Origin of the sequence: Streptomyces roseolus (assembly GCF_014649855.1) — a bacterium.
Taxonomy (GTDB): Bacteria; Actinomycetota; Actinomycetes; order Streptomycetales; family Streptomycetaceae; genus Streptomyces; species Streptomyces roseolus.
This window is the reverse complement of sequence record NZ_BMTV01000015.1, coordinates 27611-141534: the sequence shown is the minus strand read 5'-3', so window position 1 is coordinate 141534 and position 113924 is coordinate 27611. Positions and strand designations below refer to the sequence as shown.

Sequence of the window (113924 nt, the reverse complement as noted above, 5' to 3'; positions counted from 1 at the left end):
CACCCGGCCCGGACAGCGCACGGCCCCGCGCACCTCGCCGCGTCAGGGCCCGCGCTCCTTCGCGTACCCGTCCTTCTCGTCCTTCGTGAAGGCCCGCCAGCCCCTGCTGCTGCGCACCGCCCGCTCGCTGACCGCGAACCCGAGCGATGCCGAGGACCTGCTCCAGACCGCGCTCACCAAGACCTTCGTGGCCTGGGAGCGGATCGAGGACCACCGGGCCCTCGACGGGTACGTGCGCCGGGCGCTGGTGAACACGCGCACCTCGCAGTGGCGCAAGCGCAAGGTCGAGGAGTTCGTCTGCGAGGAGCTGCCCGAGCCGGCCGGCCCGGCCGAGCCGGACCCGGCCGAGCGCCAGGTCCTCCACGACGCCATGTGGCGCGCCGTGATGAAGCTCCCCGAGCGGCAGCGGCAGATGGTCGTGCTGCGGTACTACGAGGACCTCAGCGAGGCCCAGACGGCCGAGGTGCTCGGGGTCTCCGTCGGCACGGTGAAGAGCGCCGTCTCCCGCGCCCTGGGACGCCTCCGCGAGGACCCGGAACTCACGGCGGGCGTCGGCGCCTGACGCGGGAAACGGCTGGTCGGCGACCTCTGCCAGCGATCACTGGCAATTTCGGTACTCCCGGGTAGTGACATACCGAGTGGTATGTGCGCAGAATCTGCACACCTTTACTGCCACGTAGGCACGCGCAGCGCCCACCGGGAGGACGCCCCGTGTACAGCACCATGCAGGACGTACAGCTCACCATCAGCCGCATCCTCGAACACGGCCGGAGGGTCCACGGCCGGTCCACCGTCACGACCTGGACCGGCGAGCCGGAGCCGCAGCGCCGCACCTTCGCCGAGATCGGCGACCGCGCCGCCCAGCTCGCCAACGCCCTCCGCGACGAGCTGGGCGTCCGCCAGGGCGAGCCCACGGCGACGCTGATGTGGAACAACGCCGAGCACGTCGAGGCGTACTTCGCCATCCCGTCCATGGGCGCCGTCCTGCACACCCTCAACCTGCGGCTTCCCCCCGAGCAGCTGGCGTTCATCGTCAACCACGCCGCCGACCGGGTCGTCCTCGTCAACGGCTCCCTGCTCCCCCTCCTGGCCCCGCTCCTGCCGCACCTGCCGACGGTCGAGCACATCGTCGTCGCCGGCCCCGGCGACCGCTCCCTCCTCGACGGCGCCGCACCGCGCGTCCACGAGTACGAGGAGCTGATCGCGGGCCGCCCGACCGCCTACGACTGGCCCGAGCTCGACGAGCGCTCCGCCGCCGCCATGTGCTACACCTCCGGCACCACCGGCGACCCGAAGGGCGTCGTCTACTCGCACCGGTCGATCTACCTGCACTCCATGCAGGTGAACATGACCGAGTCGATGGGCCTGACGGACCGGGACACGACCCTGGTCGTGGTCCCGCAGTTCCACGTCAACGCCTGGGGCCTGCCGCACGCCACCTTCATGACCGGCATCAACATGCTCATGCCGGACCGCTTCCTCCAGCCGGCCCCGCTCGCCGAGATGATCGAGCGCGAGAAGCCCAGCCACGCCGCGGCCGTCCCCACCATCTGGCAGGGCCTGCTCGCCGAGGTCACCGCCCACCCGCGCGACCTCTCCTCCATGAAGCAGGTCACCATCGGCGGCGCCGCCTGCCCGCCCTCCCTCATGGAGGCCTACGACAAGCTCGGCGTCCGCCTCTGTCACGCCTGGGGCATGACGGAGACCTCCCCGCTCGGCACGATGGCGCACCCGCCGGCCGGGCTGACCCCGGAGGAGGAGTGGCCGTACCGCGTCACGCAGGGACGTTTCCCCGCGGGCGTCGAGGGCCGGCTCGTCGGCCCCGCCGGCGAGCACCTGCCCTGGGACGGCGAGTCCGCCGGCGAGCTGGAGGTGCGCGGCACCTGGATCGCGGGCGCGTACTTCGGCGGCGTCGGCGCCGACCCGATCCGGCCCGAGGACAAGTTCAGCGAGGACGGCTGGCTGAAGACCGGCGACGTGGGCGTGATCAGCCCCGACGGCTTCCTCACCCTCACCGACCGCGCCAAGGACGTCATCAAGTCCGGCGGCGAGTGGATCTCCAGCGTCGAGCTGGAGAACGCGATCATGGCCCACCCGGCCGTCGCCGAGGCCGCCGTCGTCGCCGTCCCGGACGAGAAGTGGGGCGAGCGCCCGCTCGCGACCGTCGTCCTCAAGGAGGGCGCCGAGGCCGACTACGCGACCCTGCGGGACTTCCTCGCCACCGAGGGCGGCATCGCCAAGTGGCAGCTGCCGGAGCGCTGGGCGATCGTGCCGGCGGTCCCGAAGACCAGCGTCGGCAAGTTCGACAAGAAGGTGATCCGCAAGCAGTACGCGGAGGGCGAGCTGGACGTCACCCGGATCTGACGCACGCCACCGGGGGAAGGGGGCGGGCCCGTCGGGAGCCCTCCCCCTTCCCCCGGTCTTCTCTCAGTTGGTGCCGATCTTCGCCAGCAGGTCGACGATCCGGGCCTGGACCTCGGCGCTGTTGGAGCGCTCGGCCAGGAAGAGGACCGTCTCGCCGGAGGACAGCTCCGGCAGCCGCTCGGCGTCGAGGCCGGTCGAGGTGTAGACGACCAGCGGGGTGCGGTTGAGCTGCCCGTTCGCCCGCAGCCAGTCGATGATCCCGGCCCGCCTGCGGCGCACCTGCATCAGGTCCATGACCACCAGGTTCGGCCGCGTCTCGCCCGCGAGGGCCACCGCCTCGGTGTCCGTGGCCGCCCGCACCACCTGCATCCCGCGCCGCTCCAGGGTGGCGGCGAGGGCGCCGGCGATGTGCTCGTTCTCCTCGATGACCAGGACCCGCGAGGGGTGCTGCTCGCTGTCGCGCGGCGCGAGCGCCTTGAGCAGGACGGCGGGATCGGCGCCGTACGCCTCCTCCCGGCCCGCCTGCCCGAGCCCGGCCGCGAGCAGCACCGGCACCTCGGCGGAGACGGCCGCCCGGCGCAGCGACTGGAGCGCCGTCCGGGTGATCGGACCGGTCAGCGGGTCGACGAAGAGCGCGGCCGGGAAGGCGGCGATCTGCGCGTCGACCTCCTCGCGGGAGTGCACGATCACCGGCCGGTAGCCGCGGTCGCTCAGGGCCTGCTGGGTGGCGACGTCCGGCGCCGGCCAGACGAGCAGCCGGCGCGGGTTGTCGAGCGGCTCCGGGGGCAGTTCGTCGTCGACGGGCAGCGGAGCGGGACGGTTCACGACCTCGACCGCGCCGCCGGGGCCGTCGAGCGGCTCCGGACCCTCGTCGGACCCCTCGGCCGGCGCCCCTATCGCGTACGCCCGCCCGCGCCCCTCGGACCCGGCGGCGGGTACGGGAGCGGGTACGGGCGCGGCGGTGGGGAGCGGCGCCGGTGCGGCGGTCGGGGCAGGGGCAGGGGCAGGGGCAGGGGCAGGAGCCGGGGCCGGCGGATCGAGCTCCGGCGGCGTCGCGAGCTTGCGGCGCCGGCCCGAGCCGTTCGACGGAGCGGCCACGGGCGTCCCCGCCTGCACCGGCGGCGCGAAGGGCACCCCCTGCCCGAGCGTGCGCACGCTGAACGCCCGCCCCTGCGTGGAGTCCTTCGGCAGCGGAGCCGCCGGCACCGACGGCGACGGCACCGACGGCGACGGCGCGGGGGCGGGAGCAGGCATCGGAAGCTCGGGAGGCAGCGGTACGGAACCGGTGCCGGTGCCGCTCGCAGGCGTGGCGGTGCCGTTCGCGGGCGTCGCGGACGGAGCGGTCGCGGCGGCCGGAGGCACGGCGGGGGGCGCGGGCGCGGGCGCTGGTTCGGGCGTGGGAGCCGGCAGGGGCGCCGGGGCGGGCATGGACGCGGGCAGGGGCACCGGCCCCAGGCCCGTGGCCGGGACCGCGGTGGCGGACGCGGACGCCGGGAGCGGATGCGGCTGCGGGGGAGTGTGCCCGGCGGGCACGTCCTGCGCGCCCCCGTGCTGCGGCTGCTCCTCGTGCGCGGCGCCGGCGTCGGCGTCGGCGGGCGCCGGCGCCTCGTCGCGGTCGGCGTCGGCCGGCGGCAGCGCGAACGGCGTCCGGGGTCCCGCCTCGGCGGCGGCGGCCCGCTCCTGCGCGGCGGCGAGCGCACGCCGACGGCGCCCGGTCGGCCGCTCGCCCTCGGCACTCCCGGGAGAGACCACGGCGATCGCGCCACCGGGGGGCGCGGCCGGCAGGGCGGGGGCCGGCGCGGGAGCACCGGCGGGCTCGGCGGGGGCGACGCCCTGCGGCGGCACGGCGGCACCGAGCGCGGCCCGCTCCTGGGCGCCCTCGGCCGCGGTCACCACGGAGCCCTCGGCGGGCCGGCCCCGGCGGCGGCGACCGGTCGGCTCCACGCCGGCGGTCTGCTGGGCGGGGATGAGTTCGGCGGGCCCCGGCGCCTCCTCCGCACGGGCGCGGCGGCGTCCGCCGCCCCCGGCCGGCACGGCGACCGCCCCGTCCTCGCCCTCCGGGGAGATCGCACTCTCCAGGAACGCGTCGGTGGACCCGCGCCGTGCCCGGCGCCGCCCGGAACCGCCCGCGCTCCCGCCGGCCACGGGACCGGAGGTCTGCGCGGGCACGCCACCCGCGGGCCCGGCCGGGGGAGCCTCCGGCGCGGGGCCGGACGGGAGGCCGGCGGACGGCTCCGGCCCGGACGCGGCAGCGGGAGGGGGCGTGGGCCCGGGGGCGGACGCGGCAGCGGGAGGGGGTGTGGGCCCGGAAGCGGGAGTGGACGCGGACGCCGGTTCGGGCGCGGCCGCGAGCGCGAGCGTGGACTGGGCCGGGGGCGCGGTCGCGGCCTCGGCGGCGGGAACGGTTCCCCGGCCCGCGCCGATCGGCACCTCCAGGACGTACGCGCCGCCGCTCGTCCCCGGCACCTCGTGGGTCTGCACGACACCGCCGTGCGCCGCCACGATCCCGCGCACGATGGGCCCGTGGACCGGGTCGCCGCCCGCGTACGGCCCGCGGACCTCGACGCGGACGACCTCGCCGCGCTGTGCCGCCGCCACCACGATCGTGGAGTCACCGGGACCGGCGACGCCCTGCGCCGAGGCGCGGGTCCTGCCGGTGGCGTCGACCCCGGCCACGTCCGCGACGAGGTGGGCGAGCGCGGTCGTCAGCCGGTCGGCGTCGACCTCGGCCTCGATCGGCGGGGCGTGCACCGCGAACTGCGCGCGGCCCGGGCCGATCAGCTCCACGGCCGCGTCGATGCCGCCGGTGACGATCCCGTCGAGGAGCGCGACCTTCCGGTCGAGCTCCTCCTCGCCGGCGTCCAGGCGCTGGTAGCCGAGGACGTTGTCGACGAGGGTGGTCATCCGGGCGGACCCGGCGACCAGGTGGTGCAGCAGCCGGTTCGCCTCGGGCCACAGCTGCACGCCGTCGTCGGCGGCCAGCGAACCCAGCTCGCCGCGCAGCTCCTCCAGGGGCCCGCGCAGCGACTCGGCCAGGACGGCGGTCAGCTGGGCGTGCCGGGAGGCCAGGGCCGCGTACCGCTCCGCCTGCGCCTCGCGCTCGGCCGCGTGCCGCTCGGCCCGGTCGGCGAGCTCGGTGGCGTGCCGTTCGGCCAGCTCGGCCAGCTCGGCGGCGTGCTTCTCGACCAGCTCCTCCTGCCGCGCGACCAGTTCCTCGTGGGGGCGGCGGTCGGTGAAGGTCATCACGGCGCCGACGAGCTGGTCGCCGTCGCGCACCGGAGCGGTCGTCAGGTCGACCGGCACCCGGTCGCCGGCCTTCGACCACAGCACCTGGCCGCGCACCCGGTGCTTGCGGCCCGACTTGAGGGTGTCGGCGAGCGGGGACTCCTCGTACGGGAAGGGGGTGCCGTCGGCGCGCTTGGCGAGGATCAGCGGGTGCAGCTCGGCGCCGCCGAGCTCGCCGGCGCGGTAGCCGAGGATCTGCGCGAAGGCGGGGTTCACGAGGACGACCCGGCCGTCGGTGTCCGTGCCCACGACGCCCTCGGAGGCGGCCCGCAGGATCATCTCGGTCTGCCGCTGCGAGCGGGCCAGCTCGGCCTCGGTGTCGAGGGTGCCGGTGAGGTCGCGGACGACGAGCATCAGCAGCTCGTCGCCGGTGTAGCCGCTGTACGAGTCGTACGCCTCGCGCCCGTCCTCCAGGCTGGCGCTGGTCACCTCGACGGGGAACTCCCCGCCGTCGGTGCGGCGGGCCATCATCCGCATCGGCTTGGTGCGGCCGCGCTCGTCCGCCGGATCGGGGCGGCGCATCGAGCCGGGGATCAGGCGCGAGTCGAAGGTGGGCAGCAGGTCGAGCAGCCCGCGCCCGACGAGCGCGGTGCCGGGGGTCTCGAACATGCCGAGGGCGATGGTGTTGGCGTTGACGACCGTGCCGTTGCAGTTGACGAGCACGAGGCCGTCCGGGAGGGCGTCGAGTATGGCTGCGAGGCGAGCAGCGCCTCGGGATGGCCTGCTGCTCACGACGACGCTTCCTCCCTGACGCCTGCAATTGCGCGCGGACCGTGCCCGCGGTGTGCGCCGTACGGCATGTGCCGTGACGGCGGGCCGGCCCCATCTTGCCCCTCGGGCGGCGGCCCTGTCACGGAGGGAGTCTAACGGCGCCCCCGATCGTCCCGTCAGCCCCGGACGCTCGGAAGGAGAGGTTCCGTGTTCTCCCAGCGGCCGATCTCGCAGCCGTTCGCACGGGAGAAGCGGGCGTCGATCCGACGCCCCTGCCAGGTGCCCGTCACGCGGGCGGTCACCGGCCCGCCGTACATCTGCGTGCACAGTGCGTCCGCCGGGACCGGTGCGAAGGGGTCCTCCCCGGCGCGCGCGAAGCCCGCCAGGCGTTCGCAGGCCCGCGCGGCCGCCGGATGGTCCCCGCCCGGCCGGTCGTCGCAGGTCAGCTTCCAGCTCCCCTCGGCCTCCGGGTTCCCGCTCCCGGTGACGGTCACCGCCAGCGAGTCGGGCGGCGACAGCAGCGGCAGCGGCGGCAGCGGTCCGGCCGAGGCGACGCCGGCGAGGGAGGTGGCGAGGGCGGCGGCGAGCGCGGCGGAGAGGGCGAGACGGCGCAGCGGCATGGACGGACTCCGGAGACGTACGGACGGGAAGGGGCGGGACACCTCTCTAACGCTGCGACCCCGGGCGCGTTGCGCAAGCGGGGTGCGCCGGGCGGGGGCCCGGACGTGCTCCCCGGGACGCGCCGGGGACTTTGCCCCGCACCCCGCCCGCCCGGTACGGTGAAAGCGATTGGTGACACCAGGCTCGCCTGTGTCATCATCTGCACGCACCGTCCGCGCATGCGCGGACGTGCGAGGAGGCGTCGCCTAGTCCGGTCTATGGCGCCGCACTGCTAATGCGGTTTGGGCTTTATCGCCCATCGAGGGTTCAAATCCCTCCGCCTCCGCCTCAGGAAGCCCCGGCCCCACGGCCGGGGCTTCCGCCGTTCCCGGACCGGCTTCGATTCCCACCCCCGCATGTGTGACCCCGGTCTCCTTATCCCCCTCCAGTCCCGCTCCCCACGCTGGAACCCCCCGCTCCGCCCCGCCTCTCCCTGCGTCCTCCGATGGCGTTTCCGCAGGTCAGATGGGGTGGGGTAATCGGATTTCACATGACGCCGGGACTCATGTAATGTTCTTCCTGTCGCCGGGACAGCGGGCCGAAAGGGCCGGGAAACGGAGACGAGAACTAAAGAACAAGCACTCGTAGCTTAACGGATAGAGCATCTGACTACGGATCAGAAGGTTGCAGGTTCGAATCCTGCCGAGTGCACACAGATGAGAGGCCCGGACGAGAGTCCGGGCCTCTCGCGTTGTCGGGTGCGGTGAGGTGGCGGCCGACGGGGGCGTACAACCTTTCGGGGGCTCCTCGGTCTTGGGGGGGGCGCGGCGGGTTCCGTCGCACCGCCGTCACCCTTTGAGGAGGCACCTCTCGTGACACGTCCTCGGTCGTCCCGGCTCCGGCTCGCCGCCGGTGCCGTCGTGCTCGCCGCCGCCGTCGCCGGGGGCGGGCTCGCCCTGCCGGGGGCCGCGGTCGCCGCGCCCGTGGCGGAGGCCGTGGGCGAAGTCGCCGTACCGTTCCGGGCCGGGGCGACGCTCGTCGCCTCCGGGGCCGGCGGCTTCCTGTCCACCCTGGGCGACACCCACTACTGGACGCGGTACGCCGACGGGGCGGAGACCCGGCTGCCCCGGCAGGGGGCGGGGGCCTACCGGGCCTCGGCGCAGAGCGACGTCCTCGTGTCGAGCGAGGGCACGCGGTACTTCGTCCACGACATGACCCGGGACGCCGACGCCCCGCCCGTCGTCATCGACAGCGCGTACGAGCTGCGCGGGGTCAACGGATCGACCCTCGTCATGCGCGACGGTGCCGAGGGCGTGCACTTCGTCAGCCGCGTGCCGGGCGGCGAGGTCGTCGACCGGGTCGTCCGCGGGCTGCCGGCGGGCGCCGTCCGGCGCGTGTACTCCACCGCGCCCGGCGCGGTCGCGGTGCAGACCGTCACCGCGGACGCCCTGAAGGACAAGCTCTCGGTGGTCGACGTCGCCACGGGCGCCGTCACCGCGACCTATGACGTGTCCGCCTCCACGGACACCGCGCAGGTCTCGGCGGAGTACGTGGCGTGGCGGCAGGGACCGGACACGACGTGGGTGGCCGACCGGAACGGGGGAGCGCCCGCGCGGCGCTCGTTCTGGGGGCTCCTCGTGCCGGGCGGCTGGATGGCCACCGGCGACGGCCTCGGGCTGAGCCCCGTCGCCGGCGGTGAGACCGTCCACGCCCTGGACTCCGCGCGGCGGGTGGTCGTCGGGGCCGACGGCGCCGCCCTCGTGCACGGCGGCACGCTCGCCGACGGCGTCGGGCTCTTCCGGGTCTCCGTCGGCGCGGACGGGAAGGCCGTCGTGCGGAAGGTCGCCGACAGCGGCGAACGGCTCGAACTCGTCATGGGGAGCGAGTCCGTGCCCGCCGTGATGGACTTCGACCGCGAGCCCCGCCAGTGGATGAGCTGGGAGTTCAACCACCGGGACGTGGACGTGACCGTCGAGCTCACCCACACCGCCACCGGCCGGAAGACGACCCTCACCTCCTGGTGGGAGCCGGACCACTTCGGGAGCCACGTCTCCTGGGACGGCCTCTCCGAGAAGTACTTCGGAACCCCCAACGGCGCCCACACCTGGAAGATGACGACGCGGAGCGTGTTCGGGACCTCGGTCACCCGCGGCGGCACGCTCACCGTCGTCCGCAGTGCCAAGCCGCGCGACTTCACCGACAACGGCGTCGCGGACGTGCTCGTCCGCGACGGCGAGGGCAGGCTGGCCGCCCACGAGGTCTCCCAGCTGGCGGCGCTGGACGCCGAGTGCGGGGAGGAGGGCTGCCGGCCGCAGCTGCGCGCGACCACCTCGACGACGCTCGGCACCGGGTGGAACACGTACACGCTCATGGCCTCGCCCTCGGACCGCACGATCGTCGGGCGGGGCCGCGACGGCGTGCTGTGGCTGCACCGGAGCGAGAAGGGGAAGCTGCTGCCGCGGACGAAGGTCGGCGGCGGCTGGCAGGTCTACAACAAGATCGTCGGCGGCTCGGACCTGAACGGCGACGGGCGCGGCGACCTCCTCGCGACCGACACCTCCGGGGTGCTGTGGTTCTACGCCTCCACCGGTGACACCGCCCGGCCGTTCAAGCCGCGCGTGAAGGTCGGCGGCGGCTGGCAGGTCTACAACCTCCTCGTCGCCCCCGGGAACGTCGCCGGAGCCGGCGGCGGCGACCTCCTCGCCCGCGACAAGGACGGCGTCCTCTGGATGTACCTCGGCAAGGGCGACGGCACCTTCACCGCACGGCGCAAGGTCGGCGGCGGCTGGCAGAAGTACAGCCACATCGTCCCGGGCGGCCGGAACTGGAGGGGCGTCAGCGACCTCTTCGCCATGGGTCCTTCGGGCTCCGCGATCCACTACGGCGCCAACAGCACGACCACGCCCTTCGGGGCCGCCGACAAGGTGCCCGTGAAGGGGGACTCCGCCACGTACAAGTCGCTCTTCTGACCCTGTCCCCGGCGGGCGTTGCCAGGAGCCGGGTACGTGGGGTTAGGTTCGGTTGATCGTATTTTTTGGCTGAAATGTGGGGGGTAGAGCATGGCGCTCTTCGGGAACGCGCACGCCATCGATCCGGCACAGGCGCAGCAGGACTACGCGCGGCTGCTCGGTCAGGGGGAGCAGGTGCACGCCGCGTACCTGTTGATCCGCGACGTCATCTTCTTCACGGACCGGCGGCTCGTGCTCGTCGACAAGCAGGGCATCACCGGCAAGAAGGTCGAATACCACTCGATCCCGTACCGGAGCATCACGCACTTCGCCGTCGAGACGGCCGGCACCTTCGACCTCGACGCCGAGCTGAAGATCTGGATCTCGGGCCAGCAGCTGCCGGTCACCAAGACCTTCACCAAGGGCGTGGACATCTACGAGGTGCAGGCGATCCTCACGCAGTTCGTCGCCCGCTAGCGGACGCGGACATTACTACGAAGGCCCCGGGTTTGCCCGGGGCCTTCCCCTTTTGGGTGAACCCATCAGATTTGCATGTCAGTTGAATATGCCTTCGGCCTAGCGTGCGGGTGGAGGTGATGATCGTTGGACGCGATCGACATCGATGACTTCGTACGGGCCGCTTCGGGAGGCCGGCTGAGGCGGCTGACGGCCGTCGACGGAGCGCACTGGTTCCCCGTCGTGGACGTGGCCCGGCGGCTCGGGTACGCGGGGCCGCGGGAGGCGCTGCGCAGCGTGGCCCTGCCCGCCTGGTGCCTCGCGCCGGCCCGCGAACTGGCGCCGACCCGGGACGTCCTCGCGCGCAGCGGCATCCGGGGCACCGCCCGCATGGTGAGCCTCCCTGGCCTCGTGCAGCTCGTCACCGCCTGCCGCTCGCCGGAGGCCGGGCCGTTCCGGGCCTGGGTGGGCGAGCTGGTGGCCGAGGTGCAGCGGCACGGCGGTTACGGCCTCGAACCGGCGCCCGCGCACAGCGGGTTCGTGCTGCCGCCCGAGCTCGTCGACGTCCTCGTCCGGCTGGAGGGACGGCTGGAGGGACGGCTCGAGGAGGGCGTGGCGGACCTCGTCGCGGACGCGGAGCTGCTGCGGGAGACGAGGCGCAGCCTCTCGAGGGTCGCCGACTCCCTTGAGCGCTCGTTCGCCCTGCCCCGCCAGCGCGGCGGGGAGGGCCCGCCGCCGCTCAGCGCGCAGGAGCTGGTCGAGTCCTGGGAGATCAGCGGCGACATGCGGGCCGTCGCGAGCTTCCTCGCGCCCGCCCTCGTCCGCGGCGGCGTCCGCTGCCGCCCGCAGGACGTCACCCGGCGCACCGGTCTCTCCGGCGAGCGCGTCCGCGACTGCGTCCGGCTGCTCATCGAGCGCGGCTGCATGCGCGAGGTCGGCGACCCCTGTCCGGACGGGACGCGGATCTACGTCCTGCCCTGAGGGCCGTGAGGGGAGGATGGGCGCATGGACGGGGGTACGGGAGGTGGCCGGGGCGTGTGGCGGAGCGGCGGGGTCGGGTGGGCCGGCGGCGCGGCCGTGCTGCGGTGGTGGGGCGGGCGGACGAGCCCGGTCGCGTACGGGCGGCCGCTCGGCTTCCGGGCGGTCGGCGGCCGGGTCTGCGCGGGGGTGCGGGGAAACGCCTGCCCGCTCGGCGCCGCCGTGCCCGGGCGGTCCACCGGCGGGCTCTGCCCCGCCTGCGCGCGGCTCGACCGGGCGCACTCCGTGGCCGCCGACACCTTCGCCGACGACCCCCGGCCCTACCGCGTCTACCTCGCCTGGTTCGGGCCCGGCACCGTCAAGGTCGGGATCACCGGGGAGCACCGGGGGTCCGCACGCCTCCTCGAACAGGGCGCGGTCGCCTTCTGCTGGCTGGGACGCGGGCCGCTGATGGCCGCCCGGCGCACCGAGGAGGTGCTGCGGCAGGCGCTCGGCGTGCCCGACCGGGTGTCGTACGAGCGGAAGCGGGCGCTGCGGGTCGGGCTGCCGGCCCCCGCCGCCCGGCGCGGCGAGGTCGAGGAGCTGTACGGGCGGGCCCTGGGCGTCGGCGGCTGGGGCGACACCCTGGAGGCGCTGCCGTTCGCCGCGCACGACCACGGGGACGTCTTCGGGCTCGGGGAGCTGCCCGTGCTCGACGGGAGCGTCACCGAGCTCGTCGACGGTGGGGTCGTCACCGGTCGGGTGCTCGCCGCCGCCGGCCCCGACCTGCACCTGCGGGACCCCGCCGGCCGCCATCTCGTGCTCGACGGGCGGCTGCTCGGCGGGTGGGGGCTCGAACGGGGCGGGGAGGCGGATTCCTGGAGCGTGCCCGTGGGCGTCGTCGCCGGGGAGAGCGGGCAGGACGGGCTGTTCTGACCGGCCCGGCGTTCGTAAAGTCTTGGATCCCTTTGTCCGGCGGCCGTGGACAGCGTCCGGGCCGCCCGGCGAGGGTGAGCGCATGACGCAGAAACCGATCTCCGGTCTCGAACCCCCTTACTACACCGCCGTCTTCACCTCCCTGCGGCCCGACGCCCCCGAGGGGTACGCCGACACCGCCGCCCAGCTGCGGGAGCGGGTCGCCTCCGTCCCCGGCTTCCTCGGATACGAGTCCGCCCGCACCCCCGGCGGCCTCGGCATCACCGTCGCCTATTTCCGCGACCTGGAGGCCCTCGACGCCTGGCGGCTCGACTCCGCGCACCTGGCGGCGAAGTCGTACGGGCGCGCGCACTGGTACGAGGCGTACAGCTGCCACATCGGGAAGGTCGAGCGGAGCTACGGCTTTGAACGAGAGTGAGGCCGTACGGGGACTGACCGCGCGGCTCGGGCTGCCCGGGCTCGTCGACGTCCACACCCACTTCATGCCGAAGAACGTGCTCGACAAGGTCTGGGCGTACTTCGACGCCGTCGGGCCGATGACCGGGCAGCCCTGGCCCATCACCTACCGCGAGGAGGAGGACCGGCGGGTCGAGCTGCTGCGCGGCTTCGGCGTGCGGGCCTTCACCTCGATGCTCTACCCGCACAAGCCGGGGATGGGCGCCTGGCTGAACTCCTGGGCCGCCGGCTTCGCCGCGCGGACGCCCGGCTGTCTGCACACCGCGACCTTCTTCCCCGAGCCGGAGGCCGCCGCGTACGTCCGGCAGGCCCTCGACGACGGGGCCAGGGTCTTCAAGGTGCACGTCCAGGTCGGCGGCTTCGACCCCAACGACCCGCTGCTCGACGCGGTGTGGGGGCTCCTTGCCGAGAGCGGGACGCCGGTCGTCGTCCACTGCGGCTCGGGGCCCGCACCCGGCGCCTTCACCGGACCGGGGCCGGCCGGGAAGCTGCTCGCCCGGCACCCTCGGCTGCGGATGATCGTCGCGCACATGGGCATGCCGGAGTACGAGGACTTCCTCGGGCTCGCGGAGCGGTACGAGGGCGTGCACCTGGACACCACCATGGCGTTCACGGACTTCAGCGAACGCCTGGCGCCCTTCCCGCGCGCGGCGCTCAAGCGGCTCGTCGGCCTCCAGGACCGGATCCTGCTCGGCTCCGACTTCCCGAACATCCCGTACCCGTACGTCCACCAGCTCGACGCCCTGGAACGGCTCGGCCTCGGCGACGACTGGCTCCGGGCTGTCCTGCACGACAACGGCGCCACGATGTTTCACGTGAAACCCTGAGCCGGGCCGCCCCGGCTTTCTCAGGGAATTCACAGGAAAGCGAAAGAGGGATCTCAGCGGCGGCGGCCAGCGTGGTGCCATGACCGTCACCACTCGCAGCACTTCAGCCCGCCGCGGCACCCGCGCCGATCTGCTCCGTGCCGACGGCACCGCCGTCCGCGTCCTCGTCGTGGACGACGAGGCCTCCCTCTCCGAACTGCTCTCGATGGCCCTGCGCTACGAGGGCTGGCAGGTCCGCAGCGCCGGCGACGGGGCCGGCGCGCTGCGGGCCGTCCGCGAGTTCCGGCCCGACGTCGTCATCCTGGACATCATGCTCCCGGACGCCGACGGGCTCAGCCTGCTCGGCTCGATCCGGCGCGAACTGCCCGAGGTGCCGGTCCTCTTCCTGACGGCGAAGGACGCAGTGGAGGACCGGATCGCCGGGCTCACGGCCGGCGGCGACGACTACGTCACCAAGCCGTTCAGCCTGGAGGAGGTCGTCGCCCGGCTGCGCGGGCTGATCCGGCGCTCGGGCGCGGCGCAGTCCCGCAGCGAGTCGGTGCTCGTGGTCGGCGACCTCACCCTCGACGAGGACAGCCACGAGGTCACCCGGGGCGGCGACTCGATCCACCTCACCGCCACCGAGTTCGAGCTGCTGCGCTACCTCATGCGCAATCCGCGCCGGGTGCTGAGCAAGGCGCAGATCCTCGACCGCGTGTGGTCGTACGACTTCGGCGGCCAGGCCAACGTCGTCGAGCTCTACATCTCCTACCTGCGCCGGAAGATCGACGCCGGGCGCTCGCCGATGATCCACACCCGGCGGGGGGCCGGCTACCTCATCAAGCCGGGGGAGTAGGCCCGGTGCGCCTCCGCCCCCGGAGCGGGTCCCGGCGGCCGTGGTCGCTGCGGACGCGGCTCGTGGTCTCGGCCGTGGCGCTGATCGCGGTCGTCGCGGCCGTCATCGGCGCGGTCACCACCCTCGCGTACCGCTCCTACCTCTACGACCGGGCCGACGAGCAGCTCACCGGGCTCGCCCAGCGGGCCGCCGGGCCGCCGGGCGCGCCGCTCGGCCCCGACCCGCTCCGCGGCCGTGAGCCGCTCGCCTTCCTCGGCACGCCGGGCTCGCCGATCGGCACGCTCGGCGCCGTCGTCGAGGACGGGGACGTCACCGAGGCGGGTTACTCGACCGAGGTGGCCGGCAGCGGCACGGGCGACGGGCCGCGCTTCCCCGTCAGGGAGCTGGACGCGGCGCAGGAGAGCGCACTCGCCGCCGTGCCCCGCGACGGCCGGCCGCACACCGCCGACCTGCCCGGTGGGCTCGGCCCGTACCGGGTCGTCCACACCGAGGGCGCCCACGGCGCCTTCCTCACCGGCATCCCGCTCACCGAGGTCGACAACGCCCTCTCGACCCTCGTCCTCGTCGAGCTCAGCCTCACCGGCGCCTCCCTCGTGGCCGCCTCCCTCGCGGGGACGGTCCTCGTCCGGATCGCGCTGCGGCCGCTGCGCCGGGTCGCCGCCACCGCCGCCCAGGTCGCCCGGTTGCCGCTGCACAGCGGCGAGGTCGCCCTCCACCAGCGGGTGCCGGACGCCGAGGCCGATCCGCGGACCGAGGTCGGGCAGGTCGGCGCCGCCCTCAACCGGATGCTCGACCACGTCCACGCGGCCCTCGACGCCCGCCAGCAGAGCGAGACCCGCGTCCGGCAGTTCGTCGCCGACGCCAGCCACGAACTGCGCACCCCGCTCGCCTCCATCCGCGGCTACGCCGAACTCACCCGACGCGGCAGGGAGGAGTGCGGGCCCGACACCCGGCACGCGCTCGGCCGGATCGAGTCCGAGGCCACCCGGATGACCGGTCTGGTCGAGGACCTGCTGCTGCTCGCCCGGCTCGACGCCGGACGCCCCCTCTCGTACGAGGCCACCGATCTGGTCCCGCTGGTCGTGGACGCCGTCGGGGACGCCCGCGCCGCCGGGCCCGACCACCGCTGGCGCCTCGAACTGCCCGGGGAGGGCGGGCCGGCGGCCGTCCGCGGCGACCCCGCCCGGCTCCAGCAGGTGCTGCTCAACCTGCTCGCCAACGCCCGCACCCACACCCCGCCCGGCACCACCGTCACCGCCCGCGTCCGGGGCGAGGGCGCGAGCGCCGTCGTCGAGGTCCAGGACGACGGGCCCGGCATCCCGCCCGAGCTGCTGCCCGCCGTCTTCGAGCGCTTCGCCCGCGGCGACGCCTCCCGCTCCCGGCAGGCCGGCTCCACCGGGCTCGGCCTCGCCATCGTGCGCGCCGTCGTCGCCGCCCACGGCGGCGAGGTGACCGTCGCGTCCGCACCCGGACGCACCGTCTTCGCGGTGAGGCTCCCGGCGGGGACGGACCCGCCGACGGACTCACAGGCCGGCCACAGGCTCATCACACAGCCGTGACAGCGGGCCCGGCGAGGGTCGTGGGCATGCGAACCCACACCCTCGCGGGGCCCGCGACGCAGGCCCCCGGCGCCCTCCCCGCCCGGGAGCACCTGCCGGTGAGCGAAGCGGGCCGGCCCGTTCTGGACGTGGTGATCCCCGTCCACAACGAGGAGAAGGACCTGGAGCCGTGCGTCCGCCGGCTCCACGCGCACCTCACGCGCACCTTCCCGTACGGCTTCCGCGTCACCGTCGCCGACAACGCCTCCACCGACGCCACGCCCGCCATCGCCGCCGCCCTCGCCGCCGAGGTGCCCGAGGTGCGGTCCGTACGGCTCGAACAGAAGGGGCGCGGCCGGGCGCTGCGGACCGTGTGGTCGGCCTCCGACGCCCCCGTCCTCGCCTACATGGACGTGGACCTCTCCACCGACCTCAACGCGCTCCTCCCGCTGGTCGCCCCGCTCATCTCCGGCCACTCCGACCTGGCCATCGGCTCCCGGCTCGCCCGCTCCTCGCGGGTGGTGCGCGGGCCCAAGCGGGAGTTCGTCTCCCGCGCGTACAACCTGATCCTGCGCGGCTCGCTCGCCGCCCGCTTCTCCGACGCCCAGTGCGGCTTCAAGGCGATCCGGCGCGACGTCGCCGAGCGGCTGCTCCCGATGGTCGAGGACACCGGCTGGTTCTTCGACACCGAGATGCTCGTCCTCGCCGAACGGGCCGGACTGCGGATCCACGAGGTGCCCGTCGACTGGGTCGACGACCCCGACTCGACCGTGCACATCGTGCGGACCGCCACCGACGACCTGAAGGGCGTCTGGCGGGTCGGACGGGCGCTGGCGACCGGCTCGCTGCCGCTGGACCGGCTCGCCCGGCCCTTCGGCGACGACCCGCGCGACCGCGAGCTCTCCGGGGTGCCCGGCGGGCTCGCCCGCCGGCTCGTCGGCTTCTGCGTGGTCGGCGTGCTCTCCACCCTCCTCTACCTGGCTCTCTACTCCCTCTTCCGGCTCGGCACCGGCGCCCAGCTCGCGAACGCCGCCGCCCTCCTCGTCTCCGCCGTGGCCAACACGGCCGCCAACCGCCGGCTCACCTTCGGCGTCCGGGGCCGCGACCGGGCCGTCCGCCACCAGGCGCAGGGGCTCGTCGTCTTCGCCATCGGCCTCGCCCTGACCAGCGGCTCCCTCGCCGCGCTCGGCGCGGCCACCGGTGAGCCGGCGCGTTCCACCGAACTCGCCGTGCTCGTCGTCGCCAACCTCGCCGCGACCGTGCTCCGCTTCCTGCTCTTCCGGCTCTGGGTCTTCCCGGACCGCCGACACCCCACGGGGGACCCCCGATGACCGCACCGACCCCGCCCGCGGTCCCCGCCGCCGTCTCCTCCGCGTCCCCGGCCGCGCACGCCGGGCCCCGCGCCCCCGGCCGGCTCGCCCGGCCGTGGCGCGGCCGCCCCGACGACGCCCCCTGGGTGCGCCCGGCCTTCCTCGGCCTGCTCGCCGTCACCACCGCGCTCTACCTGGGGAACCTGTCCGCCTCCGGCTACGCCAACTCCTTCTACTCGGCGGCCGTCCAGGCCGGCGGAGAGAGCTGGAGGGCGTTCTTCTTCGGCTCGCTCGACGCGGCGAACGCCATCACCGTCGACAAGCCGCCGGCCGCGCTCTGGCCGATGGCGCTCTCCGTCCGCCTCTTCGGCCTCGGCTCCTGGCAGATCCTGCTGCCCGAGGTCCTGATGGGCGTGAGCACGGTCGCCGTGCTGTACGCGGCCGTCCGCCGCCGCTTCGGCGCGGGCGCCGGCCTGATCGCGGGCACGGTCCTCGCGCTCACCCCGGTCGCCGCGCTGATGTTCCGCTTCAACAACCCGGACGCGCTGCTCGCCCTGCTCATGACCGTGGCCGCGTACGCGGTGCTGCGGGCCCTGGAGCGGGCCGGGGGCTCCACGAAGTGGCTGGTCGCGGCCGGGGTCGCGTTCGGGTTCGCCTTTCTGACGAAGACCCTCCAGGCCTTCCTGATCCTGCCGCCGCTCGCACTCGTGTACGCGGTGTGCGCGCCCTCCCGGCCGCTGAAGCGGCTCGGTCAACTTGGCCTCGCCGGGCTCGCCCTGGTCGTCTCCGGCGGCTGGTGGGTGGCGCTCGTCGAGCTCTGGCCGGCGGCCTCGCGCCCGTACGTCGGCGGCTCGCAGAACAACAGCTTCCTGGAGCTGACCTTCGGCTACAACGGCCTCGGCCGGCTCAACGGCGACGAGGTCGGCAGCGTCGGCGGCGGGGGCGGGCCCGGCGGCGGGCAGGGGGGCCGCTGGGGCGAGACCGGGCTGCTGCGGATGTTCAACGACTCCATCGGCGGCCAGATCTCCTGGCTGCTCCCCGCCGCGCTGCTGCTGCTCGTCGCCGGACTCGTCGTCACCCGGCGGGCACCGCGCACGGACACGGCCCGGGCCGCGTTCCTGGTGTGGGGCGGCGCGCTGCTGATGACGCTCGGCGTCTTCAGCTTCATGGCCGGCATCTTCCACGAGTACTACACCGTGGCCCTGGCCCCGTACCTCGCCGCCCTCGTCGGCATGGGCGCGGCGGTGCTGTGGGAGGAGCGGACGGCGCTCGCCGCCTCGGCGGCCCTCGCGGCGGCGGTGGGCGTGACGGCGTGGTGGGGCTGGACGCTGCTCGGCCGGACGCCCGACTACCTTCCGTGGCTGCGCTGGACCGTCCTCGTCGTGGGTGCGGTGGCCGCGTTCGGGCTGCTCGCGGCGGGCCGCGCCGGCCGGCGCCTCGGGCTCGCCGCGGCGGGCCTCGGCCTGGCGGCGGGGCTCGCGGGCCCGTTCGCGTACACCCTGGAGACGCTCTCCACCGGCCACCAGGGCTCCATCGTCACGGCGGGCCCCTCGGGCGCCGGCTTCGGCGGAGGCGGCGGCCCGGGCGGTGGCGGTGGCTTCCCCGGCGGGGGCCGGCGCACGGACGGAGCCGGGCAGCGTACGGACGGCGGCATGAGGCCCCCGAACGCCCAGGCTCCGAGCGGTCAGGCTCCGAACGCCCAGGCTCCGAACGGCCGTCAGGCGCAGCCCCCCACCGGCGGGATGCCCGGCCTCGGCGAGCGCCCCGGCGGAGGCGGTGGCGGCATGGGAGGCGGCGGCATGGGCGGGCTCCTCAACGGCACCGCCGTCGGTGCGGAGGCCAAGACGAAGCTGCTCCAGGACGCCGACGCGTACACCTGGGCCGCGGCGACCGTCGGCGCCCAGAACGCGGCCGGCTACCAGCTCGCCACCGAGAAGCCGGTCATGGCGATCGGCGGCTTCAACGGCAGCGACCCGTCCCCGACCCTCGCCCAGTTCAAGCGGTACGTCGCCGAAGGAAAGATCCACTACTTCATCGGCGGAGGCGGAGGCGGCGGTACGGGCGGCCCCGGCGGCGGTGCCGGCTCCGGCTCCGAGATCAGCACCTGGGTCCAGGAGAACTTCACCTCCACCACCGTCGGCAGCGTGACCTTCTACGACCTGACCAGCGAGAAGTAGCCAGGCCCCCTCGGCTTCGGCCGGGCCCGGAGAAAATCGCTATACAGCGTAAGAGGGCTCCTCTACGGTGTACGAGTCCTGAACCTCGTACACCGTATAAGGAGTTTCCATGACGGCCACGCCCACGGCCGCGCCGCAGGCCACCGGCGGCCACCCCCAGCGCTGGCTGATCCTCGGCGTCATCTGTCTCGCCCAGCTCACCGTGCTCCTCGACAACACCGTCCTCAGCGTCGCCATCCCCTCGCTGACCACCGAGCTGCACGCCTCCACCAGCGACATCCAGTGGATGATCAACGCCTACTCGCTCGTCCAGTCCGGCCTGCTCCTCACCGCGGGCAACGCCGCCGACCGCTACGGCCGCAAGAAGCTGCTCGCCGTCGGCCTCGCGCTCTTCGGTCTCGGCTCGCTCGCCGCCGGCCTCGCCGACTCCACCGGGCAGCTGATCGCCGCCCGCGCGGGCATGGGCGTCGGCGGGGCGCTGCTCATGACCACCACGCTGGCCGTCGTCATGCAGATCTTCGACGACTCCGAGCGCGTGAAGGCCATCGCCCTCTGGGCCACCGTCAGCTCGCTCGGCTTCGCCGCCGGGCCGCTGATCGGCGGAGTGATCCTCGACCACTACTGGTGGGGGATGATCTTCCTGATCAACATCCCGGTGGCCGTGATCGGCCTGGTCGCCGTCCTCAAGCTGGTCCCCGAGTCGAAGAACCCCCAGGGCGAGCGCCCCGACCTGATGGGCGCGCTGCTCTCCACCATCGGCATGACCGCCGCCGTGTACGCGATCATCACCGGCCCCGAGCACGGCTGGACCTCCACCGAGGTGCTGGTCCCGGCCGCGATCGGCGTCGTCGTGCTCGCCGCCTTCGCGCTGTGGGAGCTGCGGACCCCGTACCCGATGCTCGACATGCACTTCTTCCGCAACCAGAAGTTCGTGGGCGCGGTCGCCGGCGCGATCCTGGTGATGTTCGGGATGGGCGGCTCGATGTTCCTGCTCACCCAGCACCTCCAGTTCGTGCTCGGCTACGAGCCGCTGGAGGCCGGCCTGCGGATGGCGCCGCTCGCGCTGACCGTGGTCGTCCTCAACCTCAGCGGCATCGGCCCGCGGATCGTGATGAGGCTCGGCACCCCGCTCACCGTCACGGTCGGCATGACGCTGGTCGCCGCCGGTCTCGCGTCGATCGCCCTGATCGGCGGCGGCACCGAGGGCACCTACTGGGGCATGCTGCTCGGCCTGGTCCTCATGGGCACCGGCCTCGCGGTCTCCAACCCGGCCATGGCCAACGCGATCATGAGCGCGATCCCGCCGGAGAAGGCCGGCGTGGGCGCGGGCGTCAACGGGACCCTCGCCGAGTTCGGCAACGGCCTCGGCGTCGCCGTCCTCGGCGCCGTCCTCAACGCCCGCTTCGCCGCCCTCGTCACCGTCACCGCCACCTCGCTCCCGGCGGCCCTCGCGGCGGCCGGCGACGAGGCCGAGCGGACGCGGATCTCCGACGCCTTCGCCTCCGGGCTCCAGACCAGCCAGCTGGTCGGCGCGGTCGCCGTCCTCGTCGGCGGTCTGCTCGCCGCCTTCCTGCTGAGGCGGGCGGAGCGGACGGAGCAGGCCGCGGCGACCGAGCCCGTCGTCGCTGCCTAGCATGGTGCCGACTGCCGACGGACGGAGTACGAGCATGGTCAAGGCCGCGGACCGGGACAGGAACCCGACGGGCTCCAGCGTCTGGCTGGAGCAGCGGGCCGCCCGCGGCGGCGGCGGTCCCGCCGGGCTCGACCGGGACCGGATCGTGGCCGCCTCGGTGCGGATGCTCGACCGGGACGGGCTCGCCAAGCTGTCGATGCGGCGGCTCGCGGCCGAGCTCGGCGTCACCGCGATGTCCCTGTACTGGTACGTGGACACCAAGGACGACATCATCGAGTACGCGATCGACACCGTGTACGCGGAGATCGACCTGGACGCGGTGGCCGCCGGGGCCGACTGGCGGGAGCGGATCCGGACGCTCGCCCTGCACTACCGGCGGATGCTGGTCCGCCACCCGTGGATGTCGCCGTGCGCGGGCCAGTACCTGAACATCGGGCCGCACGCGATCGCGGTCGGATCCAAGATCCAGGAGGCGATCCGGGAGACCGGGCTGCCGCTGAGCGGCCAGCCGGGCGCGATGGCGGCGGTCTTCCAGTTCGTGTACGGCTACGGCACGATCGAGTCGCAGTTCGAGCGGCGGGCGGCCGAGGCGGGCATGACGCAGGACGCCTTCTACACCGACTCCGTCGCCGCCTTCCGGGACGACCCGCAGTTCCGCGAGGTGCTGGAGCCGATGACCGACATCCTCGACGAGCGGGCCTCGCACGGCTCCGTCTCGGCCATCTGGGAGCGGGACTTCGCCTACGCCCTGGACATCCTGGTGGCCGGCATCGAGGCGATGGTGGCCCGTGAGGCGGGGGAGAGCCGGGAGGCCTGAGTGACCGGCGGGTTCAGTGAGCCGGGAGCGGCCCGCGAGACCGGCGGGGCTCCGGCAGCATGACGGAGCGGCGGGCCGTCCCCTGCCCGCCGCTCCGTACCGACCCGGCCGCGCCTCCGCTCGAAGCGCGGCCGGGAGCCCGTCACGCCTCCTCGGGCGCGGTCGTGCTGCTCTTCAGCGCGACCTCCTTGATGAAGAGCGTCACCAGGAAGGCGAGCAGCGCGAACGGCGCCGCGTAGAGGAAGACGTCGCCGACGCCGTGTCCGTACGCGCTCTCGAAGACGGTGCGGATCGGGGCGGGCAGCGTGTCCATGTCGGGGATGGCACCGCCGGGGCCGCCCTGGCCCATCGACGCCGCGGCCTTCGGGCCGAGCTCCGCGATGCCCTCCTTCACGTAGTCCGTGACCCGGTGGGCCATGACCGCGCCGAGCGCCGAGACGCCGATCGCGCCGCCGAGGGAGCGGAAGAAGGTGACGACGGAGGAGGCGGCGCCGAGGTCGGCGGGGGCGACCTGGTTCTGCGTGCAGAGCACCAGGTTCTGCATCATCATGCCGATGCCCAGTCCGAGCACGGCCATGAAGAGCGCGATGTGCCAGTACGGGGTGTCGTACCGCAGGGTGCCGAGGAGGCCGAGGCCCGCGGCGGCGAGCGCGCCGCCGCTGATCAGCCAGGCCTTCCAGCGGCCGGTCTTGGTGATGATGAGGCCCGAGGCCGTCGAGGAGACGAAGAGGCCGGCGATCATCGGGATGGTGAGGACGCCGGACATCGTCGGCGACTCGTTGCGGGCCAGCTGGAAGTACTGGCTGAAGAAGACCGTGCCGGCGAACATCGCGACGCCGACGAAGAGCGAGGCCAGCGAGGCCAGCGTGATGGTCCGGTTGCGGAAGAGCCGCAGCGGGATGATCGGCTCGGAGGCCTTGGACTCGACGAGCACGAAGAGCGCGCCCAGCAGCACCGATCCGCCGACCATGGCGGCGGTCTGCCACGACATCCAGTCGTACTTGTCGCCGGCGAAGGTGACCCAGACGAGGAGCAGGGAGACGGCGGCGCTGATGAAGAAGGCGCCGGCCCAGTCGACCTTGACCTCGCGCTTCACCACGGGCAGCTTGAGGGTCTTCTGGAGGACGATCAGGGCGAGCAGCGCGAACGGCACGCCGACGTAGAAGCACCAGCGCCAGCCGAGCCAGTCGGTGTCGGTGATGACGCCGCCGAGCAGCGGGCCGCCGACGGTGGCGACGGCGAAGACCGCGCCGAGGTAGCCGCTGTAGCGGCCGCGCTCACGGGGGGCGATCATCGCGGCGAGGATCACCTGGGAGAGGGCGGTGAGACCGCCGACGCCGATGCCCTGGACCACGCGGCAGGCGATCAGCATGCCGGTGGACTGGGAGAGGCCCGCGACGACCGAGCCCGCGACGTAGATGGTCAGGGCTATCTGGATGAGCAGCTTCTTGGAGAAGAGGTCGGCCAGCTTGCCCCAGAGCGGGGTGGTGGCGGTCATCGACAGCAGGGTCGCGGTGACGACCCAGGTGTAGGCGGACTGGCCGCCCTCCAGGTCGGTGATGATCTGCGGGAGGGCGTTGGAGACGATCGTCGAGGAGAGGATGGCGACGAACATGCCGAGCAGCAGCCCGGAGAGCGCCTCCATGATCTGACGGTGCGTCATCGGAGCGGCGGGGTCTCCGCTCCCGGCGGCCGGGGCGCCCCGCACACCGGTGTCGGGTGTGGTCGTAGCCATGAAGTGGGATTCCTCTGGTTGCGAGCGTGGTCAGGGTGGTCGGGCGGGCTCACGCGCGGTCGGCGTGGTCAGGCGTGGGTGGCCCGGCAGTCCCCGAAGGAGTCGCGGAGTCGGGCGAGCAGGGTGGTGAGCAGTGCGACGTCGTCGTCGGACCACTCCGTGAGGTAGCGGGTGAAGGCCTCGGTCACCCGGCGGTCGAGCTCGGTGAGCATCGCGAGGCCCTCGGGGCTCAGCCGCAGGATGCGGGAGCGCCCGTCGTCGGGGTCGGGCAGCCGCTCGACCCAGCCGCGCGCGGCGGTGTGCGCGACGTGGCGGCTGCAGACCGACATGTCCACGGCCATCAGCTCGGCCAGCCGGCTGGTCCGCATGTCCCCGTGGTGCTTGAGCGTGGCGAGGACGGCGGCGGCGCCGCCCTGGCAGTCGCCGGGCAGGACGCGGGCGACACCGCGCTTGACGGCGCCGATCGCGCTGATGGCGCGGGCGAGATCCTCGTAGCGGCTGCTGCTCGGCTCCACGGGACCGCACCCCTTCCAACTTGTTGCTTAGGGCAACCATAGAGATGGATGGTTGCTCCAGGCAAACTAAATCGGTCAAACAGTGCTAAAGAAACGGCAAAGGGGAGGCGTGGCGGGGGCGCGGCGCGGGTGTGGCGGAGGCGCACCGCCACGGCTTGGGCCCCTCACCCCGCTTTCGCTAGGGTCCTGGCCCATGGCACACAACCCGCAAGCACCGTACGGCCAGGGCGCCCAGGGCCCCGAGGGCTACGACCCCGCCGGCAGCACCCAGATGTTCCGCGCCTTCGTCGACGAGGGCACCCCGCAGCACCAGCCGCAGCAGGTCGCGGCCGCCTCGTCGGGCGGCCCGCGCCTCGGCGTGATCGCCGGCGTGATCGGAGCGATCGTGGTGGTGGCGGCGGTCGTCTGGCTCGCCGTCGCCTCCTGACCCGCTTTCCCCGGTACGACGGAGGGGGCCGGTTCCGTACGCGTACGGAACCGGCCCCCTCCGTCGTCACCCCCGTACGGCGTCCAGCGCGGGGGCCAGCACCCCGAAGGCCTCGGCGATGAGGGCGAGCGGATCGACGCCCCCGCCCCCGCCGCTCCCCGCGTCCTCGCTCCACCGGCACAGCACCGTCTCGAAGGCGGTGAGTGCCATGCCCGCCGCGAGCGGCGGGTAGAGCCCGGCCGGGTCGAGCCCGAGCCGGCCGGCCAGCTCCCCGGCGAGCTCCTCCCGCCAGCCCGCCTCGTGCTCCAGGAAACGGGCGAGCAGCGCGGGCGTCCCCAGGATCAGCCGGACCACGGGGAGGGTCCGCTCGGGGTGGTCGCCGCAGGCGGCGAGCGGCACGGAGACCGCGTGCAGCAGTGCGGCCGAGGGCCGCTCTCCGGCCGGCCGGGCGGCCAGCGCCGTCCGCATGTCGGCGCCCATCCCGGCCAGGAACTGGACGACCACGTCCTCCTTGGAGGCGAAGTAGCGGAAGAAGGTCCGCTTGGAGACCCCCGCGGCGGTCGCGACCTCGTCGACGGTGACGGCCTCGAAGCCCTTGTGCGCGAAGAGCTGGAGCGCGGTCTCGGTCAGCTCGGTCGCGACGAGCTGCCGCTTGCGCTGGGCGAGCGTCGGGGCGCGGAGGGCGGGAGCCGGGGCGTCGGAAGCCGGTGCGCCGAGGGCCGGGGCGTCGGAAGCCGGCGCGCCGGGGGCCGGGGCCGGGGTGCGGGGCGCGGGTGGGGTGCTCACCCACCGATGCTAACGCGGTGACGTCCATGGCGCGCCACGTCATGTTTGACACCGAGTGACACACGCAGCATTGTGTGTCGTATGAGTCGTACGCGCACCTCGCACTGGACCGCCGACGCCATCCCCGACCTCACCGACCGGATCCACGTCGTCACCGGGGCCACCAGCGGCCTCGGCCTCGCGACCACCCGCGCCCTCGCCCTGCGGGGCGGCCGGGTGGTCCTCGCCGTACGGGACGAGGAGAAGGGCCGGCGGACCGTCGCGGCCCTCGCCGCCGACGGCGTCTCCCCGGACCTCCTGACCGTCCGCCGGATCGACCTCGCCGACCTCGACTCGGTGCGCGGCTTCGCCGAGGGCCTGCGCGCCGACCATCCGCGCCTCGACGTCCTCGTGAACAACGCGGGCGTCATGGGCCCGCCCCGCACGCTCAGCGCCCAGGGCCACGAGCTCCAGTTCGCCGCCAACCACCTCGGCCACTTCGCCCTCACCGGCCTGCTGCTCGACCGCCTGGCCGCCGACGGCCGGGTGGTCACGGTCAGCTCGCTGATGCACCGGCAGGGCACCCTCCCCCTTGGCGACCCCGCCGACCCCGCCGCCCTCACCGGCGAGCGCGACTACGCCCCGATGTCCTTCTACAGCCGGTCGAAGCTGGCCAACGCGGTCTTCGGCCAGGAGCTGCACCGTCGGCTCACCGCCGCCGGCAGCCGGGTCCGCAGCGTCCTCGCCCATCCCGGCTACACCGCGACGGGCCTCCAGACCCGGGACATCACCGGCTTCTCCCGGTTCTTCTACAGCCGGATCGGCAACCCGCTGCTCGCCCAGCGCCCGGAGCGCGGCGCCCTGCCCCAGCTGTACGCGGCGACCGCCCCGGACGCGGCCGGAGGGGACTTCATCGGCCCGGACGGCCTCGGCGAACTCCGCGGTCACCCGACCCGGGTGAAGCCCTCCGCCGCGGCGGCCGACCCGGAGACGGGCCGCCGCCTCTGGGACCTCTCCGAGGAGCTGACCGGGGTCCGGTACGGGCTCACCGCCGGCTAGCGGTCACCTCTCGGGTCTCGACGCGCATGCCGAGCGGCACCCGCCAGGGCTCCAGGCAGACCGTGTACGTCTGCTTCCGCGACGCCCCGGCGGCGATCGGGGCCGGCAGCGGCTGGCTGGTGACGACCGTCCCCCAGTCGATGCCGAGCGCGCCGATGACATGGGTCGCGAAGTGGGCGGTGCCGGAGGTGGCGGGGGAGCCGCCGGTGTTCCGGAAGGTCACGGTGACCCGCTCGCACCAGCGCTTCTCCCCGTCGGCGGTGACCGGCGCGGAGACCGTGAGCACGGCGGGCCCGGGCGCGGGCGTCGGCGTGGAGGGCCGGGGCGCGGCCGTGGTGGGAGCGGGGGAGGCGGTCGGCGCGGCGGTGGTGCCGGGGGTACCGGGCGGGGGAGGCGTCCCGCCGCCGGACGGGGAACCCCCGCCGGAGGGGCCGCTGGTCGGTGCCCCCGGCTCCGTACGTCCTCCGGGAGCGGACCCGGGGCGGGACCCGGAGGAGCCCGCACCCGCACCCGTATCCGGATCTGTACCTGTATCCGCGCCCGTGCCCGTACCGGAACCCGTGCCGAGCGACGGTGACGGCGAGGAGGAAGGGCCCGGGCCGTCCGGCGGCGCGTCCGGGCCCGGAGGCGGGGAGGAGGTGCTGGAGGTGGTGCCGCTCGCCGTGGGGCTGTCCAGCGGGACCAGGGTGACCGCGCCCGAGGGGGCGACCGCGCCGCCGGGCGAGGGGCCGGCGCCGACCGCCGTGAAACCCTCGCCGTCTCCTCCGCCGCCGCACGCGGTGAGCGCTCCGCCGAGGCAGAGCGCCACCGCCACGAGTACCGGCTGCTTCCTGCGCCTCATGCGCCCCAGTGTGTCCGACCTCACGTCAACAAGGGGGCCTTTCGCGGAAGTCAGTCGGAGATCAGGCCCTCGCGGAGCTGCGCGAGCGTGCGGGTGAGCAGACGCGAGACGTGCATCTGCGAGATGCCGACCTCCTCGCCGATCTGCGACTGGGTCATGTTCGCAAAGAAGCGGAGCATGATGATCTGCCGCTCCCGGGGCGGGAGTTTGGCGAGCAGCGGCTTCAGCGACTCGCGGTACTCGACGCCCTCCAGGGCCGCGTCCTCGTAGCCGAGGCGGTCCGCGAGGGAGCCCTCGCCGCCGTCGTCCTCCGGGGACGGGGAGTCGAGCGAGGAGGCCGTGTACGCGTTGCCCACCGCGAGGCCGTCGACGACGTCCTCCTCCGACACCCCGAGCACGGCGGCGAGTTCGGGCACGGTCGGCGAGCGGTCCAGCTTCTGCGCGAGCTCGTCGCCGGCCTTGGTGAGCGCGAGCCGCAGCTCCTGGAGCCGGCGCGGGACGCGCACCGACCACGAGGTGTCGCGGAAGAAGCGCTTGATCTCGCCGACGACGGTCGGCATGGCGAACGTCGGGAACTCCACGCCCCGTTCGCAGTCGAAGCGGTCGATCGCCTTGATCAGGCCGATGGTGCCGACCTGGACGATGTCCTCCATCGGCTCGTTGCGCGAGCGGAAGCGGGCCGCCGCGTACCGCACGAGCGGGAGGTTCAGCTCGATGAGGGTGTCGCGGACGTAGGTGCGCTCCGGGCTGTCGGCCGCGGCGCCGTCGGCGTCGAGGGCGCGCAGCCGCAGGAACAGGGAGCGGGAGAGGGTGCGGGTGTCGAGGGCTTCGGGGGCGACGGGGGGCGCCGGGGGGAGGAGCGCTTCGCTCTCGGCCGCGGTCGCCGCCGTCGTCTGCGTGGGTACCGGCTCGGACACGAGGACCGGAACGGGCGTGAGCGTGAGCACCTTCGAGCTGCCCTGTTCTGCGGACATGCCACCCCCTTGAGGTCGCGGACGGTCGCGGTGGGGCCGCGACCATCGGAGGAACGCAGCTTCCACCTCAATACCGGCCGTGGGGCTGCGGCAAACGCGTCCCCAGCAGAATGTCACATGTCGGCAACACGCTGTAGTGACTTGTCGACAAGGAGGGGGTGCATATCCGCAGGAAACAAGGGGTGTGCGGCAATTGGGGTGCCGGGGAACTGCTCCGAACCGGTCTACCCGTTCCGGTCATGCCTCGATTCTGTTTGCGGATCTCAGCCGGGCGAAGCTGCGGGCGAGGAGCCTTGACACGTGCATCTGCGAGACCCCGAGCTCCTGGCTGATCTGGGACTGGGTCAAGTTGCTGTAGTAGCGCAGCATCAGGATCCGCTGCTCCCGCTCGGGCAGCTGGACGAGCAGGTGCCGGACCAGATCGCGGTGCTCGACGCCGGCGAGCGCGGGGTCCTCGTAGCCGAGCCGGTCGAGCAGTCCGGGCATTCCGTCGCCCTCCTGCGCCGCCTCCAGGGAGGTGGCGTGGTACGACCGTCCGGCCTCGATGCAGGCGAGCACCTCGTCCTCGCCGATCCGCAGCCGCTCGGCGATCTCGGCGGTGGTGGGGGAGCGGCCGTGCGCGGTCGTGAGGTCCTCGGTGGCGCCGTTCACCTGCACCCACAGCTCGTGCAGCCGGCGCGGCACGTGCACGGTGCGGACGTTGTCGCGGAAGTACCGCTTGATCTCGCCGACCACGGTCGGCATGGCGAAGGTCGGGAACTGCACGCCCCGGTCCGGGTCGAAGCGGTCGATCGCGTTGATCAGGCCGATGGTGCCGACCTGGACGACGTCCTCCATCGGTTCGTTGCGCGAGCGGAAGCGGGCGGCCGCGTACCGCACGAGCGGAAGGTTGGCCTCGATGAGCGCCCCGCGCACCCGGTCGTGCTCGGGGGTCCCCGGCTCCAGGTTCTTGAGCTGCCCGAAGAGCACCTGGGTGAGCGCCCGGGTGTCGGCGCCGCGGCTGCTCCGGTCCCGGGGCCGGGGGGTCTCCGGGGCTTCGCCCCCCTCGTGCTGGGGCGGGACCTGAGGCGCTGTACTGGCCGGCACGTTCACGCCACCCCTTTGGCTGGTGTAGCTGGTCGACTGGTCTTTCAACTGCGGTCAACTCATCCGTCAAAAGCGGTCATAGCATCACAAGACATGTCCACTGTGTGCAAGCACCGCATAATCACGTGTTGAAGGCATGGTGAAGCAAAAAGCGGAGGCCAGAGGCGTGCTGGACGGAAACGCGCGAGACCCCCCGCCCGGACGGCGGGGGGTCTCGAAGGGGGAGGGGGCCGAACGGCCCTGGGTCAGCCCTCGAAGGGGTAGTCGGCGATCACCCAGGTGGAGAACTCGCGCCAGAGCGCGACGCCCGCCTGGTGCGCCGGGTGGTCGAGGTAGCGCTGGAGCGCCTCCAGGTCCTCCACGGCCGAGTTGATCGCGAAGTCGTAGGCGATCGGCCGCTCCGACACGTTCCAGTCGCACTCCCAGAAGCGCAGCTCGGGAACCTGGCCGCCGAGCGCGCGGAAGGCCTCGACGCCGGCGACGACGCGCGGATCGTCCCGCTCGACGCCCTCGTCGAGCTTGAAGAGGACCAGATGGCGGATCACGGAGGGCTCCTAGTTGATGAGTTCGGTCATGAACTCTCCGACACCCTTGGCGGCGCTGGAAAGGCCCTCGAAGCCTATCTGGACCAGTTCGGCGGAGCGGTCGGGGGCGGTGATGATCGCGTACAGGATGAAGACCCCGAACGCGTAGACCGCGACTTTCCTCGCCTGGGACATCGGCCCCTCCCCTCCCCGTACCGTGACCCCGCCTGGGCGGTGGCCACTCTAACCGAGCCTTTATGGACCAAGGGCCCTGCGTTCGGGGTCTTTCGCCGTCCCCCGGACGGGGGTACGGGGAGCAGGATGGATGTCGAGCCCGGCGGATCTGGCAGGAATCCGCGGGGCGCGAGGAACCGGCCCGCACTGCGGGGTCCGCGCCGCGAGCTTCCCCCCTGACTGCGGCGCAGGGCTTGCCGGACCGGTTCTCATCGGGGGGAGCGGCTTGTCCCCCCGATGCCGCTCCCCCCGTCCCTCTTCCCGGGTCCGCAAAGAGTGATGAAGCGGGGCGAATCAGTGGGAAAATCTCAGGATGTGAGACGGTGTGGGGTGTGGCTGTGATCCGTCATGACCCCTCAACGCCAGTGCGAAAGCGTTGATCGGCCCTCCGCCCCTCGCGACGATGGGGGCACGTGATCAACGCCTCGGGAGGGGCCCCCATGCGTCAAGCGCTCTGCACCCGCCTCGTCGCCCTCGCCCTTGCCGCCGCCGGCCTGCTGCCGGTGGCGGACGCGGTGTCGGCCGATCACCGCTCCGCCCGCACCACCGTCGTGGCCTCGCCGTCCGACGACAACGGATGGTGGTAGGCGGACGGACCGCGGGCCGCGCCGGAGAAGGGAACAGGCCGTGGAGGAGACCACGGCGCGGCTGCGGGAGGCCGGCTTCACCGACGTCGAGGTGTCGCTGCTGCCCGACCCGGCCCGGCTCGAAGCCGGTGACCAGCTGTGCAGCTACCTGGCGACGGTCGTCCTCGGCTCGCACCTGGACCGGCTGCCCGAGTCCGACCACGAGGACTTCGTCCGCGCGGTCGCCGCCCGCCTCCCGGAGCCGGTGGTGGACTACGTCCGGCTGAACATCACCGCCCGCAAGGGGTAGGCGGTGTCCGGGCCGCCCGTGCTCCCGTCGCTCCTGGTCGTCCACGACGAGGGGTCCGCGACCGCCCTGCGCGTCCTGGCCTCGGCGCGCGGCCTGTGCCGGGTCGTGCTGCTCTGCGAGTCGGGGAACCCGCGGCTGGCGGCGGAGCTGCGCGACGCCGGACGGCACGCCGAGGTCGTGGACCTCACCGGTCTCGACGAGGACGCCGTGGTCCGGCTGGCCGCCGGCCTCGCGCCGGCGGGCGTGGTCACCTTCAGCGAGCGGCGCCTGCGGCTCACGGCGCGGATCGCCGCGGTGTGCGGGCTGCCCTTCCACTCGCCGGCGACCGCCGCCGCCCTCACCGACAAGCTGCGGCAGCGCCGCCTCCTCGCCGCCGCCGGGGTGCAGGACACCCGGTGCGTGCCGGTGCGGGGGACGGGGGACGCCGCAGAGGCGCTCGCCGGGGTGGGTCTGCCCGCCGTGCTCAAGCCGAGGTCGGGAGCGGGCAGCGTGGACACCTGCCTGGTCCGGTCGCCGGACGAACTCCGCGCCGTGCTGGCGGAGTTCACCGGCGCCTCCGGGGGCGCGTACGTCCTGGAGGAGTACCTGCCGGGTGACCCGTCGGCCGTCGGCCCCGGGGCGGGCGACTTCGTCTCCGTGGAGTCCGTGGTCGCGGGCGGCGAGCCCCGGACCGTCGCCGTGACGGGGAAGCTCCCGCTCGCCCCGCCCTTCCGGGAGACCGGGCACGTGCTGCCCGCCCCGCTGGCCGCCGGGCTCGTGGCGGAGCTCGTACGGCTGGAGCGGCGGGCGCTGCGGGCGCTCGGCGTCCGGCACGGCGTCACCCACACCGAGATCAAGCTGACTCCGGACGGGCCGCGCGTGATCGAGGTCAACGGCCGGCTCGGCGGCCACATCGCGGAGATCGTGCAGCGCTCCCAGGGGTACGACCTGGTCGCGGCGGCCCTGCGCCTGGCCCTGGGCCTGCCCGCCCCCGGCCCCGGCCCCGCCCCCGGGGCGCCGGGACGTGACGGAGTGGCGTTCCACTTCAAACCGGTCCCCCCGGAGGACCGGCCGCTCCCGGACCTCCGGCCGCTCGCCGGCCTGCTCGCGGAGCTGCCCGGGGTGGACCTGGTCGACGTCGCGCCGCCGCCCGCCGGGCCGGACGCCCGTACCGCCGGCTGGCGCGCGGGCACGGCGGGCGCCGTCGGGGTCGTCTACGGCTCCGCGCCGGACCACCCGGAGCTGTGGCGGGTGCTGCGCGGGCTCCGTGACCGGCTCGACGCCTACTGGCGCACCACCGCCGCGGAATCCTCGTGACGACCCGTCATCTCACCTACGGGCGTACGGTGTTACGTGATCGACCCCGTCTCGCGAAAGGCGCAGCGCATGTCAGAGGGCAGCACCCCCGCGGAGATCGTCTCGGATCCGGTCGGCCGGGTGGTCGGCGGCCGGACGGAGGTCCGGGACGACGAGTGGGGCGAGGTGTCGGCGGTGATCCGGCTCGACGCCCGCTTCGAGCCGGAGGCCCTCGCGGGCCTGGACTCCTTCTCGCACGTCGAGATCGTCTACCACTTCGACCGGGTGCCGGTGGAAAAGGTGGAGACCGGTGCCCGGCACCCGCGCGGCAACACCGACTGGCCCCTCGTCGGCATCTTCGCCCAGCGGGGCAAGAACCGCCCCAACCGGCTCGGTGTCTCGCGCTGCCGGCTGCTGCGCGTCGACGGACGTGACGTACATGTGGAGGGCCTCGACGCGGTCGACGGCACGCCCGTGCTCGACATCAAGCCGTACATGGCCGAGTTCGGCCCCCGTGGCGCCACCACCCAGCCCGACTGGGCCACCGAGATCATGCGCCGCTACTACTGACCCCGCACGCTCCGGACCCCCGCGCTCCGGACCCCCGCGCTCCGGACCCCCGCGCCGCCGGGGCCGCCGCCCGCCGCGGCGGCCCCGGCGGGCCACCTCCCCGCCGTCCGCCCGCCGTCCGGAAGAAACGGTGCTGCCGAGAGAAATCCGGCTGCGTAGGATATGGGCCGTGGCCCCTGGGCGACCCTCGAAGGGCCGGGACAGGGGGATGAGCGTGCGAGCCGATCACGACCGTGACCAGCTGGACCGCAAGATCTACGGGCTGATCCACGCCCACCCCGGATGGGACCTCGAAGAGGTCGCCTCCGCCGCGGGCTGCTCGCCCGCCGAGGCCGAGTGCGCCTTCGACCGACTCCTGCGCCTGGGGCTGCTGGCCCCCGCACCGGGCACGGCACGCGGCTACGGGACGGTGGAGCCGGACGCCGCCCTGGCCCGTCTCTTCCTGTCCGAGGAACGCCAGGTCGCCGCCCACGCCGAGCGGCTGGCCGGCATCCGGTCCGCCATCGCCTCGCTCACCATGAACTTCTCCCCGTTACGCGACGAGCTGCGCCAGCCGGTCGAGATCGAGGTCCTGACGACCCCGGCCCAGGTGAACTCCTTCCTCGACGGCGCGGGCAGCACGGTGCGCTCCCGCATGCGGTCGATGCACCCGGGCGGCCCGCCGCCGGAGGAGGTCATCGACGAGATGCTGCTCCGGGACAAGGAGATGGCGGACCGGGGCGTCGAGGTCGAGGTCCTCTACCAGCGCCGTACGGCGGAGGTCCCGTACGTGGCCGCCTATCTGCGCGACGCCGCCCGCCCCGGCCGGGAGGCCCGTACGGCGGAATCGCTGCCCGTCCGCATGATCCTCTTCGACGACAACCTCGCGGTGCTGCCCCTCAACCCGGCCGACAGCAGCGAGGGCGCCCTCGCCGTCCACGGCGACGCCCTGATGCGCTCGCTGCACGCCTTCTACGACCACCACTGGCACCACGCGGCCCTGCCGTCCGCCGCGCGACGGCCGCCGGAGACCTCGCCGGTGCTCGACAGCCAGGAGCTGATCGTCGTCCGGCTGCTGGCCGACGGCGTGAAGGACGAGACGATCGCCCGTTACCTGGGTATGTCCTCCCGGACGCTGAGCCGGCTCATCTCCGGCCTGCTCGACCGGCTGTGCGTCCAGACCCGGTTCCAGGCCGCCCTGCGCATCGCCGAACTGGGGCTGCTCGACACCGCCTAGGAGGGGGCCGGGAAACGCAGGACGCCCCTCCTGCCGGTTGCCTGGCGGGAGGGGCGTCTTCAGCGGTAGCGGAGGGATTTGAACCCTCGGTGAGTTTCCCCACACTCGCTTTCGAGGCGAGCTCCTTCGGCCGCTCGGACACGCTACCGAGAGAGAGCTTAGCCCAAAGTCGCCCAGCCAAGAAATCCGTATCCCCGCGCAGGTCAGCGGGTGCGGAAGAAGGAGGTCAGCAGCGCCGCGCACTCCTCGCCGAGCACCCCGCGGACGACCTCCGGGCGGTGGTTGAGACGGCGGTCACGGACGAGGTCCCAGAGGGAGCCGGCGGCACCCGCCTTCTCGTCGTCGGCGCCGTAGACGACCCGTTCGACGCGGGACTGGACGAGCGCGCCCGCGCACATCACGCAGGGTTCCAGGGTCACCACGAGGGTGCAGCCGGTCAGCCGCCACTCGCCGGTGGCGGCGGCGGCCCGGCGCAGCGCCAGGAGTTCGGCGTGGGCGGTCGGATCGCCGGTCGCCTCCCGCTCGTTGTGGCCGCGGGAGAGGACCTCGCCGGACGGGGAGAGCACGACCGCGCCGACCGGTACGTCACCGGCCGGCACGGCCGCGTCGGCCTCGGCGAGGGCGAGACGCATGGCGTCCCGCCAGGAGTCCGGCACGGGGCCGGGTACCGCGGTCGGCACTAGCGGACGGCCTCCAGGATCTCGGAGGCGCCGATGGCGTCGGCGATCTCCCCGAGGGCGTCGTCGGTCAGTCCGAGCAGGGTCCGCTCGGACATGCCGAGGTCGGCGAGGATCCGGCCGTCGCCGAGCGGGCCGGCCGGCGCGATGCCGGCGCTGCCGGCGGAGGCGTCGTCCTCGTCCCCGCCGGTGGCGTGCTCCGGCTCGCCGTCCTCGGTGCCGTCCAGGTCCGCGAGCTTGTCGAGCTCGTCCAGCTCGCTGTCCGGGTCGTCGTCGCCGAGCAGTTCCGAGGTGAGGATCTCCCCGTACGAGGAACGGGCCGCGGCCGCCGCGTGGGAGACGTAGACCCGGGGGTCGTCCTCTCCGTCGACGCGGACGACGCCGAACCACGCGTCCTCCTGCTCGATGAAGACGAGGACGGTCTCTCCTTCGTCGGCCGCCGCCTCACGGGCCAGATCGGCCAGGTCCGCCAGCGTCTCCACGTCGTCGAGCTCCGTATCGCTCGCTTCCCACCCGTCTTCGGTGCGCGCGAGCAGTGCGGCGAAGTACACCTGACTCTCCCACTGATCAGAGGTGTGATGATCCGGCGGCGCGCTCCTGAGCCCCGCCCAATCGGCATCGTGACAGAAACGGCGGCCTCAGGAGAGGTCTTCGGCTCTTGCGTCGTGCATCAGTCTGAACCACACCGCGTTCGGGTGGGCGTACGACCCCGGCGCACGGAGGGGGCGCATCGTCCGTGGCCAGGTGCTCACCAACGGAAGGTCCGCATGCGCATGGCCTGCCTCATCCGGGCGGCCCGGGCGCGCCGGGGCTGGACCCGGTCGCGCAGCGCCTTCGCCTCGCCGAGCTCGCGGAGGAACTGGGCGCGGCGCCTGCGGCGCTCCGCGTCGGTCTCCGGCTGTGTCTCCGGCGCCCGGGGCTCCGTTCCGCCCCGGACCTGGCCGGACGTGTTCTTCGGGTCGGGCATCGGCCACACCACCCCATCACTGGGTCCCTGTGCCCCCCACCCTGCCCCAGCGGCGCGGGTGCATGCCAGTGGTGGGTGCGAGCGGACGACGGGAGCCGGGCGGGGGAGGGACGCCGGTGCCGGTCGTGGGCGGGGGGCCGGTGCGCGGCGGGCTACTGTTGAGTCATGCGTCTCCACGTCGTCGATCACCCGCTGGTCGCCCACAAGCTCACCACCCTGCGCGACAAGCGCACGGACTCCCCGACCTTCCGCCGGCTCGCCGACGAGCTGGTCACCCTGCTCGCCTACGAGGCGACGAGGGACGTGCGGACCGAGCAGGTCGACATCGAGACCCCCGTCACGCGGACGACCGGCGTGAAGCTGTCGTACCCGCGTCCCCTGGTCGTGCCGATCCTGCGCGCCGGGCTCGGCATGCTCGACGGCATGGTGCGGCTGCTCCCGACGGCCGAGGTCGGCTTCCTGGGCATGATCCGCAACGAGGAGACGCTGGAGGCGTCGACCTACGCCACCCGGATGCCGGAGGACCTCTCGGGCCGCCAGGTGTACGTGCTCGACCCGATGCTGGCGACCGGCGGCACGCTGGTCGCGGCGATCCAGGAGCTGATCCGGCGCGGCGCGGACGACGTGACGGCCGTGGTGCTCCTCGCCGCCCCGGAGGGCGTCGAGGTCATGGAGCGCGAGCTGGCCGGCACGCCGGTGACGGTCGTGACGGCCTCGGTCGACGAGCGGCTCAACGAGGCCGGCTACATCGTCCCGGGCCTCGGCGACGCCGGTGACCGCATGTACGGCACCGCCGAGTAGGTCCCGGAAGGGGTCAGCAGCGGGCCGGCGCGGGCTTGGGCTTGTTGAGGGCCACCAGCGCCGCGTCCGCCGTCGCCTTGGGCGACAGGTTCTTGAAGGCCGTACCGATGATCAGGTCGACGTCCGCCGTGGTGCGGGCGTCGACCTTCGTCGTGGCGCCGGCGAGCTGGGTGCCGAGGACGGCGAAGGCGCCCTTGGTGGCGGTCGGGGCGCCGAGCAGCACTCCCGCGCCGGGGACCTTCTTGTCGTAGGCCGCGGGCGCGTTCCCGATCTTGCCGATGGCGAAGCCGCGCTTCTTGAGTTCGTCGGCGGTCGCCTTGGCGAGTCCCTTGCGCGTGGTCGCGTTGTAGACGTTCACCGTGACCTGCGCGGGTTTCGGCGGCTTGGCCGCGGCCGTGGCGCTGGGGGTGGGCGCGGGCTTGCAGTCGGCCTGCTTGCCGGCGGTGGTCTTCCGGGCGCCGTCGCCGGAGAAGACGTCGACGAGCTGGAGCGTGCCCCAGCCGGCCGCGCCGAGCACGACCACCGCGGCGGCCGAGGCCAGGACGATCCTGCGCCGGCGGTGGGGTCGGCGCATGCGCGGGTAGACATCCCCCGTGATGCGGTACTTTCCGCCCATGCCGGGGGGAGTGAGCATGCTCATGGGCGCAGCGTAATGCCGCCCGTGCGCGATGCCTACTTGATGATCATGTGATCGCGGCCGGATGGGCGCGAACTGCCCCCGAAAGGATCAGCGCGCGGGGCCCGGAGGCGGTGACGTCAGTCCAGTTCGAGCACGCGCGCGTGGAGCACCTGGCGCTGCTGGAGGGCCGCGCGGACGGCGCGGTGCAGTCCGTCCTCGAGGTACAGGTCGCCCTGCCACTTCACGACGTGCGCGAAGAGGTCGCCGTAGAAGGTGGAGTCCTCGGCGAGCAGGGTCTCCAGGTCCAGCTGGCCCTTGGTGGTGACGAGCTGGTCGAGGCGGACCGGGCGCGGGGCGACGTCCGCCCACTGCCGGGTGCTTTCCCGGCCGTGGTCGGGATACGGCCGGCCGTTTCCGATGCGCTTGAAGATCACACGGAAAGCCTACCGGGCCGACGGTCCCCGGCGCAGCCACGCGGAACCGATGGGATGCTGTCACAGACCATGACATCAGCGACATTGGGGTGCCGCATGGGCGAGGCGGAGCAGCAGGAGTCCGAGCGGACCGCGCCGGCGCGGACCACGTCCGAGGGGGCCGCGTCCGGGCGGGCGGGCTCGGAGGGGGGCACGTCCGGGCAGGTCACGTCCGGGCAGGTCACGTCCGAGGGGGCCGCGTCCGGGCGGGCGGGCTCGGAGCGGGCCGCGCTTCCCGGGCCGGTCGCGGAGATCGCCGCCGGGTACGCCTTCGAGGGACCCGCGCTCGACCTCGGCGCCGTGCTGTGGGACGGCGCCTGCCACGCGGACGCGCCCGTACGGATCCCGCTCCCCGTCCTCAACCGGCACGGTCTCGTCGCCGGCGCCACCGGCACCGGCAAGACCAAGACCCTCCAGCTGATCGCCGAGCAGCTCTCCGCCCAGGGCGTCCCGGTCTTCCTCGCCGACGTCAAGGGCGACGTCTCGGGCGTCAGCACCCCCGGCGAGGACGGCCCGAAGGTGCGGGAGCGGGCCGCGCAGGTCGGCCAGGAGTGGACGCCCACCGGCTTCCCCTGCGCGTTCTACGGTCTCGGCGGCCTCGGCCCCGGCATCCCGGTCCGCGCCACGGTCACCAGCTTCGGCCCGGTGCTGCTCTCCAAGGTGCTCCAGCTGAACCGGACGCAGGAGCAGTCCCTCGGCCTGATCTTCCACTACGCCGACGCCAAGGGCCTGGAGCTGGTGGACCTCAAGGACCTGCGCGCGGTGGTCGCCTTCCTCGTCTCGGACGTGGGCAAGCCCGAGCTGAAGGGGATCGGCGGCCTGTCGACGGCGACCGCCGGGGTGATCCTGCGCGCCCTGACCACCTTCGAGCAGCAGGGCGCGGGCGGCTTCTTCGGGGAGCCGGAGTTCGACACGTCGGAGTTCCTGCGGACCGCGGACGACGGGCGGGGGACCGTCTCGGTCCTGGAGCTGCCGGCCGTGCAGCGGCAGCCGCAGCTCTTCTCGACCTTCCTCATGTGGCTGCTCGCGGACCTCTTCCACGACCTGCCGGAGGTCGGGGACCCGGAGAAGCCGAAGCTGGTCTTCTTCTTCGACGAGGCCCACCTCCTCTTCACGGGGGCGTCGAAGGCCTTCCTGGAGTCGATCACGCAGACGGTCCGGCTGATCCGCTCCAAGGGCGTCGGCGTCTTCTTCGTGACCCAGACCCCGAAGGACGTGCCGGCGGACGTCCTCGCGCAGCTCGGCAACCGGGTGCAGCACGCGCTGCGGGCCTTCACCCCGGACGACGCCAAGGCCCTGAAGGCGACGGTGCGGACCTTCCCGGAGTCGGCGTACGACCTGGAGGAGGCGCTGACCTCGCTCGGCACGGGCGAGGCGGTGGTCACCGTACTGAGCGAGCGGGGCGCGCCGACCCCGGTGGCGGCGACCCGGCTGCGGGCGCCGGAGTCGCTGATGGGGCCGGTCGATCCGGCCGCGCTCGACGCGGCGGTGAAGGGCTCGCCGCTGTACGGGCGGTACGCGCAGGCGGTGGACCGGGAGTCGGCGTACGAGCGCCTGGCGGCGGACGAGGCGGCGCGCACGGCGGAGGCGGCCCGCGCGGAGGCCGCGAAGGCGGAGGCGAGGGCGGCCGGGACGACACGGGCGAGGGCCCCCGAAGAGGAGCCCTCGCTCGTCGAACAGGTCGTCGGCAGCGGGATGTTCAAGTCCCTCGCGCGCTCGGTCGGCACCCAGCTGGGCCGGGAGATCAGCCGCTCGCTCTTCGGGACGGCCCGCCGCCGCAGATGAGGCCGCGGGAGGCCGCGAGAGACCCGGACCGGACCTCCCCGGGCCTCCCCGGACCTCATCGGCCCTCTTCGGACCTACTCGGTGACCTCGTGGTGGTCGTCGTGCAGACCGCCGTCGCTGCCCTCGCCCGTGGTCGGCACGGAGACGACCGGCCGGCGCAGCGAGGAGATGTCGTGGGCGTAGGTGCCGACGGCGTTGGCGATGACGTCGATGTTCGCGTCGAAGGCCTCGTGGTTGACGTTGGTGATGTCGTCGCCCTCGGCGTGGTAGTTCACGTCGTAGGCGACGCCCGCCTCGCCGCCGAACTTGGCGGCCTGCGCGGCGGTCTTGATGCCCTCGGCGCCGGTGAAGGTGCCGCCGGAGGGGATGCCGGCCTTGATGAACGGGCCGTAGTCGGAGCGGCCGCTGAAGTCGGTGCCCTCGTGCGGGAGTCCGCGCCGGTCCATGAAGTCGGTGATGTCGCGCTCCAGCTGCGCGGAGCCCTCGGGTCCCGCGCCCTCGCCGACGCCGTCCGAGTCGTCGCCGTCGTACACGAACAGGCCGTAGTTCGGCGAGGCGATCATGTCGAAGTTGAGGTAGAGCTTGATCTCCTTCTTGTCGAGCTCCGTCAGGTTGGCGACGTAGTGCTCGGAGCCGAGGAGGCCGACCTCCTCCGCGGACCACCAGGCGAAGCGGACCTTGTTGCGGACCTTCTCCTTCGACGCGGCGAGCTCCAGGGCGGTCTGGAGGAGGCCGGCGGAGCCGGAGCCGTTGTCGTTGATGCCGGGGCCGTCGGTGACGGAGTCGAGGTGCGCGCCGAGCATCACGGTGTTGGCGGCGTTGCCGCCCTTGGTCTCCGCGATGACGTTGTTGGTGGAGCGCTTCTCCTTGAGCTGGCGGATCTCGTAGGAGAGGTTCACCGGGCCCTTGGCGAGGTCGGCGAGGAGCTGCTCGCCCTCGGCCTGGGAGACGCCGGCGGTCGGGATCTTCCCGGCGTCGGCGTCGCCGAGGGTGCCGGAGAGCACGCCCGTGGTGTTGTTGTAGACGATCGCGCCGACGGCGCCGGCCGCGGCGGCGTTCGCCTGCTTGGTCGCGAAGGGGCAGACGCCGCGCTTGATCAGGGCGATCTTGCCGGTGAAGGCGCCGGCGGCGAAGTCGCCCGGCTCGCAGCCGGACGAGCCGTCGGCGTCCAGCGGGACGGCGGCCAGCCCGGCGGTGATGCCGCCGACCGGGGTGGACGGGGTGTAGGTCATCGCCCGGACGCCGAGCGCGCGGGGCGCGGCGCCGAGGACGGAGGCCTTCTGGGCGAGGGTCTCGGTGTAGATGAAGTCGAACTTCTCGTACGAGACGTTGTAACCGGCCTTCTTGAGCTGCGTGTACACGTACGCGGCCGAGGCGTCGTGGCCGAGGGAGCCGGCCGCGCGGTGGCCGCCGGCCGAGTCGGCTATCGCCTGGAACTTCTCCAGGTGCCTGAAGGCGTCCGCTCCGGTGGTCTCCCGGACCAGCTTCTTCGCCAGCTTCGCGGCGTCCCGGGCGGGCGCGGCCGCGGGGTCCTTCACGGCGGTGGCCGGAGAGGCGAGGACCAGAGGGGTGGCGATGGCCGCCGCGGCGAGGATGGCCGCGGTACGACGCTGGGTTGCGTTCACGGAAGTCCTTCCCGATGGGGATGAGGTTGAGGGGAAGTTAGCCACGGGAAGGGCGTTCTGTGAACACGTTCGGCGCAAATCATCTCGGCTTGAACAGGATTGACATCTGGAATTCTCGATTCCCTGGAGATTTGCCGCTCTTGGCGTCGTCGGAGCCCTTGGAGGCTTTCGCCGCTTTGTCGACCGCCTCCCGTCGGCCCGTGGGGCGGACGTCGCACCGCTCGCCGGGGAGGGCGAGGAGGGTCCGCGCCCTCCCCTTCCCGGAGCCGGGCAGCGCCCGGAGCCGCGCGAACGGCTCCGTGCCGCTGCCGGCGGGCCGCCGGACGGCCCCTTCCCCCGGCACCTGCTGGTCGAGCGGCCTCCCCACGAGCACGGCGAGCGGCGACCGCCCGGGAAGCGCGTCGGCCTCGGGCCGCGGGACGAGGTGGAAATCGGAGCTCATGTTCCGATGATCCCGCCGGGCGGGCCGGGGCGCCTGGCGGGACCTCCGGGCTCCCCGGAGGGGCTCGGGGAGCCGGAGAAGCACCGGAGTGCTTCCCGGGTCGCCCCGGAGGAGTACCGAGAAAGCCCGGAGGCGCGCTGGGAGCCCGGGAAGCGACGGGGCTCCCGGGGGCAGCGGGGGCCCGGAGGAGGGCCGGCGGAGTGCCCGGGGGGAGCCCGGAAGGGCGCCGGGAGAGCCCCAGGGGCGCCCTGGATCCCTTCCCCGGCGGTTCCCCCCCCCGGCTCAGGCGTCCGCGAAGCGTTCCAGGGCCTCGACGACCAGCCGACGGGTCTCGCCGCCGCCGAGGTGACCGGCCTGTTCGACCACGTGGAGCTCGGCGTCCGGCCAGGCGCGGGAGAGCTCCCAGGCGGTGGTGAGCGGCCCGCCCATGTCGAGCCGCCCGTGGACCAGCACGCCGGGGATGCCGGCGAGCCGGTGCGCGTCCCTGATCAGGGCGCCCTCCTCCAGGAAGGCGCCGTGGGCGAAGTAGTGCGAGCAGATCCGGACGAAACCGAGCCGGGCGTCGTCGACCCGGTCGGAGTACGGGGTCCCCATGCCCTCCATCGACAGGACGGCGTCCTCCCAGGCGCACCAGTCGGCGGCCGCCCGCTCCCGGACGGCCCGGTCGGGGTGGTTCATCCGGGCCGCGTAGGCCCCCACCAGGTCCTCGGCGCCGTCCACACCGGCCCGGAACCGTTCGTGCGCCTCGGGGAAGAAGCGGCCGACGCCCTCGTACAGCCAGGCCGTCTCGGAGCGCCGGGTGGTGGTGACGGAGGCGATGACGATCTCGCTCACCCGCTCCGGACGCGCCTCCGCGTACGCCAGGATCAGCGTCGAGCCCCACGAGCCGCCGTACAGCAGCCAGCGGTCGATCCCCAGGTGGACGCGGAGCCGCTCCATGTCGGCCACCAGGTGGGCGGTGGTGTTCACGGAGAGGTCGGCGGCCGGGTCGCTCGCGTGCGGGAGGGAGCGCCCGCAGCCGCGCTGGTCGAACTGGACGACCCGGTACTTCTCCGGGTCGAAGAGCCGGGGCGCGGTGGGGGAGGACCCGGAGCCCGGCCCGCCGTGCACGACGAGCGCGGGCTTGCCGTCCGGGTTCCCGTACACCGCGTAGTGGACGCGGTTGCCGTCCCCGACGTCGAGCAGCCCGCTCTCGTACGGGACCGGAGCAGGGGCCGCGGCAGGGGGCGGGGACGCGGGCGGGGGAGGTGTGTCGGAGCGCATCCGCCCGACGCTACTCGGCGCCGGTGATCCGGGTCTCGGGGTTTTCGCACCAGCGCAGCACGGCGGGCCAGGGCCCGAAGCCGCTGTCGGGGGTGAGGTGGCCGCCGCCCGCGACGAGGTCGAGATCCAGGCCGAGCGGGGTGCCGTAGTGCAGGTCGGCGCCCTCGGGGCAGTACGTGTCCCCGTCCCCGTACACGAGCCGGGCCGTCACGCCCTCCTCGGCGAGGTCGAGTCCCTCGGCGAACGCGGCGATCTCCGGGATGCCGGCGGTGACGCCGGGGGAGGGCGGGGCGACGAGCAGCACCCGGTCGGCCCGGGGCCGCCGCCCGCCGGCCCGCAGCCAGAGCAGGACGGACAGGCTGTGCGCGAGGACGACGAACTCGCCCTCGGCCGGCCGCTTCCCGTGCTCGTCGAGGGCGGCCAGCCAGTCGCCGAGGACCGGGGCGTCCGGCTCGGGCAGCTGCGGATAGCGGACCTCGTGCCCGCGGGCCCGCAGCTCCCCGGCGAGCCAGTGCTGCCAGTGGCCGACGGGCCGGTGGTTCTCGAAGCCGTGGAGGATGAGGAAGGTCTTCGGCGTGGTGGTCATGCGGCGATGGTGAGGCGCGGGGGCTCGCCGGTCCAGAGGGTTCCGAGGACTGGACGGGTCCTCCCGCCCCGAGGGCCTGCGGCCGCTCCCGGCCTTCCGGCCCGAGGGCCTGCGGCCGCTCCCGGCCTTCCGGCCCGAGGGCCTGCGGCCGCTCCCGGCCTTCCGGCCCGAGGGCCTGCGGCCGCTCCCGGCCTCCCGCCTCGGATGCCCGTGACCCTCCCCTCTCCCCCCTCTCCCCCTCTCTCCTTCCCTCCCCTACGCCCGCAGGCGGAGCAGCTCCCGTACGCCCGCCTTGACCCGCTCGGCGGGCAGGGCCTGCTCCACCGAGAGGTGGTGCATCAGGTCCGGCGCGAAGGGCGCGAGGAGGAGGTGGGCGAGGAGGGCGGAGTCGCCGTCGGGCCGGAGCCGGGAGAGCAGCATCGCCACGTGCGTGTGCATGACCTGGTAGGCGCCGCTGTGGTACCGGGCGCGGGGCGCGGCGGAGTGCGCGGCGAGCAGGAGGGGGCGCTGCTCGGCGACGCGGTCGACGAGCGCGTCGAGGAAGGCGTCGAGCCGCTCGTCGGCGGGGGCGCCGGGGCCGAGCGGGGGCGGCCCGCTCATGTACGCCTCCTGGAACTGCCGCTCGCGGTCGTCGAGGAGCGCCCACAGCAGCTGGGAGACGTCGCCGAAGCGGCGGTAGACGGTGCCGACGCCGATGCCGCTGGCGTGGGCGACCTGGTTCATGGTGACGGCGTCGGGGCCCTGCTCGGCGACGATCCGGGCGGCGGCGTCGAGGATCCTGCGGCGGTTGCGGGCGGCGTCGGCGCGCTCGGAGACGGGCGCGGGGCCGGGGCCGGTGTGCGGCCCGGCGCCGGGGGCGGTCGGCAGCACGGTGAGCAGTCGCACGGGCCCATCGCCGTCCGCTGCCGGCATGCCCGGTGTTCTCGTGCTGCTCATCGGCCCGTTCCTGCCCTTCGTCGCGCCCCCGTCGTCGATGTCCCCGTCCTTCGAGCATACCCGCCCCCCTTGCGAAACGGATTGCTATCCACTTACTCTCGGAACCGTCAAACGGAAACCGATCCGCTTATCCGTTCCGCTGATCGTGGTCGCGTGCGAGGAGCCCGTCATGTCCGTCAAGGTCGCCGTCGTCTACTACTCGTCCACCGGTGCCGTGCACCAGCTCGCCCAGGCCGTCGCCGAGGGCGCGGAGAAGGCCGGCGCCGAGGTGCGCCTGCGCCGCGTGCCCGAGCTGGCGCCGGACGCCGCGATCGACGCCAACCCGGCCTGGCGCGCCCACGTCGACGCCACCGCGGGCGTCGAGGTCGCCGCCCTCGACGACCTGGAGTGGGCGGACGCGTACGCGCTCGGCTCGCCGACCCGCTTCGGCAACGTGGCGGCCCAGCTCAAGCAGTTCGTCGACACCACCGGCGGCCTGTGGCAGCGCGGCGTGATGGCGGACAAGCCCGCCACCGCCTTCACCAGCGCGCACAACCTCCACGGCGGCAACGAGTCCACGCTGCTCGCCCTCTACAACACCTTCCACCACTGGGGCTCGGTCATCGTCTCCCCCGGCTTCACCGACCCGGCCGTCTACGCGGCCGGCGGCAACCCCTACGGCACCGCCCACCCCGCCGCCAACGGCGCCCCCGGCGAGGAAGTCCTGGCCGCCGCCCGCTACCAGGGCACCCGCCTCGCCACGATCGCCAAGCGCCTCAAGGGCCTGGCGGTCGACTGACCCGGCACGGACAAAGGGCGCGCCCCGGCGGAGTACCTCCACCGGGGCGCGCCCGCGTTCCGACGAGCGGGCTCAGGCCAGCGACAGGAACAGCTTCTCCAGCCGGGCCCGCATCTTGTCCGGGTCCTCGCCGTCCCGCTTGCCGTTCTCCATCTCGGTCAGGCACTGCTGCAGCCCCGTCGCGATGATCGCGAACCCGGCCCGGTCCAGCGCCCGCGAGGCCGCCGCCAGCTGCGTCACGACCTCCTCGCAGTCGCGCCCCTCCTCGATCATCCGGATCACCCCGGAGATCTGGCCCTGCGCCCGGCGCAGCCGGTTCAGCACGGCCTTGAGCTCCGCGCCCGCGAGATCGAGTTCCACAACCACTCCTCAGCAGATACCCCGGGGGGCAGCCCGACCCCCACCACGGGGATCCGTCCCTCCCAAGGATGACACCCACCGAGACCATTCCCCCGCCCACCGCCCGGCACCGGGACCCGGCCGCCCCCGATGCCCCGGACCCCGGCGAAGGGGCCGCCTCAGTCCTGCGAGGGGCCCTGCTCGTCGATGCGGCGGATGACGACCGGGTACTCCGGGGCGCCCGCGGGCTGGGGGCAGCGGGCGACGCGGGCGGCGATCTCCGTCACCCGGTCGAGGCTCTCGCACTCCAGGACCCAGTAGCCGGCCAGGACCTCCTTGGTCTCGGCGTACGGGCCGTCGGTCACGACCGGGCGGCCCTCGGCGTCCAGGGAGACGTGCCGGGTCTCGCCCGGGTCGGCCAGGCCCTGCCCGTCGAGCATCTCGCCGCTCTCCAGCAGTTCCTTGTTGAGCGTGTTCATGAAGTCGAACATCGCCGTCAGGGACTCCTTGTCCCAGGCCGGGCTGTGCGCCGAGCCGCGCCCGGCCATCGCCTCGTAGTCGGCGTGCGAGCCCTGGACCATCACGAGGTACTTCATGGCGTCCTCCGTATGCGTGCGTGGTGCGTGCCGTGTGAACCTCTCTCGAAGATGGGTCGGAACCGGCCCCCGGATCTCGACACCGCGCGGGCGACGTCCCGAAATCCCTCCCTCACCACCCGACCGCCCCATGATGTCCGCTGTGCCGTCCTTCACCTTCGCCGCCGCGTTCATCACGTTCTTCTCCGTCGTCGGACCCCCGAAGGTGCTCCTCGCCTTCGCCGGCCTGGCCCAGGTCCACCCGGCCCGGCAGCTCCGCACCATCGCCCTGCTCTCCTCCGCCGCGGCCGTCGTCGTCGGCATCGCCGCCGGCGGCACGGCCCCCTGGCTGCTCGACCTCTTCCACATCAGCACCCCCGCCCTCCAGCTCGCGGGCGGCGTCATCTTCTTCATCTACGCCGTCGGCCTCGTCCTCGGCCTGCACCTCGGCTCCGACGGCCCGCACGACGACTCGCCCGACACCGTCAGCGGCGTCCGCGAACTCCTCATGCCGTACGTCGTCAGCCCCCTCGCCATGACGGCCCTGCTCATCGAGGCCGCCGCCCGCGACTCGCTCGGCTGGCGCTCGACCGTCGTCGGCGCCTACATGGCCGTCATCGCGCTCGACCTCGTCTGCGTCCTGCTGCTCGCCCGGATCCTGCGCCGCACCCACCACGCCACCATCGAGCTCCTCGGCCGGCTCCTCGGCCTGCTGCTCGCCGCGGTCGGCGTGGACCTCGTCCTCGACGGCCTCTCCGCGCTGGGCGTACCGGGCCTGGACCGGTACCACTAGGACGAGGGCGGCCTCACGCGCCCAGGAAGTCCGCCGCCGTCCGCACGAGCTCCCCCTCGGCGACCTCGGGAACGTCCTCGCCCGGAACGCCCCGGCCCGCGCCCTCCTCGGCGGCGTCTGCACGGTCCCGGAGCACGGGCGGAACGTCGTCTGGCGCTGGTTCGCCGATCCCGGCGCCCGTACGGCGTATCCGCCGGAGGAGCGCGCGCACCACAGCCGGCTCCACGTCGCCGACCTGCGCGCCGCGTACGGCCGCCGCGGCGGCGATCCGGCCCCGGCCCGCCTGGTGGAACGGCTCCGCGCGGTCGGCGAGGAGTTCGGGGAGCTGTGGGCCGGGCACGAGGTCGCCGTCCGCCGCCACAGCCGGGTGCGCGTCGAGCACCCCCTGATCGGCGCCGTCGACCTGGACTGCCGGGTCCTGCTCGCCCCGGCGGGCGAACAGCGCCTGGTCTTCTTCACCCCGCCGCCCGGCACGGACGCCGCCGACCGCCTGGCCCTTCTCGCGGCGGCCGGTACCGGACAGTTCGCCTCCTGACCGAGCGTTTCGCCCCCTGGCGGACCGGTGGCCTTCCGACAACGCCCGGCCTCAGCCGTCGGACGCGGCACGCTCCTCCAACGGCCTCCTCCGCAGCGCCGGTTCGGTGAGGGACGGCGGCCGCCAGACCCCGTCGGCGCGGTAGGCGTCCGTCCCCGGCGGCACGATCGCGTCGATGCGGTCGAGCACCGCGTCGTCGAGGACGAGCGAGGCGCCCTTCAGCAGCCCGTCCAGCTGCTCCATGGTCCGGGGCCCGAGGATCACCGAGGTGACGGCCGGGTGCGCGGCGGCGAAGGCGACCGCGAATTCGGGCAGCGAGCAGCCGATCTCCTCGGCGAGCAGGGCGAGTTCCTCGACGAGGTCGAGCTTCGCCGCGTTCTCCGGGAGCGCCGGGTCGAAGCGGTGCGGGGTGATCGCGGCCCGCCCTCGCGACATGTCCACGGGACGCCCCTTCCGGAACGCCCCCGAGAGGTACCCGGAGGCGAGCGGCGCCCACGTCAGGACGCCCATCCCGTACCGCTGCGCCACCGGCAGCACCGCGGTCTCCACCCCGCGCGCGAGCAGTGAGTACGGCGGCTGTTCGGTCCGGAAGCGCCGCAGCCCGCGCCGCTCGGCGACCGCGTGCGCCTCGACGATCCGGTCGGCGGGGAACGTCGAGCAACCGAAGGCCCTGATCTTCCCCTGGGTGACGAGGTCGCCGAGGACGTCGAGGGTCTCCTCGATGTCGGTCCGGTGGTCGGGCCGGTGCACCTGGTACAGGTCGATCCGGTCCGTACCGAGCCGCGCCAGGCTGGCCTCGACGGCCCGCACGATCCAGCGCCGCGACAGCCCGCCCCTCGCGGGCCCGTCGCCGCCGACGGGGAAGTACACCTTCGTCGCGAGCACGGTCTCGTCGCGGCGGCGCGGGTCGCGCAGCGCCTTCCCGACGATCTCCTCGGACTCGCCCGCCGAGTACATGTCGGCGGTGTCGACGAAGTTGACGCCCCGGTCGAGGGCGGAGTGGATGATCCGTACGGCGTCCTGGTGGTCGGGGTTGCCGACCGACCCGAACATCATGGTGCCGAGGCAGTAGGTGCTGACTTCGATCCCGGTCCCGCCGAGTACCCGATAGCGCATGCGCCGCACCCTAGGGGTTGGAGCGGACTCCCACGCAAGCCCCGGAACGATCCGGAGCCACCGGCTGCCACCGTCCCCGGCCCCCGCTTCCCCCCCCGGCCTACCGCCCCGCCCCGTCCTCCCGCCCCGGCCCCCCGACCTACCCCCCGCCCCGCGCCGGCCCCCGGCCTACCGCACCCTGGACCTCCCGGCCTCCCGAAGGAACGCCGCCACCACCCCGTACACCTCCTCGGGCCGCTCCAGGTGCACGTCGTGCCCGGCCCCCGGCAGGCAGACGCCGCGCAGCCCCGGCTGCCGCCGCGCCATCCCGTCCCACTGCTCCGCGTCGATGATCCCGTGCTGTCCGAGCACCGCGAGCAGCGGTACGTCGACGGCGTCCCACTCCTCCCACCAGGAACGGACGGCGTTCTCGTCGAGCGAGGCGGCCAGCACCCCGGCGTCGAACCGGGGCCACCACCCCCCGTCCCGCCGTTCGAGCCCGGAGGCCCAGCCCTCTCCGACGGCCCCGCCGCCGAAGTACGAGACGGCCGCCTCCCGGCTCGCGAAGGGGACCGGCCACCCCCGCAGCCATCCGGCGACCCCGGCCACCTCCTCGGGCGTGGATCCGGCGGGCCCTGCCTCGACCAGGACGGCGCCGGCGACCCGGGGATGCCGCCGGGCGGCGGCGAGCAGGGCGGCGTGCCCGCCGTAGGACTGCCCGACGAGCACGAAGTCCCGCTCGCCGCGCCCGGCCCCGCCCCCGCCCCGTCCGAACTCCTCGACGACGCCGAGCACATCGTCGACGTACGCCCTCCGGGACACGTCCTCCGGCGCCCGCTCGCTCTCCCCGTGCCCCCGCTGATCGAGCGCGAGCACCCGGTGCCCGTCCCGGCGCAGGGCCCGGGCGAGCCCGTCCCACTCCCCGCAGTGCCCGGCGAGCCCGTGGAGCAGCAGCACTCCGGCCCCGTCGCCGCCCCAGTCGCGCACGGACAGCCGGACGCCCCCACGCACGAACTCCCGAGTGACGTACGCCACATCCACCTCGGTCACATTCCTCCCCCGCGCTCCGTCAACCCGATGAAAGCCCGGAGAGAACCCCCGAAGACCCTCGAACACACCACGGAGAACCTCATGAACCCCCGCCTCAACCTCTTCGCCAGCCCCGTCGCCGGCAAGGTCGTCAAGCACCTCGCCTCGGCCGGCTTCGCGATCCCGGACACCGTGCTTCCGCACAGCCTCCAGGAACTGGTGAAGATCCGCGCGAGCCAGATCAACGGCTGCGGCTTCTGCCTCGACATGCACACCAAGGACGCCGCCGCGGCCGGCGAGACGGCCCTGCGCCTCCACATGGTCGCCGCCTGGCGCGAGGCCACGGTCTACACGGACGCCGAGCGGGCGGCCCTCGAACTCACCGAGCAGGGCACCCGCCTGGCCGACCACCACACCGGCGTCACCGACGCGGCCTGGGAGAACGCGGCCAAGCACTACGACGAGGAGCAGCTCGCCGCCCTGGTCTCCCTCATCGCCCTCATCAACGCCTTCAACCGCCTCAACGTCATGGCGCGGACGCCGGCCGGCGACTACGTCCCCGGCCAGTTCTCCTGACGGCCTACTTCCCGTCCTCGGCCCGCACATGGGCCACCAGCGCGTTGGCGTGCCCGTGCCCGAGACCGTGCTCGCCCTTCAGCCAGGCGACGAGCTCCATGTGCTTGTCGAGCGGCGAGGAGCGGATCACCTCGAACCACTCGGACACGGGCCGCCCGTACTTCTTCTCGATGGAGGGGAAGTAGCTGGCGGGACCCTTGGGGGCGGGGGCGGTGGACACGACGACCTCCGGAACGATCGGAACGGAACGGAACGGATACGCACCCTAGAAGACCCCGCTCCTCCCGGAAACTCATCGCCCTGAGCAGGAGATCCCGAGCAGGAGATCCATCAATCCCGCCGGACGAGCTCCGGATCCACGTGCCGCCGCACCATGGGCACGGAAGCCACCCCGGCCACGACCAGCACTCCCACCGCACTCGCCACCAGCACCGGCAATCCCTCCCAGTCCCAGTGGACGGCCCCGCCGCCGGTGATCAGATAACTCGCCTCGGCCAGCCACCCCGTCACCACGGCCCCGCTCAGCCCCACCCCCAACGGAACCACCACCTGCACCACCTGCACCCCCCGCAAGGTCCCCGCCCGAGCCCCCAACAACCCCAGCGCCGCCACCTGCCCCCGCCGCTCCAGAGCCCGATCAGCCACCGACACCACGAACGCCGCCACCCCGACGACCAGCCCGAGCACCATCCCGACCATCAACAGGCTCCGGATGACGGCCAACTGGGCCAACGCGTCGATGGCGATCCCCACCGCGTCCACCTCCGCGGTGGGCGCGACGCGACCGATCCCGTCGAGCACCGCCCGCACCGTCTCCGCATCGGCCCCCGACACCAAGGTCAGGCTCCCGGCCCCCGCCGCAAGCCCCACCGGCGCCATCGAGGGCGGAACGAGCAGGGTGTCGGGCCGGAGCACGGAGGGCTGATAAGCGTCCACCTCCGCGCTGGCCTCCGGTACGGCCAGGACGGCCTTCCGGCCGTTCCGGAGGGCGAAGGGGAAGCGGTCGCCGGGCTTCGGGTCGTACTCGGTCGGAGGGACGGGGCCGCTGAGCCGCATGACCTCGCCGTCCACACAGCCGCGCAGCGAGATCGCGGTCCTGGCCGCCTGTTCACACGTGCCGACGATCACGTCGAGGCCGATGCCGCCCGGTTCGCCGGGCGGGCTCCACGAGCTGTACGTGGTCAGGTGCGCCCGCACGCCCGGCAGCCGGACGAGTTCCTTCTGCTGGTCGCCGCTGAGCTCGCTCAGGCGGATCTGGTACTCCTGGAGCGGCGCGGTACGCCGACTCACCTGGTCCAGTTCGATGAGCACGCCCTGCGTGAGCGAGGCGCCGAAGACCAACAGCACGAGCCCCGTGGCCACCCGCAGAGAAGCGCCGGGATCCACCTCCGTACGCCGCATCGCCAGCGTGAGCGGCAGAGACCTGGAGACCGCGGCGGTCCTGCGCGCTAGCCACGCGGTGACGGGCGGCAGCCCGAGGACGAGCCCGGTACCGGTCAGCAGCACGGCGGCCGGCACGAGGGTGGAACTGGCGGACCCGCCGGAAGGATCCTTCCCCAGGACGCTCATCGCGCAGTAGCCGACGATCACCCCCATCCCCGGGACCAGCAGCAGCGCCCCCCACGTCCGGGGCGGTCGGCGTTCCGCCGTCCGACGCACCGCGATCGGCGAGAGCGCGGCCCGCCGGGCCCCGAACAGCCCGATGCCCCAGGCGAGCGCGGGGCACCCGACCAGGCACACCGCGATGGTCGACCACTCGGGCCGCCCGTCCGCGGGATACCACCGGAGTCCCGGGAGCCCGACCCGTGCCATGACCTCGTTGCCCCCGAGGTACGCGGCGAGCCCGAGCACCGCTCCGAGGGAGGCCGCCGCGACGTTCTCCCCGGCGTTGACCCGCAGGGTGTCTTTGACGCTGAGACCCACCAGCCGCAACGCCGCCAGTCGCCGCGCCCGGGACTCCCCGGAGAGGCGCGCGCAGACGGAGAGGAAGACGACGAGCGGCAGGAGGACGATGCACCCGAGGGTGAACCGCAGGATGTCCAGGGTCTCGCCGTCGACGACCTCCTCGTGGAGCCGCCCGTCCCCGAACCTTTCGAGCGCGTGCGGTGCGGTCAGCTTGCCCGGCGTGGTGCCGACGTACGCGTAGAGCTCGTCCGGGCTGCCGAGGCCTTCCGCCCCGATGGTGCCCGTCACCCTGCCGGGAACGAGGCCCGAGGCGCCGGGATTCGCGGCGAGGGCGTCACGGAGCGCGGGTGAGACGACGACCTCCCCGGGGCCGGGGAACGCGGTGACCCCCGGCGGGCGGGGAACCGGGCCCGGTCCCGTGCGGGCGAGGAAGATCCGCCGGAGCGGCCTCGAACCGTACGGGTCGAGGAACTTCTGGTAGACGGCGCTGCTGTGCTCCCCGTGGACCGGATACCGCGCGGAGGTACGGGCGTCGTGCGAGGCGAGGATCGCGGGGATGGTGAGCACCGCCGCGAGACAGGCCACTCCCAGCCCGGACCCGAGGGCCATCAACAGGAAGCGCGCACGCCCCCTGCGTCCGGCGCCCCACAAGAGACGCAGGCCCAGAACGAAGGGGCTCACACCGCCACCCGCTGGGCGAGGACACCGTCCACCATCACGTACTGGGTGTCGGCGTGCGCGGACACGTTCGGGTCATGGGTGACGACCACCACCGCGGTGTCCAGCTCTCGCGCGAGGCGCAGGAACTCCTCCAGGACCGCCTGAGCGTTGGCGCTGTCGAGAGCTCCGGTCGGCTCGTCCGCGAAGACCACGTCAGGCTGGTGGACGAGCGCCCGTGCGACGGCGATCCGCTGGCGTTGTCCGCCGGACAGCTTCGACGCCCGGCGGCGGAGGAGGTCGCCCATGCCCAGTCGGCCGAGGACGCGCGCGGCCGCCGCGTGCGCCCGGTCCTTCGCGACCCCCGCCAGGCGGAGAGGCAGGGCGGCGTTCTCCTCGACGGTCAGTTCGTCGAGCAGCTCTCCGTACTGGAAGACGAAGCCGATCCGCTCCCGGCGTAAAGCGCTCAGGTCGGCGTCGGACAGCGACGACAACGGCACCCCGTCGAAGGTGACCGTGCCGCTCGCCGGCGGCAGGACGCCGGCGAGGCAGTACAACAGCGACGACTTCCCGGAGCCGCTGCTGCCCATGATCGCCGCCACTTCGCCGCGTGCGAGCGAGAAGTCGGCGCCGTTGACGGCCTGCTGTTCTCCATAGAAGAAGTCCACGCCCTCGGCGCGGAGGATGAGGTCCATGTTGCTGGGACTTCCTGAAAAGGGGAGCCGCTGAGCGCGGCTCCCCTGGGCGGTCGAGGTCAGCGGAGGAACTCTCGGAGCTTCGAGCAGTTGTCCGGCCGGAGGGAGCCCCGGTCGCGGCAGGCCTGGATCTTCGCCTGGTTGGTCTCGAGCATCGCGCCGTCGAAGAACACGTGGTCGACGTGGACCGTCTTCTTCTGGACGCCCTTGACCCGCGTCCAGTCGTAGGCCTCGACCTTCGCGCGGAGGTAGACGTTGTGCCCGTCGTCGGAGTCGGCGTCCTTCAGGTCACCGACGACGTGGAACCCGCCGCGGTGCACGAACTTGGGCTCCCACTTGTAGTCGCCCTGGAAGAAGACACCCGCCGAGCGCATCTCCAGTTCGCGCCACGAGTCCGCGGCGGCCACCCCCGCCCCGCCGAGGAACAGTCCCGCGACGATCGCCGCCGTGATCGACTTCTTCAACTGGCCCATGGAGCACTCCTTGTTGGCTAGGGGCCGACCGGTCGTCACAGAACGTATCGAGTCCACTACGCATTGGATGCGGCAGGAACGTAATTTCGATCAGATCACCGCCCGATCCGGTGACCGGAAGGTCGGAAGGAAATCTCTCCCTTTCGGGCCACCCGTGACCGGATTCCGCCGTCGCCCGCCGCGCGAAGGCGCAGGTCAGTGGCGGAAGGGCGTGAGCGGCGGGAGGGGCGGGGCCCATAGGGGTGACCGGGCGCGCGCCCGTGACGGGCGTTCGATCGGTGGGGCCGGCCCCTGGGGCGGGCGCCGCCGGGGAGCGCGAGGGGCGCCGGGAAACGCCGAAGGGCCGGACCGCTTTCGCGGTCCGGCCCTTCGGGCCGGCGGAGGATACGAGATTCGAACTCGTGAGGGGTTGTCCCCAACGCGCTTTCCAAATGTTCGTACGGGGGTCGGGCGGGGGGGCGTGCCTGTCCTGAACTGCGGCGGAACGTTCGAGGCGGCCTCACCCGGCCGGGCCCGGACGGGGGCGAATGAGACCAGAACTGGGACCTGTCGTCGTGGGCCGGTCGCACCCCAGGCCCCGCTCGCGGCGGCTCTAGGCGGGGAGGGCCGCCCTGCGGGATTGCCTTGACCGGGTCGGCCCTCCCCTCCACACTAGGTGTATGACATTTGTACGACAGGTTGGAGGAGGCGTGGAGACCACAGCAGCTCACAAGAAGAAGGCCGCCAAGAAGGCCGCCGCGACGGCGGTGAAGCGAAGCGCGGCGGCGGCCGCGCTCGGGCCCAGTCGGTTGGCGCAGGTCCGGCTCCGTGGCGATGAGGTGCAGGCCCTTCAGGAGGTCATGCGGACACTGCACCTCAACTCGACCTCGGATGCTCTTCGCGAAGGGCTGAGGCTCCTCGCGCGGGAAGCGGCCGAGGTCGGGGCGGCTGAAGAGATCCGCGCCTTCTACCACGAGCAGGGTGCGCCTCTGCCCGAGGGCGTGGTCGAGCCGACCGATGAAGAGCTTGCGGCAGCGGACGAGATGCAGTGGTGAGCCCAGGCACGGCGCTGCGTGGCGAAGTATGGGTCTGCGCACTGCCGCAGCCGGTCGGACCGCACCCCGTCGTCGTCCTCACGGTCAACCGGATCGCGGAGCCGCTCGCCTCGGTGACGGTCGCGCTGATCACGGGTACATCCGGTCCTCAGGTCACCCATGTCCCGATCGGGCCTGACGCCGGACTGACGAAGTACGACGAGTCGTACGTGAACTGCGCGGACCTTCACACGGTGGCGAAGTCGCGGTTGCGACGGAAGCTGGGGCTGCTCGCTCCGGGGGAACTGCACCGTGTGGAGGGCTCCGTCCGTCTGATCCTCGGACTGCAGCGCTGACCTCGTGCGCGGCCTGTCCTACGTCGGCATGATGCCGTGGATGCGGGACAGCGTGAAGACTCGCTCGGCGGCCCGCAGGTGGCACCACGCTTCGAGGTAGGGCGGGTCGAGTTCGAGGCGGCTGAGGGTACGGACGGTGCGGCTGCCCGAGGCGGCGACATATTCGACTGTGATGCCGGTGCCGGTATCGAGGGCGTGGCCCAGCTGGCGGACGTCGGCGTAGGACAGCTGCTTGGCGTACCCGGCGACGATCTCCTCGGTATCCGTTCCGAAGGGGACTCCTGTGCCGAAGGGGTCGGGCTCGGGGGCGGTCGGCGGGACGTTCAGCAGCCGGGCTGCCGAAGCGTGCGCGTCGACAACCGCCGGCGCCTCTGCCGCCCGGGGCGCCGCGCGTCCCGTACCGGTCTTCGCAGAGGGCTTCCGTGGAGTCGGAACAGCGGGGGCCCGCCGAGGTGAGACCTTCTCGATGCGTACGGTTCCATCGGCGGCTTCGGCTACGGGGGCGTAGCCCTCGCCCCGCAGCGCGGCCAGGGCCTGGTCGGGCGCGGCGGCGCTGACGAGCACCGTCGGCGCGAGCTGCCGCAGCCCGAGGGAGGCGAGTCCTCGGTGGGCGGCGAGCTCGGCCAGGAGCGCCGGCTCGTCGCCGTGGATGACGCAGGCGGCGGGGGCGATGCGTACCCGGCCGTGACGGCGTGCCGCATCGGCGATGAGGTAGGACAGCGGCTGTGGCAGGGGCGCCGCCGCGACGGCGGCCAGCTCGGCCGAGATCTCGTCCGGAGTGCGGCCGGAGTCCAGGGCGCAGCGGATGCTGTCGGCGCTGAACCGCCACACCGAGGCTGCACCGCTGGTCTCACGGGCCGCGGTCGCATCCAGGAGCTCGGCGAGGCTTGTCGTGGGCGTGCCGCTGACGACGGCCGTGAGGTCGCCGCCGAGCCGGACCGTGCCGGTGGCCTCGGGCAGCAGCCGCCGGCACTCGGCGGCCAGTTCCTCAGCGTCACCGGCCAGTAGAGCCGCGCCGAGCGGGGAGAGGGAGCCTCTGGCGATGACGCCCAGTCGCTCGGCCTCGCGGACCGTCGTGGCGAACGGTGTCTCGTCGTGGAATGACGGGTGGGCGAGCGGACGGTGCCATGCCACGAGTGGGCCCAGGTCCGTGGCGACCCGCGCGCCCCGCCCCTCCGGGAGCCGTGCCGTCGCGGCGAGGAGCCCACCGCGCGCCTGCAGGCAGCCGTCGCAGAAAGGTGTTCCCGCCAGGGCGGGGAGCGCCTTGTCGTCCTCGTCGCGGGTCTGGGACGGGGTGAGCGGCAGCTTCCACCATGCCTGAAGAAGCACGGCGAACTGAGACGCGGGCTCCTGCGCTGCCCAGACGTCGTACTCCATGGTGGGCGCGACGCGGGGACCGTCTGCGGCCAGCAGCCCGACCGAGTACGCGGTCTCCAAAGCGATGCGCACCACGACGTCATCGGCGCGTGCGGCCTTGCCGATTCGGCCCAGTTCGCGCGCGCCGACCCCACCGGACTTCAGCTGGGCCGGTGGAGCCGCCGAGCAGACTGACAGGACCGAGGCGGCGTGGGCCGCGAAGTCCGTGGCTGCCGCTGCTGCTTCCCGGTTCACCTCCCCAGCGGTGACGGACACCAGTTCCGTGGCGGGCGGTACGGGTTGGAACGGGGGATGCCAGTCGGGCCCGCGCAACGCCAGCGCCACCTCGGCGGGCATGCGGTCCCTCCCATAGCCGTGGTGATCGCGGACAAGGAAACCCCGGTCCAGGGCCCATCGCGCGCCCGGCCGGGAATCGGCCTCGGGAGCCCTGAACACGATGAACTCCGTCTGAGGCGACACTGACTTCGCTCGCCCCTGAAGCAGCTCCCGGGCGGCAGAAGGGGCCTTCGCGAGCAGGGAGGATACGCGCTCCGGATCGCCGTGATGTTCCAGGACGGCGGCCGCGCGCTGCTGCCTGGTGCCGGCTGGCTTGATGCCCAGTGCCACGAGCATGCCGCGCAGTTCCTCAGAGGTCACGCCTTCCAGCAGTTTCTCCAGCGGAGCGTCCAGCCCCAGAGGGGCGTCCCATGCGTGCCGCAACGGCGCGGCCATGTGGAGATGCCCGTCACCGTCCGGCCAAACCAGCGCGTGATCGGCCAGAGACTCCAATACGACGTCGAGTTCCCGGGCGGCAGCGGGCGCCGTCGCTCCCAGCGTCCTCGCAAGGGCGTCGCGCGACAACGTCCCCAAGGCGGCCAGCGTTTCGGCGACCTGCAGGCACGGCAGCGGGAGCTGCGGCAGAGCGAGCGCCACGGACCCCGGCCGCTGGAGGCGTTCCGCCACTTCCTCCATCGAGCGGGGCTCCGGAGCGGCCACAGCGTCCTTCCGCGCCGCGATGACGCGTGCCAGCCGCGCTCCGTCGAGACTGGCAAGCCAGGCGGTCAGTGTGGATCGGGACGTCATGACAGCACCTCGCCCAGCGGGGAACGTACAAGAGGGCCAGGTCCGGCCCGCACCGGGACCAAGGATTGCGCATCCCATCGATCCGCAGGTGCCGTACGGATGGGTTCACCCGGCGGGCGAGCCACCGACAGGCCGATCGCCTACGCTCTCGGCATATCGCCCGACATGCGATGAATGTCAGGAATAAGTGAGACCGCGAATGAGACCGGAACATGCCGAAGACCCCGGCCGCTGAAGCGGTCCGGGGTCTTCGTTTCGCCTGTTCAGGCGGCTGCGGAGGATACGAGATTCGAACTCGTGAGGGGTTGCCCCCAACACGCTTTCCAAGCGTGCGCCCTAGGCCTCTAGGCGAATCCTCCGTGGAGAACATTACATGACCGCGGAGGGTGCTCGCGAACGTGATCCACGAGGGGGAGGGGGCGGGGAGGGGAGCGGGTGGGAGGGGGCTGATGTGGGGGTTCGGATCGGGTAGGCTGGGCGGAGCCCCTCACGCGGCGCTATCTGACTGAACTCCCCCAGGGCCGGAAGGCAGCAAGGGTAGGTCGGCTCTGGCGGGTGCGTGGGGGGCGCTTGCGTTCCCGGCGGGTCGGCGGGTCGGCGGGTCGGCGGGTCGGGCAGTCGCAGGCCGGTCGTTCGGTGGCCGGGTGGGCGGCGAGGCCCGGGGCGGCGCGTTCCCGCGTGGTCGTGGGGCCCGGTGGGTTTTCCCGGGTTGTCGGTGGGCGCCTATAACCTCGTATACGTGTCGTCTCTCGCGCTGTACCGCCGCTACCGCCCCGAGTCCTTCGCCGAGGTCATCGGGCAGGAGCATGTCACCGACCCGTTGCAGCAGGCCCTGCGGAACAACCGGGTCAATCACGCGTACCTGTTCAGCGGGCCCCGCGGGTGCGGCAAGACGACCAGTGCGCGGATCCTCGCGCGGTGCCTGAACTGCGAGCAGGGGCCGACGCCGACGCCGTGCGGCGAGTGCCAGTCCTGTCGGGACCTGGCGCGCAACGGACCGGGGTCCATCGACGTCATCGAGATCGACGCCGCCTCGCACGGTGGTGTCGACGACGCCCGTGACCTGCGGGAGAAGGCCTTCTTCGGGCCCGCCTCCAGCCGGTACAAGATCTACATCATCGACGAGGCCCACATGGTCACCTCGGCGGGGTTCAACGCCCTGCTGAAGGTGGTCGAGGAGCCGCCGGAGCACCTCAAGTTCATCTTCGCCACGACCGAGCCCGAGAAGGTCATCGGCACCATCCGGTCCCGGACCCACCACTATCCGTTCCGGCTCGTTCCGCCCGGCACCCTCCGCGAGTACCTCGGTGACGTGTGCGGGCGGGAGGGGATCCCCGTCGACGACGGCGTGCTGCCGCTCGTCGTGCGCGCCGGCGCCGGGTCCGTGCGTGACTCGATGTCCGTGATGGACCAGCTCCTCGCCGGCGCCGGCGAGGACGGTGTGACGTACGCCATGGCCACCTCGCTCCTCGGGTACACGGACGGCTCGCTGCTCGACTCCGTCGTCGACGCCTTCGCCTCGGGCGACGGCGCCGCCGCCTTCGAGGTCGTCGACCGGGTCATCGAGGGCGGCAACGACCCCCGCCGGTTCGTCGCCGACCTGCTGGAGCGGCTGCGGGACCTCGTCATCCTGGCCGCCGTGCCCGACGCCGGCGAGAAGGGGCTCATCGACGCGCCCGCCGATGTCGTGGAGCGGATGCAGGCGCAGGCCTCCGTGTTCGGCGCCGCCGAGCTGAGCCGCGCCGCCGACCTCGTCAACGAGGGGCTGACCGAGATGCGCGGCGCCACCTCGCCGCGCCTCCAGCTGGAGCTGATCTGCGCGCGCGTGCTGCTGCCCGCCGCCTTCGACGACGAGCGGTCGCTGCTCGCCCGGCTCGACCGGCTGGAGCGCGGCGCCAAGAACGCCCCGGCCGCCGCCGTCCTCACGCCGGCCCCGCCCGCCGGACCGTCGATGGGGTACGTCCCCGGGCCCGACGCCCATACGCCGATCGCCCCGCCGCCCCTGCCCCCGAGCCCGAGCCCGGCCCCGGCTCCTGTCGCTCCCGCCCAGCAGTCTCCGCAGCCCGGTGCCTGGCCCGGAGCCGCGCGGCCCGGCGGATGGCCGACCGCCGGAGCCCCGGCTCCCGCCACGCCCATGCCCGCGCCCGTAGCCGTGCCCGCGTCCGCCCCGGCCCCCGCCGCCGGCGGCGACATGGCCGCCGGTGCCGGTCAGGTGCGGAACATGTGGCCGTCCATCCTCGAAGCGGTCAAGAACCGGCGCCGCTTCACCTGGATCCTCCTGAGCCAGAACGCGCAGGTGGCCGGCTTCGACGGCACCACGCTCCAGATCGGCTTCCTCAACGCCGGCGCGCGGGACAACTTCTCGAGCAGCGGCAGCGAGGAGGTCCTCAAGGCGGCGCTCGCCGAGCAGTTCAACGTGCAGTGGAAGATCGAGGCGATCGTCGACCCGTCGGGCGGCTCCGCGCCCCCGCCCGGCGCCGGCAGCCCCGGGGGGAACTTCTCCGGCGGAGGCGGCGGAGGCGGTGCAAGCTTCGGCGGCGGCGGCTTCGGTGGAGGCGGCGGCTTCGGAGGCGGAGGCGGCGGCCGGCCCCCCGCCCCGCCCGCGCCCGCCCCGCAGGCGGCACCCGCCGCGCCCGCTCCCGTACAGGCACCGGCGCACGCCCAGCAGGCCGCGCCCGCGTCCGCGCAGGCCCCCGCCCCCGCTCCCGTACAGCAGCGGTCGCCGCAGCCGCCGCCCGTGGCGCCCGAGGACGACGTGCCGGAGGAGGACGATCCGGACCTCGTGGAGTCGGCGCTCTCCGGGCACGAGCTGATCGTGCGCGAGCTCGGTGCCACCGTTGTGGAGGAATACACGAACGACTAGGGCCGTCTCGCTCGGTGGCCCGCACAAGGACCTTCCCGGCCATCCGGCTACCCTGGCTGGCGTGAAGGTCCTCGTCATCGGCGGCGGCGCCCGCGAACACGCCCTGTGCCGCTCTCTCTCCCTCGATCCCGACGTCACCGCTCTGCACTGCGCGCCCGGCAACGCCGGAATCGCCGAGGTCGCCGAGCTGCACGCCGTCGACCAGCTGGACGGCGGCGCGGTCGCCGCGCTCGCCACCGGGCTCGGCGCCGACCTGGTCGTCGTCGGCCCGGAGGCCCCGCTCGTCGCCGGCGTCGCCGACGCCGTCCGCGCCGTCGGCATCCCGGTCTTCGGCCCGTCCAAGGAGGCGGCGGAGCTGGAGGGCTCCAAGGCGTTCGCCAAGGACGTCATGGCCGGCGCCGGCGTGCCGACCGCCCGCAGCTACGTCTGCACCACCCCCGCCGAGATCGACGAGGCGCTCGACGCCTTCGGCGCGCCGTACGTCGTCAAGGACGACGGTCTCGCGGCCGGCAAGGGCGTCGTCGTGACCGACGACGTCGAGGCGGCCCGCGCCCACGCGCTCGCCTGCGACCGCGTGGTCATTGAGGAGTACCTGGACGGCCCCGAGGTCTCCCTCTTCGCGATCACCGACGGCACCACCGTCCTCCCGCTCCAGCCCGCGCAGGACTTCAAGCGCGCGCTCGACGGCGACGAGGGCCCCAACACCGGCGGCATGGGCGCCTACTCGCCGCTGCCGTGGGCCGACCCGAAGCTGGTCGACGAGGTCATGGAGTCCGTCCTCCAGCCGACCGTCGACGAGCTGCGCCGTCGCGGCACCCCCTTCTCCGGCCTGCTGTACGCCGGTCTGGCGATCACCAGCCGCGGGGTCCGGGTCATCGAGTTCAACGCCCGTTTCGGCGACCCCGAGACGCAGGTCGTCCTGGCCCGCCTGAAGACCCCGCTCGCCGGGGTCCTGCTGCACTCCGCCAACGGCACCCTCGCCGACCAGCCCCCGCTGGCCTGGCGCGACGAGGCCGCCGTCACCGTGGTCGTCGCCTCCCACAACTACCCGGACACCCCGCGCACCGGCGACCCCGTCGAGGGCCTCGCCGAGGTCGCGGAGCTGGACGCCCCGCACGCGTACGTGCTCCACGCGGGCACCAGGCGGGACGGCGACGCGGTCGTCAGCGCGGGCGGCCGGGTGCTGTCCGTCACCGCCACCGGTTCGGACCTGGCCGAGGCCCGCGAGCGTGCCTACGCGGCAGTCGGCCGCATCCGCCTTGACGGTGCGCAGCACCGTACGGACATCGCGCTCAAGGCCGCCCAGGCCTGAGTCGTACGGGAGCGAGGGCGCGGCCGGGAAGTCAAGCGACCGGCCGCGCCACCGGCACCACCTTTACCCAAAGCCATTCGATCGAGTGACGGCTCGGCCATCTGGATGACGCCCGCCGGAGCCCCAACTAGGGTGCGGCGCAGGCGTTCCGGCACTTGGCCCACCGGCATTGCGATGTCGGTGACGGGTGCCACAGTGGGGGAGTGAGCAACACCGCCACGGGTAGTCCCGTCGTCCAGGACGGGGAGAGGGGGTGAGGTACGACGTGTCCGGCAGCGGCTTCGGAAACGGCGGCAGCGACAGCGGCCTCGGCGAGGAGTGGGGCGTGCGGGCCGCGCGCTCCCGCGCCCTCGCCGTCCTGCGCGTCCGCGGACGGGCGCTCGGCGCCGCCATCCTCCCCGCCGCCGTCGCCGTCGTGCTGTACGCGGGCGAGGTCACCGGCCACTTCACGGGTACGGGGTGGGCCACCGCCCGCTGGACCGTCACCGTCCTCGCGGTCCTCGTCCTGCTCGCCGCCGCGGCCGTCGCCCTCGTCGTCGCCCGCGCCCGCCCGGCCGTGACGCCGACGGTGGAGCTCACCGAGACCGCCGCCCCCGACCTCCACCGCCTCGTGCGGGACCTCGCCGACCGGCTCGACGTGCCCGCGCCCGCCGCGATAGCCCTGACGCCGGACTGCGACAGCTGGCTGGAGGACCGCTCGCACCGGGCGCACCGACAGGCCGGCGCGGCCGGCTCACCGGTCCTCGTCATAGGCTCCCCGTTCCTGTGGTGGATGCGGGTCGCCGAGCTGCGCGCGGTCCTCGCCCCGGTCGTCGCCGGCACCGGCCCGGCCGCCGACCCCGACATAGCCGCCGCCCGGCGCTTCGTGCGCGGCCTCGACGCCGCCGCCGTCGTGGCGGACGAGCCCGGACTCGGCCCGCTGCGCCGGCTCGGTGCCCGGGGCGTGGGGCGGGTGGCCCGGTTGCTGCTGAGGGCCTGCGGCACGCACGCCGCCGAGATGGAGCGCGGTGTGGCCGCCGCCGGATCCGAGCGGGCCCAGGCCGTGGACCAGGGGACCAGGATCATCGCCCAGGAGCAGGTGGGGCTCGCGTACGCGGGCTGGGACCGGCTCCTCACCCGGGTCGCGCTGCCCGCCTGGCGGATGGGCCGCTGGCCGTCCGGGCTCGACGCGGGCGTGGTCTCCGCCCTCACCGAACTCTCCCGCCGCGACCGGCTCGCGGAGGGGTACTCCTCCCGGCTCGGCGAGCGCCCGGCCTGCGACCTCCTGGAGGAGCCGGGGGCCGTCGACGAGGCCGCCTCGCTGCTCGCCGCCCGGCTCTTCCACGGCGGCCCCGCCGAGGCGGGGCCGGACTGGGCGCCGGTCGAGTGGAGCCGCTATCCGGAGGAGGTCGTCGACCGGAAGTGGCGGGCGGACGCGGCCCGGCTCCACGAGGTCCTCGACCGCCTGGCGGCCGCCGAGGGCCCCGGGGCGGCCGACGCCGCCGGGGCCCCGACGCTCAGCCGCGTCCTCACCCATCTGACGACCGCCCCGGACGAACGCCCCGCCCCGCCGCCGGAGCCCGAGCGCCCCGCACCGCCGGAGCCCGAGCCTCCCGTGCTCGCGGAGGACGAGGACGGCCCCCTGCCCGCGGCGGACGAGGACGACGACCCCGTGCCCGCCGAGGACGAGGTCCGCAACCCCGCCGCCGACACGCTCGCCGCCGCGCTCAGCGCCCGGGTGGCGCGCGAGGACGCCGAGCGGGAGGCCCGGGTCACCGCCGGCGCCGGCTTCTCCGGGCCCGACGGCCCCTGGCCGCTCTGCCCGCTGGTCCCGCCGCGCACCGGCCGCGACCTCCTCGCCGACCACGTGACCGCGCTGGTCTGCTGCGCCGCCGTCGACACCACCGGCGCCGCGCCGGGCCTGGACTGGCTCGACGGCCCGGCCCTGCTGGTGGACGGCGTCCGGGCCACGGACCTCGCCCCGCGCGTCCTCGCGCTGGTGGAGGACGGCGACCCGGCCCCCCTGCGGGCCTGGCTGGCCATGACGGGCGTGCGCCCCGAGAAGCCGGTCCGTCTCCTCTGACAGGTCGGGACCGGATTACCGGACGGTCGTGTTCCACCTTTGTCGATTCACGACGAACGGTGACGGTCCGCGTGCGTTATGTGATGTGCTGGGGAGAGGCACTGACAGGGGCATCACCCGTGGGCAGGAGCCGCTGGCACCGGCCGGGGGAGTCGAGGGAGGGCGCGGCATGGGGGCGGAGCAGATCAGGCGCTGGGAGTCGGGTGCGCTCGCGCACGCCGTCTCCGATCCCTTCGGACAGGGCCCGCTGCCCTGGCTGCGCGGGTCGGACAACTACTTCGACGACACGGGGCAGCTGGTGCCCTGGTACGCGGACGAGACCCTGGCCCGGGGCGGCGCCGGCGGTCCGCGGACCGCCGACGACGTGCGCCGGCAGATCAAGGGCTTCGCCTCCGGCGGTGCCGTCGCGCCCGGCGAGTCGATCGACTTCCACGTCACCGTGGACCCGCCGCAGCCGTTCTCGGTCGACGTGTACCGGATCGGGCACTACGGCGGCGACGGCGCCGCGAAGATCACCACGAGTCCGCGGCTCTCCGGGATCGTCCAGCCGCCCCCGCTCGCCGCCGACCGCACGGTCTCCTGCCACCACTGGTGGCAGTCCTGGCGGCTCCAGGTCCCGAGCTACTGGACGATCGGCGCGTACGTCGCCGTCCTCACGACCGCCGACGGCTACCGCTCCCACGTCCCCTTCACGGTGCGGGACTCCCACCCCGCGGACCTCCTCCTCGTCCTGCCGGACGTCACCTGGCAGGCGTACAACCTGTACCCGGAGGACGGCCGCACCGGCGCCAGCCTGTACCACGCCTGGGACGAGGAGGGCCGGCTGCTCGGCGAGGAGGAGGCGGCCGTCACCGTCTCCTTCGACCGGCCGTACGCGGGCGCGGGCCTGCCCCTGCACGTCGGCCACGCCTACGACTTCATCCGCTGGGCGGAGCGGTACGGCTACGACCTCGCCTACGCCGAGACCCGCGACCTGCACGCCGGCCGGATCGACCCCACCCGTTACCGGGGCCTGGTCTTCCCCGGCCACGACGAGTACTGGTCGGCGCCGATGCGGAAGGCCGCCGAGCGCGCCCGCGACCAGGGCACCTCGCTCGTCTTCCTGTCCGCCAACACCATGTACTGGCAGGTGGAGCTCGGCCCCTCGCCGTCCGGCGTGCCGGACCGGCTGCTGACCTGCCGCAAGCGCCGGGGCCCCGGCCGCTCCGCCCTCTGGCGCGAGGTGGACCGGCCCGAGCAGCAGCTCCTCGGCATCCAGTACGCCGGCCGGGTGCCCGAACCGCACCCGCTCGTCGTGCGGAACGCCGGGCACTGGCTCTGGGAGGCCACCGGCGCCGGCGATGGCGACGAGCTGCCCGGCCTCGTCGCCGGCGAGGCCGACCGCTACTTCCCGCGCACCCCGCTCCCCGAGCACGAGAGCCGCATCCTGCTCGCCCACTCGCCCTACCGGGACGGCGACGGGGCCCTGCGCCACCAGGAGACCAGCCTCTACCGGGCGCCCTCGGGCGCCTGGGTCTTCGCCTCCGGCACCTTCGCCTGGTCGCCCGCGCTGGACCGGCCGGGCCATGTCGACGCCCGTGTCCAGCGCGCCACCGCCAACCTCCTCGACCGCATCTGTAAGAGGGACTGACCAGGAGAAGCCGCCGCCCGGTGGCTGCGAGGGGCCCGGCGACCCGGCCGGGGCGCGGGTACGAGAGAATCGGACCGTTCCTGGATCAACCTACGCGGAGGAACCGTGTCCGGATTCGTAGAAAAGCCCGAGCCCGTCGAGGTTCCGGGTCTCATCCACCTGCACACGGGCAAGGTGCGTGACCTGTACCGGAACGAGGCCGGCGAGCTCGTGATGGTGGCGAGCGACCGCATGTCCGCGTACGACTGGGTGCTGCCCACCGAGATCCCGGACAAGGGCCGCGTCCTCACCCAGCTCTCCCTGTGGTGGTTCGACCTGCTCTCCGACCTGGTCCCGCACCACGTCCTCTCCACCGAGCTGCCGGCCGGCGCCCCCGCCGACTGGGCGGGCCGCACGCTGGTCTGCAAGTCCCTGGACATGGTCCCCGTCGAGTGCGTCGCCCGCGGTTACCTCACCGGCTCCGGCCTGGTCGAGTACGAGGAGTCCCGCACGGTCTGCGGCCTCGCGCTCCCGGAGGGGCTGAGCGACGGCTCCGAGCTGCCCGCGCCGATCTTCACCCCGGCGACCAAGGCCGCCGTCGGCGACCACGACGAGAACGTCCCCTACGAGGAGGTGGCCCGTCAGGTCGGCGCGGAGACCGCCGCCCTGCTGCGCCAGACCACCCTCGCCGTCTACGGCCGGGCCCGGGACATCGCCCGCGAGCGGGGCATCATCCTCGCCGACACCAAGTTCGAGTTCGGCTTCGACGGCGGGACGCTGGTCCTCGCCGACGAGGTGCTGACCCCGGACTCCTCCCGCTTCTGGCCGGCCGACCAGTGGCAGCCGGGCCGCGCCCAGCCCTCGTACGACAAGCAGTACGTCCGGAACTGGCTGACCTCCCCGGCCTCGGGCTGGGACCGCAAGAGCGAGCAGCCGCCGCCGGCCCTCCCGCAGGAGATCGTGGACGCCACCCGTGCCAAGTACCTGGAGGCGTACGAGCTGCTGACCGGCAAGTCCTGGTCCGCCGCCTTCTGACCGCGTCGAGCCGTACGGGTCCCCCCCCCGGGCCCGTACGGCTCCGCCGCCCCCGGTCGTGCCGCACACGACGAAGGCCCCGGTTCGATGAACCGGGGCCTTCACGCTGAGCGGACGACGAGATTCGAACTCGCGACCCTCACCTTGGCAAGGTGATGCTCTACCAACTGAGCCACGTCCGCATGCGCCGTAGCGCGCTGCTAACTATACCCAACCTTTCGACCGCGCGAGACGCACTGCCGCGTGACGGTTCTCCGCACCGAGCTTCGCGGCGGCGGAGGAGAGGTAGTTCCGGACGGTTCCGGGGGAGAGGGCGGCCCGCCGGGCGATCTCCGCGACGGGGGCGCCGTCGGCGGCGAGTTCGAGCACCTCGGCCTCCCGGGCGGTCAGCGGGGAGTCCCCGGCGGCGATCGCGTCGGCCGCCAACTCCGGGTCCACGTAACGGTTTCCGGCGTGCACGGTACGGATCAGTTCGGCCAGCCGCTGGGCGCTGACGGTCTTCGGCGCGAAGCCGCGGACGCCCGCCGCGAGGGCCCGCTTGAGGTGCCCGGGACGGCCGTGACTGGTGACGATCATCGTGCGGCAGTCCGGGAGTTCGTCCCGGATCGATGTGGCCACTGTCACACCATCCGCTCCCGGCATCTGCAGGTCGAGGACGGCGACGTCGGGCCGGTGGGCGCGCGCCATCGCGAGCGCCTCGGGTCCCGTCGCGGCCTCCGCGACGACGACCAGGTCGTCCTCCAGGGCGAGCAGGGCGGCGAGCGCGCCCCGGATCAGGTGCTCGTCGTCGGCGAGCAGGACGCGTACGGGCTCGTTCACGCGATCGTCTCCTTCTCCTGTCGGGTACCGGTGTGTTCCGGCACGGCCAGCGGCACCCGGGCGGTGACGCGGAAGGAGTGCGGGTCCGCGAACCCGGCCTCCAGGGTGCCGCCCACCGCCCCGAGCCGTTCCCGCAGCCCGGCGAGGCCGGAGCCGGTGCGCCCGGGGGCGCCGGCCCCGTCCCGTACCGCGGCCCCGTCGTTCTCGACGGTCAGCAGCACCTCGTCGGCCGCCCGCCGCAGGGTGATCGCGCAGCGGCGCGCGTCGCCGTGCCGCAGCACGTTGGTGGTGGTCTCGCGGACGACCCAGCCGAGCGCGGACTGCACCCCGGCGGGCAGGCCGAGGGCGGGGACGTCGACGGCGCAGTCGATGCCGGCGGCGTCGAGGACGCCCCGCGCGCCCTCCAGCTCGACCCGCAGATCGGCCTCCCGGTAGCCGCGGACGACCTCCCGGACCTCCCGCTGGGACTCCTGGGCGATCCGCTGGACCTCGACCATCTGGTCCACGCCCTCGGGGCGGCCGCGCCGGGTGAGCTGGACGGCCAGTTCGCTCTTGAGCGCGATGACCGAGAGGTTGCGGCCCATGACGTCGTGGAGGTCGCGGCCGAAGCGGAGCCGCTCCTCGGCGACGGCCAGCCGGGCCTTCAGGTCGCGGGAACGCTCCAGCTCCTGGACGACGCCGAGCAGCCAGGAGGAGAAGCCGCAGGCGGCGGCGTACCCCCCGCCGCCGGCGAGGACGCCGACGAAGGCGGCCAGGGCCACCGGCAGGCCGTGGCCGAAGACGGCGACCGGCAGGGCGGCGGCCAGGGCGGTGGCGAGGACCGTACCCGCCATCGCCCGCACCCGGTCCAGGCAGAGGACGAGCGCGCCGGCGGTGAAGATCGAGGTGACGACGAGGACGCCGGCGTTCACCGAGGCGTCGGGCAGCGCGCCGGTGGTCCACAGCCCGACGATCGCGAAGTCGGCGACGGCGGTGGCGGCGGCGAGGACGACGGCGAGCCGGACCGGCCGCGGCCGGGTGCCGCCGGTGTGGTCGAAGGCCCGGGAGGCGAGCGTCGCGCAGAGCCCGCAGTGGACCACGATCCACAGGAGGAGGCCGACCACTCCGGTCGTGCCGAGCCCGCTGTCCTCGGCGCGGTTGAGCGGCAGGCCGCCGAGCGCGGCCAGTTCGACCGGCGCCATGAGGTGGAAGGTCCAGCGGGTGTACAGCTCGACCTTCCCGGCGACGCTGCGCCGTGACCACCATCCCGTCATCGCGGACATCCCGCCCCGTCTCCCCTCCGCCGTCCTAGCGACGCGGCTCCCAGCGGAACCAGCGGCGGACCGCCCACCCCGTCAGGACGCCCCAGGCCACTGTATTGAGCGCGGCGCCGAGCAGGCTGTCCGCGTGCGCGGTGCCGAGCCAGCCGGCCCGGACGAACTCCATGACGCCGCTGAGCGGGAGGAGCTGGGCGAGGTCGGCGGCGAGCTCGGGCAGGGCGTCGCGGGGGACGAAGAGGCCGGAGCCGAAGGAGGAGACGAGGAAGAGCGGCAGGGTGGTGAGGCCGGCGCTCTCGACGGTGCGGGTGATGGTGGTGGTGAGGGCTGCGAGCCCGGCGAGCAGCGCGATCGCGGCGAGGAGGCCGAGGACCAGCAGGTCGGGGCGGGCGGGGGCGTCGGCGCCGAGCAGCGTGAAGCCGCCGACGGTGAGGATCGCGCACTGGGCGAGGGCGATGGCGGTCGCGGGCAGGGCGGCGCCGGTCAGGATCTCGGGGTCGGTGGCCTCGCCGGTGCGCAGCCGCTTGAGGACGAGCTCCTCGCGGCGGGCGACGAGGCTGGAGGTGAGGCTCATGTAGACGACGAGCAGCAGGACCATGCCGGTGCCGCCGATGAGGGTGGCGGCTCCGAGGGAGAGGCCGAGGGTGGCCTCGTCGACGCCCTTGAGGGAGGACCGCAGCAGGAAGATCATCAGCAGCGGCATGGCGGCGGCGATGAAGAGGTTGTTGCGGTTGCGGCCGAGGAGGGTGAGTTCGGCGCGGCCGAGGGCGGCGAGCCGGGTGAGGGTGGTGGACGGCCGCCCGGTGGCGGGGGTGGTGGCGCTCATCGGTTCACGGTCTCCTTCTGGCCGCCGGGGGTGGTCTCCGTGCGGGAGGCGATGTCGAGGAAGGCCTCTTCGAGGGAGGCGGAGCGGGCGTCGAGCCCGTCGAGTCGGACGCCGTGCTCGCGGGCCCAGCCGAGGAGTTCGGTGAGGTCGTCCTGGAGGGCGTGGGTGCGGATCTCGATCCGGCCGCCGTCCTCGGCGGCCTTCAGCCGCAGCGGCAGCCGGGCGGCGGGCACTTCGGCGGGGAGCGCGAAGCGGATCCGGGCGGGCTGGGCGGCGGTGACCTCGGCGGGCGTGCCGGAGAGCACGATCCGGCCGGCGTGCATGATCGCGAGCCGGTCGGCGAGCGATTCGGCCTCCTCCAGGTAGTGCGTGGTGAGGAGGACGGTGGTGCCCTGGTCGCGCAGGGAGCGGACGAGCTCCCAGGTGTCGCGGCGGCCCTCGGCGTCGAGGCCGGTGGTGGGCTCGTCGAGGAAGAGGACCTCGGGGCGGCCGAGGAGGGCGCAGGCGAGGTCGAGGCGGCGGCGCTCGCCGCCGGACAGCTGCTTGATCCGCACCTTCTCGCGGCCGGTGAGGCCGACGGCGGCGAGGGCTTCCCCGGCGGGCCGGGCGCCGCTGGTGACGCCGGCCCACATCCGTACGGTCTCGGCGACGGTGAGGTCGGAGGGGAAGCCGCCTTCCTGGAGCATCACGCCGATGCGCGGGCGGACGGCGGAGCGTTCCCGGTACGGGTCGTGGCCGAGGACGCGGGCGGTGCCGCCGGTCGGGGCGGCGAGGCCTTCCAGGAGTTCGACGGTGGAGGTCTTGCCGGCGCCGTTGGTGCCGAGGAGCGCGAAGACCTCGCCCCGGGGCACGGTGAGCGAGACGCCGCGCACCGCCTCGAAGCCGCCGTCGTAGGTGCGGCTCAGGTCGGTCGCCTCGATGGCCGGTGTCAGGGCTTCAGCTGTCATGCCTCCAGCCTGCCGCCCGGCCGGGGCGGGGGGCAGTGCGCGGTGTCATCACCCGTACTGACAAATGTCATGGGGGGGTGCGACGTCTCCGGAAAAGCAGAAGGACCCGGTTCCTGAGAACCGGGTCCTTCACCCTGAGCGGACGACGAGATTCGAACTCGCGACCCTCACCTTGGCAAGGTGATGCTCTACCAACTGAGCCACGTCCGCATTGCTCCCGACCGGCTCTCACCGGGCGGTGCGAGCACCACTCTACCTGATCCACCGGAGTGGTCGGTAACCGTGATGCAGAGCGGGTGACAGGGATCGCACACTGCGCCTTCCCCCTGGAAGGGGGATGTTCTACTACTGAACTACACCCGCACGCTGCGTGGGACTTGGCTTTTTCGGCCTCGCCCCTCGGCGTGATCCAGACTCTAGCCGATCAAGGGGGGTGGAACGCAAATCCGTTCCGCCGGCCCCCTGGGGGCGTGTGTCAGCTCGCCTCGCGGAAGGCCTCGTACACCCGCTTGGGGATGCGGCCCCGGGCCGGCACGTCCAACTTGTTGGACTGGGCCCAGGCCCGGACCGCCGCCGGGTCGGGGGCGAGGGCGGTGTGCTTGTAGGCGGTGGTGGTTCCGGTCACACCGCCGGCCGCCTTGCCCGTCTGCTTCCGCCCGGCCGCGAGGTAGGGCGCGAGTGCCTTGCGGAGTTTCTTTGCATTGGCAGCATTCAGGTCGATCTCGTACATCTTCCCGTCGAGACCGAACGCGACCGTTTCCGCCGCTTCTCCGCCGTCGATGTCGTCGGAGAGGGTGACCACTACTCGCTGCGCCACGGATATCGGTCCTTTCCTGTGGCCCGCCACCTGTCAAGGGCTTTGGGTGCGCCTCTGACGTGCGGTGACACCAGGCCGCCGGCTGCCCAGGGACAATGCTGTTTTCCTCTGGATTCCTTTGTACAGCGACGGGCGTCGCATTGTGAAGCCCTGTCAATTGTCTCAGCGTGTCCCGGGCAATGCGCGGCGCGATATTTCACGCGCATTTCATGTGCGGAGGGGTGTGGCGGGCGTTTGGAGTGGATCAGTCGCGGTGGCCCCTTCCGGCCTGGGCATTTGTAGGATCCTTCAGATCTCTACCCGCGTAGAATTTGGAGGCAGGTACGCTGAGGGAACCGCCCACGCAACACACCACCGGGAGTGCCAGTGGCACGCGTCGTAGTCGACGTCATGCTCAAGCCGGAGATCCTCGACCCGCAGGGACAGGCGGTGCAGCGTGCACTGCCCCGCCTCGGGTTCGCCGGAATCGCCGACGTCCGTCAGGGGAAGCGCTTCGAGCTGGAGGTGGAGGGACCGGTCGACGACGCCGCCCTCGCCCGCATCCATGAGATGGCCGAAACCTTCCTCGCCAACACCGTGATCGAAGACTTCGTCGTGAAGGTCGAGTCGTGACCGCTCGCATCGGCGTCGTCACCTTCCCCGGCACGCTCGACGACCAGGACGCGCTGCGCGCCGCCCGCCTCGCGGGCGCCGAGCCGGTCTCGCTGTGGCACCGCGACAAGGACCTCAAGCAGGTCGACGCGGTCGTCCTCGCCGGCGGCTTCTCCTACGGCGACTACCTGCGGGCCGGCGCCATCTCCCGCTTCTCGCCGGTGATGGAGACCATCATCGAGCAGGCCAGGGCGGGCATGCCCGTCCTCGGCATCTGCAACGGCTTCCAGATCCTCACCGAGGCCCACCTGCTGCCGGGCGCGATGCTGCGCAACAACCACCTCCACTTCATCTGCCGCGACCAGAAGCTGCGGGTGGAGAACGCGGAGACCGCCTGGACCTCGGACTACGTCCAGGGCCAGGAGATCGAGGTCCCGCTCAAGAACATGGACGGCCGCTACGTCGCCGACGAGCGCACGCTCGACGAGCTGGAGGCCGAGGGGCGGGTGGCCTTCCGCTACCTGGACATGAACCCCAACGGCTCGCTCCGCGACATCGCGGGCGTCACCAACGCCGCGGGCAACGTGGTCGGCCTCATGCCGCACCCCGAGCACGCCGTCGAACCGCTGATCGGCACCGGCAAGACGGACGGTCTCGGTTTCTTCACCTCGATCCTCAAGAAGCTGGTCAACGCCTGATGAGCCTCGACACCGTCAAGCACGCGAGCGAGACGCCGGACAGCGAGCAGCCCTGGAAGGAGCTCGGCCTCAAGGAGGACGAGTACGCGCGCATCCGCGAGATCCTCGGCCGCCGTCCCACCGGCGCCGAGCTCGCCATGTACTCGGTCATGTGGTCCGAGCACTGCTCGTACAAGAGCAGCAAGGTCCACCTGAAGCAGTTCGGCGAGAAGACCCCCGAGAACGACGCCATGCTCGTCGGCATCGGCGAGAACGCCGGCGTCGTCGACGTGGGCCAGGGGTACGCGGTCACCTTCAAGGTCGAGTCGCACAACCACCCCTCGTACATCGAGCCCTACCAGGGCGCGGCCACCGGCGTCGGCGGCATCGTCCGCGACATCCTCGCCATGGGCGCCCGCCCGGTCGCGGTCGTCGACCCGCTGCGCTTCGGCGCGGCCGACCACCCCGACACCAAGCGCGTGCTGCCCGGTGTCGTCGCCGGCATCGGCGGCTACGGCAACTGCCTGGGCCTGCCGAACATCGGCGGCGAGGTCGTCTTCGACTCCTGCTACCAGGGCAACCCCCTGGTCAACGCCGGCTGCATCGGCGTGATGAAGCACGAGGACATCCACCTCGCCAAGGCCTCCGGCCCCGGCAACAAGGTCATCCTGTACGGCGCCCGCACGGGCGGCGACGGCATCGGCGGCGTCTCGGTCCTCGCGTCCGAGACCTTCGACGACACCAAGCCGACCAAGCGCCCGGCCGTCCAGGTCGGCGACCCGTTCCAGGAGAAGCTCCTCATCGAGTGCACCCTGGAGATCTTCCAGGAGAAGCTCGTCGCGGGCATCCAGGACCTCGGCGGCGCCGGGCTCTCCTGCGCCACGTCCGAGCTGGCCTCCGCCGGCTCCGGCGGCATGCGCGTGGACCTCGACAAGGTGCACCTGCGCGACGCGACGCTCTCGCCCGAGGAGATCCTCATGAGCGAGTCGCAGGAGCGCATGTGCGCGATCGTCGAGCCGCAGCACGTCGACCGCTTCCTGGAGATCTGCGAGAAGTGGGACGTCATCGCGGTCGTCATCGGTGAGGTCACCGAGGGCGAGCGCCTGGAGATCTTCTGGCACGGCGAGCAGATCGTCGACGTGCCGCCGCGCTCCGTCGCCCACGAGGGCCCGACGTACCACCGGCCGTACGCCCGCCCGGAGTGGCAGGACGCGCTCCAGGCCGACGACGCCGGCAAGCTGCCCCGGCCGCAGGACGGCGCCGAGCTCAAGGACCAGGTCCTGAAGCTCGTCTCGTCCCCGAACCAGGCCTCGAAGTCCTGGATCACGGACCAGTACGACCGCTTCGTGCAGGGCAACACGGTCCTGGCGCAGCCCGAGGACGCCGGCATGGTCCGCATCGACGAGGAGACCAACCTCGGCGTGGCCATGGCGACCGACGGCAACGGCCGGTACGCCAAGCTCGACCCGTACACCGGCGCGCAGCTCGCGCTGGCGGAGGCGTACCGCAACGTCGCCGCCTCCGGCGCCAAGCCGCTCGCCGTCTCGGACTGCCTGAACTTCGGTTCGCCCGAGGACCCGGCCGTGATGTGGCAGTTCGCCGAGGCCACCCGTGGTCTCGCGGACGGCTGCTTCCAGCTGGGCACCCCGGTGACCGGCGGCAACGTCTCCCTCTACAACCAGACCGGTGAGGTCGCCATCCACCCGACGCCCGTCGTGGCCGTCCTCGGTGTGATCGACGACGTCAACCGCCGCACCCCGATCGCCTTCGCGGAAGAGGGCCAGCTCCTCTACCTGCTCGGCGACACCAAGGAGGAGTTCGGCGGTTCGGCCTGGTCCGAGGTGATCCACCAGCACCTCGGCGGCATGCCGCCGGCGGTGGACCTCGACCGGGAGAAGCTGCTCGGCGAGATCCTGATCTCGGGCTCCCGCGACGGCATGATCGACGCGGCGCACGACCTGTCCGACGGCGGACTCGTGCAGGCGGTCGTCGAGTCCTGCCTGCGCGGCGGGAACGGCGCGCGCCTGGTCGTCCCCGAGGGCCTGGACGCCTTCACGTTCCTCTTCTCGGAGTCGGCGGGCCGCGCGGTCGTCGCCGTCCCCCGCAGCGAGGAGCTCCGCTTCACGGACATGTGCGGCGCCCGCGGCCTGCCGGCGACCCGCATCGGCGTCGTCGACGGCGACGCGGTCGAGGTCCAGGGCGAGTTCAGCCTCTCCCTGGAGGAGCTGCGCGCCGCCCACGAGGCGACCATCCCGGGCCTGCTGGCCTGAGTCGGTTCCCCCGGAAACCCCCGCTCCGCTCGGGCGGGGGTTTCCGCGTACCCCGGCGTGCGGCGCGCGGGCCGGTACGGCGGTCGTCCCGTCCGTCAGTCGGTGCCCCAGAAGGCGTCCGACTCGGGGATGTCCGCCACGCACTCGTCGATGTCGGTGATCTTTCCGCCGACGAGGGTGAAGAAGAGGCCGCCGTCCATCTCGATGCCCCGGTCGTTCCGGTCGCCGTGCCACCGGTGGACGGACATCACGTGGCCCCGGCCGTCCGGGTAGACGCCCTTCAGCTCCACCCGGAAGGTGCCGCCGGTCAGTTCGGCGAGCATCCGGTAGTGGGCCAGGACGTTGTCCCGGCCCTTGAAGTGCCCGGACATCCGGCTCTCGCCGGGCGAGTGGTGCGTGCAGTCGCCGGTCATGAGGGAGGCGAGCGTCTCCGTGTCGCCCGCGTCGAACGCTTCGTACCCCCGGCGCACGACAGCCGCGTCGGGGTGCTCGTGGTGGGTCATGGCCCCCACTGCCTTTCCTGGGCGTTTCCCCCCTCTCCTCCAGTCTCGGCGTTAGCCTCGGGCCATGCCACCCGCCAGGAAACGCACCCGCAGCTACGACCCCGCCAAGATCCGCGCCGCCGTCGCCGCCCAGTTCGGGCACGTGCGGGACGCGGTGCTCGCCCTGCCGCCGGAGGCGCTCGACCGGCCGACGCGGCTGGGGGAGTGGATGGTACGGGACCTGGCCGGGCACCTGACGATGGTGCTCGGCTCGGTAGCCCGCGGCCTCGAAGGCCCGGAGCCCGCCCGCCGCGAACTCGTCCTCCTGGACTGGCCGCCGGCCACCGCCACCGCCGCCGCGCGGATCGACGAGGACGTCCGGGCCCTGGACACCGCCGACCTGCCCGGGTTGTACGCGCGCGTGGCGGAGGCCTTCGGGAAGGCGCTGGCCGGGGCGCCCGACGGGCGGCTCGTCTCGACCCGCCTCGGCGCGATGACCCTCGCCGACTTCCTCGTCACCCGCACCGTCGAACTGGTCGTCCACACCGACGACCTGGCCGCCGCGACCGGGGTGGAGATCCCGTACGACCGGCAGGCGCTCGCCGCCTGCACCCGGCTCCTCGCCGACACCCTCGCGACGAAGGCCCCCGGCGGCTCGGTCGAGGTGCGGATCCCGCCGTACGCGGTGGTGCAGTGCGTGGAGGGCCCCCGGCACACCCGGGGCACCCCGCCGAACGTCGTCGAGACGGACCCGCTGACCTGGATCCGGCTGGCCACGGGACGTACGGAATGGGCGGCCGAACGGGACGCGGCGCGGATCGCCGCCAGCGGCGAGCGGGCCGATCTGACGGGACTGCTCCCCCTGATGGGCTGAGCGCGGGAACCCGCCGGGGCCCGGCCGCGTCCCACCGGCATGCCGAAGCCGCGCAGCACCCTCGTCGTCACCGCCGCCCTGCTCGCCGCGCTCACCGCCTGTGGACAGGGCGGAGACGGGCCCGGCGGGGCGGACGACCCCGACCTGCCGCTGACCGGAACCCACTGGACGGTGGGCGCGGTCACCGCCGACGGGGTCCGCTCGACGGCCCCGGACGGCGCCCGGGTCGACTTCACCGACGCGGGCCGCGCCCGGGGCAGCACCGGCTGCAACCACTTCGGGGCGGGCGTCGCCGTGTCCGGCGCGACCGTCACCGTCTCCCGGGAAGAGGTCACGGAGCGGGGCTGCCCGGAGGACCGGCAGCGCTTCGAGACCGCCTTCCTCGCCGCCTTCACCGGCCCCCTGGAGGGCACCCTGAAGGACGGCGCGCTGACCCTCGCCTCCGCGGACGGGACCCGGAAGGTCGAGCTGGCCGCGGAGGCGTCCGCCCCGCTCCGCGGCACCACGTGGAAGGTCGACGGCCTGGTCTCCGGCGACACCGCGGCCTCCGTCCCCGCCGACGCGGCCGCCAAGGTCCGGCTGGTGATCGGCGTGGACGGCGGCGTCTCCGGCAATCTCGGCTGCAACGACTTCTCCGCCACCGCCCGGATCGACGAGAAGGCCCGCACGCTCACCGTCGAGGGCCCCGCGGCCACCACCCGCATGATGTGCGGCAGCGCCCAGATGCGACTGGAGACCCGGCTGTACGAGCTCCTCGACGGCCCCCTCTCCTACCGGCTCGACCACCGCACCCTGACCCTCGTCGACGGCGCCGGCGAGGGCCTGAGCGCACGGGCGGAGGCCGCTCAGTAGCGCAGCAGCCCCGCGTCGATCCGCTCCCAGGCGGCCCGCAGCCCGGCGAGCCGGGACTGCTCGAAGGGCGCCCGGTCGGCCTGCTCCCGGGTGTCCTCGGCGAGGTGGAAGAGCTGGTCGCGGCCAGACTTTCCGCGGTAGTACTTCCAGTCGCCGCGGCGCAGCGCCCGCTCGCCCCTGACCCGCCAGAACAGGTCGCGCTCCGGCACGTCCTCGCCGCGCAGCAGGTGCCCGGCGAGGCTGGTGCCGTCGAGCGGGTACGCGGGGTGGGGGCGGGCGCCGGCGAGTTCGAGCAGGGTCGCCGTCCAGTCGGGGGTGAAGACCGGCAGGTCGCTGACCTGGCCGCCGTCGATCCCGGCGGGCCAGCGCAGGATCGTGGGGACGCGGATGCCGCCCTCCTGGAGGGAGCCCTTGTTGCCGGCGAGCGGCCAGTTGCAGGAGAAGCGCTCGCCGCCGTTGTCGCTGGCGAAGAGGACGAGGGTGTCCTTCTCCTGGCCGGACCGCCTGAGCGCGGCGAGGACCCGGCCGACGGAGCGGTCGAGGTCCTCGACCATCTCCTTGTACTTCTCGACCGAGCCGCCGTCCTGGTGCCAGAGCGCGGAGCGGTCGCCGGCCTCGATGCGGCGGACGATCTCGGCGCTCGCCTCCTTGTCGCCGTCGGCGATCCACGGCCAGTGCGGGGTGGTGAAGTTGAGGTTGAGCAGCCAGGGCTTCCCGTGGTCGCGGCTCACGTACTCGCTCGCCCGCTCGGTGAGGATCCGGGTGTAGTAGCGGAGGTCCTTGCACTCGGCGTCGCCCTCGTAGAGGTCGTACTCGCCGCCGAGGCCGAGCTTGGAGTAGTACTCCAGGGCGCCGCCGAAGTTGCCGAAGAACTCGTCCCAGCCGGACCGGGTGGGGGAGTGGTCCGGGAGGTGGCCGCAGTGCCACTTGCCGATGAGGGCGGTGGCGTAGCCGGAGTCGCGGAGCAGCGAGGCGAGCGTGGGGTGGGTGGGGTCCAGGCCGGCGGACTTGTCGGCGATCGGCTCGGCGAGCCCGCCCTTCGTACGCCCCGGGTAGCGGCCCGTGTAGAGGCTGAAGCGGGTGGGGGAGCAGGTCGCGGAGCCGGAGTAGGCGTCGGTGAAGCGGACGCCGCCGCGGGCGAGGCGGTCGAGGTGCGGGGTGTGGATGTGCGGGGAGCCGTACGAGGAGAGGTCGGCCCAGCCGAGGTCGTCGCCCAGGATGAAGAGGACGTTCGGCCGCCGGGAGCGGCGCCGCGGTCGGGCGGCCCGGAAGGGACGTTCCGCCGGGGGCGCGGCGGGGGCGGCTTCGGCGGGGCCGGTTCCGAGGGCGGCCGCCGCGGCGGCACCGGCGGCGGCACCCCCGAAGGCCCGGCGGGACAAGGGCGTGGACATGGCGGATCTCCAGGGGACGTACGGATACGCCTCGGAGCCCGGCGGTGGGGGACGGCACCGCGGACGGAGGCACGGGGGGACGGGGCAGCGGACGGGGCGAGCGGGACGAGCGGACGGGGCCGTTCGTTCAGGCGCGGCGACAGCCGGCGCTCGTGACACGGACGAGGTCCACGTGTCGGCGCCGGACGAGGGTGACCGGTCGGTCGCCGCGGGGCTGCATGGGGCAGGAGCCTCGCCGAGGCGACCGGGGAGCGTCAACGGGGAAGGGGCGGGTTGACGCGCGTAGTTCGCGTGATCGAAACGCCGGTGAAACCCCCGGGGACTGCGTTCTGCGTCACACCGAGGCGCCCTTCCGGAGGGGGTGCGGGCAGGGGCCCGGGCGGGACCCGGAACCCCGGAGCCCTTCCGGCGCCTGCCTTGTAGGCCTCTCCAACTTCGCGACGATCTTCTCGTGTGATCGTACGAGCGACGCCTACGCTCCGTTCCCCAATTCGGACCAGTGGTCGAGGTCCCCTAGACTCGAAGACGTGCCACGTGGTGACGGTCGACTCAATCACGACCTGCTCCCCGGCGAGAAAGGCCCCCAGGACGCGTGTGGCGTCTTCGGTGTCTGGGCTCCGGGTGAAGAGGTCGCAAAGCTCACGTACTTCGGGCTCTACGCCCTCCAGCATCGGGGCCAGGAATCCGCGGGAATCGCGGTCAGCAACGGCTCCCAGATCCTCGTCTTCAAGGACATGGGCCTCGTGTCCCAGGTCTTCGACGAGACCTCTCTCGGTTCCCTCCAGGGTCACATCGCGGTCGGTCACGCCCGCTACTCGACCACCGGGGCCTCCGTGTGGGAGAACGCCCAGCCGACCTTCCGGGCCACCGCCCACGGTTCGCTGGCGCTCGGCCACAACGGCAACCTGGTGAACACGGCGCAGCTGGCCGAGATGGTCGCCGACCTTCCCAAGAAGGACGGCCGCGCCACCCAGGTCGCCGCCACCAACGACACCGACCTGCTGACGGCGCTCCTCGCCGCCCAGGTCGACGAGGACGGCAAGCCGCTCACCATCGAGCAGGCCGCCGCGAAGGTCCTCCCCGACGTCCGGGGCGCCTTCTCCCTCGTCTTCATGGACGAGCACACGCTCTACGCGGCCCGCGACCCGCAGGGCATCCGCCCGCTGGTCCTCGGCCGCCTGGAGCGCGGCTGGGTCGTCGCCTCGGAGTCCGCCGCCCTCGACATCTGCGGCGCCAGCTTCGTCCGCGAGGTCGAGCCGGGCGAGATGATCGCGATCGACGAGAACGGCATCCGCACCTCCCGCTTCGCAGAAGCGAAGCCGAAGGGCTGTGTCTTCGAGTACGTGTACCTGGCCCGTCCCGACACGGACATCGCCGGCCGGAACGTGTACCTCTCCCGTGTCGAGATGGGCCGCCGCCTCGCCGCGGAGGCCCCCGTCGAGGCCGACCTGGTCATAGCGACGCCCGAGTCCGGCACCCCCGCCGCCATCGGCTACGCGGAGGCCTCCGGCATCCCCTTCGGCGCCGGCCTGGTCAAGAACGCCTACGTCGGGCGCACCTTCATCCAGCCCTCGCAGACCATCCGCCAGCTCGGCATCCGCCTCAAGCTCAACCCCCTCAAGGAAGTCATCAAGGGGAAGAAGCTCGTGGTCGTGGACGACTCCATCGTCCGCGGCAACACCCAGCGCGCCCTGGTCCGGATGCTGCGCGAGGCCGGCGCGGCCGAGGTCCACATCCGTATCTCCTCGCCGCCGGTCAAGTGGCCCTGCTTCTTCGGCATCGACTTCGCCACCCGCGCGGAGCTGATCGCCAACGGCATGTCCGTCGAGGAGATCGGCAAGTCGCTCGGCGCGGACTCGCTCTCGTACATCTCCCTGGAGGGGATGGTCGAGGCGACCACCATCGCCAAGCCGAACCTCTGCCGGGCCTGCTTCGACGGCGAGTACCCGATGGAGCTGCCCGACCCCGAGCTGCTCGGCAAGCAGCTCCTGGAGACGGAGCTGGCCGCCGGCCCCGCCGCCACCGCGGCGTCCGACGCCCTGCGCCGTCCGTGAGACCCCGCTGCACACCCGCAGTACACGACACGAAAGTTCTTCAGCATGCCTGAGACCACTGGTGCCAGCTACGCCTCTGCGGGCGTCGACATCGAGGCGGGCGACCGCGCCGTCGAGCTCATGAAGGAGTGGGTGAAGAAGACGCAGCGCCCCGAGGTCCTCGGCGGCCTCGGCGGCTTCGCCGGCCTCTTCGACGCCTCCGCCCTCAAGCGCTACGAGCGTCCGCTGCTCGCCTCCGCGACCGACGGCGTCGGCACGAAGGTCGACGTCGCCCGCCAGATGGGCGTGTACGACACCATCGGCCACGACCTGGTCGCGATGGTCATGGACGACATCGTCGTCTGCGGCGCCGAGCCGCTCTTCATGACCGACTACATCTGCGTGGGCAAGGTCCACCCGGAGCGGGTCGCCGCCATCGTCAAGGGCATCGCCGAGGGCTGCGTCCTCGCCGGCTGCGCCCTGGTCGGCGGCGAGACGGCGGAGCACCCGGGCCTCCTCGGCCCGGACGACTTCGACGTCGCGGGCGCGGGCACCGGTGTCGTCGAGCACGACCGCCTGCTCGGCGCCGACCGCATCCGTACGGGGGACGCGGTCATCGCCATGGCCTCCTCCGGTCTTCACTCCAACGGGTACTCGCTCGTCCGCCACGTGGTCTTCGACCGCGCCGGCATGAGCCTGGACCAGCGGGTCGAGGAGCTGGGCCGCACCCTGGGCGAGGAGCTCCTGGAGCCCACCCGGATCTACTCCCTGGACTGCCTGGCGCTCACCCGGACCACCGAGGTGCACGCCTTCAGCCACATCACGGGCGGCGGCCTCGCGGCCAACCTCGCCCGGGTGATCCCGGACGGGCTGCACGCCACCGTGGACCGCTCCACCTGGACCCCGGACGCGATCTTCGACCTCGTCGGCACGGCAGGCCGGGTCGAGCGCCTGGAGCTGGAGAAGACCCTCAACATGGGCGTCGGCATGATGGCCGTCGTCCCCGCCGAGTCGGTCGACGCCGCCCTCACCACGCTGGCCGACCGCGGGCTCGACGCCTGGGTCGCCGGCGAGATCACCGAGCGGGGCGACAAGGACTCCGGCGCGGAGCTGGTCGGCGACTACGCGAAGTAGTCACCGCGGAGACGGAAGAAGGGGCACCCCGCCGGGCGGGGTGCCCCTTCTCGTGTCCTGAGGTCTCCGGCCCGCTCACGGTGCCCGAGCAGCACGAAAACTCGGTCCGGGGTGCCCTGGACCGAGTTTCGCTTTCAGAAGGTCAAGCGCGACGCTGGGACGACTGCGGACCGGACTCGTCGTCCTCGTCCTCGTCGTCCGTGTTGTAGAGATCCGCGTACTGCGCGTACGGGTCGTCTTCCTCGTCGTCGTCCTCGAACGGCTCGCCATTCGGCGGCTGGCTCGAAGTCGAAGCGCCCAGCTCATTGGCCAGACGCGACAGGTCAGTCCCGCCGCTGCTGTACTTCAGCTGGCGGGCGACCTTGGTCTGCTTGGCCTTTGCCCGGCCGCGCCCCATGGCTCGACCCCCTCGGTGACGGGGCTCGCTGGCCCCAGAGTCTTGACACGCGTTCATGATGCGAAACGGGCTCTCGATGGAGAGACCGGTCCGCAGGGCTTCAACGGTACCTGTTTCCTCGGGTCTACGGTACGCCGTGCGCATCACATACCCCGGTACAGAACCATCGAGGTGCCCTTACCTCGCTGGTCAATCGCGATTTTAACCTCTTCTGAGGGGTCGACCCGCCGACCGGCGTGAGCGAAGTCTCCCGGACGGCGGGCCGGTCACTCCCCGTGCACCGGACGGCTCAGCCGCGCCGGGCCTCGGCCATCCGCTGCTCGGCGATGCGGTCGGCGGCCGCGGCCGGCGGAATGCCGTCCGCCTTCGCACGTGTGAAGATCTCCAGGGTCGTGTCGAAGATCTTCGTGGCCTTCGCCTTGCAGCGGTCGAAGTCGAAGCCGTGCAGCTCGTCGGCGACCTGGATCACGCCACCGGCGTTCACCACGTAGTCGGGCGCGTAGAGGATGCCGCGCGCCTCCAGGTCCTTCTCGATGCCCGGGTGGGCGAGCTGGTTGTTCGCCGCGCCGCAGACCACCTTCGCGGCGAGGAACGGAACGGTGTCGTCGTTCAGGGCGCCGCCGAGCGCGCAGGGCGCGTAGACGTCGAGTCCCTCGACGCGGATCAGGGCCTCGGTGTCGGCGACGACCCGGACCTGGGGGTGCTTGTCGGTGATCCGGCGCACCGACTCCTCGCGGACGTCGGTGATGACGACCTCGGCCCCGTCGGAGAGCAGGTGCTCGACGAGGTAGTGGCCGACCTTGCCGACGCCGGCGACGCCGACCTTCCGGCCGCGCAGGGTCGGGTCGCCCCACAGGTGCTGGGCGGAGGCGCGCATCCCCTGGAAGACGCCGAAGGCGGTCAGGACGGAGGAGTCGCCGGCGCCGCCGTTCTCGGGGGAGCGGCCGGTGGTCCACTGGTTGGTCCGGGCCACCACGTCCATGTCGGCGACGTAGGTGCCGACGTCGCAGGCCGTGACGTAGCGCCCGCCGAGGGAGGCGACGAAGCGGCCGTAGGCGAGGAGCAGCTCCTCGGACTTGATCAGCTCGGGGTCGCCGATGATCACGGCCTTGCCGCCGCCGTGGTCGAGCCCGGCCATGGCGTTCTTGTACGACATGCCGCGCGCGAGGTTGAGGGCGTCGGCGACGGCCTCGGCCTCGGTCGCGTACGGGTAGAAGCGGGTGCCGCCGAGGGCGGGGCCCAGCGCGGTGTTGTGCAGGGCGATGACGGCCTTCAGGCCGGTGGCGCGGTCCTGGCAGATCACGACTTGCTCGTGTCCGCCCTGCTCCGAGTGGAACAGGGTGTGCAGGACGCCGTCGGATACAGCGGTCACGGTGGTGACTCCCAAGTACGAAGCGGCGGAAGGTCCCCCCTGCGGGTGGGGGAGGACACATTGCGCCACGAGATTAAGTCCTACCTGGGCGTAGGGAGGGCGGAGTGGGCCGGATCACCCCCTCGCGGAGTACCCGCGTGGAAGGATCGGGACATGTCGGTCGACTCCACGGTGCTCGTCCCGTACGCCTCGTACCTGCGCGTGTACGAGCCGCTGGCCGCCTTCCCGGAGCCGGAGCGGACCCACTGGTCGCGGTACGCCCGCCGGCCGCGCGTCCCGGGGGCCCAGGACGAGCTGCGGCGCTCGCTGGCGGACCTGGTGCCGGTGCCGCCGGTGCCGGTCCCGGTGCACGAGAGCGGCGAGGCCTTCGTGGCGCACCTGGACGGGGTGGTGGTGGTCTGCCCGTGGCGGACCCGGCTGAGGAGCTGGCTGGCGCTGCGGGACCTGGTGGCGGAGGGCGGGCTCCCGGCGTCGGTCCTGGACGCGATGCTGCCGCCGGTGGTGCGGGCCCAGGTGGAGGCGGACCACGAGCGGTGGCTGGAGCGGAACCCGGACGCGCGGCCGTGGATCAGGACGGCGGTGTGGCAGGTGCCGCTGCGCTGGTTCGCGCTCTTCGGGGACGAGGAGCGGTGTTACGAGCCGGGGGACCGGGCGGCGGAGCGGGCGCCGGTGCTGCGCTACCGGACGACGATGGCGCAGGCGCGGCGGCGCCTGGCGCGGGCGCTGCGCGCGCTGCGGGACTCGGTGGACGAGGGGACGCTGGCGCGGGGCCTGGTCGACGTGGGCCGCTGGCTGGAGGAGTTCCACCCGCGGGCGCTGGTGGAGCTGGACTACGGCGGTCTCGTGCACGCGTTGGCGGAGGAGCGGCTGGCGGCGGACCGCTCGGCGGCGGACGTGGCGGCGGGCCTCGCGGCGCTGCGGGCGGGGGACGACGACGCGGCGGGTGAGGTGTACGCCCGGCTCGCCGAGCGCTGGCGGGCCGTCAGGGACCTGCGTCACGCGAACTGAAGGCCCGGCGGGACACGAATTGACATAGGTCGGGCATCTTCGTCAGGTGTGCATGGACAAGACATGTCCCGCCGGGGTAAATGATCTTCAGGCGCCTGGCCGGATCGATCTGTCCGAATCCCATGGGACGTTGGTCCTGAACCGGGCCTTTGACTCAAGCGTGACGGACAGCACTAAACGCACCCTTGCGTCGATCGCCTACCCTCGTGCCAAAATAGGACAAGGAGTCCGGGGAGGGTTCCTTCCGTCCAACTTTGGGCGGAACGCTCAGCATTGCACTCTATGGGGGGTCTGAGGACTCCTGATCGCTCTGTGACTGATCGTCACAGTGGTGTGACTGTCCGTTATGGCATGGTCAGTCGACTTCCGCCGCTGATGAACACCTGCGAGGGCAATTCCATCGGTTTGGCCGACGCGGCTGGACGGATGGTGTAGTTGTAGTGCCGAGGACAAGCCGTTCGTCCTATAACCGACTCGACCCGCTTCTGCCATTTCGGGCAAGGCGGGTCAAGGTGCAGAATTTAGAGGAAAGAACCGAGAAGGTTCGGTTCTCCCGAGGAGGCCGCTCATGACCGCTCGCACCCCTGATGCCGAGCCGCTGCTGACCCCTGCCGAGGTCGCCACGATGTTCCGCGTGGACCCGAAGACGGTGACTCGCTGGGCCAAGGCCGGCAAGCTCACGTCCATCCGCACCCTGGGTGGACACCGTCGCTACCGCGAGGCCGAGGTCCGCGCTCTGCTGGCGGGCATTCCGCAGCAGCGCAGCGAGGCCTGAGGCTTCGGCGACAGCCGCAGCACACGCAGCACCCCGTAACACCGGGCAGGTCCGGGTCCCCCAATCCGGCCGCCCATCCCACAGCTCTGCCGGCGGTTCCTGCCCCAACAGGCCACCGTCGACGATCGCGCTGGACTCCGCCGGGTCCGGCGCGATCGTCTTTTCGCGCCCCGGCTCCTCCGCCCCGCGCCCCGTCCCACCCGTCGGGGACAGGTGCAATTGCACATATTAAATTGAGTCGTTGTAGGGAGCGCGTAAATGAGAGGGTTTCTGAACGACTTTCAGTGACTCCCGTCACACCCGTGAAGGCTTGCCTCAGAACAGCCTCCCACCTCGGGGAGCGCCCCCCACCCGTCGTTGGTCACCGGCTGATGGGACTTTCGTCCCCCGTTCGAGTGGAGTTCACGCATGACGAAGAAGGCCCGCATCGAGACGATGCGGGCCTTCTTCCGAAGCGATCCTGACGGGACTTGAACCCGCGACCTCCACCTTGACAGGGTGGCGAGCTAACCAACTGCTCCACAGGACCCTCGCAACCGGTTGTTCTTGGCTGCGAGAAGAACTGTACAGCAGGTCAGCGGTCTGGTCGAACTCACCGCCCGCCCGGCCCCGGCCTACCGCGCCGGGCCCGGCACGGCCGCGTCGATGGCCTTCACGATCCGCTTGTCCGACACCGGGTGGGCCGTGCCGAGGGCGTGCGCGAAGTAGCTCACCCGCAGCTCCTCGATCATCCAGCGGATGTCCGTGACCTCGGCCGGCACCGGCCGGCCCTTCGGCAGTTGCTCCAGGAGCCACGCGTACTCGTCGAGCATCTCGTGGACCTTCTCCATCCGGGTGGTGTCCCGCTGGACCCCGGTCGGCATCTGCTGGAGCCGCCGGTCCACCGCCACCAGGTAGCGCATCAGGTCCGGCAGCCGCTTCAGGCCCGTACGGGTCACGAAACCGGCCGGCATGAGCCAGTCCAGCTGCTTCCGCACGTCCTGGAGGTTCGGCAGCAGCGCGGGGCTCGTGGTGGCCTTCAGACGCCGCTCGCACGCCTGCCAGGCGGCCAGGACCTGCTGGACCTGGCCCACCGTGCGGATCGTCAGCTCCACCAGGTCGGCGCGGACCTTGTCGTACAGCTTCCGGAAGGACGCCTCGTCCCAGACCGGGCCGCCGTGTTCCGCGATCAGCCGGTCGGCGGCCGCGGTGGCGCAGTCGTCGAACAGGGCCTGGATCGAGCCGTGCGGATTGGCCGACAGGGCCAGCTTCTGCTGGTTGGTGAGCTTGTCCGAGGCGAACTTCGCCGGGTTCACCGGGATGTTCAGCATGATCAGCTTCCGGGTGCCCCGCCACATCGCCCGCTCCTGCTCGGCCTCCGAGTCGAAGAGCCGCACGGCCACCGCGTCGCCCTCGTCGACCAGCGCCGGGTACGCCTTCACCGGCTGCCCGCCCCGCTTGGTCTCGAAGACCCGCGTGAGCGTCCCGATCGTCCAGTCCTTCAGGCCCGTGCGCTCCAGGGAGGGCCCGGAGCCGTCCGGGCCCGCCGTGGCCGCCTGGGCGGCCTTGGAGAGCGCCTGACGGGCCTTGGGGCGCAGCTTCAGGCGCAGCGTCTCCAGGTCCTTGTCCTCGGCGAGCTTCCGGCGCCGCTCGTCGACGATCCGGAAGGTGATCTTGAGGTGCTCGGGGACCTTGGCCCAGTCGAAGTCCTCCGGCGTCACCGGGACGCCGACCATCCGCTGGAGTTCGCGGGCGAGTGCCGTCGTCAGCGGCTCCTGGACGGGCACGACCGCGTCCAGGAAGCGGCCGGCGAAGTTCGGCGCGGGCACGTAGTGGCGGCGGATCGGCTTCGGCAGCGAGCGGATCAGCTCCGTCACGACCTCCTCCCGCAGGCCCGGGATCTGCCAGTCGAAGCCCTCGTCCGTCACCTGGTTCAGCACCTGGAGCGGCACGTGGACGGTCACGCCGTCCGCGTCCGCGCCCGGCTCGAACTGGTACGTCACCCGGAACTTCAGCGCGCCCTGCCGCCACGAGTCCGGGTAGTCGTCCTTGGTGACGGCCCCGGCCTTCTCGTTGATGAGCATCTCGCGCTCGAAGTCGAGGAACTCCGGCTCCTCATGCCGCTTGTGCTTCCACCACGAGTCGAAGTGGGCGCCGGACACGACGTGTTCGGGGACCCGCTTGTCGTAGAAGTCGAAGAGCGTCTCGTCGTCGACGAGGATGTCCCGGCGCCGGGCCCGGTGCTCCAGCTCCTCGACCTCGGTGAGCAGCTTGCGGTTGTCGGCGAAGAACTTGTGGTGGGTGCGCCAGTCGCCCTCCACCAGGGCGTTGCGGATGAACAGCTCGCGGGAGGCCTCGGGGTCGATCCGGCCGTAGTTGACCTTGCGGTCGGCGACGATCGGGACGCCGTACAGCGTCACCTTCTCGTACGCCATCACGGCCGCCTGGTCCTTCTCCCAGTGCGGTTCGCTGTACGTCTTCTTCACCAGGTGCTGGGCGAGCGGCTCGATCCACTCGGGCTCGATCCGGGCGTTCACCCGCGCCCAGAGCCGCGAGGTCTCCACCAGCTCGGCGGACATCACCATCCGCGGCGGCTTCTTGAAGAGCGCGGAGCCGGGGAAGATCGCGAACTTGGCGTTGCGGGCGCCCAGGTATTCGTTCCGGGTGCCCTCCCGCTTCTGGTCCCGGCCCTCCTTGGACTCCTTCACGTCCTTGAGGCCGATGTGGGAGAGGAGGCCGGAGAGCAGGGAGACGTGGATGGCCTGCTCGGGGAAGGACTCGTCGTCCCGGGGCTCGGTGAGGTGTATCCCCATCTGCTTGGCGACCGTGCGCAGCTGGGCGTAGATGTCCTGCCACTCGCGGATGCGCAGGAAGTTCAGGTACTCCTGCTTGCACATGCGGCGGAAGGAGGACGAGCCGCGCTCCTTCTGCTGCTCGCGGACGTACCGCCACAGGTTGAGGAAGGCGAGGAAGTCGCTGGTCTCGTCCTTGAAGCGGGCGTGCTGCTGGTCGGCCTGGGCCTGCTTCTCGGAGGGCCGCTCGCGCGGGTCCTGGATGGAGAGCGCGGCCGCGATCACCATGACCTCGCGGGCGCAGCCGTTCTTGTCGGCCTCCAGGACCATGCGGGCGAGCCGGGGGTCGACGGGGAGCTGGGAGAGCTTCCGGCCGAGCTGGGTGAGCCGCTTCTTCGGATCCTTCTCGGTCGGGTCGAGCGCGCCGAGCTCCTGGAGGAGCTGGACGCCGTCCCGGATGTTGCGGTGGTCCGGCGGGTCGATGAAGGGGAACTTCTCGATCTCGCCGAGGCCGGCGGCGGTCATCTGGAGGATGACGGAGGCCAGGTTGGTGCGGAGGATCTCGGCGTCCGTGAACTCCGGCCGGGTGAGGAAGTCGTCCTCGGAGTACAGCCGGATGCAGATGCCGTCGCTGGTACGGCCGCAGCGTCCCTTGCGCTGGTTGGCGCTGGCCTGCGAGATCGCCTCGATGGGGAGGCGCTGGACCTTGGTGCGGTGGGAGTAGCGCGAGATGCGGGCGGTGCCCGGGTCGATCACGTACTTGATGCCGGGGACGGTCAGCGAGGTCTCGGCGACGTTCGTCGCGAGGACGATCCGGCGGCCGGAGTGCGCCTGGAAGACCCGGTGCTGCTCGGCGTGGGAGAGCCGGGCGTACAGGGGGAGGATCTCGGTGTCGAAGAGCTTCTTCTTCGTCAGCGCGTCCGCCGTGTCGCGGATCTCCCGCTCGCCGGAGAGGAAGACCAGGATGTCGCCCGGTCCTTCCTTCCGCAGCTCGTCGACGGCGTCGCAGATGGCGGTGATCTGGTCCCGGTCGGACTCGTCGGAGTCCTCCTCCAGGAGGGGCCGGTAACGGACCTCGACCGGGTACGTGCGTCCGCTGACCTCGACGATCGGCGCGTCGCCGAAGTGGCGGGAGAAGCGCTCGGGGTCGATGGTCGCGGAGGTGATGACGACCTTGAGGTCGGGGCGCCTCGGGAGCAGCTGGGCCAGGTAGCCGAGCAGGAAGTCGATGTTGAGGGACCGCTCGTGGGCCTCGTCGATGATGATCGTGTCGTAGGCGCGCAGCTCGCGGTCGGTCTGGATCTCGGCGAGCAGGATGCCGTCCGTCATCAGCTTCACGAAGGTCGCGTCCGGGTTCACCTGGTCGGTGAACCGGACCTTCCAGCCGACGGCCTCGCCGAGCGGGGTCCTCAGCTCCTCGGCGACGCGCTCGGCGACCGTGCGGGCGGCGATCCGGCGGGGCTGGGTGTGCCCGATCATGCCCCGGACGCCCCGGCCCAGCTCCAGACAGATCTTCGGGATCTGGGTGGTCTTCCCGGAGCCGGTCTCACCGGCGACGATCACGACCTGGTGGTCGCGTATCGCCTCCAGGATCTCGTCCTTCTTCTGCGAGACCGGGAGCTGCTCGGGGTAGGTGACGGCGGGCACGCGGGCGGCGCGTCCGTCGACGCGCTCCTTGGCCTTGGCCGCCTCTGCGGCGATCTCGTCCAGGACGGCCTCGCGGGCCTCGGGCTTGCGGATGCGGCGGGCGCCTTCGAGACGGCGGCCGAGCCGGTGGGAGTCCCGCAGCGAGACCTCGGCCAGGACGGACTGGAGGGCGGCGAAGGAAGTAGACATACGGAATCCAGGATCGCACCTGCGGCCGAGAAGCGGCGAACCGATTTACGAAGGGGACCGGCCGTCGGTGCGTAGTATTCCGGGCATCTGACCCGGACCGGAGAGGTTTCGCATGTTCCGCACCACCCGCGCGCCGGCGGTGTCCGCCGCGCTGGCGGTGCTGACGGCCCTGGTGCTCGGCCTGCTGGTCTGCGGGGCCTCGGGCTCGGGCTCGGCCTCCGGCGGCGGGACGGCTCCGGTCGGTACGGTTCCGGGCGCGGCCCCGGCCGTCGTGGGTGCCGCCGTGCCGGGGTGCGATCCGGGGCATCCGGCCGACCTGGGCGACGCGGGCCCCGTCGTACCGCCGAGGGCGTCCGGCTTCGCCGAGCTGCTGCCGGCGCTGGGCGCCGACCGGGTGCCGTGCGCGGTCCGGCAGCCCGACCCGCACGCTCCGGCCGCGCCGCCGGGCCGGGAGCCGCCCGCGCGGGCGCCGACGCCCGTGGAGCTGTCGGTCCTGAGGGTGTAGGAGGACGGCCGCCTCCGCGTCCGTCCTTCTTCCTCTCTTCCTTCCTCCCTCAGGAGCGCTTCCGCATGTCCAAGCCCGCTTCCACGTCCGCCTCCAGGTCCAAGCCGATCGCGATCGTCGCCGGGGTGGCGGTCGCCGCCGCGCTGCTCGGCGTCGTCTCGTACACCGCCACCAAGCCCTCGTCCCCCGGTGCCTCCGGCTCCTCCGCCGTCGCCGAGGTGTCCGCCGACCCGCAGGCCGGGGTGTACGCGGAGCTGGAGAAGTACGCCCGCCGGGACGCGTCCGACAAGCTCGCCCTGGGCCGCGCCGACGCGCCGGTCGTGCTGATCGAGTACGCCGACTTCAAGTGCGGCTACTGCGGGAAGTTCGCCCGGGACACCGAGCCGGCCCTGATCGAGAAGTACGTCGAGGACGGCACCCTGCGCATCGAGTGGCGCAACTTCCCGATCTTCGGCGAGGAGTCCGAGGCGGTGGCCCGCGCCTCCTGGGCCGCCGGGCAGCAGGACCGCTTCTGGCAGTTCCACAAGGCGGCGTACGCGGAGGGGGCCAAGGAGAAGGGCTTCGGCACGGAGCGCCTCGCCGCCCTCGCGAAGGAGGCCGGGGTGCCCGACCTCGGCCGGTTCGCGAAGGACAGCGGCAGCGAGGCGGCCCGGGAGGCCGTACGGAAGGACCAGGAGCAGGGGTACGAGCTCGGCGCCTCCTCCACCCCCTCCTTCCTGGTCAACGGGCGGCCGATCGCGGGCGCCCAGCCCCTGGAGACCTTCACGGAGGCGATCGAGGCGGCGGCGGAGTCGGCCTCCGCCCCGAAGAAGGCCGCCGAGGGGAAGGCCGGGCGGTGACCTCCGGGATCGGCTACTTCGCGGCCTTCCTCGGGGGCCTCCTCGCCCTCCTCAGCCCGTGCAGCGCCCTGCTGCTCCCGGCCTTCTTCGCGTACTCGATCGAGAACCGGGCGAAGCTGGTGGCGCGGACCGCGATCCTCTACGCGGGCCTCGCCACCACCCTCGTGCCGCTCGGCGCGGCGGGCTCGCTCGCGGGCCGCTTCTTCTACGGCCACCGGGACCTGCTGGTCGCCGCCGGCGGCTGGCTGATCATCGGGCTCGGCGTCCTCCAGGTCCTGGGCCTGGGCTTCGCCTCGCGCCGGATGTCGGAGGCGAGCGGCCGGATCCGCCCCACCTCGGCGGTCTCGGTCTACGCCCTGGGCCTCGTGTACGGCCTGGCGGGCTTCTGCGCGGGCCCGATCCTCGGCAGCGTCCTGACGGTGGCGGCGCTGAGCGGCAGCCCGGCGTACGGCGGGCTGCTCCTCGCGGTGTACGCGCTGGGGATGGCGGTGCCGCTGTTCGTGCTCGCGCTGCTGTGGGAGCGGTACGACCTGGGGCGGCGGCGCTGGCTGCGCGGCCGGCCGCTCCGCGCCGGCCGCTTCGAGGTCCACTCGACCTCGCTGGCGTCGGGCCTCTTCTTCGTGGCCCTGGGCACCCTGTTCCTGGTCTTCGACGGGACGACGGCGCTGCCGGGGCTGCTCTCGGTGGACGACTCCTTCGCCGTGGAGCGGCGGGTCGCCGAGTGGGGCCGGGCGGTGCCGGACGGGGCGCTGCTCGTCGGCGTCGTGGCGGCGGTGGGCCTGGTGCTCGCGCTGCGGGGCCGTACGCGGCGGGCGGAGCAGCCGGAATAGAGGAAGGGCCCCGTTCTTGCGAACGGGGCCCTTCTCCTGTGGCTGGGGCCGGGGTCGAACCGGCGACCTATCGCTTTTCAGGCGATCGCTCGTACCAACTGAGCTACCCAGCCACGAGATCGTTTCCGATCTCGGCGATCCTGACGGGACTTGAACCCGCGACCTCCACCTTGACAGGGTGGCGAGCTAACCAACTGCTCCACAGGACCATCTGGTGTGCGAGACAAAAGTATCGCACAGGTGTTGCGTGCCCCCAACGGGATTCGAACCCGTGCTACCGCCTTGAAAGGGCGGCGTCCTGGGCCACTAGACGATGAGGGCTAACGGCCCCACCTGGGCGCTTCTCAGCGCGTCGGGGACGTGAGAAGCATATGGGATGGCGGGCGGTATCGCCAAAACGGTTTCCGGGGAGGGGAGAATGGGCCCGTGCTGGAGATGACGCGCGAGGAGTTCGAGGAGCTTGTCGCCGAGGCCCTGGACCGGATCCCGCCGGAGCTGACGCGGCTGATGGACAACGTGGCGGTGTTCGTGGAGGACGAGCCCTCTCCGGACGACCCGGAGCTGCTCGGGCTCTACGAGGGGACGCCGCTGACCGAGCGGGGCGAGTGGTACGCGGGCGTGCTGCCGGACCGGATCACGGTCTACCGGGGGCCGACGCTGCGGATGTGCGAGTCCCGCGAGGACGTCGTGGCCGAGACCGAGATCACCGTGGTCCACGAGATCGCCCACCACTTCGGCATCGACGACGAGCGGCTGCACGCGCTGGGCTACGGCTGAGCCGGGGCCGCTCGGGGGCGGGCCGGGGTGCGACGGGCCCGGTCGGGGTTCGGGCGGGCCCGGTCGATCGGGTCGAACGTCGAACAAGGGTGTCGTCGTGCCGTGTCCCTTGTGGCGGCCGGGGAGTTGGGCAGGGGGACGCGTTCCTTTCCCCGCCTTCTGTGCCCTGGAGGTGCCTCCGTGCGCCCTTTCCCCACCCGTGTTCGATGGGCCGCCGCCGCCCTCGCGGTCGCCGCGTGCGCCGGTCTGAGCGGCTGTATGAGCGTCGGCGACGAGAGCGCCCGGCCGGCGCCCGGAGCGAGCGGGGGGAAGCCGGGGGCGTCGGCCGAACCGGACGGCGGCGGCACCGGTGAGCCGGACGGGGGCGGCGGGGCGTACGGCGGCGGGCTCGGCGGCCACGCGGGCGGCCCCGACCCGGCGGGCGGCGGGAAGTCCCCGGTGCCGAGCGGTTCGCCCTCCGCCTCCGCCTCGCCCTCCGGCGCCGTGAAGCACCCGAAGCCGGGCGGTCCCGGCGGGGCGCAGCCGTCCCGGACGCATCCCGCGGGCGGCGCGGCCGCCGGCGGCCAGGACGGGACGGGCGGCGCGGCCGGGGGCGCGGGCGGCGGGGAAGCGGGCGGTCCCGGCGGGAGCGGCGGCTCCGGCGGGGGCGGCGCGGACGGCGGGGGCACGGGCGGGACCGGCGGCGAGGCCGGAGGCGCCCCGGGCGGTGGCGGGGGCACCCCCTCGCCGGAGCCCACGCCGGAGCCGACCCCCACGCCGGAGCCGACCCAGGAGCCGACGCCGGAACCCACTCCCGAGCCCACGTCGAACCCGAGCGATCCGCCGACCGAGGGGCCCTCGACGCAGCTGGGCGGGGTGCGGGCGGCCGAGGCGGCCACCGAACCGGCGGCATCGCCGCAGGTCAGCCCGGCGTGAGACGGAGGTCACTCCACTCGGCTTGCCAGCAAGGGGGGAGGGTGCGTATGGTGGTAGATCGTTTGATCCCATTTGCCCGGCGCCACCATCGAAGAGCGCCGTGACTGGCGCGTACCTCTCCCCTTGCCGTGGCTGACCGCATTGAGGCGGTCTTAAGGCGAAACACGGAGTTGACGGGCGCGTGCCGAGACTCCGGAAGGTTTCGCATTTCGCATGTCCATTTCCAGTTCTGACCACACCGTCATGCCCGAGAACGACGAGATCACCGAGATCGTCGAGCTCGCCGACGACGCGGAGATCACCGACGAGGCCGTCGAGGCCCTCGACGTCTCCGACCTGGCCGACGAGGCCGACGACGCCGACTCCGACGCGGCCCCCGAGATCACCTTCGGTGACCTGGGCCTGCCCGAGGGCGTCGTCCGCAAGCTCGCGCAGAACGGCGTGACCACCCCCTTCCCGATCCAGGCGGCGACCATCCCGGACGCCCTGGCCGGCAAGGACATCCTGGGCCGCGGCCGCACCGGCTCCGGCAAGACCCTCTCCTTCGGCCTCCCGCTGCTCGCCACCCTGGCCGGCGGCCAGACCGAGAAGAAGAAGCCCCGCGGCGTCATCCTCACCCCGACCCGCGAGCTCGCGATGCAGGTCGCGGACGCCCTCCAGCCCTACGGCGACGTGCTCGGCCTCAAGATGAAGGTCGTCTGCGGCGGTACGTCGATGGGCAACCAGATCTACGCCCTGGAGCGCGGCGTCGACATCCTCGTCGCCACCCCGGGCCGCCTGCGCGACATCATCAACCGCGGCGCCTGCTCCCTGGAGCAGGTCCAGATCGCCGTCCTCGACGAGGCCGACCAGATGGCCGACCTGGGCTTCCTGCCCGAGGTCACCGAGCTCCTCGACCAGGTCCCGGCCGGCGGCCAGCGCCTCCTCTTCTCCGCCACGCTGGAGAACGAGATCGACAGCCTGGTCAAGCGCTACCTGGTGAATCCGGTCGTCCACGAGGTCGACCCGTCCGCCGGCGCCGTCACGACCATGACCCACCACGTCCTCGTCGTGAAGCCGAAGGACAAGGCCCCGGTCACCGCCGCGATCGCCGCCCGCAAGGGCCGCACGATCATCTTCGTCCGCACCCAGCTCGGTGCCGACCGCGTCGCCGAGCAGCTGCGCGAGTCCGGCGTGAAGGCCGACGCGCTGCACGGCGGCATGACCCAGGGCGCCCGTACCCGCACGCTCGCCGACTTCAAGGACGGTTACGTCAACGTCCTCGTCGCCACCGACGTCGCCGCTCGCGGCATCCACGTCGACGGCATCGACCTGGTCCTCAACGTGGACCCGGCCGGCGACCACAAGGACTACCTGCACCGCTCGGGCCGCACCGCCCGCGCCGGCCGCTCCGGCGTCGTGGTCTCCCTGGCCCTGCCGCACCAGCGCCGCCAGATCTTCCGCCTCATGGAGGACGCGGGCGTCGACGCCTCGCGCCACATCGTCGGCGGCGCCGGCGCCTTCGACCCCGAGGTCGCCGAGATCACCGGCGCCCGTTCGCTGACCGAGGTCCAGGCCGACTCCGCGAACAACTCGGCCAAGCAGGCCGAGCGCGAGGTCGTCGACCTGACCCGTCAGCTGGAGCGCCTGCAGCGCCGCGCCGTCGAGCTCCGCGAGGAGGCCGACCGCCTCGTCGCCCAGGCCGCCCGCGAGCGCGGCGAGGACCCGGAGACCGCCGTCGCCGCCGTCGCCGAGGCCGCCGAGGCCGAGGTGGCCGAGGCCGCCGCCGAGGCCGAGCGTGCCGCACGCGCCGAGGCCCAGCGCCAGGAGCGCCCGGCCCGCGACGAGCGCGGCAACTACGAGCGCCGTGACCGCGGTGGCGACCGTGGCGGCTTCAACCGTGACGACCGCGGTGGCTTCCGCGGCGGTGACCGTGGCGGCCGTTCCTTCGAGCGTCGTGACGACCGTCCGGCCGGTGGCTTCCGCCGGGACAACGACCGTCCGTCCTTCCGTGACCGTGACGACCGCGGTGGCGACCGTGGCGGCCGCTCCTTCGAGCGTCGTGACGACCGCCCGGCCGGCGGTTTCCGCCGGGACAACGACCGTCCGTCCTTCCGTGACCGTGACGACCGCGGCGGTGACCGTGGCGGCTTCCGCCGTGACGACCGTCCGTCGGGCGGCTTCCGCCGGGACAACGACCGTCCGTCCTTCCGTGACCGTGACGACCGCGGTGGCGACCGTGGCGGCCGCTCCTTCGAGCGTCGTGACGACCGCCCGGCCGGCGGTTTCCGCCGGGACAACGACCGTCCGTCGGGCGGCGGCTTCCGCCGTGACGACCGTCCGTCGGGCGGCTTCCGCCGCGACAACGACCGTCCGTTCAACCGCGACCGTCGCGACGACCGCCCCTCGGGCGGCGGCTTCCGCCGTGACGACCGCCCGTCCGGTGGCTTCCGCCGCGACGACCACCGCCCGTCCGGCTCCTCCTTCGGTGGCGGCCGCCGCGACGACAAGCCCCGCTGGAAGCGCAACGGCTGAGTCCGTGTGATCTGAGCCCTGCGACGAACCCCCGTGACACCGGCTGTCACGGGGGTTCGTCGCGTCCGGCGTACAACCCTCACGGGCCCCCACCGGTCTCGTACAAGGACCCACGTGCGAGGCTCGTACGTCCGTTCACTCGTCACCGTGCCGGAACTCCCCCGGGGAGGGGCCCTCTTGTCTCGTACCGCACCCGCGCGTCGTGCGCGGACCCGCGTCGCCCTGCTCGCCGCCGTGCTGGCCGTCACCGGCGGGGGGATCGCGCCGGGGGCGGTGGCCGCGCCCGGGGCACCGGTCGTCGGGATCGACCAGGTGGACGTGGAGCCCCAGCTGCGGACCGCGCCGCGCGCGGAGACCGTGCTCGCGGCGGGCACGGGCGGGTACGCGCACCGCACCGAGGGCTCCGGGGCGGGCGTGGAGTGGACGGATCTCGCGAGCGGCACGAGCCGGCCCCTCGGGGACGGCGACGGGAACGACGCCTTCGCGGAGTTCGGGACCGGCGGCCGGTACGCGTACGTGGAGCGGGGCGTCGGCGCGTACGGGGTCCTCGACCTGGAGAGCGGCACGACGACGGCCCTGACCGTCCCCGAGGACGCCTCCTACCGGGGGCTCGTCGGCGACCGGCTGCTCTTCCAGCAGTACGTGCCCGGCACCTCGCTCGGCGCCACCGCCGGGTACTTCCTCCGGGCCGCGAGCGCCCCGGACGGCGCCTCCGTCCCCGTCACCGGCTGGCCGGCCGGCGCCGACCTGCACGGGGCGCGGCTGGTGGCCGGTGCGGAGGGCGTGGCCGTGCTCCGGTTCACCGTCGGCACCTCGGGCGCGGACCGCGACTCCGTCCTCGGGCTCGTGGACCCGGCCACCGGGCGGATGGAGGTGCTCGCGGAGGCCACGGCGGCGGACGGGGCGCTCGTGGCCGGCGTGGCCGTCACCGCCGAGCGGATCGCCTGGGTGGACCCCGACCGGAACGTCCACATCCGGTACCGCGCCGACCTCACCGGACCCGAGCTCCGCTACCCGTTGCCGGCCGGCCTGCGCGCCACCCGGATCGGGCTCGCCGGCGACTGGCTCCTGGCCACGGCCGAGCCCCGGCGGACGGGCGAGTCCCTCACCCGCGCGCTGGTCGCCGTGAGCCCGGCCGGTGTGCGGCAGACGCTGCTCACCGGGGCCGAGGAGCGGATCACACAGCTCGCGGACGGCTCGGGCGTGGCCGTCGTCGGCGGTACGTCCGCCACCGACTGGGCCGTCCTCAAGGCCGTGCCCGGCAAGGGCGGCGCCGCCCCGGCCCTGGAGAAGCTGCGGCCGGTGGCGCCGCTGCCCGCCGGGGTGGAGTCGCTGGCGCTCGGCATGGGCCGGCTCACCACGCTGGAGCACGACGGCCCCGAGGGGCCCGGCTTCCACAGCCGTACGCTGCCGGTCGGGCCGCTCCACACCGGCCAGTCCGCGGCGTCCTGGGCCGGTGCCGAGACGGGCATGGAGTGGAACGCTCCGCCGCTGCACGACACCGGCGACGGGCGGGTCGTCTCCTTCCCGAGGATCCCGGGCGCCGCTCGCGCGGTCGTCTCCCGGCGGACCACCGGCCCGGCCGCCGGCCGGACCACCCGGGTGGCGGTCGACCGGGACGGCCGGATCGCCGAAGCCTCCGGCCGGTGGACGGTGTTCCAGACCGGCACCCCGGCCCGGTACGGCGACCTCGTCGGCGACGGCGAGACGCTCGTCCTCGACCTGGACGCCCAGAAGATCGCCTCCCGACGGCCCCAGACCGCCGCGGCCGTCTGGGGCGACACCCTCTACACCGGCACCGGGGGCACCGGCGACGTCCTCCGCGAGGACCTCGCCACCGGCAAGGCCCTCGGCACGGTCGCGACCGGCGCCGGCTGTCCCCTGACCGAACTCCAGTCGGCCGGCCGCTGGCTCTACTGGTCGTGCGCCGGGTACGCGAAGCAGGGCGTCCTCGACCTCAGGAACCCGGCCGCGCCGATACGCGTCGCCCTGCCGGCGGGCGCCTCCCGGGGCGGCCTCCTCGGCGACGGCTACTTCGTGGACCAGAGGTCCGGCCCGTACCTCCGCGTCACCCCCTTCCCCACCGGGAAGGCCGGTGCTCCCTTCGACCTGACCCGCGCCGAGACCGTCCCCGGCGACCGCCGTGTGACCTGGACCGTCGACCGCTTCGGCGGCGCCGTCGCCTACCGGGGCGCCGACCAGCGGGTGCACGCCGTCTGGACCGACGTCCCCACCTCCGACCTGAGGGTCGCCGCCGCCTCGACCCCGGCCGGGCTGCGCGCGCCCGGCACCTGGAAGGCGTCCTGGACGCTGTCGAAGCCCGCCTCCCAGTACGAGGTGAGCGTGGTCGACGCGTACAGCTTCAAGCCGCTGAAGACCTTCCGGGGCACCGAGACCCGCGGGCGGATCGACGTCACCTGGGACGGGAGGAACGCGGCGGGCCTGCCCGCGCCGAACGGGCCGTACGCGTGGGTGGTGCGCGCCCTCACCGCCGACGGCGAGGGCCGCGACCTGTACGCCTCCGGCCGGATCACGGTCTCCGGCAGCCGGCCCGCCTTCCGCGACCTCGCCGGCGCCGACGCCCAGGGCGACCTGCTCGGCGTGAACACGTCCGGCGCCGTCTCCCTCTATCGGGGCAACGGCCTCGGCGGGCTCTCCGCCCGCACCACCGCCACCGGCGCGGCCTTCCCGGCCGGCACGCTCCTCGTCCCCTTCGGCGACGTGAACGGCGACGGCTGCGCCGACGTCCTCGGCCGCGTCGGCAACGAGCTGCGGGCCTACCGGCCGGGCTGCGGCAAGGTCGTCACGGCCTCGTCGCCGTACACCGCCATCGGGTCCGGCTGGGCCCAGTACGACGTGCTCACCCCGCCCGGCGACGTCGACGCCGACGGCCACCAGGACCTGATCGCGCGCCAGACCACCACCGGCGACATGTACTTCTACGCCGGCACCGCCGGCCACCGCCTCGAGCCCCGGATGCGGATCGGCATCAACTGGAAGCTGTACAAGCGGATCACCGGCGCGGGCGACCTCGACGGCGACGGCCGCGGCGACCTCCTCGGCATCGACGGCTCCGGCGTCCTGTGGGTCTACTTCGGCACCCCGTCCGGCGGCGTCACCCCGCGCGTCCGGGTCGGCGGCGGCTGGCAGGTCTACACGGCGGTCCAGGGCGTCGGCGACCTCGACGGCGACGGCGACGCCGACCTCGTCGCCCGCGACACCGCCGGCCGCCTCTACGCCTACTACGGCTACGACCGCGGCCGCACCAGCGCCCCCTACGCCCCCCGAGAGCTCATCGGCACCGGCGGCTGGAACACCTTCCGCACCCTCCACTGACCCGGGGCACGACGCGACGGGTTCCGATACCCGATCGGTTCCCCGGGCCCGTCGGGCTATGCTGCTCGGAGTGCTCGCACACGGGCCGTTAGCTCAATTGGCAGAGCAGTGGACTTTTAATCCATTGGTTGTGGGTTCGAGTCCCACACGGCCTACCGAATGGTGGGGGAGGGAAGCCCCTCTGACCTGCTGCGGAGCGCCCCGACCGGCTTCTGCTGGTCGGGGCGCTCTGTCGTTCGGGGGTGCTTGCGTGAGCGGTGCGTGAGCGGACGGGCTGAGCTGGATGTGGACCGAAGGGCAGGCGAGGGTCTCCCGGCTGCAAGCGTGAAGCGGCATCCGACCACGGGGCCATGTCGAACTCCTCGTCGACCATGTCCTCCTCGTACCAGCCTTTGCCGGCCAGCCATGTCTCCAGCCATTCGGCCAGGCTGCTCGCGTCGACGAACCAGGCGCCGGTGAGGTCCTGGTCGGTAATCGCGTTCGGATCGAAGAGAAGGGCCGCCCCGTCCTCGCTCAGGCAGTCGACGGCGGCGATCATGGCGCAGCCCCAGTCAAGGATCGGCACGACCCCCTTGGGCCAGGACCACCAGGTGTCCGCGTCGGCGGGCGGTACGCGGTCGAGGTAGCCGTCGACCACGGTGTCTTCTTCGGCAGCCGTTGCTCGGGTGAGAGGGAAGAGCGTGTACTCAGGGCCGAAGCCCCCGTCCCCCGCCTGCCGGTAGAGGGCTGCAAGGAGGGGGTGCAAGGGGAACCCAAGGTGTTCCTCGGCCGCGGCGAGGGCGTCTGCGGTCACAGGGGGACTGCGGTCTGCTCGCCGCAGCTCTGATGGAGACGCGCTCCAGCAGATCGTCGTACTCGTTCATGCCGGGCATCTTCGCCGACACCTCTGACAGCCGTGGCCGGTGCGGCAGATCGCCGACTACTTGACGACCGCGACCACAACCACGAGGACGGCGCTGATCACTGACAGGGACGTAGCGAACGCCTTGCCGGATGCGGCGATGCACGCAGGGACCGGGCTACCGCCCCAGCGGGCGACGGCGAAGGCCGCGCCGGCTGCAAGCAGCGAGAGGACCACGGCCAGGGTGATCGACAGGACCAGCATCGCAGTGTGGGTGAGGCTCACGGATCCCCTCCGAGTCGGTTCAGCAGGTGACGATGCACTCGCGCACCGCCTTGAATCGACGATCCACCTCCCACCTGCGCCGATAAGCCGGTTGGATGTTGTTTCTGGGACAACGAGGGTTGTTCGAAGAACAACTCGCTGAGGAGAGACCGCGTGGGGACAGCGAAGCGGCCGGGGCGACCGTGGACGGAGGCACGCGGGGCGTGCAAGGAGATCAATGACCTCGTCCGCGTATTGCGGGACTGGCTTGACGCGTCGAATGTGTCGGTGGCCAGACTGCACAAACTCCTTACGCCCGAGCACTTCGGAGGGGATGTACCGGCGTTGGGGCGCCTGCACAGGCAACTCAGTGGTGTGGGGCTGACCTGGGAGCTGGCCGAGGCCGTCGCCGACGTGTGTTTCCCACACGAGAGCGGGCAGCAGGCCGCCGACCGACTGGAGCTGATCCGGCCGTTGTGGGTGGCAGCGAACACGGCCCCGACTCCGGCTTCGACCGATTCCGCGTACGACCTTGTCGAGGCCCAGAAGGGAACGATCGCGGCACTGGAGGAGCTCAATCGAGTCCGCCAGGCGTTCGAGGTCAGCGAGCAGGCACGGTTGCAGGCCCTGCAGGTGGCTACGATCCTGTTCGCCCTGCTCGGACAGGCGCAGGCCCAGGTGGCTCAGCTCACACGACGGCTCGACGCGATGCGCTCCGTCGCCGATCCCGAGTCGGCCGAGGTCCAGATGACGTCGGGCCGTCTGGTGCGAGCCCAGACGCAGACAGATGACCTCCGCTTGCAACTGGTCCGCGCTGAGGCTGAGCGGGACAGAGCGCAGCAAGTCGCCGATCTCGCAGTCCGACAGATCATGTACTTGGAGGCGGAGCTGCGGGAAGGCGGTTGCGATACGGAGGGTGGCGGACGGCTCACGGGTGGCGCGGATGTTGTGTTCGGCGCTTCGGTGGGTGCTGCGGAGGACGACGCCCTTGACGAGGTCGACGCCGTACTCCGCAAGGCTCGCGACGTACTCGACCGCGAGCACGAGGTTGTTCAGGAGGCGGCCGAGAACATCGGATGGTGGGATGCTGAGGAGCAGCGAGCCGCTGGCAGGGTCATTCCTGGTCAGGCCATGGGCATGGAGGGTCCCGGCCTGGACGACGGGTTGTCTGGAACAACTCCTGACAACCCTCTGGCCAGCGAAGATGCAGTAGCTGACGCCATTCCGCTTGTGGCGTTCCCGCTCAGCGACGTCCTGGAAGGAACGCTAGATCAGATCGAGGGAATCGGCTCGGCGGGCTTGACCGGTCTGCCGACTGGCTTCAAGGACCTCGACAGCCTGACGGACGGACTGCATCCCGGTCAGTTGATCGTTCTCGCTGGTGCCCCATCAATGGGCAAGTCCACCCTCGCCCAGGACATCCTGCGGTCAGTCTCCATCGGCCAGGGGCTTCCGTCGGTCCTCTTCACGCTTGAGCAGGTCAGGAACGAGGTGGTGATGCGGCTGCTATCAGCCGAATGCCGGGTTGCCCTGCACCACATGCGCTCCGGCAAGATGACCGACGAGGACTGGACTCGACTGGCGCGACGCATGCCGGATGTGAACGCCGCGCCCCTCTACATCCAGGACGGCGGCCTTTCATCCTTCACGGAACTGCGCTCGCACGCCCGTCGCCTGCGTGCCCAGAACGGTATCCGGCTCATCGTCGTCGACGCCCTGCACTTGCTTACCTACTCCCCGCGGCCGATGGACTCGCGCTTCGAGGAGATCTCTGAGATCGCGCGTCAGCTCAAGCTCCTGGCCATTGAGCTCGAAGTGCCAGTGATCGCTGTCTCCCAGCTCAACCGGGGGCCCGAGAGGCGCACCGACGTGAAGCCAACGCTCGCTGACCTGCGTGCGTCCGGCACGCCCGAGAACAACGCAGACCTGGTTGTCCTTCTGCACCGGGAAGACGCTTATGAAAAGGAGTCACCTCGTGCAGGAGAGGCCGATCTGATCATAGCCAAGCACCGCCAGGGTCCGACCGGCGTCATCACAGTGGCCTTCCAGGGGCACTACTCCCGGTTCGTCGACATGTGCTAGCTGGGCTGATTTCCTGTGGGATATCAGATTCCGTGGCCAAGTCTCACGAATGATGGCCAACCGACGGTCACTCTCGAGAATCTTTAGGTCAAGGGCTTGCCCTCGGTGGCTCTCCTGAGGATTTGGCCACGGTTGTGCCCCGGGGGACGAGCGCCGCCGCTGCCTCGGCCACCGCGCGGTCGACCTCCGGAAGGAGGCTCGTGTACGTGTCCGAGGTCAACGTGATCGTGTGGATGTCGCCGCCGGCGCCGTGGGTGAGTGTGGCCGAGACGTGGCGGAGGTCCCGCAGGGTGATGGGCGGGAGGTCGGTGGCGGCGAGGATGCGGCGGAAGGTCTCCGAGACGGTCTCCGGGTGGAGCCAGGAGCCGTCCTCCTTGGTGAAGACCTTGCCCGTGTCCTGCCAGGCGGCGCCGGCATTCCTCCGCTCCTTCGCCTGACGGGCCTTCTGGGCGCGCAGGACCTCGATGTTCACGCTGTCGAGGGCGATCGTGCCCGCGCTGCCGTCGGTCTTCGGTTCTGACTCGTACGGGCTCCAGCCGTCGACGACGATCCCCTTGGCCGGGGTGATGAGGCCGGCGTCGAGGTCGGTCTCGTGCCAGTCCTGGCCGACGGCCTCGCCGCGCCGGAGGCCGCGGGTGCCCATGAGGTGGAAGACGGCATAGAGGTGGTCTCCCTCGGCGGCGTCGAGGAAGGCGCCGAACTGCTGTGGGGTCCACACCATGACGGGACCGGGGATCTCGCCCGTCTCCCGCCGGCGGCGGACGCGCTCGTCAGTCCAGAACAGTGGCTTGGTGCGCTTGCCCGACGTGGGCGGCCGGGTTGAAGGTGATGAGCTGCTGGGCGATGGCGGAGTTCAGGGCCGCACGGAGAGTGCGGCGTACGGCCTGCCGGGTCGCCGGGCCGGTGATCTTCCGGAACGGCTTCATCTCCGCGAGCTTCGCCCGCTCGGCGGCGAGGCGGTCCCTTCGGCGGCGACGGGGCGTCCGAGCCTGCTCGGCTTGCAGCGGGCGACCTGCTCGCGGCGGGCCTGGTTCTCGGCGGCGATCACCTCGTTGTCGTCGGCTATCCCGTCGAACATCTCCACCAGGTGACCGACGTTGAGCCGGTCCAGGCGTATGTGCCCGATGCGGGGCTTCAGGTGGACCCGGATGCGCGAGGCGTAGCCGTTGAGGGTGGACTTGCGGCGCTTCTTGGACGCGAACCAGTAGTCCAGCCAGTCGCCGACGGCGAGACTGCCACCCGGACCGAGGCCGGCCCGCAGACGCCGTGGGGTCTCAGCCGAATCCTGTGGGGAGAAGGGTGACGCGGTACTGCGAACGTCACGAAATGCACAACTGCGCGGACTGTGCTCCGAGCACTCCTCGCGGCGGTGGTTCCACCGGCGAGGGGGCGAGTGGCCGGCGGCCTCGATCATCATTCACTCGAGCGGCAAGGCACATCTTCCTGGCTGCGGACACATCGTCCCGGCCGGCATCCGGTCACCCGTCTACGGCTGGGTGCTCACCTCTTCACCCGGAGCATGGCGTCGCCTCGCGCCCTTCCATCCGTTCTGCGCGACGCAGGGAAACATTGAGCGGGTGGCCGTGAGCCGCTGCAGGGACTGCGACACAACGCAGTAGGGACAGCGGTCGGTCCCAAACTGACGGGGCTCCATGACATTTTCAAAGATCCTCGCCACGACCTGCGCCTTCGTCGCTTTTCGGCCTCTGTGTAGCCCACCCCCGCTGATCGGCAGACCTCGCCTTATAGGATGAACGGCCGCATAGGGGAACGCGTGCGCGAGCGGTGCGGAGCGGGGGGACAAGATGCGGAAAGCCGATCTGGTGGTCGCTGAGGACGGCCTCACCAAGCTGGCGGACGATCTCGATGGGACGCAGCGGTATCTGGAACAGCAGATCCGCGCCATGGACGAGGTCGTCGACAGGATTGCCGCAGGCTGGCAGGGGGCCACTGCCACCGCGTACCGCTCCCTGCACCGCGGGGTCGCCGAGGACGCCGTGCGCCTCCGCCAGGTGCTGGTCCTCCTCGAAGAGGCCATACGCGCCTCGCGCGACGGCTTCACCGAGCAGGAGCTCGACGTCCTTGCCCGGATACGACAGGTACAGGCGCACGAGGACGTGACCGCCGCCGCCCGCGACCTCACCCTGCCCGACCGGGCGCCCGCGTCAGACGCCGGGCAGCCGCGGAGCCGTCTCACGGACATCTGAACCACGGGGGATCACCACCATGTCGGACGACGACCGGATCAGCGTCGACTTCGCCACCCTGCAACGCCTTTCGGGAGATCTGGAGGACATCCTCCGCACCCTCAACGGGAAGCTGGACACACTGTACGAACGGGTCGCCAAGGTCGTCGTGACCTGGGAGGGTGAGGCCCGCGAGGCGTTCGTCGACGAGCTGGACAAGTGGAGCCACCAGGCCGACGACCTGAAGGCCGCGCAGGCATGGCTCCACGAGGTCGTGACCAAGGGACACCTCAATTACGCCGCCGCCAATCGGTCCGTGCTCCAGGCCTGGGGAGGCGGCGCCTGATGGGCACTCCCGCCCCCGCCCCCTCAGCGGGCGGCCCCGGCACCATCGACGTCAGACCGAGCGACCTCTGGAGGGTCTCCGGGCGGGTCGCCCAGCAGCAGGACTTCCTGATGCGCGGTGCCAAGCAACTCCTGGAGGAATTGGGAAAGTACCCGGACGCCGGCGGCGCCGGGACCGAGGCCCAGAGGTTCGCGCAGGCGTACAAGAAGATCGGTAACCGCTGGCTGGAGGTCTGGGGCCGCTCCGTGCTCAGTGTCGGCGGCGTCGCCGTCGGTTTCACCGAGACCGCCAACGCGTACACGAAGGCGGATGTCGCCTCCCATCCCAAGCCCGGGAAGACCGCCGAACAGCACCCCCGCCCCGCGGTCATCGACCAGGCCCCACACTTCGGCTCCGTGCCCGACATCAAATGGGGTGACGACGACGGCGGTGACGACTTCCTGCGCGGCCTGATGGAAGGCATCCCGGAGATCGTCCGGGACGTCCTCCAGCCGCTGTGCAAGAACGTGTTCCGGGTCGGGAAGGTGGCGGAAGTCCACCCCTTCCCGCAGCAGCACTACCTCAACTCCCTCTGCCACAGCTGGATGAATGTCTCCGTCGCGGCCACCACCATCGCGGACCAGCTCACCCAGGCGGTCGGTACCATCACCAACCACCAGCAGGCCGACTGGGAAGCCGCCATGCGGACCTTCTGCAGCGCCCTGTGGGGCGCCACCTCCTGGGGTGGGCAGCGACAGGGCTACCAGTGGGGGCAGACCGCCAACTCCGGCCCCGGCACGCCCCGCACCCCCACCGGCAGCCAACCCGTCCTCACCGTCCTGAAGGACACCGCCGACGACATCGCGACCGTCCTGCGCGAGTACGCGGAAGCCGCGGTCGACCTGAACCGTGACGTATCCGATGAAATCGACCGCGCCATGTGGAAGGCCGCGAAAGAGATCATCGAGGACATGGCCAAGCCCAAGGACCCCAAGAGCGTCCTCAGCACGGTCACGAACGTGCTCGGCAAGGGCGTCGGCCTGGTCCTGTCCTTCGACGTCAAGACTGTCCTGAACATCGACACCGCCAAGCTCAACCGGATCGTCGACACCTACACCGGCAGGCTGAGCGGTCTGACCGCCCGTATGGACGCGCTGAAGGACAAGCTCGACGAGGCTTACCTGAGCGCCCCCAAGTTCGAGGCCGGCGTCGCCCGCGCTCATGGTTTCGGCACCCGCGCCCTGGAGGAGTTCAAGGACTCGAAGACCTGGCTGAAGATCGATTCCCAGGGCAACTACGACCTGAACCTCGCTGCCAACGAGTACACGTCGGGCGGTCACACCCTCGACAGACACGTCGGCAAGACCGACGAGCAGCTGGCGCAGCGGCTGCGCGACCAGCAGGCGAACGGTCCGACACAGGCATGGCCGTACGGCAAGCCGGGGATCGGCGGTGCCTCCGCCTTCCCCACCTACCGGCGGGCCGAGGAACTGACCGAGTACAACCTGAACCGGAACAAAGCCGCGATCGACGCGTGGATCAAGGGACCGCCGCCGCCGGCGGACGGCGACGTCAAGTCGTTCTACGCGACGGCCCCCCACAACGAGACCAGCGGACGCAGCGTGAGCAAGCAGCCGGTGGACCCGAACGATCCGCTGTCCGGGTACAAGCAGGGCGGTCTGAACGCCAAGGCATACGACGTGAACGGCATCGACACGAGGATCCGGTACGACAGTGGCCGCACCCCGCCGTTCACCGTCATGACGTCGATGCCCTACAAGTCCTAGCGTCCAGCCGAGAAAGGCCAGCACCCATGTCCGTCGACCAAGCCTCGTGGGAAGCCGCGGTACGCCACCTGTTCGAGGACGCGTACCCGTACGACGCCACGGGCCCGCGCCGCCACGAGGACTGGGTCCTCGATGTCATCGCCCTGATGGCCCGGTCCGTCCCGGACCCCAGGGGCTGGGACGGTCTCGACGACGCGGCAGAGTCCCCGGCGCGCGAGGGGTTCCCCACGTACCCCTTCGCCGTTCACCCTCCGGAGTACATCGCCGCGCGCCTGAAGGAGATCGACCTGGACAGCGCCGAGAACCTGCTCCTGGCCCTCACGGACGACCGCTGCACCCTGTCGAACCTGAGGCGCTTCACGGAGAGCGAAGAGGAGCTGCGGACGATGGCGCGCACGATCCTCGCGCGGTACGGGGTGGCCGCCACCTTCCACACCAACGTCACCCGGCCCGGCCGCGTCCCCGGCACGCTCGACTTCTCGACGCCGGACTGGGGGTACAGCCCGCTCAGTGTCTACACGGAGGACTACGGCCTGATCGTCGTCTCCGACACCGAGGTCGGCATGTTCTGGAACTTCTCCGACCACTGAGCCGCCCGCCCGCCGACTGGGCGATTCGAAAGGATGCCTCGTGCTCACCCGCTCCGCCTCCTACCCCGACCGGGAGACCGCCCACTGGGCCACCCAGCAGGTGGTGACCGCCAACGAGCAGGCGATCCACCGCTGGCTCGCCCAGGGGACCCGGGCTCGGCTCACCATCGAGTCCGCCTGGCCCTCCCGCGAGGAGCCCGTGGGCCGGGTGCAGCTCGCGGCCGATCTGCTGGCCGGGCACGGTCCTGTCGACGTGCGCGCGGCACGCGTGGTGCTGCGCCGCGAACCGGCGAGCCCGCACGGCTTCGTCGTCCATACGACCGTCCCGTTCTACCTGTAGGGGCCGTACGCACATGTCCATGAAGCCGCTCGAACACGACCGCCGCTACGGCGAACTGGACCAGGTGATGCGGGCGTACCTGGGCCGGTCGGCCGACGACACCCCGGAGCGGCGCAGCGACGCGCTCGACGCCTATCTGCGGCACACCTGGCACACCCGGCCCTCGGCGATCGCGGAGGCAGAGCGTCAGCTGCGCGCGTACAGCCGCAACCCTCCGGGCCGCCTCCGACATGAGCTGGGCGAGTTCTACGCGATTCCGGACACCGGGATGCCGCAGGCCGCGATCGGCGCTTGGCTGGGGGTGCTGGCCGACCACCTGAAGAGGAGCATCGAGGAGGGCGACGTGCCGGAGCCGTCGTCACCCCGGACACACTGGGAGTGGCACGCGCGCTTCCCGGAGACCGCGCAGTTGCTCGGGGGCTGGTTCTCGCAGGACGTCGTCGACGAGTTCCCCGACCACGACGCAGCCGTCGCCGACTACGCCGCCACGACCCACCCCCAGCTGGTGGCCCGGCTCGTGGGCGAGCTCCACGAGCTGCTCGCCCTCCCCCTGGACGAGGGCGACTACGCCTTGGCGGCCGCCGAACTCGGCATGGAGGTCGGCCCACCCGATCCGTTCTCGTACGGCGCCTGGTTCCAGTCGGTGGCAACGATGCTGTCGAGCGCGTGACGCGGGATCGACGTCGACCGCAGCGCCGTCCGTGCGTGAGCGATGAGTGAGCGGACGTTCCGGCACGGCCCGGTTCCGGTCGGACCATGCGGCACCGCTCACCCTGTCCGACCAGGCATCCTCGGACGGAGCAGCACCGCCCGGCATCACCCGGTCGGATCCGGCCAGGAGTTTTAATCCATTGGTTGTGGGTTCGAGTCCCACACGGCCTACCACAGAGCGCCCGCAGCCCCAGGTCACCGACCTGGGGCTGCGTCGTTCCCGCCTATTCCTCCCGGGTCACAGGGCGAGCAGGGCGCGCCCGGCGGTCCGGGGGTCGGCGAGGGGGCGGAGGGCGAGGCGGACCAGGGCGAGCGGGTTGTCGTCGCCGGCGACGCGGTTGGCGCTGAGCTCGCCGCAGGAGACGCACTCGTGGATGATCAGCCACTCGCCGTCCGGGCGGACGGACATGCCCAGCGCCTCCATCCGGCCCCGGCAGTCCGCGGCGCGGTCGCCCGGGATCCTCCGGTCGACGTGCAGGCTGGCGAGGCAGTGGGGGCAGTGGTTCCGGTGCGCGGTGCCGGGGGCGGTCGGGGACACGTCGAGCCGGCAGGACGCGCACCGGAAGTCGTGGGACCGGTGCCCGCCATGGGCGTGCAGGACGTCCTTGTACCGCTGGGGCCGGCCGCGGCCCCGGCCGGTGCGGTTGTGGCGCGGCATGGTGGTGCTCCTTCCGGTTCCGGGCGGTCAGAGGGTTCCGAACGCTTCGAGCGGGAAGGGCGGTTGGGCCAGCGGACGGACCGCCATGCGCATGAGGATGAGCTGGTTGTCGTCGACGCACACCGGGTTGGAGGTGAGCTCGTCGCAGCGCACGCAGCGGTGGATCACCCTCCAGTCACCGGTGCGCAGGACGGCGATGGCGATCGGCGACATCCGGCCCTCGCAGTCGCTCGCCCCGCCCTCGACGTGGTCGAGCACGTGCCGGGAGTGCAGACAGGACGGGCAGTGGTTGCGCGGCACGCCGTCGGAGGCGTACGCGGACACGGTGAGCCCGCACCACGCACAGGCGAAGGTGCCGAGACCGAGGGTGTGGTGGGCGTGAGGGGAGGTGGGGTTGGACACCCGGTTGCTCCTTGCTGAGAAGTCGGTCGAGACAGCAAGAGCAGGCCGAGGGGCCTCGTCGGAAGGCAGCCCGACGACGCCACGGAACGGTGGCGTACGGGCACGTGCGGAGCACCGGAGAACACGTCCGGCGGCCACCCGGGCAAACGGGCGGCGAAAGGCGACGGACGGTTACGCGGTACGGCGAGGCGCACTCGGCGCGGGCCGGGGCATAAAACACCCTTTCCCAGGGCGCTCGGGCCCATCAAGAATCAGAACGACCTCCGCAGGCTAACAAGGCGTCTCCCGGGGGCGTCAACGGATTATCCGGCTACCGCAGACGGGTGAACGAGCAGGGGACGGGAGCGGCCGGAAACGGGCCACGGTCGGGGAGGGAGTACGGGCGTGCCCGGCGGGCCGTGGCGGACGGGGGGTGGCCGGCGCGGGGACCGGAGTGCTCTGCGCGGTGCTGGCCGCCGGGCCGCTCAGCGGGGTGCTCGGGCTGCCCATCGCCCGTACGGACGCCCTGCCCTGGCCGTACGAGGCGTTCGCCCTGTTGCTCCTGCCCGCGGCGGGGCTCGCCGTCGGCGTGCTGCTCGGCAGTCGCGAGGTGCTGCGGCGGGATCCGTATCTGACGGTCCGGGCGCACGGCTGACGTCCCCGGCTGCCCGGAAGGAGGTGTGATCTTCCCGCTAACGGCTGCTGTCGTGGGGTGGTTCGGGGGAGGGTGGGGGAGGCTTGGAAGGTGGAGGTGGGGTCGTGGACGGGGACGTGCGGTGGTGGGGCGGCGGGGTCGGGGCCGGGGGCGCCCGGGAGTTGGCCCGGTGGGCGTTGGCGGCGGCCGCGGGTGCGGTGGTCGTGCTGCTGTCCGCGTTGGGCGGCGGCGGGCTGTACGTGCTGCTGAGCGGGGTCGTGGGGCTGGTCGCCGGGGCCGTGGGGCTGTGGTGGTTCGTCGCGCACCGGGGGGCCCTGCGGGTCGCGGGGGGCGTGGTGGCCGTGGGGGCGCCGGTGGGCGTGCTCGTGCTGTACGTCGTCGGGGGGTTGTGGCTGTACGCGCTGGCCGCGCTCGGGCTGTGGTCGGTGGCGCTGGGGTGTGCGCGGGCGGCGCTGCGCAAGCCGGGTGAGGCGGTCGACGCGCCCGCGCCCGCCGTGGCCGCGGAGCGGCCCCGGAACCCGGTGCTGATCATGAATCCGAAGTCCGGGGGAGGGAAGGTCGAGCGGTTCGGGCTCGCGCGCAAGGCGGAGCGGCTGGGGGCGCGGGTCGTGGTGCTCGATCCGGCCGCGCCCGTGGACGTCACGGCGCTCGCCCGGAAGGCCGTCGCCGACGGCGCCGATCTGCTCGGGGTCGCCGGCGGGGACGGCACCCAGGCGCTCGTCGCGGCGGTGGCCGTCGAGCACGATCTGCCCTTCCTGGTGATCTCCGCCGGGACGCGGAACCACTTCGCCATGGACCTGGGGCTCGACCGGGACGATCCGGCGGCCTGCCTGGACGCGCTCACCGACGGGGAGGAGCTCCGGGTCGACCTCGGCACGGTCGCCGGCCGGCCCTTCGTCAACACGGTCTCCTTCGGGGTGTACGCGGACGTGGTGCAGCGTCCCGAGTACCGCGACGCCAAGGCCGAGACGGCGTTCGAGGCACTGCCCGACCTGCTGCGGGGCGGCCTCGGCGACCGGCTCGACGCGACCGCCGACGACACCCGGCTGCCGGGCCAGCAGGCCATCCTCGTCAGCAACAACCCGTACGCCGCGCCCGATCCGTTCAGCGCGGGCGCCGGGCACCGCACCCGTCTGGACGGCGGCCGGCTCGGCGTCATCGGCATCCGTGTGGACGGCGCAGCGGACGCCGCCGAGCTGGCCGTCCTCGGCAACCGGTCCGACGCGCTCAACGTCCTGACCGCGCAGCGCGTCGAAGTCCACGGAGGGGTCACCAACACCGGTGAGCCGAAGGCGGAGCGGACGCTGCCGGTGGCCGTGGACGGGGAGGCGCTCGTCCTGCCCACCCCGGTCGTCTGCGAACTGCGGCCGCGGGCGCTGCGCGTGCTGGTGCCGAGGGTCCGGCCGGGAGTGGTTCCGCCGCCTCCGCCGTTGGACTGGCGGCGGCTCGTACGGATCGCCTTCCCCGACCCGTACCGGGCGGGGGCGTGGAATGGTTCCGGAAGCGGTGCCGGAAGCGGTGCCGGAAGCGGTGCGGGCGGCAGGCCGGGCAGCAGTGCGGGTAGCAGGCCGGGTAGCAGTGCGGGAACTTCCGCTGTCAACCGTCCTCGGACGTCGTCCGAGGACTCCTACAGGAGTGGCGCATGAGCAGTGAGGACCAGAGCAGGAACGAGGACGGGGGCGGCACGCGGACGGCGTCCGCCGTGCGGCTGCGCGACCGGCCCCGGGCCGCCTTCTCCACGGCCCGGGCCGTGCTGCACGACCTGCGGGCGGTGGACGGGGCCGTGTACGGGGCGGTGGCCGCCACGCCGACGCCCGCGCTGGACGTCGGTCTGCGCCGGCTGTCGAACGCCGCCGACCACTCCAAGATCTCCTTCGCCGTCGCCGCCGGGCTCGCCCTCATCCCGGGACGCCCGCGCCGTGCCGCGGCCGCGGGCCTCGGCGCGATCGCGATCGCCTCGGCGACGGCCAACCTCCTCGGCAAGCGGCTGGTCCGCCGGCCGCGCCCGGACCGGGAGGCGGCGCGGGTGGTGGCGGGCCGGCACGTGCCGATGCCGGAGTCGGCCTCGTTCCCGTCCGGCCACACCGCCTCGGCGGTCGCCTTCGCCACCGCCGCCGGCGTGGCCCTGCCGCCCGCGGCGGTGCCGCTGGCGCTGCTCGCCTCGGCGGTCGGCTACTCCCGCGTCCACACCGGCGTCCACTACCCCGGCGACGTGGCCGCCGGCGCCGTCCTCGGCCTCGCCAGCGGCGCCGCGTCCCTGGCCATCGGAGCCTCCCTGCTGAAGACCCGTCGGCCGGCCGGGTAGGGGAGCGGTCTACGGGACGCGGGTCATCGTCACCCGCCAGAGCCGGCGCGGGAGTTCGCCCTCCTCGAAGGGGGTGACGTCGTCGAGCAGCCAGCCCTCGGCGGCCAGCTCCTCGACCAGCGCGCGGGAGAAGAAGTGCACGGCGAAGCCGCCGTGCTCGTGGATGTCGTCGCCGAGGTCGCGGCCCGTCCCGTAGTGGGCGTCCCCGGTGTGCCGGACCGTGAAGACGAACCGGCCGCCGGGGCGCAGCACCCGGTGCACCTCGGCGGTCAGGGCGCGGATCTCGGCCGTCGACAGGGCCATGCACATCAGCATGTGGGCGAAGACCGCGTCCGCGGAGCCGTCGGCGGCGGCCAGCGGTTCGCGCACGTCCTGGACCGCGGTGCCGATCCGGTCCGCGAGCCCCCGGGCCTCGGCCGCCGCCGTCAGCTGGGCCAGGCCGGTGGCGCTGAAGTCCGTCGCCCGTACGGAGAATCCCGTACGGGCGAAGTGGAGGGCGTCCCGGCCGTGCCCGGCGCCCAGCTCCAGGACGTCCCGGGCGCCCGCCTCCCGGAAGAGCCCGGCGGCGTACCGGGCCGGGGCGGAGGGCTCGTCCCCGTACATGCCGGGGTGGGCGGCGTACGTGGACTGCCAGTGGTCGCGGTGGGCCGCGCCCGCCGGGTCGCCGCCGTCCGGCGGTTCGTGGCTGTTCATGGGGTCGACGGTACGGCCCCGGGGGATCAGTCCGGGTACACGGCGCGGGCCAGGGCCTCCTCCGGGATGTCCAGGGCGGCGAGGCGCTCCGGGTCGGCCAGCACGTGCATCCGGACGATGCGGTCGCCGGCGATGGTGAAGGCCAGCAGGGAGACGGGCTTGCCGTCGACGACCCCCAGGACGGCCGGGGCGCCGTTGACGACGAGCGGCAGCGCCGCGTTGCGGAAGCTCGCGTACATGAGGGCCTGCCGGACGATCGCCTCGGCGCCGCGCACCAGCTTGGAGGCGCCGGCGAGGAGCGGGCCGCCGTCGGCGCGCAGCACCGCGTCCGGGTCGAGGACGGCGAGCAGGCCCTCGAAGTCGCCGCCCTGGGAGGCGGCGAGGAAGGCGTCGGCGATCTCCCGCTGGCGGCGCGCGTCGGGCCCGGGCCCGGGGTCGGCGTCCTGGACGCGCCGCCGGGCCCGGCTCGCCAGCTGGCGGGTCGCCGCCGGCGTGCGGTCCACGATCCGCGCGATCTCGTCGAAGGAGACGGCGAACATGTCGTGCAGCACGAAGGCGAGCCGCTCGGCGGGCGACAGCGTCTCCAGGACGACGAGGAGCGCGAGGCCGACGGACTCGGTGAGCTCGGCGGCGTGCTCCGGGTCGCCGATGCCCGGGACGTGCACGATCGGATCCGGTACGTAGGTGTCGAGCGGGTCCTCGCGCCGGGAGCCACGGGAGCGCAGCATGTCCAGGCAGACCCGGCCGATGACCGTGGTCAGCCAGCCGGTGAGGTTGGCGACCCCGCTCACGTCGGTGCGGCTGAGCTTGAACCAGGTCTCCTGGACGGCGTCCTCGGCCTCGCTGAGCGAGCCGAGCATGCGGTAGGCGACGGCGCGCAGATGGCCGCGGTCGGCGTCGAACCGCCGCGCCAGCGCCTCTGCGGCGCTCCCTTCACCGGAGCCCGACCCCGACCCCGAGCCCGACCCCGAGTCGTAGCCGGGGACCGAGCCCGAGCCCGAA

At 72.9% G+C, this 113924-nt stretch carries 105 protein-coding genes, 12 tRNA genes, 1 other RNA gene and 3 pseudogenes (1 of these 121 cut by a window edge); 64 read left to right on the top strand and 57 right to left on the bottom strand.

All coding sequences use genetic code 11. The annotated features are described in order from the left end of the window. Together IE245_RS19440 and IE245_RS19435 are read left to right on the top strand one after the other, a co-directional pair. Positions 1-562, top strand: the 3' portion of a protein-coding gene (locus tag IE245_RS19440) for a SigE family RNA polymerase sigma factor (protein ID WP_189949248.1). It extends 50 nt beyond the left edge of the window; 562 of the gene's 612 nt are visible here — the last part of the coding sequence; its start codon lies off the left edge, out of view; the stop codon is at positions 560-562. Between the two features lie 149 nt (positions 563-711). Continuing rightward, positions 712-2364: a long-chain fatty acid--CoA ligase gene (locus IE245_RS19435; protein ID WP_189949246.1), complete on the top strand. Its 1653-nt coding sequence runs from the start codon at positions 712-714 to the stop codon at positions 2362-2364. Positions 2365-2427: 63 nt separating this feature from the next. Here the strand turns inward: IE245_RS19435 and IE245_RS19430 are convergent, their stop codons facing one another. After that, positions 2428-6381, bottom strand: coding sequence for a PAS domain-containing protein (locus tag IE245_RS19430; RefSeq protein ID WP_189949244.1), 3954 nt, complete (start codon positions 6379-6381; stop codon positions 2428-2430). A 155-nt stretch (positions 6382-6536) separates the two neighbouring features. Beyond that, entirely contained in the window at positions 6537-6980 is a 444-nt protein-coding gene (locus IE245_RS19425; protein WP_189949237.1) for an SSI family serine proteinase inhibitor, read from the bottom strand. A 235-nt stretch (positions 6981-7215) separates the two neighbouring features. On the opposite strand from IE245_RS19425, the gene IE245_RS19420 reads away from it, so the two are divergent. From IE245_RS19420 to IE245_RS19355, 14 genes are all read left to right on the top strand, one after another. After that, a tRNA-Ser gene (locus IE245_RS19420) sits at positions 7216-7306 on the top strand. Positions 7307-7598: 292 nt separating this feature from the next. Beyond that, positions 7599-7671 (top strand) — tRNA-Arg (locus IE245_RS19415). Between the two features lie 161 nt (positions 7672-7832). Beyond that, entirely contained in the window at positions 7833-9929 is a 2097-nt protein-coding gene (locus tag IE245_RS19410) for a cupin domain-containing protein (protein ID WP_189949235.1), read from the top strand. A gap of 90 nt (positions 9930-10019) precedes the next feature. Further along, positions 10020-10385, top strand: coding sequence for a PH domain-containing protein (locus tag IE245_RS19405; protein WP_043224835.1), 366 nt, complete (start codon positions 10020-10022; stop codon positions 10383-10385). Positions 10386-10511: 126 nt separating this feature from the next. After that, positions 10512-11345, top strand: coding sequence for a BRO-N domain-containing protein (locus tag IE245_RS19400; protein WP_189949233.1), 834 nt, complete (start codon positions 10512-10514; stop codon positions 11343-11345). Positions 11346-11369: 24 nt separating this feature from the next. After that, on the top strand, positions 11370-12257 hold the full coding sequence (locus IE245_RS19395) for a DUF2797 domain-containing protein (protein WP_189949231.1): 888 nt from the start codon (positions 11370-11372) through the stop codon (positions 12255-12257). Positions 12258-12339: 82 nt separating this feature from the next. After that, on the top strand, positions 12340-12675 hold the full coding sequence (locus IE245_RS19390) for an antibiotic biosynthesis monooxygenase family protein (protein WP_189949229.1): 336 nt from the start codon (positions 12340-12342) through the stop codon (positions 12673-12675). Further along, complete coding sequence (locus IE245_RS19385) at positions 12662-13540, top strand: amidohydrolase family protein (RefSeq protein WP_189949227.1); 879 nt, start codon at positions 12662-12664, stop codon at positions 13538-13540. The genes IE245_RS19390 and IE245_RS19385 overlap by 14 nt, the downstream gene beginning before the upstream one ends. A gap of 79 nt (positions 13541-13619) precedes the next feature. Next, complete coding sequence (locus IE245_RS19380; protein WP_308436621.1) at positions 13620-14375, top strand: response regulator transcription factor; 756 nt, start codon at positions 13620-13622, stop codon at positions 14373-14375. A 5-nt stretch (positions 14376-14380) separates the two neighbouring features. Further along, a complete protein-coding gene (locus IE245_RS19375) occupies positions 14381-15934 on the top strand; it encodes a sensor histidine kinase (protein WP_229851400.1) in 1554 nt (517 codons plus the stop codon). A 26-nt stretch (positions 15935-15960) separates the two neighbouring features. Beyond that, positions 15961-17244 (top strand): bifunctional glycosyltransferase family 2/GtrA family protein, encoded by a 1284-nt coding sequence (locus IE245_RS19370; protein WP_229851399.1) that lies wholly within the window; start codon positions 15961-15963, stop codon positions 17242-17244. Beyond that, positions 17241-19400, top strand: a complete 2160-nt coding sequence (locus IE245_RS19365) for an ArnT family glycosyltransferase (protein ID WP_189949223.1) — start codon at positions 17241-17243, stop codon at positions 19398-19400. The genes IE245_RS19370 and IE245_RS19365 overlap by 4 nt, the downstream gene beginning before the upstream one ends. 109 nt (positions 19401-19509) lie before the next feature. Beyond that, positions 19510-21033, top strand: coding sequence for an MFS transporter (locus IE245_RS19360; protein ID WP_189949221.1), 1524 nt, complete (start codon positions 19510-19512; stop codon positions 21031-21033). Between the two features lie 34 nt (positions 21034-21067). Beyond that, complete coding sequence (locus IE245_RS19355) at positions 21068-21850, top strand: TetR/AcrR family transcriptional regulator (protein WP_189949218.1); 783 nt, start codon at positions 21068-21070, stop codon at positions 21848-21850. A 142-nt stretch (positions 21851-21992) separates the two neighbouring features. Here IE245_RS19355 and IE245_RS19350 read toward each other — a convergent pair whose 3' ends face one another. After that, on the bottom strand, positions 21993-23513 hold the full coding sequence (locus tag IE245_RS19350) for an MDR family MFS transporter (protein WP_506005184.1): 1521 nt from the start codon (positions 23511-23513) through the stop codon (positions 21993-21995). A 140-nt stretch (positions 23514-23653) separates the two neighbouring features. Beyond that, positions 23654-24100 carry a MarR family winged helix-turn-helix transcriptional regulator gene (locus IE245_RS19345; RefSeq protein ID WP_189949214.1) on the bottom strand — a complete coding sequence of 149 codons (447 nt, stop codon included), beginning with the start codon at positions 24098-24100 and terminating at the stop codon, positions 23654-23656. Between the two features lie 193 nt (positions 24101-24293). Here IE245_RS19345 and IE245_RS19340 point away from each other — a divergent pair, with 193 nt between their 5' ends. Further along, positions 24294-24527, top strand: coding sequence for a hypothetical protein (locus IE245_RS19340; protein WP_189949212.1), 234 nt, complete (start codon positions 24294-24296; stop codon positions 24525-24527). Positions 24528-24593: 66 nt separating this feature from the next. On the opposite strand, the gene IE245_RS19335 is transcribed toward IE245_RS19340, so the two are convergent. After that, on the bottom strand, positions 24594-25157 hold the full coding sequence (locus IE245_RS19335; protein ID WP_229851407.1) for a TetR family transcriptional regulator: 564 nt from the start codon (positions 25155-25157) through the stop codon (positions 24594-24596). A gap of 237 nt (positions 25158-25394) precedes the next feature. Between IE245_RS19335 and IE245_RS19330 the strand changes: the two genes are divergently transcribed. After that, positions 25395-26351, top strand: a complete 957-nt coding sequence (locus tag IE245_RS19330; RefSeq protein WP_189949210.1) for an oxidoreductase — start codon at positions 25395-25397, stop codon at positions 26349-26351. On the opposite strand, the gene IE245_RS37745 is transcribed toward IE245_RS19330, so the two are convergent. The 5 genes from IE245_RS37745 to IE245_RS19305 all read right to left on the bottom strand — a co-directional run bounded on the left by IE245_RS37745 (position 26338) and on the right by IE245_RS19305 (position 29971). Further along, positions 26338-27192, bottom strand: a complete 855-nt coding sequence (locus IE245_RS37745; protein WP_268256573.1) for a hypothetical protein — start codon at positions 27190-27192, stop codon at positions 26338-26340. The genes IE245_RS19330 and IE245_RS37745 overlap by 14 nt on opposite strands. A 50-nt stretch (positions 27193-27242) precedes the next feature. Further along, positions 27243-28166, bottom strand: coding sequence for an RNA polymerase sigma factor SigF (locus tag IE245_RS19320; protein ID WP_189949208.1), 924 nt, complete (start codon positions 28164-28166; stop codon positions 27243-27245). A 237-nt stretch (positions 28167-28403) separates the two neighbouring features. Next, positions 28404-29252 (bottom strand): RNA polymerase sigma factor SigF, encoded by an 849-nt coding sequence (locus tag IE245_RS19315; protein ID WP_189949205.1) that lies wholly within the window; start codon positions 29250-29252, stop codon positions 28404-28406. 245 nt (positions 29253-29497) lie between these two features. Further along, a complete protein-coding gene (locus IE245_RS19310) occupies positions 29498-29797 on the bottom strand; it encodes a Dabb family protein (RefSeq protein WP_189949203.1) in 300 nt (99 codons plus the stop codon). 9 nt (positions 29798-29806) lie between these two features. Next, complete coding sequence (locus tag IE245_RS19305; protein ID WP_189949201.1) at positions 29807-29971, bottom strand: hypothetical protein; 165 nt, start codon at positions 29969-29971, stop codon at positions 29807-29809. Between the two features lie 479 nt (positions 29972-30450). Here IE245_RS19305 and IE245_RS19300 point away from each other — a divergent pair, with 479 nt between their 5' ends. The 5 genes from IE245_RS19300 to IE245_RS19280 all read left to right on the top strand — a co-directional run bounded on the left by IE245_RS19300 (position 30451) and on the right by IE245_RS19280 (position 33947). Beyond that, positions 30451-30597, top strand: coding sequence for a hypothetical protein (locus IE245_RS19300; protein WP_189949199.1), 147 nt, complete (start codon positions 30451-30453; stop codon positions 30595-30597). A gap of 40 nt (positions 30598-30637) precedes the next feature. Continuing rightward, a complete protein-coding gene (locus tag IE245_RS19295; RefSeq protein WP_229851397.1) occupies positions 30638-30886 on the top strand; it encodes a hypothetical protein in 249 nt (82 codons plus the stop codon). A gap of 3 nt (positions 30887-30889) precedes the next feature. Continuing rightward, positions 30890-32182 (top strand): ATP-grasp domain-containing protein, encoded by a 1293-nt coding sequence (locus IE245_RS19290; RefSeq protein WP_189949197.1) that lies wholly within the window; start codon positions 30890-30892, stop codon positions 32180-32182. Between the two features lie 69 nt (positions 32183-32251). Then, complete coding sequence (locus tag IE245_RS19285; protein WP_189949195.1) at positions 32252-32731, top strand: SAM-dependent methyltransferase; 480 nt, start codon at positions 32252-32254, stop codon at positions 32729-32731. Between the two features lie 214 nt (positions 32732-32945). Beyond that, positions 32946-33947: a helix-turn-helix domain-containing protein gene (locus IE245_RS19280; RefSeq protein ID WP_189949193.1), complete on the top strand. Its 1002-nt coding sequence runs from the start codon at positions 32946-32948 to the stop codon at positions 33945-33947. Positions 33948-34010: 63 nt separating this feature from the next. On the opposite strand, the gene IE245_RS19275 is transcribed toward IE245_RS19280, so the two are convergent. The 4 genes from IE245_RS19275 to IE245_RS19260 all read right to left on the bottom strand — a co-directional run bounded on the left by IE245_RS19275 (position 34011) and on the right by IE245_RS19260 (position 35591). After that, positions 34011-34095 (bottom strand) — tRNA-Ser (locus tag IE245_RS19275). 55 nt (positions 34096-34150) lie between these two features. Then, positions 34151-34627 (bottom strand): tRNA adenosine(34) deaminase TadA, encoded by a 477-nt coding sequence (tadA, locus tag IE245_RS19270; RefSeq protein WP_268256571.1) that lies wholly within the window; start codon positions 34625-34627, stop codon positions 34151-34153. Then, complete coding sequence (locus IE245_RS19265) at positions 34627-35175, bottom strand: tRNA adenosine deaminase-associated protein (protein ID WP_189949191.1); 549 nt, start codon at positions 35173-35175, stop codon at positions 34627-34629. The genes tadA and IE245_RS19265 overlap by 1 nt, the downstream gene beginning before the upstream one ends. A 197-nt stretch (positions 35176-35372) precedes the next feature. Further along, positions 35373-35591 carry a hypothetical protein gene (locus tag IE245_RS19260; protein ID WP_189949189.1) on the bottom strand — a complete coding sequence of 73 codons (219 nt, stop codon included), beginning with the start codon at positions 35589-35591 and terminating at the stop codon, positions 35373-35375. 165 nt (positions 35592-35756) lie between these two features. On the opposite strand from IE245_RS19260, the gene upp reads away from it, so the two are divergent. After that, a complete protein-coding gene (gene upp / locus IE245_RS19255) occupies positions 35757-36392 on the top strand; it encodes a uracil phosphoribosyltransferase (RefSeq protein WP_189949187.1) in 636 nt (211 codons plus the stop codon). 13 nt (positions 36393-36405) lie between these two features. Here upp and IE245_RS19250 read toward each other — a convergent pair whose 3' ends face one another. Continuing rightward, positions 36406-37032, bottom strand: coding sequence for a LytR C-terminal domain-containing protein (locus tag IE245_RS19250; RefSeq protein WP_189949185.1), 627 nt, complete (start codon positions 37030-37032; stop codon positions 36406-36408). Positions 37033-37148: 116 nt separating this feature from the next. Beyond that, positions 37149-37445 (bottom strand): type II toxin-antitoxin system VapB family antitoxin, encoded by a 297-nt coding sequence (locus IE245_RS19245; protein ID WP_003999914.1) that lies wholly within the window; start codon positions 37443-37445, stop codon positions 37149-37151. 69 nt (positions 37446-37514) lie between these two features. Here IE245_RS19245 and IE245_RS19240 point away from each other — a divergent pair, with 69 nt between their 5' ends. Further along, the gene (locus IE245_RS19240; RefSeq protein WP_229851396.1) at positions 37515-39269 is read left to right on the top strand and encodes a helicase HerA-like domain-containing protein; all 1755 of its coding nucleotides are present in this window, start codon (positions 37515-37517) and stop codon (positions 39267-39269) included. A gap of 74 nt (positions 39270-39343) precedes the next feature. On the opposite strand, the gene IE245_RS19235 is transcribed toward IE245_RS19240, so the two are convergent. The 5 genes from IE245_RS19235 to IE245_RS19215 form a co-directional block, all read right to left on the bottom strand. Beyond that, positions 39344-40894 (bottom strand): M28 family metallopeptidase, encoded by a 1551-nt coding sequence (locus IE245_RS19235; RefSeq protein ID WP_189949183.1) that lies wholly within the window; start codon positions 40892-40894, stop codon positions 39344-39346. Positions 40895-40973: 79 nt separating this feature from the next. After that, a complete protein-coding gene (locus IE245_RS19230) occupies positions 40974-41336 on the bottom strand; it encodes a hypothetical protein (RefSeq protein WP_189949180.1) in 363 nt (120 codons plus the stop codon). 282 nt (positions 41337-41618) lie between these two features. Further along, positions 41619-42599 carry a prolyl aminopeptidase gene (gene pip / locus IE245_RS19225; protein WP_189949178.1) on the bottom strand — a complete coding sequence of 327 codons (981 nt, stop codon included), beginning with the start codon at positions 42597-42599 and terminating at the stop codon, positions 41619-41621. Between the two features lie 10 nt (positions 42600-42609). Further along, positions 42610-43185, bottom strand: coding sequence for an RBBP9/YdeN family alpha/beta hydrolase (locus IE245_RS19220; protein WP_189949176.1), 576 nt, complete (start codon positions 43183-43185; stop codon positions 42610-42612). Between the two features lie 255 nt (positions 43186-43440). Beyond that, positions 43441-44121 (bottom strand): TetR/AcrR family transcriptional regulator, encoded by a 681-nt coding sequence (locus IE245_RS19215; RefSeq protein WP_229851395.1) that lies wholly within the window; start codon positions 44119-44121, stop codon positions 43441-43443. 169 nt (positions 44122-44290) lie between these two features. Between IE245_RS19215 and wrbA the strand changes: the two genes are divergently transcribed. Next, positions 44291-44899, top strand: coding sequence for an NAD(P)H:quinone oxidoreductase (gene wrbA / locus IE245_RS19210; protein ID WP_189949167.1), 609 nt, complete (start codon positions 44291-44293; stop codon positions 44897-44899). Between the two features lie 72 nt (positions 44900-44971). Here the strand turns inward: wrbA and IE245_RS19205 are convergent, their stop codons facing one another. Together IE245_RS19205 and IE245_RS19200 are read right to left on the bottom strand one after the other, a co-directional pair. Further along, the gene (locus tag IE245_RS19205; protein WP_043224790.1) at positions 44972-45259 is read right to left on the bottom strand and encodes a metal-sensitive transcriptional regulator; all 288 of its coding nucleotides are present in this window, start codon (positions 45257-45259) and stop codon (positions 44972-44974) included. Between the two features lie 158 nt (positions 45260-45417). After that, entirely contained in the window at positions 45418-45834 is a 417-nt protein-coding gene (locus IE245_RS19200; protein ID WP_189949165.1) for a YciI family protein, read from the bottom strand. Positions 45835-45976: 142 nt separating this feature from the next. Here IE245_RS19200 and IE245_RS19195 point away from each other — a divergent pair, with 142 nt between their 5' ends. Next, positions 45977-46606 (top strand): MarC family protein, encoded by a 630-nt coding sequence (locus tag IE245_RS19195; protein ID WP_189949158.1) that lies wholly within the window; start codon positions 45977-45979, stop codon positions 46604-46606. Positions 46607-46619: 13 nt separating this feature from the next. On the opposite strand, the gene IE245_RS37740 is transcribed toward IE245_RS19195, so the two are convergent. Further along, entirely contained in the window at positions 46620-46742 is a 123-nt protein-coding gene (locus tag IE245_RS37740; RefSeq protein ID WP_268256570.1) for a hypothetical protein, read from the bottom strand. Here IE245_RS37740 and IE245_RS19190 point away from each other — a divergent pair. After that, positions 46725-47141, top strand: a pseudogene (locus IE245_RS19190) (MmyB family transcriptional regulator); the annotation flags it as partial. The gene IE245_RS37740 and the pseudogene IE245_RS19190 overlap by 18 nt on opposite strands. Positions 47142-47192: 51 nt before the next feature. Here the strand turns inward: IE245_RS19190 and IE245_RS19185 are convergent. Both IE245_RS19185 and IE245_RS19180 read right to left on the bottom strand, forming a co-directional pair. Next, the gene (locus IE245_RS19185; RefSeq protein WP_189949156.1) at positions 47193-48257 is read right to left on the bottom strand and encodes an aldo/keto reductase; all 1065 of its coding nucleotides are present in this window, start codon (positions 48255-48257) and stop codon (positions 47193-47195) included. A gap of 168 nt (positions 48258-48425) precedes the next feature. Next, complete coding sequence (locus IE245_RS19180) at positions 48426-49286, bottom strand: alpha/beta fold hydrolase (protein WP_229851393.1); 861 nt, start codon at positions 49284-49286, stop codon at positions 48426-48428. Positions 49287-49367: 81 nt separating this feature from the next. On the opposite strand from IE245_RS19180, the gene IE245_RS19175 reads away from it, so the two are divergent. Then, the gene (locus IE245_RS19175; RefSeq protein ID WP_189949338.1) at positions 49368-49841 is read left to right on the top strand and encodes a carboxymuconolactone decarboxylase family protein; all 474 of its coding nucleotides are present in this window, start codon (positions 49368-49370) and stop codon (positions 49839-49841) included. 4 nt (positions 49842-49845) lie between these two features. On the opposite strand, the gene IE245_RS19170 is transcribed toward IE245_RS19175, so the two are convergent. The 4 genes from IE245_RS19170 to IE245_RS19155 form a co-directional block, all read right to left on the bottom strand. Further along, positions 49846-50061, bottom strand: a complete 216-nt coding sequence (locus tag IE245_RS19170; RefSeq protein WP_189949154.1) for a DUF4287 domain-containing protein — start codon at positions 50059-50061, stop codon at positions 49846-49848. Between the two features lie 110 nt (positions 50062-50171). Then, the gene (locus tag IE245_RS19165; RefSeq protein ID WP_229851392.1) at positions 50172-52355 is read right to left on the bottom strand and encodes an FtsX-like permease family protein; all 2184 of its coding nucleotides are present in this window, start codon (positions 52353-52355) and stop codon (positions 50172-50174) included. A 68-nt stretch (positions 52356-52423) separates the two neighbouring features. Beyond that, positions 52424-53098, bottom strand: coding sequence for an ABC transporter ATP-binding protein (locus IE245_RS19160; protein WP_189949150.1), 675 nt, complete (start codon positions 53096-53098; stop codon positions 52424-52426). A gap of 59 nt (positions 53099-53157) precedes the next feature. Continuing rightward, the gene (locus tag IE245_RS19155) at positions 53158-53571 is read right to left on the bottom strand and encodes a hypothetical protein (protein WP_229851391.1); all 414 of its coding nucleotides are present in this window, start codon (positions 53569-53571) and stop codon (positions 53158-53160) included. A gap of 689 nt (positions 53572-54260) precedes the next feature. Here IE245_RS19155 and IE245_RS37105 point away from each other — a divergent pair. Together IE245_RS37105 and IE245_RS19145 are read left to right on the top strand one after the other, a co-directional pair. Beyond that, the gene (locus tag IE245_RS37105; protein ID WP_229851390.1) at positions 54261-54605 is read left to right on the top strand and encodes a hypothetical protein; all 345 of its coding nucleotides are present in this window, start codon (positions 54261-54263) and stop codon (positions 54603-54605) included. Then, positions 54602-54940: a type II toxin-antitoxin system PemK/MazF family toxin gene (locus IE245_RS19145; RefSeq protein WP_229851389.1), complete on the top strand. Its 339-nt coding sequence runs from the start codon at positions 54602-54604 to the stop codon at positions 54938-54940. Before IE245_RS37105 ends, IE245_RS19145 begins: the two co-directional genes overlap by 4 nt. An 18-nt stretch (positions 54941-54958) precedes the next feature. Here the strand turns inward: IE245_RS19145 and IE245_RS19140 are convergent, their stop codons facing one another. Then, positions 54959-57379, bottom strand: a complete 2421-nt coding sequence (locus IE245_RS19140; RefSeq protein WP_189949146.1) for a helicase-associated domain-containing protein — start codon at positions 57377-57379, stop codon at positions 54959-54961. 274 nt (positions 57380-57653) lie between these two features. After that, positions 57654-57738 (bottom strand) — tRNA-Ser (locus IE245_RS19135). Positions 57739-57857: 119 nt separating this feature from the next. Between IE245_RS19135 and ffs the strand changes: the two genes are divergently transcribed. The 6 genes from ffs (at position 57858) to IE245_RS19105 (ending at position 66260) form a co-directional block, all read left to right on the top strand. Then, positions 57858-57956, top strand: an RNA gene (gene ffs / locus IE245_RS19130) — signal recognition particle sRNA small type. Between the two features lie 162 nt (positions 57957-58118). Next, on the top strand, positions 58119-60242 hold the full coding sequence (locus IE245_RS19125) for a DNA polymerase III subunit gamma and tau (protein ID WP_189949124.1): 2124 nt from the start codon (positions 58119-58121) through the stop codon (positions 60240-60242). Between the two features lie 61 nt (positions 60243-60303). Then, positions 60304-61554, top strand: coding sequence for a phosphoribosylamine--glycine ligase (gene purD, locus IE245_RS19120; protein ID WP_189949123.1), 1251 nt, complete (start codon positions 60304-60306; stop codon positions 61552-61554). A gap of 253 nt (positions 61555-61807) precedes the next feature. Next, positions 61808-63616 (top strand): M48 family metalloprotease, encoded by a 1809-nt coding sequence (locus IE245_RS19115; RefSeq protein ID WP_229851388.1) that lies wholly within the window; start codon positions 61808-61810, stop codon positions 63614-63616. Positions 63617-63785: 169 nt separating this feature from the next. Then, positions 63786-65246, top strand: a complete 1461-nt coding sequence (locus IE245_RS19110; RefSeq protein WP_189949122.1) for a N,N-dimethylformamidase beta subunit family domain-containing protein — start codon at positions 63786-63788, stop codon at positions 65244-65246. Between the two features lie 105 nt (positions 65247-65351). After that, complete coding sequence (locus IE245_RS19105; RefSeq protein WP_189949121.1) at positions 65352-66260, top strand: phosphoribosylaminoimidazolesuccinocarboxamide synthase; 909 nt, start codon at positions 65352-65354, stop codon at positions 66258-66260. Between the two features lie 109 nt (positions 66261-66369). On the opposite strand, the gene IE245_RS19100 is transcribed toward IE245_RS19105, so the two are convergent. The 8 genes from IE245_RS19100 to IE245_RS19065 form a co-directional block, all read right to left on the bottom strand. Continuing rightward, positions 66370-66442: transfer RNA gene (locus IE245_RS19100), tRNA-Gly, on the bottom strand. Positions 66443-66464: 22 nt separating this feature from the next. Continuing rightward, positions 66465-67079, bottom strand: a complete 615-nt coding sequence (locus tag IE245_RS19095; protein WP_189949120.1) for a response regulator transcription factor — start codon at positions 67077-67079, stop codon at positions 66465-66467. Further along, the gene (locus tag IE245_RS19090) at positions 67076-68341 is read right to left on the bottom strand and encodes a sensor histidine kinase (protein WP_189949119.1); all 1266 of its coding nucleotides are present in this window, start codon (positions 68339-68341) and stop codon (positions 67076-67078) included. The genes IE245_RS19095 and IE245_RS19090 overlap by 4 nt, the downstream gene beginning before the upstream one ends. Before the next feature lie 25 nt (positions 68342-68366). Next, positions 68367-69161, bottom strand: a complete 795-nt coding sequence (locus IE245_RS19085; RefSeq protein WP_189949117.1) for an ABC transporter permease — start codon at positions 69159-69161, stop codon at positions 68367-68369. Then, entirely contained in the window at positions 69158-70108 is a 951-nt protein-coding gene (locus IE245_RS19080) for an ABC transporter ATP-binding protein (protein ID WP_189949115.1), read from the bottom strand. The genes IE245_RS19085 and IE245_RS19080 overlap by 4 nt, the downstream gene beginning before the upstream one ends. Before the next feature lie 137 nt (positions 70109-70245). Further along, positions 70246-70318 (bottom strand) — tRNA-Gly (locus IE245_RS19075). A gap of 81 nt (positions 70319-70399) precedes the next feature. Then, positions 70400-70471, bottom strand: a tRNA-Gly gene (locus IE245_RS19070). Between the two features lie 112 nt (positions 70472-70583). Further along, positions 70584-70925 (bottom strand): histone-like nucleoid-structuring protein Lsr2, encoded by a 342-nt coding sequence (locus IE245_RS19065; RefSeq protein WP_189949113.1) that lies wholly within the window; start codon positions 70923-70925, stop codon positions 70584-70586. A gap of 366 nt (positions 70926-71291) precedes the next feature. On the opposite strand from IE245_RS19065, the gene purS reads away from it, so the two are divergent. Genes purS through purL form a run of 3 tightly spaced genes read left to right on the top strand, consistent with a single transcriptional unit; the run spans position 71292 to position 74463 of the window. After that, on the top strand, positions 71292-71537 hold the full coding sequence (purS, locus tag IE245_RS19060) for a phosphoribosylformylglycinamidine synthase subunit PurS (protein WP_015035032.1): 246 nt from the start codon (positions 71292-71294) through the stop codon (positions 71535-71537). Further along, positions 71534-72214 (top strand): phosphoribosylformylglycinamidine synthase subunit PurQ, encoded by a 681-nt coding sequence (gene purQ, locus IE245_RS19055; protein ID WP_189949111.1) that lies wholly within the window; start codon positions 71534-71536, stop codon positions 72212-72214. The genes purS and purQ overlap by 4 nt, the downstream gene beginning before the upstream one ends. Beyond that, positions 72214-74463 carry a phosphoribosylformylglycinamidine synthase subunit PurL gene (purL, locus tag IE245_RS19050; RefSeq protein WP_189949109.1) on the top strand — a complete coding sequence of 750 codons (2250 nt, stop codon included), beginning with the start codon at positions 72214-72216 and terminating at the stop codon, positions 74461-74463. The genes purQ and purL overlap by 1 nt, the downstream gene beginning before the upstream one ends. Positions 74464-74558: 95 nt before the next feature. Here purL and IE245_RS19045 read toward each other — a convergent pair whose 3' ends face one another. Beyond that, positions 74559-74966, bottom strand: a complete 408-nt coding sequence (locus IE245_RS19045) for a nuclear transport factor 2 family protein (protein WP_189949107.1) — start codon at positions 74964-74966, stop codon at positions 74559-74561. A 64-nt stretch (positions 74967-75030) separates the two neighbouring features. Between IE245_RS19045 and IE245_RS19040 the strand changes: the two genes are divergently transcribed. Together IE245_RS19040 and IE245_RS19035 are read left to right on the top strand one after the other, a co-directional pair. Then, positions 75031-75819, top strand: coding sequence for a maleylpyruvate isomerase family mycothiol-dependent enzyme (locus tag IE245_RS19040; RefSeq protein WP_189949105.1), 789 nt, complete (start codon positions 75031-75033; stop codon positions 75817-75819). A 39-nt stretch (positions 75820-75858) separates the two neighbouring features. Beyond that, positions 75859-76671: an META domain-containing protein gene (locus IE245_RS19035; RefSeq protein WP_189949102.1), complete on the top strand. Its 813-nt coding sequence runs from the start codon at positions 75859-75861 to the stop codon at positions 76669-76671. Here the strand turns inward: IE245_RS19035 and IE245_RS19030 are convergent. Both IE245_RS19030 and IE245_RS38115 read right to left on the bottom strand, forming a co-directional pair. Then, positions 76665-78062: a sulfatase family protein gene (locus IE245_RS19030; protein ID WP_189949099.1), complete on the bottom strand. Its 1398-nt coding sequence runs from the start codon at positions 78060-78062 to the stop codon at positions 76665-76667. The genes IE245_RS19035 and IE245_RS19030 overlap by 7 nt on opposite strands. 127 nt (positions 78063-78189) lie before the next feature. After that, the gene (locus tag IE245_RS38115) at positions 78190-78282 is read right to left on the bottom strand and encodes a putative leader peptide (protein WP_373305351.1); all 93 of its coding nucleotides are present in this window, start codon (positions 78280-78282) and stop codon (positions 78190-78192) included. A 307-nt stretch (positions 78283-78589) separates the two neighbouring features. Between IE245_RS38115 and purF the strand changes: the two genes are divergently transcribed. Both purF and purM read left to right on the top strand, forming a co-directional pair. After that, positions 78590-80116 (top strand): amidophosphoribosyltransferase, encoded by a 1527-nt coding sequence (gene purF / locus IE245_RS19025; protein ID WP_189949098.1) that lies wholly within the window; start codon positions 78590-78592, stop codon positions 80114-80116. Positions 80117-80161: 45 nt separating this feature from the next. Continuing rightward, positions 80162-81229, top strand: a complete 1068-nt coding sequence (gene purM, locus IE245_RS19020; RefSeq protein ID WP_189949096.1) for a phosphoribosylformylglycinamidine cyclo-ligase — start codon at positions 80162-80164, stop codon at positions 81227-81229. A 142-nt stretch (positions 81230-81371) separates the two neighbouring features. On the opposite strand, the gene IE245_RS19015 is transcribed toward purM, so the two are convergent. Together IE245_RS19015 and IE245_RS19010 are read right to left on the bottom strand one after the other, a co-directional pair. Then, complete coding sequence (locus tag IE245_RS19015; protein WP_043224752.1) at positions 81372-81626, bottom strand: DUF3073 domain-containing protein; 255 nt, start codon at positions 81624-81626, stop codon at positions 81372-81374. A 289-nt stretch (positions 81627-81915) separates the two neighbouring features. Continuing rightward, positions 81916-82998, bottom strand: coding sequence for a Leu/Phe/Val dehydrogenase (locus IE245_RS19010; protein WP_189949094.1), 1083 nt, complete (start codon positions 82996-82998; stop codon positions 81916-81918). Between the two features lie 153 nt (positions 82999-83151). Here IE245_RS19010 and IE245_RS19005 point away from each other — a divergent pair, with 153 nt between their 5' ends. Both IE245_RS19005 and bldC read left to right on the top strand, forming a co-directional pair. After that, on the top strand, positions 83152-84006 hold the full coding sequence (locus IE245_RS19005; protein WP_189949092.1) for a DUF8083 family protein: 855 nt from the start codon (positions 83152-83154) through the stop codon (positions 84004-84006). Positions 84007-84574: 568 nt separating this feature from the next. Then, a complete protein-coding gene (gene bldC / locus IE245_RS19000; protein ID WP_003949541.1) occupies positions 84575-84781 on the top strand; it encodes a developmental transcriptional regulator BldC in 207 nt (68 codons plus the stop codon). Positions 84782-85236: 455 nt separating this feature from the next. Here the strand turns inward: bldC and IE245_RS18995 are convergent. Next, a tRNA-Asp gene (locus tag IE245_RS18995) sits at positions 85237-85310 on the bottom strand. Positions 85311-85395: 85 nt separating this feature from the next. Beyond that, positions 85396-89388 carry an ATP-dependent RNA helicase HrpA gene (gene hrpA, locus IE245_RS18990; protein WP_189949090.1) on the bottom strand — a complete coding sequence of 1331 codons (3993 nt, stop codon included), beginning with the start codon at positions 89386-89388 and terminating at the stop codon, positions 85396-85398. Between the two features lie 112 nt (positions 89389-89500). On the opposite strand from hrpA, the gene IE245_RS18985 reads away from it, so the two are divergent. From IE245_RS18985 to IE245_RS18975, 3 genes are all read left to right on the top strand, one after another. After that, positions 89501-89893 (top strand): hypothetical protein, encoded by a 393-nt coding sequence (locus IE245_RS18985; protein WP_189949088.1) that lies wholly within the window; start codon positions 89501-89503, stop codon positions 89891-89893. A 65-nt stretch (positions 89894-89958) separates the two neighbouring features. Then, positions 89959-90732, top strand: a complete 774-nt coding sequence (locus IE245_RS18980) for a DsbA family protein (RefSeq protein ID WP_189949086.1) — start codon at positions 89959-89961, stop codon at positions 90730-90732. Then, complete coding sequence (locus IE245_RS18975) at positions 90729-91562, top strand: cytochrome c biogenesis CcdA family protein (protein WP_189949084.1); 834 nt, start codon at positions 90729-90731, stop codon at positions 91560-91562. The genes IE245_RS18980 and IE245_RS18975 overlap by 4 nt, the downstream gene beginning before the upstream one ends. Positions 91563-91601: 39 nt before the next feature. Here IE245_RS18975 and IE245_RS18970 read toward each other — a convergent pair. The 3 genes from IE245_RS18970 to IE245_RS18960 all read right to left on the bottom strand — a co-directional run bounded on the left by IE245_RS18970 (position 91602) and on the right by IE245_RS18960 (position 91883). Beyond that, positions 91602-91675 (bottom strand) — tRNA-Phe (locus IE245_RS18970). A 22-nt stretch (positions 91676-91697) separates the two neighbouring features. Further along, a tRNA-Asp gene (locus IE245_RS18965) sits at positions 91698-91771 on the bottom strand. Between the two features lie 39 nt (positions 91772-91810). After that, positions 91811-91883: transfer RNA gene (locus IE245_RS18960), tRNA-Glu, on the bottom strand. A gap of 105 nt (positions 91884-91988) precedes the next feature. Here IE245_RS18960 and IE245_RS18955 point away from each other — a divergent pair. The 5 genes from IE245_RS18955 to IE245_RS18935 all read left to right on the top strand — a co-directional run bounded on the left by IE245_RS18955 (position 91989) and on the right by IE245_RS18935 (position 99259). Next, complete coding sequence (locus IE245_RS18955) at positions 91989-92339, top strand: metallopeptidase family protein (RefSeq protein WP_030760230.1); 351 nt, start codon at positions 91989-91991, stop codon at positions 92337-92339. A 180-nt stretch (positions 92340-92519) separates the two neighbouring features. Next, complete coding sequence (locus IE245_RS18950) at positions 92520-93254, top strand: hypothetical protein (protein WP_189949082.1); 735 nt, start codon at positions 92520-92522, stop codon at positions 93252-93254. A gap of 213 nt (positions 93255-93467) precedes the next feature. Next, entirely contained in the window at positions 93468-95768 is a 2301-nt protein-coding gene (locus IE245_RS18945) for a DEAD/DEAH box helicase (protein WP_189949080.1), read from the top strand. 177 nt (positions 95769-95945) lie between these two features. Further along, positions 95946-99104, top strand: coding sequence for an FG-GAP-like repeat-containing protein (locus IE245_RS18940; RefSeq protein WP_189949077.1), 3159 nt, complete (start codon positions 95946-95948; stop codon positions 99102-99104). 82 nt (positions 99105-99186) lie between these two features. Beyond that, a tRNA-Lys gene (locus IE245_RS18935) sits at positions 99187-99259 on the top strand. Between the two features lie 266 nt (positions 99260-99525). Here the strand turns inward: IE245_RS18935 and IE245_RS38110 are convergent. Next, a pseudogene (locus IE245_RS38110) lies at positions 99526-99897 on the bottom strand (SMI1/KNR4 family protein); the annotation flags it as partial. 126 nt (positions 99898-100023) lie between these two features. Beyond that, a complete protein-coding gene (locus tag IE245_RS18925; protein WP_189949076.1) occupies positions 100024-100230 on the bottom strand; it encodes a hypothetical protein in 207 nt (68 codons plus the stop codon). Positions 100231-100383: 153 nt separating this feature from the next. On the opposite strand from IE245_RS18925, the gene IE245_RS18920 reads away from it, so the two are divergent. Then, a complete protein-coding gene (locus IE245_RS18920) occupies positions 100384-102291 on the top strand; it encodes a replicative DNA helicase (protein WP_229851387.1) in 1908 nt (635 codons plus the stop codon). Between the two features lie 88 nt (positions 102292-102379). Here IE245_RS18920 and IE245_RS18915 read toward each other — a convergent pair. Beyond that, a pseudogene (locus IE245_RS18915) lies at positions 102380-103567 on the bottom strand (site-specific integrase); the annotation flags it as partial. A gap of 529 nt (positions 103568-104096) precedes the next feature. Between IE245_RS18915 and IE245_RS18910 the strand changes: the two are divergent. The 6 genes from IE245_RS18910 to IE245_RS18885 are packed head-to-tail and all read left to right on the top strand — an operon-like array spanning position 104097 to position 108189. Then, positions 104097-104498, top strand: coding sequence for a WXG100 family type VII secretion target (locus IE245_RS18910; protein ID WP_189949073.1), 402 nt, complete (start codon positions 104097-104099; stop codon positions 104496-104498). Positions 104499-104517: 19 nt separating this feature from the next. After that, positions 104518-104823: a WXG100 family type VII secretion target gene (locus IE245_RS18905; RefSeq protein WP_189949071.1), complete on the top strand. Its 306-nt coding sequence runs from the start codon at positions 104518-104520 to the stop codon at positions 104821-104823. Beyond that, the gene (locus IE245_RS18900; protein ID WP_189949069.1) at positions 104823-106589 is read left to right on the top strand and encodes an RNase A-like domain-containing protein; all 1767 of its coding nucleotides are present in this window, start codon (positions 104823-104825) and stop codon (positions 106587-106589) included. The genes IE245_RS18905 and IE245_RS18900 overlap by 1 nt, the downstream gene beginning before the upstream one ends. A 26-nt stretch (positions 106590-106615) precedes the next feature. Then, a complete protein-coding gene (locus IE245_RS18895; protein ID WP_189949067.1) occupies positions 106616-107179 on the top strand; it encodes a hypothetical protein in 564 nt (187 codons plus the stop codon). Positions 107180-107219: 40 nt separating this feature from the next. After that, the gene (locus tag IE245_RS18890) at positions 107220-107519 is read left to right on the top strand and encodes an RNase A-like domain-containing protein (protein WP_189949065.1); all 300 of its coding nucleotides are present in this window, start codon (positions 107220-107222) and stop codon (positions 107517-107519) included. Between the two features lie 13 nt (positions 107520-107532). Beyond that, on the top strand, positions 107533-108189 hold the full coding sequence (locus tag IE245_RS18885) for a contact-dependent growth inhibition system immunity protein (RefSeq protein ID WP_189949063.1): 657 nt from the start codon (positions 107533-107535) through the stop codon (positions 108187-108189). A 279-nt stretch (positions 108190-108468) separates the two neighbouring features. Here IE245_RS18885 and IE245_RS18880 read toward each other — a convergent pair whose 3' ends face one another. Continuing rightward, entirely contained in the window at positions 108469-108888 is a 420-nt protein-coding gene (locus IE245_RS18880; RefSeq protein ID WP_189949061.1) for an RNHCP domain-containing protein, read from the bottom strand. Positions 108889-108915: 27 nt separating this feature from the next. Further along, the gene (locus IE245_RS18875; protein WP_189949059.1) at positions 108916-109290 is read right to left on the bottom strand and encodes an RNHCP domain-containing protein; all 375 of its coding nucleotides are present in this window, start codon (positions 109288-109290) and stop codon (positions 108916-108918) included. Between the two features lie 412 nt (positions 109291-109702). Here IE245_RS18875 and IE245_RS18870 point away from each other — a divergent pair, with 412 nt between their 5' ends. From IE245_RS18870 to IE245_RS18860, 3 genes are all read left to right on the top strand, one after another. Continuing rightward, positions 109703-109924, top strand: a complete 222-nt coding sequence (locus IE245_RS18870) for a hypothetical protein (protein WP_189949057.1) — start codon at positions 109703-109705, stop codon at positions 109922-109924. Positions 109925-110028: 104 nt separating this feature from the next. Next, complete coding sequence (locus tag IE245_RS18865; protein ID WP_229851386.1) at positions 110029-111570, top strand: diacylglycerol/lipid kinase family protein; 1542 nt, start codon at positions 110029-110031, stop codon at positions 111568-111570. Further along, on the top strand, positions 111567-112229 hold the full coding sequence (locus IE245_RS18860; RefSeq protein WP_189949055.1) for a phosphatase PAP2 family protein: 663 nt from the start codon (positions 111567-111569) through the stop codon (positions 112227-112229). The genes IE245_RS18865 and IE245_RS18860 overlap by 4 nt, the downstream gene beginning before the upstream one ends. A gap of 9 nt (positions 112230-112238) precedes the next feature. Here the strand turns inward: IE245_RS18860 and IE245_RS18855 are convergent, their stop codons facing one another. Together IE245_RS18855 and IE245_RS18850 are read right to left on the bottom strand one after the other, a co-directional pair. Next, complete coding sequence (locus IE245_RS18855; protein ID WP_189949047.1) at positions 112239-112922, bottom strand: SAM-dependent methyltransferase; 684 nt, start codon at positions 112920-112922, stop codon at positions 112239-112241. Positions 112923-112948: 26 nt separating this feature from the next. Further along, complete coding sequence (locus IE245_RS18850) at positions 112949-113836, bottom strand: sigma-70 family RNA polymerase sigma factor (protein WP_229851406.1); 888 nt, start codon at positions 113834-113836, stop codon at positions 112949-112951. Between the last annotated feature and the right edge of the window lie 88 nt (positions 113837-113924).

Bases quoted from the DNA above. Each gene is read 5' to 3' on its own strand.
- IE245_RS19425 (WP_189949237.1), bottom strand. From the start codon at position 6,980: ATGCCGCTGCGCCGTCTCGCCCTCTCCGCCGCGCTCGCCGCCGCCCTC.
- IE245_RS19405 (WP_043224835.1), top strand. From the start codon at position 10,020: ATGGCGCTCTTCGGGAACGCGCACGCCATCGATCCGGCACAGGCGCAG.
- IE245_RS19395 (WP_189949231.1), top strand. From the start codon at position 11,370: ATGGACGGGGGTACGGGAGGTGGCCGGGGCGTGTGGCGGAGCGGCGGG.
- IE245_RS19390 (WP_189949229.1), top strand. From the start codon at position 12,340: ATGACGCAGAAACCGATCTCCGGTCTCGAACCCCCTTACTACACCGCC.
- IE245_RS19380 (WP_308436621.1), top strand. From the start codon at position 13,620: ATGACCGTCACCACTCGCAGCACTTCAGCCCGCCGCGGCACCCGCGCC.
- IE245_RS19370 (WP_229851399.1), top strand. From the start codon at position 15,961: ATGCGAACCCACACCCTCGCGGGGCCCGCGACGCAGGCCCCCGGCGCC.
- IE245_RS19365 (WP_189949223.1), top strand. From the start codon at position 17,241: ATGACCGCACCGACCCCGCCCGCGGTCCCCGCCGCCGTCTCCTCCGCG.
- IE245_RS19360 (WP_189949221.1), top strand. From the start codon at position 19,510: ATGACGGCCACGCCCACGGCCGCGCCGCAGGCCACCGGCGGCCACCCC.
- IE245_RS19355 (WP_189949218.1), top strand. From the start codon at position 21,068: ATGGTCAAGGCCGCGGACCGGGACAGGAACCCGACGGGCTCCAGCGTC.
- IE245_RS19350 (WP_506005184.1), bottom strand. From the start codon at position 23,513: ATGACGCACCGTCAGATCATGGAGGCGCTCTCCGGGCTGCTGCTCGGC.
- IE245_RS19340 (WP_189949212.1), top strand. From the start codon at position 24,294: ATGGCACACAACCCGCAAGCACCGTACGGCCAGGGCGCCCAGGGCCCC.
- IE245_RS19330 (WP_189949210.1), top strand. From the start codon at position 25,395: ATGAGTCGTACGCGCACCTCGCACTGGACCGCCGACGCCATCCCCGAC.
- IE245_RS37745 (WP_268256573.1), bottom strand. From the start codon at position 27,192: ATGAGGCGCAGGAAGCAGCCGGTACTCGTGGCGGTGGCGCTCTGCCTC.
- IE245_RS19320 (WP_189949208.1), bottom strand. From the start codon at position 28,166: ATGTCCGCAGAACAGGGCAGCTCGAAGGTGCTCACGCTCACGCCCGTT.
- IE245_RS19305 (WP_189949201.1), bottom strand. From the start codon at position 29,971: ATGTCCCAGGCGAGGAAAGTCGCGGTCTACGCGTTCGGGGTCTTCATC.
- IE245_RS19300 (WP_189949199.1), top strand. From the start codon at position 30,451: ATGCGTCAAGCGCTCTGCACCCGCCTCGTCGCCCTCGCCCTTGCCGCC.
- IE245_RS19285 (WP_189949195.1), top strand. From the start codon at position 32,252: ATGTCAGAGGGCAGCACCCCCGCGGAGATCGTCTCGGATCCGGTCGGC.
- IE245_RS19260 (WP_189949189.1), bottom strand. From the start codon at position 35,591: ATGCCCGACCCGAAGAACACGTCCGGCCAGGTCCGGGGCGGAACGGAG.
- upp (WP_189949187.1), top strand. From the start codon at position 35,757: ATGCGTCTCCACGTCGTCGATCACCCGCTGGTCGCCCACAAGCTCACC.
- IE245_RS19250 (WP_189949185.1), bottom strand. From the start codon at position 37,032: ATGAGCATGCTCACTCCCCCCGGCATGGGCGGAAAGTACCGCATCACG.
- IE245_RS19240 (WP_229851396.1), top strand. From the start codon at position 37,515: ATGACATCAGCGACATTGGGGTGCCGCATGGGCGAGGCGGAGCAGCAG.
- IE245_RS19230 (WP_189949180.1), bottom strand. From the start codon at position 41,336: ATGAGCTCCGATTTCCACCTCGTCCCGCGGCCCGAGGCCGACGCGCTT.
- pip (WP_189949178.1), bottom strand. From the start codon at position 42,599: ATGCGCTCCGACACACCTCCCCCGCCCGCGTCCCCGCCCCCTGCCGCG.
- IE245_RS19220 (WP_189949176.1), bottom strand. From the start codon at position 43,185: ATGACCACCACGCCGAAGACCTTCCTCATCCTCCACGGCTTCGAGAAC.
- IE245_RS19215 (WP_229851395.1), bottom strand. From the start codon at position 44,121: ATGAGCAGCACGAGAACACCGGGCATGCCGGCAGCGGACGGCGATGGG.
- wrbA (WP_189949167.1), top strand. From the start codon at position 44,291: ATGTCCGTCAAGGTCGCCGTCGTCTACTACTCGTCCACCGGTGCCGTG.
- IE245_RS19200 (WP_189949165.1), bottom strand. From the start codon at position 45,834: ATGAAGTACCTCGTGATGGTCCAGGGCTCGCACGCCGACTACGAGGCG.
- IE245_RS19185 (WP_189949156.1), bottom strand. From the start codon at position 48,257: ATGCGCTATCGGGTACTCGGCGGGACCGGGATCGAAGTCAGCACCTAC.
- IE245_RS19175 (WP_189949338.1), top strand. From the start codon at position 49,368: ATGAACCCCCGCCTCAACCTCTTCGCCAGCCCCGTCGCCGGCAAGGTC.
- IE245_RS19165 (WP_229851392.1), bottom strand. From the start codon at position 52,355: ATGGCCCTCGGGTCCGGGCTGGGAGTGGCCTGTCTCGCGGCGGTGCTC.
- IE245_RS19160 (WP_189949150.1), bottom strand. From the start codon at position 53,098: ATGGACCTCATCCTCCGCGCCGAGGGCGTGGACTTCTTCTATGGAGAA.
- IE245_RS19155 (WP_229851391.1), bottom strand. From the start codon at position 53,571: ATGGGCCAGTTGAAGAAGTCGATCACGGCGGCGATCGTCGCGGGACTG.
- IE245_RS19140 (WP_189949146.1), bottom strand. From the start codon at position 57,379: ATGACGTCCCGATCCACACTGACCGCCTGGCTTGCCAGTCTCGACGGA.
- IE245_RS19110 (WP_189949122.1), top strand. From the start codon at position 63,786: ATGGGGGCGGAGCAGATCAGGCGCTGGGAGTCGGGTGCGCTCGCGCAC.
- IE245_RS19090 (WP_189949119.1), bottom strand. From the start codon at position 68,341: ATGTCCGCGATGACGGGATGGTGGTCACGGCGCAGCGTCGCCGGGAAG.
- IE245_RS19085 (WP_189949117.1), bottom strand. From the start codon at position 69,161: ATGAGCGCCACCACCCCCGCCACCGGGCGGCCGTCCACCACCCTCACC.
- IE245_RS19080 (WP_189949115.1), bottom strand. From the start codon at position 70,108: ATGACAGCTGAAGCCCTGACACCGGCCATCGAGGCGACCGACCTGAGC.
- purL (WP_189949109.1), top strand. From the start codon at position 72,214: ATGAGCCTCGACACCGTCAAGCACGCGAGCGAGACGCCGGACAGCGAG.
- IE245_RS19045 (WP_189949107.1), bottom strand. From the start codon at position 74,966: ATGACCCACCACGAGCACCCCGACGCGGCTGTCGTGCGCCGGGGGTAC.
- IE245_RS19040 (WP_189949105.1), top strand. From the start codon at position 75,031: ATGCCACCCGCCAGGAAACGCACCCGCAGCTACGACCCCGCCAAGATC.
- IE245_RS19035 (WP_189949102.1), top strand. From the start codon at position 75,859: ATGCCGAAGCCGCGCAGCACCCTCGTCGTCACCGCCGCCCTGCTCGCC.
- IE245_RS19030 (WP_189949099.1), bottom strand. From the start codon at position 78,062: ATGTCCACGCCCTTGTCCCGCCGGGCCTTCGGGGGTGCCGCCGCCGGT.
- IE245_RS38115 (WP_373305351.1), bottom strand. From the start codon at position 78,282: ATGCAGCCCCGCGGCGACCGACCGGTCACCCTCGTCCGGCGCCGACAC.
- purM (WP_189949096.1), top strand. From the start codon at position 80,162: ATGCCTGAGACCACTGGTGCCAGCTACGCCTCTGCGGGCGTCGACATC.
- IE245_RS19015 (WP_043224752.1), bottom strand. From the start codon at position 81,626: ATGGGGCGCGGCCGGGCAAAGGCCAAGCAGACCAAGGTCGCCCGCCAG.
- IE245_RS19005 (WP_189949092.1), top strand. From the start codon at position 83,152: ATGTCGGTCGACTCCACGGTGCTCGTCCCGTACGCCTCGTACCTGCGC.
- bldC (WP_003949541.1), top strand. From the start codon at position 84,575: ATGACCGCTCGCACCCCTGATGCCGAGCCGCTGCTGACCCCTGCCGAG.
- hrpA (WP_189949090.1), bottom strand. From the start codon at position 89,388: ATGTCTACTTCCTTCGCCGCCCTCCAGTCCGTCCTGGCCGAGGTCTCG.
- IE245_RS18985 (WP_189949088.1), top strand. From the start codon at position 89,501: ATGTTCCGCACCACCCGCGCGCCGGCGGTGTCCGCCGCGCTGGCGGTG.
- IE245_RS18980 (WP_189949086.1), top strand. From the start codon at position 89,959: ATGTCCAAGCCCGCTTCCACGTCCGCCTCCAGGTCCAAGCCGATCGCG.
- IE245_RS18945 (WP_189949080.1), top strand. From the start codon at position 93,468: ATGTCCATTTCCAGTTCTGACCACACCGTCATGCCCGAGAACGACGAG.
- IE245_RS18910 (WP_189949073.1), top strand. From the start codon at position 104,097: ATGCGGAAAGCCGATCTGGTGGTCGCTGAGGACGGCCTCACCAAGCTG.
- IE245_RS18905 (WP_189949071.1), top strand. From the start codon at position 104,518: ATGTCGGACGACGACCGGATCAGCGTCGACTTCGCCACCCTGCAACGC.
- IE245_RS18900 (WP_189949069.1), top strand. From the start codon at position 104,823: ATGGGCACTCCCGCCCCCGCCCCCTCAGCGGGCGGCCCCGGCACCATC.
- IE245_RS18895 (WP_189949067.1), top strand. From the start codon at position 106,616: ATGTCCGTCGACCAAGCCTCGTGGGAAGCCGCGGTACGCCACCTGTTC.
- IE245_RS18885 (WP_189949063.1), top strand. From the start codon at position 107,533: ATGTCCATGAAGCCGCTCGAACACGACCGCCGCTACGGCGAACTGGAC.
- IE245_RS18880 (WP_189949061.1), bottom strand. From the start codon at position 108,888: ATGCCGCGCCACAACCGCACCGGCCGGGGCCGCGGCCGGCCCCAGCGG.
- IE245_RS18860 (WP_189949055.1), top strand. From the start codon at position 111,567: ATGAGCAGTGAGGACCAGAGCAGGAACGAGGACGGGGGCGGCACGCGG.
- IE245_RS18855 (WP_189949047.1), bottom strand. From the start codon at position 112,922: ATGAACAGCCACGAACCGCCGGACGGCGGCGACCCGGCGGGCGCGGCC.